109 protein-coding genes and 3 tRNA genes (2 of these 112 only partly in view) are annotated in these 114,417 nt (G+C 57.4%); 41 read left to right on the top strand and 71 right to left on the bottom strand.

Features of this window, described 5'->3' with window-relative positions; all coding sequences use genetic code 11:
- The 9 genes from JQR87_RS08590 to JQR87_RS08550 form a co-directional block, all read left to right on the top strand.
- Window positions 1–139, top strand: partial view of an NUDIX hydrolase gene (locus JQR87_RS08590; RefSeq protein WP_407290912.1) — the 3' portion only. 302 nt of this gene lie to the left of the window's left edge; only the last 139 of its 441 coding nucleotides appear in the window; its start codon lies off the left edge, out of view; its stop codon occupies window positions 137–139.
- 67 nt (window positions 140–206) lie between these two features.
- Complete coding sequence (gene mnmA / locus JQR87_RS08585) at window positions 207–1,337, top strand: tRNA 2-thiouridine(34) synthase MnmA (RefSeq protein WP_407290913.1); 1,131 nt, start codon at window positions 207–209, stop codon at window positions 1,335–1,337.
- Window positions 1,334–1,957 carry a high frequency lysogenization protein HflD gene (gene hflD / locus JQR87_RS08580; protein WP_407290915.1) on the top strand — a complete coding sequence of 208 codons (624 nt, stop codon included), beginning with the start codon at window positions 1,334–1,336 and terminating at the stop codon, window positions 1,955–1,957. Before mnmA ends, hflD begins: the two co-directional genes overlap by 4 nt.
- A 110-nt stretch (window positions 1,958–2,067) precedes the next feature.
- Window positions 2,068–3,438 (top strand): adenylosuccinate lyase, encoded by a 1,371-nt coding sequence (gene purB, locus JQR87_RS08575; RefSeq protein WP_407290917.1) that lies wholly within the window; start codon window positions 2,068–2,070, stop codon window positions 3,436–3,438.
- A gap of 77 nt (window positions 3,439–3,515) precedes the next feature.
- Complete coding sequence (locus tag JQR87_RS08570) at window positions 3,516–4,682, top strand: JmjC domain-containing protein (RefSeq protein ID WP_407290918.1); 1,167 nt, start codon at window positions 3,516–3,518, stop codon at window positions 4,680–4,682.
- Window positions 4,675–5,100, top strand: a complete 426-nt coding sequence (locus tag JQR87_RS08565; RefSeq protein ID WP_407290920.1) for a GNAT family N-acetyltransferase — start codon at window positions 4,675–4,677, stop codon at window positions 5,098–5,100. The genes JQR87_RS08570 and JQR87_RS08565 overlap by 8 nt, the downstream gene beginning before the upstream one ends.
- A gap of 4 nt (window positions 5,101–5,104) precedes the next feature.
- Window positions 5,105–5,734: a histone acetyltransferase HPA2 gene (locus JQR87_RS08560; protein WP_407290922.1), complete on the top strand. Its 630-nt coding sequence runs from the start codon at window positions 5,105–5,107 to the stop codon at window positions 5,732–5,734.
- Window positions 5,731–6,537, top strand: a complete 807-nt coding sequence (locus JQR87_RS08555) for a secretin N-terminal domain-containing protein (protein WP_407290924.1) — start codon at window positions 5,731–5,733, stop codon at window positions 6,535–6,537. The genes JQR87_RS08560 and JQR87_RS08555 overlap by 4 nt, the downstream gene beginning before the upstream one ends.
- Window positions 6,538–7,044: 507 nt before the next feature.
- A complete protein-coding gene (locus tag JQR87_RS08550) occupies window positions 7,045–8,640 on the top strand; it encodes an isocitrate lyase (protein ID WP_407290926.1) in 1,596 nt (531 codons plus the stop codon).
- Between the two features lie 699 nt (window positions 8,641–9,339).
- On the opposite strand, the gene JQR87_RS08545 is transcribed toward JQR87_RS08550, so the two are convergent.
- The 7 genes from JQR87_RS08545 to ppsA form a co-directional block, all read right to left on the bottom strand.
- On the bottom strand, window positions 9,340–10,335 hold the full coding sequence (locus tag JQR87_RS08545; RefSeq protein WP_407290928.1) for an OmpA family protein: 996 nt from the start codon (window positions 10,333–10,335) through the stop codon (window positions 9,340–9,342).
- Window positions 10,336–10,434: 99 nt separating this feature from the next.
- Window positions 10,435–11,001, bottom strand: a complete 567-nt coding sequence (gene sigX, locus JQR87_RS08540) for an RNA polymerase sigma factor SigX (RefSeq protein WP_407297773.1) — start codon at window positions 10,999–11,001, stop codon at window positions 10,435–10,437.
- Between the two features lie 105 nt (window positions 11,002–11,106).
- Entirely contained in the window at window positions 11,107–11,937 is an 831-nt protein-coding gene (locus JQR87_RS08535) for a mechanosensitive ion channel family protein (RefSeq protein ID WP_407290930.1), read from the bottom strand.
- Window positions 11,938–11,939: 2 nt separating this feature from the next.
- Window positions 11,940–12,185, bottom strand: coding sequence for a CrfX protein (locus JQR87_RS08530; RefSeq protein WP_407290931.1), 246 nt, complete (start codon window positions 12,183–12,185; stop codon window positions 11,940–11,942).
- A gap of 58 nt (window positions 12,186–12,243) precedes the next feature.
- On the bottom strand, window positions 12,244–13,239 hold the full coding sequence (locus JQR87_RS08525) for a zinc transporter ZntB (RefSeq protein WP_407290933.1): 996 nt from the start codon (window positions 13,237–13,239) through the stop codon (window positions 12,244–12,246).
- Window positions 13,240–13,299: 60 nt separating this feature from the next.
- Window positions 13,300–13,788, bottom strand: coding sequence for a ribonuclease E activity regulator RraA (rraA, locus tag JQR87_RS08520; RefSeq protein ID WP_407290936.1), 489 nt, complete (start codon window positions 13,786–13,788; stop codon window positions 13,300–13,302).
- 155 nt (window positions 13,789–13,943) lie between these two features.
- Window positions 13,944–16,316 carry a phosphoenolpyruvate synthase gene (gene ppsA, locus JQR87_RS08515; protein ID WP_407290938.1) on the bottom strand — a complete coding sequence of 791 codons (2,373 nt, stop codon included), beginning with the start codon at window positions 16,314–16,316 and terminating at the stop codon, window positions 13,944–13,946.
- A 156-nt stretch (window positions 16,317–16,472) separates the two neighbouring features.
- Here ppsA and ppsR point away from each other — a divergent pair, with 156 nt between their 5' ends.
- Window positions 16,473–17,291 (top strand): posphoenolpyruvate synthetase regulatory kinase/phosphorylase PpsR, encoded by an 819-nt coding sequence (gene ppsR, locus JQR87_RS08510; protein WP_407290940.1) that lies wholly within the window; start codon window positions 16,473–16,475, stop codon window positions 17,289–17,291.
- Between the two features lie 136 nt (window positions 17,292–17,427).
- Here the strand turns inward: ppsR and prpF are convergent, their stop codons facing one another.
- The 5 genes from prpF to JQR87_RS08485 form a co-directional block, all read right to left on the bottom strand.
- Entirely contained in the window at window positions 17,428–18,639 is a 1,212-nt protein-coding gene (gene prpF, locus JQR87_RS08505; protein WP_407290942.1) for a 2-methylaconitate cis-trans isomerase PrpF, read from the bottom strand.
- A 101-nt stretch (window positions 18,640–18,740) separates the two neighbouring features.
- Window positions 18,741–21,341 carry a Fe/S-dependent 2-methylisocitrate dehydratase AcnD gene (gene acnD / locus JQR87_RS08500; protein WP_407290944.1) on the bottom strand — a complete coding sequence of 867 codons (2,601 nt, stop codon included), beginning with the start codon at window positions 21,339–21,341 and terminating at the stop codon, window positions 18,741–18,743.
- Window positions 21,342–21,410: 69 nt separating this feature from the next.
- The gene (gene prpC / locus JQR87_RS08495; RefSeq protein WP_407290946.1) at window positions 21,411–22,538 is read right to left on the bottom strand and encodes a bifunctional 2-methylcitrate synthase/citrate synthase; all 1,128 of its coding nucleotides are present in this window, start codon (window positions 22,536–22,538) and stop codon (window positions 21,411–21,413) included.
- 84 nt (window positions 22,539–22,622) lie between these two features.
- Complete coding sequence (gene prpB, locus JQR87_RS08490) at window positions 22,623–23,510, bottom strand: methylisocitrate lyase (protein WP_407290948.1); 888 nt, start codon at window positions 23,508–23,510, stop codon at window positions 22,623–22,625.
- On the bottom strand, window positions 23,507–24,229 hold the full coding sequence (locus tag JQR87_RS08485; protein ID WP_407290950.1) for a GntR family transcriptional regulator: 723 nt from the start codon (window positions 24,227–24,229) through the stop codon (window positions 23,507–23,509). The genes prpB and JQR87_RS08485 overlap by 4 nt, the downstream gene beginning before the upstream one ends.
- 279 nt (window positions 24,230–24,508) lie before the next feature.
- On the opposite strand from JQR87_RS08485, the gene JQR87_RS08480 reads away from it, so the two are divergent.
- Genes JQR87_RS08480 through pabB form a run of 4 tightly spaced genes read left to right on the top strand, consistent with a single transcriptional unit; the run spans window position 24,509 to window position 28,956 of the window.
- Window positions 24,509–25,042 (top strand): ATP-dependent zinc protease family protein, encoded by a 534-nt coding sequence (locus JQR87_RS08480; protein ID WP_407290952.1) that lies wholly within the window; start codon window positions 24,509–24,511, stop codon window positions 25,040–25,042.
- A gap of 4 nt (window positions 25,043–25,046) precedes the next feature.
- Window positions 25,047–26,573, top strand: coding sequence for an inactive transglutaminase family protein (locus JQR87_RS08475; RefSeq protein ID WP_407290954.1), 1,527 nt, complete (start codon window positions 25,047–25,049; stop codon window positions 26,571–26,573).
- Window positions 26,574–26,576: 3 nt separating this feature from the next.
- Complete coding sequence (locus JQR87_RS08470) at window positions 26,577–27,560, top strand: alpha-L-glutamate ligase-like protein (protein WP_407290956.1); 984 nt, start codon at window positions 26,577–26,579, stop codon at window positions 27,558–27,560.
- A gap of 46 nt (window positions 27,561–27,606) precedes the next feature.
- Complete coding sequence (gene pabB, locus JQR87_RS08465; RefSeq protein ID WP_407290957.1) at window positions 27,607–28,956, top strand: aminodeoxychorismate synthase component I; 1,350 nt, start codon at window positions 27,607–27,609, stop codon at window positions 28,954–28,956.
- Between the two features lie 40 nt (window positions 28,957–28,996).
- Here the strand turns inward: pabB and thrH are convergent, their stop codons facing one another.
- Complete coding sequence (gene thrH, locus JQR87_RS08460; protein WP_407290959.1) at window positions 28,997–29,614, bottom strand: bifunctional phosphoserine phosphatase/homoserine phosphotransferase ThrH; 618 nt, start codon at window positions 29,612–29,614, stop codon at window positions 28,997–28,999.
- Window positions 29,615–29,801: 187 nt separating this feature from the next.
- Here thrH and JQR87_RS08455 point away from each other — a divergent pair, with 187 nt between their 5' ends.
- The gene (locus JQR87_RS08455) at window positions 29,802–30,536 is read left to right on the top strand and encodes a phosphoadenylyl-sulfate reductase (protein ID WP_407290961.1); all 735 of its coding nucleotides are present in this window, start codon (window positions 29,802–29,804) and stop codon (window positions 30,534–30,536) included.
- Between the two features lie 75 nt (window positions 30,537–30,611).
- Here the strand turns inward: JQR87_RS08455 and cysB are convergent, their stop codons facing one another.
- Window positions 30,612–31,586 (bottom strand): HTH-type transcriptional regulator CysB, encoded by a 975-nt coding sequence (gene cysB / locus JQR87_RS08450; protein WP_407290963.1) that lies wholly within the window; start codon window positions 31,584–31,586, stop codon window positions 30,612–30,614.
- 238 nt (window positions 31,587–31,824) lie between these two features.
- Entirely contained in the window at window positions 31,825–32,775 is a 951-nt protein-coding gene (locus JQR87_RS08445) for a putative 2-dehydropantoate 2-reductase (RefSeq protein ID WP_407290965.1), read from the bottom strand.
- A gap of 271 nt (window positions 32,776–33,046) precedes the next feature.
- On the opposite strand from JQR87_RS08445, the gene JQR87_RS08440 reads away from it, so the two are divergent.
- Window positions 33,047–34,123, top strand: a complete 1,077-nt coding sequence (locus JQR87_RS08440) for a 3-deoxy-7-phosphoheptulonate synthase (protein WP_407290968.1) — start codon at window positions 33,047–33,049, stop codon at window positions 34,121–34,123.
- Between the two features lie 39 nt (window positions 34,124–34,162).
- Here JQR87_RS08440 and JQR87_RS08435 read toward each other — a convergent pair whose 3' ends face one another.
- The gene (locus JQR87_RS08435; RefSeq protein WP_407290970.1) at window positions 34,163–34,450 is read right to left on the bottom strand and encodes a GNAT family N-acetyltransferase; all 288 of its coding nucleotides are present in this window, start codon (window positions 34,448–34,450) and stop codon (window positions 34,163–34,165) included.
- A 415-nt stretch (window positions 34,451–34,865) separates the two neighbouring features.
- On the opposite strand from JQR87_RS08435, the gene JQR87_RS08430 reads away from it, so the two are divergent.
- Complete coding sequence (locus JQR87_RS08430; protein ID WP_407290971.1) at window positions 34,866–35,120, top strand: Lpp/OprI family alanine-zipper lipoprotein; 255 nt, start codon at window positions 34,866–34,868, stop codon at window positions 35,118–35,120.
- Window positions 35,121–35,192: 72 nt separating this feature from the next.
- Here JQR87_RS08430 and JQR87_RS08425 read toward each other — a convergent pair whose 3' ends face one another.
- From JQR87_RS08425 to JQR87_RS08415, 3 genes are all read right to left on the bottom strand, one after another.
- Window positions 35,193–36,155 carry a L,D-transpeptidase family protein gene (locus JQR87_RS08425; protein ID WP_407290973.1) on the bottom strand — a complete coding sequence of 321 codons (963 nt, stop codon included), beginning with the start codon at window positions 36,153–36,155 and terminating at the stop codon, window positions 35,193–35,195.
- 69 nt (window positions 36,156–36,224) lie between these two features.
- Window positions 36,225–36,506 carry a hypothetical protein gene (locus JQR87_RS08420; protein WP_407290975.1) on the bottom strand — a complete coding sequence of 94 codons (282 nt, stop codon included), beginning with the start codon at window positions 36,504–36,506 and terminating at the stop codon, window positions 36,225–36,227.
- A 45-nt stretch (window positions 36,507–36,551) separates the two neighbouring features.
- Entirely contained in the window at window positions 36,552–37,157 is a 606-nt protein-coding gene (locus tag JQR87_RS08415) for an arylesterase (protein ID WP_407290977.1), read from the bottom strand.
- A 10-nt stretch (window positions 37,158–37,167) separates the two neighbouring features.
- On the opposite strand from JQR87_RS08415, the gene JQR87_RS08410 reads away from it, so the two are divergent.
- The 5 genes from JQR87_RS08410 to JQR87_RS08390 all read left to right on the top strand — a co-directional run bounded on the left by JQR87_RS08410 (window position 37,168) and on the right by JQR87_RS08390 (window position 43,237).
- Window positions 37,168–37,854 (top strand): ABC transporter ATP-binding protein, encoded by a 687-nt coding sequence (locus JQR87_RS08410; protein ID WP_407290979.1) that lies wholly within the window; start codon window positions 37,168–37,170, stop codon window positions 37,852–37,854.
- A complete protein-coding gene (locus JQR87_RS08405; protein WP_407290981.1) occupies window positions 37,851–40,352 on the top strand; it encodes an ABC transporter permease in 2,502 nt (833 codons plus the stop codon). The genes JQR87_RS08410 and JQR87_RS08405 overlap by 4 nt, the downstream gene beginning before the upstream one ends.
- A gap of 65 nt (window positions 40,353–40,417) precedes the next feature.
- Window positions 40,418–40,915 carry a transcription elongation factor GreB gene (gene greB, locus JQR87_RS08400; RefSeq protein ID WP_407290982.1) on the top strand — a complete coding sequence of 166 codons (498 nt, stop codon included), beginning with the start codon at window positions 40,418–40,420 and terminating at the stop codon, window positions 40,913–40,915.
- A gap of 302 nt (window positions 40,916–41,217) precedes the next feature.
- Window positions 41,218–42,168 carry a triacylglycerol lipase gene (locus tag JQR87_RS08395; protein ID WP_407290984.1) on the top strand — a complete coding sequence of 317 codons (951 nt, stop codon included), beginning with the start codon at window positions 41,218–41,220 and terminating at the stop codon, window positions 42,166–42,168.
- Between the two features lie 46 nt (window positions 42,169–42,214).
- Entirely contained in the window at window positions 42,215–43,237 is a 1,023-nt protein-coding gene (locus tag JQR87_RS08390; RefSeq protein ID WP_407290985.1) for a lipase secretion chaperone, read from the top strand.
- On the opposite strand, the gene JQR87_RS08385 is transcribed toward JQR87_RS08390, so the two are convergent.
- Window positions 43,238–44,647 carry a transglycosylase SLT domain-containing protein gene (locus tag JQR87_RS08385; protein ID WP_407290987.1) on the bottom strand — a complete coding sequence of 470 codons (1,410 nt, stop codon included), beginning with the start codon at window positions 44,645–44,647 and terminating at the stop codon, window positions 43,238–43,240.
- A gap of 160 nt (window positions 44,648–44,807) precedes the next feature.
- On the opposite strand from JQR87_RS08385, the gene JQR87_RS08380 reads away from it, so the two are divergent.
- On the top strand, window positions 44,808–45,620 hold the full coding sequence (locus tag JQR87_RS08380; protein WP_407290989.1) for a TatD family hydrolase: 813 nt from the start codon (window positions 44,808–44,810) through the stop codon (window positions 45,618–45,620).
- A gap of 104 nt (window positions 45,621–45,724) precedes the next feature.
- Window positions 45,725–47,197 (top strand): methyl-accepting chemotaxis protein, encoded by a 1,473-nt coding sequence (locus JQR87_RS08375; protein ID WP_407290991.1) that lies wholly within the window; start codon window positions 45,725–45,727, stop codon window positions 47,195–47,197.
- 65 nt (window positions 47,198–47,262) lie between these two features.
- Here JQR87_RS08375 and JQR87_RS08370 read toward each other — a convergent pair whose 3' ends face one another.
- The 8 genes from JQR87_RS08370 to selD all read right to left on the bottom strand — a co-directional run bounded on the left by JQR87_RS08370 (window position 47,263) and on the right by selD (window position 55,396).
- Window positions 47,263–48,060: an acyl-CoA thioesterase gene (locus JQR87_RS08370; RefSeq protein WP_407290993.1), complete on the bottom strand. Its 798-nt coding sequence runs from the start codon at window positions 48,058–48,060 to the stop codon at window positions 47,263–47,265.
- 97 nt (window positions 48,061–48,157) lie between these two features.
- Window positions 48,158–50,179: a transglutaminase TgpA family protein gene (locus JQR87_RS08365; RefSeq protein WP_407290995.1), complete on the bottom strand. Its 2,022-nt coding sequence runs from the start codon at window positions 50,177–50,179 to the stop codon at window positions 48,158–48,160.
- A complete protein-coding gene (locus JQR87_RS08360; RefSeq protein WP_407290996.1) occupies window positions 50,176–51,138 on the bottom strand; it encodes a DUF58 domain-containing protein in 963 nt (320 codons plus the stop codon). Before JQR87_RS08360 ends, JQR87_RS08365 begins: the two co-directional genes overlap by 4 nt.
- A gap of 32 nt (window positions 51,139–51,170) precedes the next feature.
- The gene (locus JQR87_RS08355; RefSeq protein ID WP_407290997.1) at window positions 51,171–52,088 is read right to left on the bottom strand and encodes an AAA family ATPase; all 918 of its coding nucleotides are present in this window, start codon (window positions 52,086–52,088) and stop codon (window positions 51,171–51,173) included.
- A 169-nt stretch (window positions 52,089–52,257) separates the two neighbouring features.
- Window positions 52,258–52,860: a flavin reductase family protein gene (locus tag JQR87_RS08350; RefSeq protein WP_407290999.1), complete on the bottom strand. Its 603-nt coding sequence runs from the start codon at window positions 52,858–52,860 to the stop codon at window positions 52,258–52,260.
- Between the two features lie 89 nt (window positions 52,861–52,949).
- On the bottom strand, window positions 52,950–53,228 hold the full coding sequence (locus JQR87_RS08345; RefSeq protein WP_407291001.1) for a hypothetical protein: 279 nt from the start codon (window positions 53,226–53,228) through the stop codon (window positions 52,950–52,952).
- Window positions 53,229–53,255: 27 nt separating this feature from the next.
- On the bottom strand, window positions 53,256–54,362 hold the full coding sequence (mnmH, locus tag JQR87_RS08340) for a tRNA 2-selenouridine(34) synthase MnmH (RefSeq protein ID WP_407291003.1): 1,107 nt from the start codon (window positions 54,360–54,362) through the stop codon (window positions 53,256–53,258).
- Entirely contained in the window at window positions 54,362–55,396 is a 1,035-nt protein-coding gene (gene selD / locus JQR87_RS08335; RefSeq protein WP_407291004.1) for a selenide, water dikinase SelD, read from the bottom strand. The genes mnmH and selD overlap by 1 nt, the downstream gene beginning before the upstream one ends.
- A 211-nt stretch (window positions 55,397–55,607) precedes the next feature.
- On the opposite strand from selD, the gene JQR87_RS08330 reads away from it, so the two are divergent.
- Entirely contained in the window at window positions 55,608–56,597 is a 990-nt protein-coding gene (locus JQR87_RS08330) for a patatin-like phospholipase family protein (protein WP_407291005.1), read from the top strand.
- 10 nt (window positions 56,598–56,607) lie between these two features.
- Here the strand turns inward: JQR87_RS08330 and JQR87_RS08325 are convergent, their stop codons facing one another.
- The 8 genes from JQR87_RS08325 to JQR87_RS08290 all read right to left on the bottom strand — a co-directional run bounded on the left by JQR87_RS08325 (window position 56,608) and on the right by JQR87_RS08290 (window position 62,894).
- Window positions 56,608–57,690: an AI-2E family transporter gene (locus JQR87_RS08325; protein ID WP_407291006.1), complete on the bottom strand. Its 1,083-nt coding sequence runs from the start codon at window positions 57,688–57,690 to the stop codon at window positions 56,608–56,610.
- A gap of 78 nt (window positions 57,691–57,768) precedes the next feature.
- Window positions 57,769–58,572 (bottom strand): DUF4892 domain-containing protein, encoded by an 804-nt coding sequence (locus tag JQR87_RS08320; RefSeq protein WP_407291007.1) that lies wholly within the window; start codon window positions 58,570–58,572, stop codon window positions 57,769–57,771.
- Window positions 58,573–58,783: 211 nt separating this feature from the next.
- Window positions 58,784–59,641: an alpha/beta fold hydrolase gene (locus JQR87_RS08315; protein ID WP_407291009.1), complete on the bottom strand. Its 858-nt coding sequence runs from the start codon at window positions 59,639–59,641 to the stop codon at window positions 58,784–58,786.
- A complete protein-coding gene (locus JQR87_RS08310; RefSeq protein ID WP_407291010.1) occupies window positions 59,638–60,444 on the bottom strand; it encodes an alpha/beta fold hydrolase in 807 nt (268 codons plus the stop codon). The genes JQR87_RS08315 and JQR87_RS08310 overlap by 4 nt, the downstream gene beginning before the upstream one ends.
- 118 nt (window positions 60,445–60,562) lie before the next feature.
- Window positions 60,563–61,006 carry a hotdog fold thioesterase gene (locus JQR87_RS08305; RefSeq protein WP_407291012.1) on the bottom strand — a complete coding sequence of 148 codons (444 nt, stop codon included), beginning with the start codon at window positions 61,004–61,006 and terminating at the stop codon, window positions 60,563–60,565.
- Between the two features lie 51 nt (window positions 61,007–61,057).
- Complete coding sequence (sixA, locus tag JQR87_RS08300) at window positions 61,058–61,516, bottom strand: phosphohistidine phosphatase SixA (RefSeq protein WP_407291013.1); 459 nt, start codon at window positions 61,514–61,516, stop codon at window positions 61,058–61,060.
- On the bottom strand, window positions 61,513–61,851 hold the full coding sequence (locus JQR87_RS08295) for a DUF4389 domain-containing protein (RefSeq protein WP_407291014.1): 339 nt from the start codon (window positions 61,849–61,851) through the stop codon (window positions 61,513–61,515). Before JQR87_RS08295 ends, sixA begins: the two co-directional genes overlap by 4 nt.
- Window positions 61,852–61,871: 20 nt before the next feature.
- The gene (locus tag JQR87_RS08290) at window positions 61,872–62,894 is read right to left on the bottom strand and encodes an NAD(P)H-dependent glycerol-3-phosphate dehydrogenase (protein ID WP_407291015.1); all 1,023 of its coding nucleotides are present in this window, start codon (window positions 62,892–62,894) and stop codon (window positions 61,872–61,874) included.
- Window positions 62,895–63,311: 417 nt separating this feature from the next.
- On the opposite strand from JQR87_RS08290, the gene fabA reads away from it, so the two are divergent.
- Both fabA and fabB read left to right on the top strand, forming a co-directional pair.
- Complete coding sequence (gene fabA / locus JQR87_RS08285; protein WP_045161538.1) at window positions 63,312–63,827, top strand: 3-hydroxyacyl-[acyl-carrier-protein] dehydratase FabA; 516 nt, start codon at window positions 63,312–63,314, stop codon at window positions 63,825–63,827.
- 11 nt (window positions 63,828–63,838) lie between these two features.
- Entirely contained in the window at window positions 63,839–65,056 is a 1,218-nt protein-coding gene (gene fabB, locus JQR87_RS08280; RefSeq protein ID WP_407291017.1) for a beta-ketoacyl-ACP synthase I, read from the top strand.
- A 118-nt stretch (window positions 65,057–65,174) separates the two neighbouring features.
- On the opposite strand, the gene sstT is transcribed toward fabB, so the two are convergent.
- From sstT to sdhC, 19 genes are all read right to left on the bottom strand, one after another.
- Window positions 65,175–66,413 (bottom strand): serine/threonine transporter SstT, encoded by a 1,239-nt coding sequence (gene sstT / locus JQR87_RS08275; RefSeq protein WP_407291019.1) that lies wholly within the window; start codon window positions 66,411–66,413, stop codon window positions 65,175–65,177.
- Between the two features lie 201 nt (window positions 66,414–66,614).
- A complete protein-coding gene (locus JQR87_RS08270) occupies window positions 66,615–68,237 on the bottom strand; it encodes a methyl-accepting chemotaxis protein (RefSeq protein ID WP_407291021.1) in 1,623 nt (540 codons plus the stop codon).
- A 163-nt stretch (window positions 68,238–68,400) separates the two neighbouring features.
- On the bottom strand, window positions 68,401–69,414 hold the full coding sequence (locus JQR87_RS08265; RefSeq protein ID WP_407297775.1) for an amidohydrolase family protein: 1,014 nt from the start codon (window positions 69,412–69,414) through the stop codon (window positions 68,401–68,403).
- Window positions 69,415–69,587: 173 nt separating this feature from the next.
- Window positions 69,588–71,495 (bottom strand): molecular chaperone HtpG, encoded by a 1,908-nt coding sequence (htpG, locus tag JQR87_RS08260; protein ID WP_407291022.1) that lies wholly within the window; start codon window positions 71,493–71,495, stop codon window positions 69,588–69,590.
- 125 nt (window positions 71,496–71,620) lie between these two features.
- Window positions 71,621–72,871, bottom strand: coding sequence for an MFS transporter (locus JQR87_RS08255; protein ID WP_407291024.1), 1,251 nt, complete (start codon window positions 72,869–72,871; stop codon window positions 71,621–71,623).
- Window positions 72,872–72,913: 42 nt separating this feature from the next.
- Window positions 72,914–73,360 (bottom strand): PaaI family thioesterase, encoded by a 447-nt coding sequence (locus tag JQR87_RS08250; protein ID WP_407291026.1) that lies wholly within the window; start codon window positions 73,358–73,360, stop codon window positions 72,914–72,916.
- Entirely contained in the window at window positions 73,357–73,815 is a 459-nt protein-coding gene (locus JQR87_RS08245; protein WP_407291027.1) for a PaaI family thioesterase, read from the bottom strand. Before JQR87_RS08245 ends, JQR87_RS08250 begins: the two co-directional genes overlap by 4 nt.
- 55 nt (window positions 73,816–73,870) lie before the next feature.
- Entirely contained in the window at window positions 73,871–74,605 is a 735-nt protein-coding gene (locus JQR87_RS08240; protein ID WP_407291028.1) for a DUF599 domain-containing protein, read from the bottom strand.
- A gap of 72 nt (window positions 74,606–74,677) precedes the next feature.
- Window positions 74,678–75,988: a branched-chain amino acid transport system II carrier protein gene (brnQ, locus tag JQR87_RS08235; RefSeq protein ID WP_407291030.1), complete on the bottom strand. Its 1,311-nt coding sequence runs from the start codon at window positions 75,986–75,988 to the stop codon at window positions 74,678–74,680.
- Window positions 75,989–76,235: 247 nt separating this feature from the next.
- Window positions 76,236–77,455 (bottom strand): IS3 family transposase gene (locus JQR87_RS08230; protein WP_407295720.1). Its coding sequence is split into 2 segments (ribosomal slippage): window positions 76,236–77,107 and window positions 77,107–77,455, totalling 1,221 coding nucleotides; the frame shifts between segments, so codons are not numbered across the junction.
- Between the two features lie 114 nt (window positions 77,456–77,569).
- Window positions 77,570–78,457 carry a succinate--CoA ligase subunit alpha gene (sucD, locus tag JQR87_RS08225; RefSeq protein ID WP_434157892.1) on the bottom strand — a complete coding sequence of 296 codons (888 nt, stop codon included), beginning with the start codon at window positions 78,455–78,457 and terminating at the stop codon, window positions 77,570–77,572.
- A complete protein-coding gene (sucC, locus tag JQR87_RS08220) occupies window positions 78,457–79,623 on the bottom strand; it encodes an ADP-forming succinate--CoA ligase subunit beta (RefSeq protein WP_073299510.1) in 1,167 nt (388 codons plus the stop codon). Before sucC ends, sucD begins: the two co-directional genes overlap by 1 nt.
- Before the next feature lie 176 nt (window positions 79,624–79,799).
- Complete coding sequence (gene lpdA / locus JQR87_RS08215; RefSeq protein WP_434157891.1) at window positions 79,800–81,236, bottom strand: dihydrolipoyl dehydrogenase; 1,437 nt, start codon at window positions 81,234–81,236, stop codon at window positions 79,800–79,802.
- A 92-nt stretch (window positions 81,237–81,328) separates the two neighbouring features.
- Window positions 81,329–82,549 (bottom strand): 2-oxoglutarate dehydrogenase complex dihydrolipoyllysine-residue succinyltransferase, encoded by a 1,221-nt coding sequence (gene odhB / locus JQR87_RS08210; protein ID WP_407291033.1) that lies wholly within the window; start codon window positions 82,547–82,549, stop codon window positions 81,329–81,331.
- 65 nt (window positions 82,550–82,614) lie between these two features.
- A complete protein-coding gene (locus tag JQR87_RS08205) occupies window positions 82,615–85,446 on the bottom strand; it encodes a 2-oxoglutarate dehydrogenase E1 component (protein WP_434157890.1) in 2,832 nt (943 codons plus the stop codon).
- 291 nt (window positions 85,447–85,737) lie between these two features.
- Window positions 85,738–86,442: a succinate dehydrogenase iron-sulfur subunit gene (locus tag JQR87_RS08200; protein WP_434157889.1), complete on the bottom strand. Its 705-nt coding sequence runs from the start codon at window positions 86,440–86,442 to the stop codon at window positions 85,738–85,740.
- A 10-nt stretch (window positions 86,443–86,452) separates the two neighbouring features.
- Window positions 86,453–88,225 (bottom strand): succinate dehydrogenase flavoprotein subunit, encoded by a 1,773-nt coding sequence (gene sdhA / locus JQR87_RS08195; RefSeq protein WP_434157888.1) that lies wholly within the window; start codon window positions 88,223–88,225, stop codon window positions 86,453–86,455.
- A gap of 3 nt (window positions 88,226–88,228) precedes the next feature.
- Window positions 88,229–88,597: a succinate dehydrogenase, hydrophobic membrane anchor protein gene (gene sdhD, locus JQR87_RS08190; protein ID WP_407291042.1), complete on the bottom strand. Its 369-nt coding sequence runs from the start codon at window positions 88,595–88,597 to the stop codon at window positions 88,229–88,231.
- A complete protein-coding gene (gene sdhC / locus JQR87_RS08185) occupies window positions 88,591–88,965 on the bottom strand; it encodes a succinate dehydrogenase, cytochrome b556 subunit (protein ID WP_407297777.1) in 375 nt (124 codons plus the stop codon). Before sdhC ends, sdhD begins: the two co-directional genes overlap by 7 nt.
- A 361-nt stretch (window positions 88,966–89,326) precedes the next feature.
- Between sdhC and gltA the strand changes: the two genes are divergently transcribed.
- Window positions 89,327–90,598: a citrate synthase gene (gene gltA, locus JQR87_RS08180; protein ID WP_407291044.1), complete on the top strand. Its 1,272-nt coding sequence runs from the start codon at window positions 89,327–89,329 to the stop codon at window positions 90,596–90,598.
- Window positions 90,599–91,341: 743 nt separating this feature from the next.
- On the opposite strand, the gene JQR87_RS08175 is transcribed toward gltA, so the two are convergent.
- The 10 genes from JQR87_RS08175 to JQR87_RS08130 form a co-directional block, all read right to left on the bottom strand.
- Window positions 91,342–91,418, bottom strand: a tRNA-Pro gene (locus tag JQR87_RS08175).
- An 83-nt stretch (window positions 91,419–91,501) separates the two neighbouring features.
- Entirely contained in the window at window positions 91,502–91,858 is a 357-nt protein-coding gene (locus JQR87_RS08170) for a MerR family transcriptional regulator (RefSeq protein WP_407291045.1), read from the bottom strand.
- The gene (gene ihfA, locus JQR87_RS08165; protein ID WP_003282572.1) at window positions 91,839–92,141 is read right to left on the bottom strand and encodes an integration host factor subunit alpha; all 303 of its coding nucleotides are present in this window, start codon (window positions 92,139–92,141) and stop codon (window positions 91,839–91,841) included. Before ihfA ends, JQR87_RS08170 begins: the two co-directional genes overlap by 20 nt.
- 3 nt (window positions 92,142–92,144) lie before the next feature.
- On the bottom strand, window positions 92,145–94,523 hold the full coding sequence (pheT, locus tag JQR87_RS08160) for a phenylalanine--tRNA ligase subunit beta (protein ID WP_407291048.1): 2,379 nt from the start codon (window positions 94,521–94,523) through the stop codon (window positions 92,145–92,147).
- Between the two features lie 33 nt (window positions 94,524–94,556).
- On the bottom strand, window positions 94,557–95,561 hold the full coding sequence (gene pheS, locus JQR87_RS08155; protein ID WP_407291050.1) for a phenylalanine--tRNA ligase subunit alpha: 1,005 nt from the start codon (window positions 95,559–95,561) through the stop codon (window positions 94,557–94,559).
- Between the two features lie 163 nt (window positions 95,562–95,724).
- Complete coding sequence (gene rplT, locus JQR87_RS08150) at window positions 95,725–96,081, bottom strand: 50S ribosomal protein L20 (protein WP_019339387.1); 357 nt, start codon at window positions 96,079–96,081, stop codon at window positions 95,725–95,727.
- A 27-nt stretch (window positions 96,082–96,108) separates the two neighbouring features.
- Window positions 96,109–96,303, bottom strand: coding sequence for a 50S ribosomal protein L35 (gene rpmI, locus JQR87_RS08145; RefSeq protein ID WP_019339386.1), 195 nt, complete (start codon window positions 96,301–96,303; stop codon window positions 96,109–96,111).
- Between the two features lie 62 nt (window positions 96,304–96,365).
- Window positions 96,366–96,917 (bottom strand): translation initiation factor IF-3, encoded by a 552-nt coding sequence (gene infC / locus JQR87_RS08140; RefSeq protein WP_019339385.1) that lies wholly within the window; start codon window positions 96,915–96,917, stop codon window positions 96,366–96,368.
- Entirely contained in the window at window positions 96,917–98,839 is a 1,923-nt protein-coding gene (gene thrS / locus JQR87_RS08135) for a threonine--tRNA ligase (RefSeq protein ID WP_434157887.1), read from the bottom strand. The genes infC and thrS overlap by 1 nt, the downstream gene beginning before the upstream one ends.
- Window positions 98,840–99,064: 225 nt before the next feature.
- Window positions 99,065–99,141, bottom strand: a tRNA-Val gene (locus tag JQR87_RS08130).
- Window positions 99,142–99,307: 166 nt separating this feature from the next.
- On the opposite strand from JQR87_RS08130, the gene JQR87_RS08125 reads away from it, so the two are divergent.
- Window positions 99,308–100,591 carry an NAD(P)/FAD-dependent oxidoreductase gene (locus JQR87_RS08125; RefSeq protein WP_434157886.1) on the top strand — a complete coding sequence of 428 codons (1,284 nt, stop codon included), beginning with the start codon at window positions 99,308–99,310 and terminating at the stop codon, window positions 100,589–100,591.
- A 4-nt stretch (window positions 100,592–100,595) separates the two neighbouring features.
- Here the strand turns inward: JQR87_RS08125 and JQR87_RS08120 are convergent, their stop codons facing one another.
- Together JQR87_RS08120 and JQR87_RS08115 are read right to left on the bottom strand one after the other, a co-directional pair.
- Complete coding sequence (locus tag JQR87_RS08120) at window positions 100,596–101,546, bottom strand: PA2778 family cysteine peptidase (RefSeq protein WP_407291052.1); 951 nt, start codon at window positions 101,544–101,546, stop codon at window positions 100,596–100,598.
- On the bottom strand, window positions 101,543–101,944 hold the full coding sequence (locus JQR87_RS08115) for a PA2779 family protein (RefSeq protein ID WP_434157884.1): 402 nt from the start codon (window positions 101,942–101,944) through the stop codon (window positions 101,543–101,545). Before JQR87_RS08115 ends, JQR87_RS08120 begins: the two co-directional genes overlap by 4 nt.
- Before the next feature lie 165 nt (window positions 101,945–102,109).
- Between JQR87_RS08115 and JQR87_RS08110 the strand changes: the two genes are divergently transcribed.
- Together JQR87_RS08110 and JQR87_RS08105 are read left to right on the top strand one after the other, a co-directional pair.
- Window positions 102,110–102,412: an I78 family peptidase inhibitor gene (locus JQR87_RS08110; protein WP_407291054.1), complete on the top strand. Its 303-nt coding sequence runs from the start codon at window positions 102,110–102,112 to the stop codon at window positions 102,410–102,412.
- A gap of 172 nt (window positions 102,413–102,584) precedes the next feature.
- Entirely contained in the window at window positions 102,585–103,013 is a 429-nt protein-coding gene (locus JQR87_RS08105) for a hypothetical protein (RefSeq protein ID WP_407291055.1), read from the top strand.
- 62 nt (window positions 103,014–103,075) lie between these two features.
- On the opposite strand, the gene JQR87_RS08100 is transcribed toward JQR87_RS08105, so the two are convergent.
- Window positions 103,076–104,107, bottom strand: a complete 1,032-nt coding sequence (locus JQR87_RS08100; RefSeq protein WP_407291056.1) for an acyltransferase family protein — start codon at window positions 104,105–104,107, stop codon at window positions 103,076–103,078.
- Between the two features lie 379 nt (window positions 104,108–104,486).
- On the opposite strand from JQR87_RS08100, the gene mobA reads away from it, so the two are divergent.
- From mobA to JQR87_RS08085, 3 genes are all read left to right on the top strand, one after another.
- Entirely contained in the window at window positions 104,487–105,089 is a 603-nt protein-coding gene (mobA, locus tag JQR87_RS08095) for a molybdenum cofactor guanylyltransferase MobA (RefSeq protein ID WP_407291057.1), read from the top strand.
- A gap of 45 nt (window positions 105,090–105,134) precedes the next feature.
- On the top strand, window positions 105,135–105,356 hold the full coding sequence (locus JQR87_RS08090; protein WP_407291058.1) for a YgdI/YgdR family lipoprotein: 222 nt from the start codon (window positions 105,135–105,137) through the stop codon (window positions 105,354–105,356).
- Window positions 105,357–105,461: 105 nt separating this feature from the next.
- A tRNA-Pro gene (locus JQR87_RS08085) sits at window positions 105,462–105,538 on the top strand.
- Window positions 105,539–105,688: 150 nt separating this feature from the next.
- Here JQR87_RS08085 and JQR87_RS08080 read toward each other — a convergent pair.
- A complete protein-coding gene (locus JQR87_RS08080) occupies window positions 105,689–105,931 on the bottom strand; it encodes a glutaredoxin family protein (RefSeq protein ID WP_407291060.1) in 243 nt (80 codons plus the stop codon).
- A gap of 394 nt (window positions 105,932–106,325) precedes the next feature.
- Here JQR87_RS08080 and JQR87_RS08075 point away from each other — a divergent pair, with 394 nt between their 5' ends.
- The 6 genes from JQR87_RS08075 to JQR87_RS08050 all read left to right on the top strand — a co-directional run bounded on the left by JQR87_RS08075 (window position 106,326) and on the right by JQR87_RS08050 (window position 111,529).
- The gene (locus tag JQR87_RS08075) at window positions 106,326–107,597 is read left to right on the top strand and encodes an OprD family porin (protein ID WP_407291061.1); all 1,272 of its coding nucleotides are present in this window, start codon (window positions 106,326–106,328) and stop codon (window positions 107,595–107,597) included.
- 212 nt (window positions 107,598–107,809) lie between these two features.
- On the top strand, window positions 107,810–108,214 hold the full coding sequence (locus JQR87_RS08070; protein ID WP_407291063.1) for a DUF883 family protein: 405 nt from the start codon (window positions 107,810–107,812) through the stop codon (window positions 108,212–108,214).
- Window positions 108,215–108,233: 19 nt separating this feature from the next.
- Window positions 108,234–108,614, top strand: coding sequence for a phage holin family protein (locus JQR87_RS08065; RefSeq protein WP_407291064.1), 381 nt, complete (start codon window positions 108,234–108,236; stop codon window positions 108,612–108,614).
- Window positions 108,611–108,910, top strand: a complete 300-nt coding sequence (locus JQR87_RS08060) for a hypothetical protein (RefSeq protein ID WP_407291066.1) — start codon at window positions 108,611–108,613, stop codon at window positions 108,908–108,910. The genes JQR87_RS08065 and JQR87_RS08060 overlap by 4 nt, the downstream gene beginning before the upstream one ends.
- A gap of 187 nt (window positions 108,911–109,097) precedes the next feature.
- The gene (locus tag JQR87_RS08055; protein ID WP_407291068.1) at window positions 109,098–110,429 is read left to right on the top strand and encodes a deoxyguanosinetriphosphate triphosphohydrolase; all 1,332 of its coding nucleotides are present in this window, start codon (window positions 109,098–109,100) and stop codon (window positions 110,427–110,429) included.
- A 5-nt stretch (window positions 110,430–110,434) separates the two neighbouring features.
- Window positions 110,435–111,529, top strand: coding sequence for an FUSC family protein (locus JQR87_RS08050; protein ID WP_407291069.1), 1,095 nt, complete (start codon window positions 110,435–110,437; stop codon window positions 111,527–111,529).
- Here JQR87_RS08050 and JQR87_RS08045 read toward each other — a convergent pair.
- Complete coding sequence (locus JQR87_RS08045; protein ID WP_407291071.1) at window positions 111,519–111,863, bottom strand: YggL family protein; 345 nt, start codon at window positions 111,861–111,863, stop codon at window positions 111,519–111,521. The genes JQR87_RS08050 and JQR87_RS08045 overlap by 11 nt on opposite strands.
- A gap of 237 nt (window positions 111,864–112,100) precedes the next feature.
- On the opposite strand from JQR87_RS08045, the gene dacB reads away from it, so the two are divergent.
- Entirely contained in the window at window positions 112,101–113,609 is a 1,509-nt protein-coding gene (dacB, locus tag JQR87_RS08040) for a D-alanyl-D-alanine carboxypeptidase/D-alanyl-D-alanine endopeptidase (protein ID WP_407291073.1), read from the top strand.
- A gap of 131 nt (window positions 113,610–113,740) precedes the next feature.
- On the opposite strand, the gene rlmKL is transcribed toward dacB, so the two are convergent.
- Window positions 113,741–114,417 carry the 3' end of a bifunctional 23S rRNA (guanine(2069)-N(7))-methyltransferase RlmK/23S rRNA (guanine(2445)-N(2))-methyltransferase RlmL gene (gene rlmKL / locus JQR87_RS08035; RefSeq protein WP_407291075.1) on the bottom strand. Its footprint extends 1,504 nt past the window's final position, so 677 of the gene's 2,181 nt are visible here — the last part of the coding sequence; the start codon falls outside the window, past its right edge; it ends in the stop codon at window positions 113,741–113,743.

Below are 114,417 nucleotides of genomic sequence, written 5' to 3'. Positions count from 1 at the left end.
CGGCATCGTAGCGGCGCACTGGATGACCCGAGAGGAATTGGTCGAGCAACCGGAGCGCTGGCGCAGCGAGTTGATCCTGCGCTGCATCGACGACTACCTCGCCGGACCCATATACGACCTTGGCGTGGTTCGGGATTGATCGTCTTTAGCCTTTGACTGAGCCGGCCTGTTAGAATCCCCCGCTTTGCAGTTGACCCTGAGTCCTTATGTCTGATTCACCGTTCGTTGCCCCAGAAAACCTTCGCGTCATCGTCGGCATGTCCGGCGGCGTCGATTCTTCGGTTTCCGCCCTGCTTCTGCTTGAACAGGGATATCAAGTCGAAGGCTTGTTCATGAAAAACTGGGAAGAAGATGACGGCACGGAATACTGCACCGCTCGCGAAGATCTGGCTGACGCACAGGCTGTCTGCGACCGGATCGGCATAAAGTTGCATACGGCAAACTTTGCCGCCGAATACTGGGACAACGTATTCGAACATTTCCTCGCTGAGTACAAAGCCGGAAGGACACCGAATCCGGACATCCTCTGCAACCGGGAAATCAAGTTCAAGGCCTTCCTCGAATACGCGCTGGCGCTCGGCGCCGACATGATCGCGACCGGACACTATGTGCGACGCCGTGACGTTGACGGGAGCAGCGAGTTGCTCAAGGGGCTGGACGCAAACAAGGACCAGAGTTATTTCCTGCATGCGGTAGGCGGCGACCAGTTGAGCAAGACATTATTTCCGGTCGGCGAACTGGAAAAACCGGCGGTCCGGGCAGTTGCCGAGAAGCACGGTCTGGCAACGGCGAAAAAGAAGGACTCCACTGGCATCTGTTTCATCGGCGAACGCCGTTTCAGCGACTTTCTCAAACAGTACCTGCCAGCGCAGCCAGGCAACATCGAAACGATAGACGGTGAAGTCATAGGCCGCCACCACGGCCTCATGTACCACACCATCGGCCAGCGTCAGGGTCTGGGTATTGGCGGCCTGAAAGATTCGAGTGACGAGCCCTGGTACGTTCTGAGCAAGGATCTTGAGCGCAACGTGCTCGTCGTGGGCCAGGGTAACGATCATCCCTGGCTGTTCTCCCGTGCCCTGCTCGCTTCGGAAATCTACTGGGTCAACCCTTTGGAACTGTCTGCCCCGATGCGGTTGTCAGCCAAGGTTCGCTATCGCCAAAGCGACCAGGCTTGCACGCTGGAGCAAACATCGGATGGCTATCGAGCCGTCTTCGATGAGCCTCAGCGCGCCGTCACGCCTGGCCAGTCCGTGGTGTTCTATGACGGTGATATCTGCCTGGGCGGCGGTGTAATCGAGACCGCGGAGCCATGGTTCGCCGGAGCCCGCCCATGACACCGCAGCAGGAGCAACTGGTAGCCCTCGGGGCTGTGTTCGAAGCCGCAGCGCTGGTTGATAGAATCGCCAGGACCGGCCAGGTGCCCAACGCGGCTCTGGGCACCATGCTCGGCAGTCTCTTGGTTCGTGAAAACGCTCCGGCGCTGGACATCTACGGCGGGGACGACCTTAACCTGCGCGAAGGCTATCGAGCCTTGGTCGGCGCGCTGGAGCGAGATACCAGCGCCTTGCAACGCGAGCCGTTGCGCTATGCGCTGGCGATGATCGGGCTGGAGCGTCAGCTGGATAAACGGCGCGACCTGCTTCAGGTAATCGGCAGTCGCCTGGATCAGATACAGCTGCAAGTCGATCATTTCGGACTGACTCATGAAAACGTGGTCGCTTCATTCGGCGGCTTGTACCAGGACACGTTAAGCACCTTCCGCCAACGAATTCAGGTGCAGGGCGACATGCGTCATTTGCAGCAAAGCGATAACGCCGCGAAAATCCGTGCGCTATTGCTAGCGGGGATTCGGTCAGCTCGGCTCTGGCGGCAACTGGGCGGGCACCGCTGGCAGATGATATTCAGCAGGCGAAAAATGCTCGACTCGCTATACCCCATGCTGAGATCGGAATAGCCGCGACGCTAAGCGCAAGGTCGTGCTCACCACAGCGGCAAATCAATCGCCGGCTTTCGTGTATAATCTGCGCCCTCTTTTCGTCGTTCGACTGTCCGAGAATGCCCTCTATGCAGCTTTCCTCGCTCACCGCGGTCTCCCCTGTCGATGGCCGCTATGCCAGCAAAACAAGCGCTCTGCGCCCCATTTTCAGCGAGTTCGGTCTGATTCGCTGCCGCGTTCAGGTCGAAGTCCGCTGGCTACAGCGCCTGGCAGCACATGCCGGTATCCCAGAGGTAGCGCCATTCTCCAAGGAGGCCAACGCACTCCTCGATCAGCTCGCCGAGAATTTTCAGCTTGAGCATGCCGAGCGCGTGAAGGAATTCGAACGCACGACCAACCACGACGTAAAGGCAGTGGAATATCTGCTCAAAGAGCAGGCCAAGCAGCTCCCCGAGTTGGCCAAGGTCAACGAGTTCATCCATTTCGCCTGCACCAGCGAAGACATCAATAATCTGTCCCATGCGCTGATGCTGCGACAGGGTCGCGATGAGGTTCTGCTGCCGCTGATGCGCCAACTGGCGGACGCGATTCGCACCCTGGCTGTCACGCATTCAGACGTACCGATGCTCTCACGCACGCATGGTCAGCCAGCCTCGCCCACTACGTTGGGCAAGGAACTGGCTAACGTGGTGTATCGTCTCGAGCGTCAGATAGCGCAGATTGCGGCAGTGCCGCTGCTCGGCAAGATCAACGGCGCCGTCGGAAACTACAACGCTCATCTGTCGGCTTACCCAGACGTTGATTGGGAAGCTAATGCACGGGAATTCATCGAACGCGATCTTGGCCTTTCCTGGAACCCGTACACGACCCAGATCGAGCCTCACGATTACATAGCCGAGCTGTTCGATGCCGTTGCTCGCTTCAATACCATCCTTATCGATTTCGACCGTGACATCTGGGGCTACATTTCGTTGGGCTACTTCAAGCAGCGCACCGTCGCTGGCGAGATCGGTTCCTCAACCATGCCGCACAAGGTCAACCCGATCGACTTTGAAAATTCCGAAGGCAATCTCGGCATCGCCAATGCACTGCTCAATCACTTGGCGAGCAAATTGCCGATTTCCCGCTGGCAACGCGACCTGACCGATTCCACCGTATTGCGCAATCTGGGTGTCGGTTTTGCTCACAGCGTCATCGCGTACGAGGCGAGCCTCAAGGGTATCGGCAAACTGGAGCTCAACGAAGCGCGTATCGCAGAAGACCTGGATGCGTGCTGGGAAGTACTGGCCGAGCCGATCCAGACCGTGATGCGCCGCTATGCCATTGAGAATCCTTACGAGAAGCTCAAGGAATTGACCCGTGGCAAAGGCATCAGCCCCGAGGCGCTGCAGACTTTTATTGACGGTCTGGATATGCCGGTCGAGGCCAAGCAGGCACTGCGCAAACTGACCCCTGCCGCTTATATCGGCAACGCCGCCGAGCAGGCCAAGCGGATCTGAGCGGATTCTATTATTTGCACGCCCGGCTGTGCCGGGCGTTTTTATTTGCAGCTCTTTAACAGAGCAAGGTAACTGGCATGACTTCCGACACCCCTTTGCAGATTCTAGGCGGCATCAGCGCACGCGAATTCCTCCGCGACTACTGGCAAAAAAAGCCGCTTTTGATTCGTCAGGCGATCCCGAACTTCGAAAGCCCGGTTTCTCCAGATGAGCTGGCCGGCTTGTCCTTAGAAGATGAGGTAGAGTCGCGCCTGGTCGTCGAGCATGGCGACACGCCATGGGAGCTGCGCCGCGGCCCTTTCAGCGAAGATACCTACCAGAACCTGCCAGAACGGGACTGGACACTGCTGGTACAGGCAGTCGATCAGCTGGTCCCGGAAGTGGCTGAGCTCATTGAGCATTTTCGGTTCCTGCCGAACTGGCGCATCGACGATGTAATGGTCAGCTTCGCGGCGCCGGGCGGCGGGGTCGGCCCGCATTTCGACAACTACGACGTTTTCCTGCTGCAGGCACACGGCCAGCGGCGCTGGCGCGTAGGACAAGTGTGCGACAGCGAGAGCCCAACGCTCCAGCATGCCGACCTGCGAATACTTGCAGACTTTCAAGGCACCGACGAATGGGTCCTCGAGCCAGGCGACATGCTCTATTTGCCACCTAAGCTCGCGCACTACGGCACGGCTGAAGATGCCTGTATGACTTACTCGCTTGGCTTCAGAGCGCCCAGCGCAGCAGAAGTACTGACACATTTCACTGATTTCCTCGCGCAGTTTTTACCTGACGAAGAGCGTTACAGTGATGCTGACATGGCTCCGATCGAAGATCCTCACCAGATCCAAAGCGATGCGCTGGATCGTCTGCGCAAGATGCTGGCCGAACATATGGGCGACGAGCGTCTGCTGCTCACTTGGTTCGGTCAATTCATGACAGAGCCTCGCTACCCCGAGCGAGTGCAGGGACCGGAGATCGAAGACCATGACATGCTTCAAGCCCTGCAGGATGGCGCCATACTCGTACGAAACCTGAGCGCACGCCTGGCCTGGAGCGAGGTGGACATCGGCTTGCTGTTGTTTGCCAGCGGCCAGAGCCGATTGCTTCCAGCCCATCTGAAGGACCTGTTGAAGTTGGTCTGCTCAGCCGATGCCTTGCATGCAGACAACCTCGCCAACTGGCTGAACGACGAGGATGGGCGTAATCTGGTGCTGCAGCTGGTTAAACAAGGAAGTCTGGAGTTCGCTGATGAGTGACATCGAAGTTCGCATCGCCGACTGGCAGCAGGACAATGCCGACCTCCGAAGAATCCGGGAGGCGGTGTTCATCGCTGAGCAATCGGTACCTCCGGAGCTGGAGTGGGACACGGACGACGTGGAAGCAGTTCATTTCCTTGCTTCGGAGAGCGGCTATCCAATCGGTACCGCTCGACTGCTTCATGACGGACACATCGGCCGTGTTTCAGTTTTGCGCGACTGGCGTGGGATGAATGTTGGAGGCGTATTGATGCGTGCAGTCATCGAAGAAGCCGAGCGCCGTGGCCTCGTCGAACAACGCCTGACTGCACAGGTGCACGCCACATCGTTCTATGAGCGTCTCGGCTTTGAAGTCGTCAGCGAAGAGTTCCTTGAGGCCGGCCTTCCCCACGTCGATATGCTACGAAAGAGCCGATAACAGCATGGCGCACGACGACCCGGATCACGCGCTCAACGAAGAAGAACTTTCGCTGATCGAATTCCAGTCACCGGGTCGCTTCAAGATTGATAACCCTGAGTTGCAGTCGGCCCTTCCAGAAGAAAGGAGCGCTGCACCTTTCTTGCTAGGGGTTAGCACCGAAGCCCAGGCTTTCAATGACATGGGTGAAGCTCGCCAGCACGCGCTTGCTTTGATCCAGCAGGTCAGGCGCAGCCTGACCATCTATACGCCCGACCTGGAACCTTGGCTGTACAACCACAGCAGCATCCAAAAAGCTTGCTCGCGGTTTCTCCTGTCCCATCCACGTAATCGCTTACGTATCCTGGTCAGCGATTCGACTCGCGCAGTCAAGGAAGGTCACCGCCTGGTCACCCTGAGCCGCAGGTTGACCAGCAATTTCTTCGTCCGTAAGGTCCATCCGGATTACCCAGTCAACGCCTCCACCTTTCTCGTAGCTGATGAGTGCGGCATGCTGATACGCCCGAACGCCGAACAATACTCCGGCCATGCGCTGTACCGAGATCCCGTCCGCGCCCGCCAGCAGCTACGGCTATTTGATGCCGCCTGGGACCGGAGCCTTACCGACCCTGACATGCGGAGTTTTCTGCTATGACTCGCCACTTCATCGCTGCCTGCCTGCTATTGGTCAGCTCTGTGCTTTATGCCGCAACAGAGGTGATCCCGCTGAACTTCCGAATGGCGGAGGACGTACTACCGATTGCCCAGTCAGTGATAGGTGATCAAGGCAAGGTGAATGCGTATGGCAATCAGCTGATTGTCAACGCGCCATCGGCGGTGATCAGCGAGCTCAGAGATGTCTTGTCCAAGCTTGATACCGAACCCCGTAGACTGCTCATCAGTGTAGATACGCAAAACTCGGCTGCCGGCAGTGAAAGCGGCTATCGGGTCGACAGCTCAACGCGCATCGGTGATGTCGAATTGCAGACCGGCCGCGGCGACATAGGCGGTAGGGACCAGGCGCGTGTCATTCGTCACAGCACCAACAGCCAAGGCGGAGGCGTGCAGCAAGTCCAGGCCACCGAGGGCTATCCGGCACTCATCCAGATAGGCCAGAGCGTCCCAATCACCACTACACAAGGGGATGGCTATGGGCAGCTCTACCAGCAAACTCATTACCGAGATATCACTCGCGGCTTCTACGCCACCGCAACGATTCAGGGCGACCAGGTGCAAGTTACGATCAGCAGCCATAACGACCGTATGAGCAGCTCTCAGCCCGGTGCAATCAACGTTCAGCAAACCGATACGCGAGTCAGCGGCCGGCTTGGTGAATGGATCGAGCTCGGCGGAGTCGACGAATCTGCAAGCTCTACCGAGAGCGGCATGCTGCGCAGATATTCCACCCAAGGCCGTCAGGACCTTTCACTACGACTAAAAGTAGACACGCTTAACTGAGAAGGTTCAGAGCAAAAATCACGCTCCGTTAAAAAATGTAGTGCTCTCAAAATTTCACTACAAAACATTTGACGAACCATTTTAGCCGGAGCATGATGGCCCCGCTCCCGCTAACCAGAGGCCCTAAAAAGGTCTCCGGATCGCACTCAGCCAACCAGCAGAGGCGTTCCGTGACTGTACTGCCCACAAGGCGGACTGACGAGGTTGCGACTGGAACGAGTCGTCCTGAGGGACGGGGAAGCGATTAACGCATCAGCTCGAGACGTCAGTTCTGCTGATCACATAACGGCCCAGTGCCGCTGTGTGGGGAATGCCACGATCATTCCACAGCCAACCGATTGCTCTTGCGATCGTAACTGCACACCCTCCTCTCCTTGGTTCAATCCTCGTCTCGGTCGATATCTCGACGTTCTGCCACGTGTAGCGCGCATCATCAGTGTAAGCACGCAGGTTTCGGTGGGAAAAGTCGGTGCTCAACCAAACACGAATATCTTTAAAGGATTGACCATGTCCGCTTATCAAAACGACATCAAAGCCGTTGCCGCTCTGAAAGAAGCAGCTGGAAGCAGCTGGAGTGCGATCAACCCTGAGTCCGTGGCACGTATGCGCGCTCAGAACCGCTTCAAAACCGGTCTGGAAATCGCCCAATACACCGCCGACATCATGCGTAAGGACATGGCTGAGTACGATGCCGATACGTCCGCCTACACACAGTCGCTAGGCTGCTGGCATGGGTTCATCGGCCAGCAGAAGCTGATCTCCATCAAGAAGCATCTGAAGACCACTAACAAGCGCTACCTCTACCTGTCGGGTTGGATGGTTGCTGCCCTGCGCTCCGAGTTCGGCCCGCTGCCGGACCAGTCCATGCACGAAAAAACAGCAGTCTCGGACCTGATCGAAGAGCTGTACACGTTCCTGCGGCAGGCTGACAGCCGCGAGCTGGACCTTCTGTTTACCGCGTTGGATGCCGCTCGTGCTGCTGGTGACAGCGCCAAAGCTGCAGACATCCAGAATCAGATCGACAACTACGAGACCCATATCGTCCCGATCATTGCCGACATCGACGCCGGTTTCGGTAACCCGGAAGCGACTTACCTGCTGGCCAAGCGCATGATCGAAGCGGGTGCATGCTGCATCCAGATCGAAAATCAGGTTTCCGACGAGAAGCAGTGTGGCCACCAGGACGGTAAAGTTACCGTTCCTCACGCTGACTTTCTCGCCAAAATTGCCGCCGTTCGTTACGCGTTCCTCGAACTGGGCATCGACAACGGCGTCATCGTAGCGCGTACCGACTCCCTGGGTGCTGGCCTGACCAAGCAAATCGCCGTAACCAAAGAGCCGGGCGACCTGGGTGATCTGTACAACTCGTTCCTGGACTGTGACGAAATCTCCGAGGCCGATCTTGGTAACGGCGACGTCGTCATCAAGCGCGAAGGCAAGCTACTGCGTCCGAAGCGCCTTCCAAGCAACCTCTTCCAGTTCCGCAAAGGTACCGGTGAAGACCGTTGTGTCCTCGACTGCATCACGTCGCTGCAAAATGGCGCAGACATGCTGTGGATCGAAACCGAGAAGCCGCACGTAGGCCAGATCAAGGGCATGGTTGACCGCATCCGCGAAGTCATTCCGAACGCGAAGCTGGTTTACAACAACAGCCCGTCTTTCAACTGGACGCTGAACTTCCGCCAGCAGGTATTCGATACCATGGTTGCCGAAGGCAAGGACGTATCCGCCTACGATCGCGCCAAGCTGATGAGCGTCGAATACGACGAAACCGAACTGGCCCAGATTGCCGACGAGAAGATCCGCACCTTCCAGAAGGATGGCTCCGCTCATGCCGGTATCTTCCACCACCTGATCACCCTGCCGACTTACCACACCGCAGCCCTGTCGACCGACAACCTGGCAAAAGGATACTTCGCTGACCTGGGCATGCTGGCTTACGTCAAAGGCGTTCAGCGTGAAGAACTGCGTCAGGGCATCGCCTGCGTCAAACACCAGAACATGGCCGGTTCTGACATAGGCGACAACCACAAGGAGTACTTCGCTGGCGAAGCCGCTCTGAAGGCTAGCGGTAAAGACAACACCATGAACCAGTTCCACTAAGAGCTGTGTAGCGCCCGGACCACCATTCGGGCGCCAGTGGTGAAAAGGTGCTACGGCATCGACAGAAAGCTGCTCCCTCTAAAGGAGCAGCTTTTTTTTGTGCACTGTCCGTGCAGCAATCTCATCAATCCTGGCTGCCAGGCGAATCCATCCATTAACCCCGCCCACATCTCGATAGATCCCGATACGCCATATCGCAAGCCACCCATGCGAGCGACGCATGATCGATCAATCCACCAGCCGTTGAACTAGCGCGACAGCTGCGGACACTGTTTAGTCAACAGCGCAGCGAGCCGGAACGAGGTCACGCCAGAATACGCCGCGCCAGATCCTGGCCGGTTACATAGAAGTGCATCGCCGGACCTCCGGCATGGCCTGGGGCCAATGTCACGCTACGACGTCGACGCCTCTTCCAGGTTATGCCCGGCACGCGAGTCAGGCATTTTCTAGCTAGACGATCAACTTACCTTGCCCGAGAGGAAAGCTCGGTACCCAGCGGTAACCGGATGGTGTGAGATCTGCTATGTCATCGTAGATGATGTGGTTCGCATACTAAAGCCGCCCACAGACGACAGCACGACCACCATTGACTATTTCGAAGGCAAAAAAAATCCGATGCCATTACTGGCATCGGATTGGGGCAAGCTCGATAAAAACCGACTATTTAGCGTTGCCTGGAGCTAGCGAAACAAGACCCGATTAACGAACCTGCGCTTCGACTTCCGCTTCTACACGACGGTTGATCTGACGGCCTTCTTCGGTGCTGTTGTCAGCAACCGGACGGGATTCGCCGTAACCGACCGAGTCGACACGCTCGCCACCGACACCGTACTGATTAACCAATACTTCACGTACGGCCTGAGCACGACGTTCGGACAGACGCTGATTGTATTGGTCAGTACCGATGGAGTCAGTGTGACCGGCGACGGTCGTATTGGTCTGAGGATACTGCTGCATGAAATCAGCCAGGTTCTTGATGTCGTCGTAGCTTTCCTCGCGAACACGGGCCTCGTCGAAGTCAAACTTGACGTCCAGTTCGACACGGACGATTTCCGGTTCTGGCTCCGGCTCGTTATCGACCATTGGTGCTGGGGCCGGAGCGGGAGTCGGCTCGACCTGGGCAACTTGCTGCTGCTGTCCGCCGCCACCGAAATTCAGACCTACACCAACGCCAGCCATCCATTCGCTATCACCAGCGTCGATGTTGTGCATGCCGTCGACGCTAGCTTTAGCAAAGAAATTCTCGGTGAAGTAATACTTCACGCCCGCGCCGATATTGGCAAACGTACTGTGATCACGACCGCTACGTGCAGCTTGACCAATGCTCTGATGAGCCACGCCAGCGGATACATAAGGACGCAGGCCGACACCAGGCTGACCGAAGTGGTAAGCCGCATCGAGCGAGGTCAGGCTGCCTTTGATGTTTTTATGTCCGCCGCCAGCTACCGGCTCGTCCGAAGTGACGTCATGGTATTCACCGTAGGACAGGCCCAGGGAAACATCATCGGTGAGGAAGTAGCTTACGCCAGCGCCATAGAGCTCACCTTCGTCTTCAAAGTCACGCGAGCTGTCAGAAAAATAATGCTTGCCGAAAGCCTCAACCTCTACAGCGCCCTGGCCTTGTGCGAGTGCGTTAAGAGAAGTGGCAGCAACCAATGAGCTGATTACAACGCCCAAGGTATTTTTAAGTTTCATCCGTAAATCCCCATCTGGTGGTGAGTATCAGAACAATCTAAGGAAACCGGCTGTCTGTAGGCCCAAGCTGTTCGCTAACAGTAAGACAGCTTTACGCGATTAAGTTTCAGCAAGTCCCGAGAATTTTTCTCGTAGTTTATCCAGCGCTCGCTTGTAGCGCATCTTCGTTGCGCTTAGTCCCATATGCATGATATCCGCGATCTCCTGAAACTCCAGCTCTGCTACGAAGCGCAGAACAAGGATCTCCCGGTCAATCTGGTTTACGTGAACTAGCCATTTGTCTAGTTCAGGCCGCTCCTCGACACTCGGCGATTTTTCATCCGAGGCTTCCTCGATCGGGTCAAGGCTCAGTGCATCAAGCAAGCGGCGCTTGCGTCGCTCTTTCCGATATTGGGTAATACACTCATTATAAGTAATGCTATATAGCCATGTCTTGAACTTTGATTTCCCCTCGAAGTTTTTTAACCCGTATAAAACCTTGAGCATCACTTCCTGACAGACATCATCGGCGTCCCGATCATTCCCCAAGTAACGTGCACATACGTTAAACAGCGTCCGCTGATATCGGCGCATCAACTCTTCATAAGCACGCGTTATATGGAAAAGTTCGACATGAGCACGCTGCACCAGCTCCTCATCGGAGAGCTGGCGGGGGTCATAGTTCATCGTCGGCGGATGGTGTTTAGTCAAGACGCTTCGAACCGGCAGTAGTCGTGGCAGCCCTTCGCATTACCCGCAAAAGGGGCGGCGCACTTTAACAGAATGCCGGGCCTAACGGCTGGCTACACGCTGCTCAAGCAGCACTCTATTTGCAACCGAGACCAATTCACCTTCGTCTGTCAGGATCAACGTCTTAGCCGTTCCGATTTCTTCGATTTCGCCTTCGAGATCGAGGCTCTCTATCCGGACGCGCTGACCGACCTCATAAAGCTCGCGAGCATATATGCCTGCCAGGATTTGGCTTACAAGTTCACGGCTTCCCAGACCAAACGCCAACGCAACGGCCAGGCCTACCGAGATCAGGGCGATGGCAATTACATAGTTGAGCAGCTCGGTCTTGACTTCGAGCTGACCAATCGCCACCGATATGCTGATGATAATCACCAGCCCTTGAGCGATGCGACCGAGCCCACTGGCATACTCCAGGCCGACCCCTTCGGCAGCCCCACGCACTAGTCCGTTAACCACCTGGGCAAGTAGCACCCCGGCGAGCAGGATCAGCGCAGCACCGAAAACCTTCGGCACGTACAGCGCCAACATGTCGAGCACCGCTGATACCCGAGCAAGCCCGAGGGATTCAGCTGCCGAGACGAGGAATACCAATAACACGAACCAATAGACGATCTTGCCGATCAGGGCTGAAGCGGGAACCCGTATTCCTGCTCTGGCGAGCAGCTTATTTACCCCGGTTCCTGCAACCAGACGGTCGAGCCCAACCTTCGCGAGCAACTTCGACAGCAACGTATCGAGCAGCTTGGCAACAACGAAACCAATCGCCACAACGAGCAGTGCGCCAAACAGGCGAGGAATGAATGCCGCAATCGGGGCCCACAAGGCGTTCATAGCGCCCAGCAGGCTCTGGCTCCAAGGATCGAATTCCATGATCAATTGGCCTTATGGTGAGGGGTGGCTTGATTGGATTGACGCCGCGTAGTCGCTTTAGCTTGGCTCGGGCGGCCGCTGGCGGCGATCAGAACGGTCTGCAGCCAATTCCCCATCAGACCGAACAGGTCTCCAGCCCCAACTTGTCGGTTGGCAGTCTTCAACACACGGTCGAGACATGCATTGTCGTCATGGGGGGATTGCGCATTGAGCATGTCGCGCAGCGACTCTTCAAAGGGATCGCGCATTTTGAACCTCGTTAAGCAGTGTCACCTAGACGGCCCACTGGTACGCCTAAGTCACATTTCAGATCCATTTGAGGCGACGGAAGATCAACCACTGACCGCCAGCAACTCCTGCTATAGCAGCGCATGCCAGGTAAAACCCATAGGGGTGTTCGGAACCAGGGATCCCGCCAACATTGATACCCAGCAAACCGGTGACAAAGCTCATCGGGAGGAAAAAGCCTGTGATGATTCCGAGCAGGTACATGGTCCTGTTCATTCGCTCGCGCATACGCCTCTCTTCGGCCTCAAGAACGAGGTTGACCCGTTCCCGAACGAGCTCCAACTCCTCGAGATAACGAATCAACCGGTTGCTCAGCTCGTTCCAGTAATCCGTATCGTCCTCGACGAACCATGGCAAACGGTTGCGCGTCAGCTGGCTGTAGATCTCCCGCTGCGGTAGCAAAAACCGGCGCAGGCTAGCCGCTTGACGGCGCATCGAGAGCATCCTGTCCTGCGCTGGCGAGTAACGATCATCAACCTCGACGCGATCTTCTTCTTCGTCGAGCTTCTCCGTAAGCATCTCGACAAGATCATCGACTCGATTGGTAAGCGCATCAGCAAGCGCCAGGAGCACCTCTGAAGAGGTCTTCGGCCCGACACCTGCTTCAAGCTGTTGAATGACCGTTTCAGTGGAGCGCAACGGACGCAGGCGCAGGGAAATGACTCGGCGTGAATCGGCGAAGACGCGCAAGGAGACCATGTCTTCCGGCTCGGCGTCAGGGTTTAGATTAACCCCTCGAAGGAACAACAACAGCTCGTCGTTTGCCAACGCCAACATCCGTGGCCGCGTGTTCTCCTCGAGCAGAACATCGCAGGCAAAAGCGTTGAGCCCGCTCTGTTTGCGCAGCCAGTCTTTCGAACTCGACTGCCCTCGATCCCAGTGCAGCCAGAGGCTTTCTGCATCAGTTAACTCGACCGACGCGATATCGCTGTAGGAGATCGAGCGTGCGCCTCCTTGCCCATCGAGCACTAAAGCGTGCAACAGCCCTGATTGTGAGGTCGGCTCTGGGAACATCTGTCTCGCTCAAATTAAAAAACCCGGCAAGGCCGGGCTCGGAACGGCAAAATGTGGGGCTTAATCCGGCATTTTCAATAGCTCAGGCGAAACAATGATGCCGTTATTGTCCGCATAGATGTATTCGCCCGGCCGGAACGTGACGCCGCAAAAGGTCACCGGCACGTTCAGGTCACCGATACCGCGCTTGTCGGTTTTCATAGGATGAGTCGCGAGCGCCTGCACACCCAGTTCGGTTTGCGCGATCACGTCTACGTCTCGGATGCAGCCATATATCACCAAGCCTTCCCATCCGTTTCGAGCGGCCTTCTCTGCCAACATATCACCCAACAGCGCTCGGCGCAGAGAGCCACCGCCATCGACAACGAGTACTTTGCCTGTGCCCTCTGTGTCCACCTGCTCTTTGACCAGCGAATTGTCTTCAAAACATTTGATAGTGACAATCTGGCCACCGAACGAATCACGGCCGCCAAAGTTGCTGAAAATAGGCTCGACGACTTGAACGAGATCAGGATAGGCGTCGCATAGATCGGGAGTGACGTATTGCATGGAAACCTCCTTACCAATAACTGCATTGAATCTGTCTGCAAGCTAGCTTTTGCCTCTACATCGACGCCCCGCCTTGAAAGGTCGAACGAACACCCGCTCCGGCTCGCAGACAGCAAAAGGGGCGGATATCCGCCCCTTGCTCTTCACCATCTAACTCATTCCATCTCAGCGTCAGCCAAGAAGAACCAGGTATCCAGTACGGAGTCCGGGTTCAGCGAAACGCTCTCGATGCCCTGTTCCATCAGCCATTTGGCCAGGTCCGGATGGTCTGACGGTCCCTGGCCGCAAATGCCGATGTATTTACCCGCCTTGTTGCAGGCTTCGATCGCATTGGCCAGCAGCTTCTTCACTGCAGGATTCCGCTCATCGAACAGGTGCGCAATGATGCCGGAGTCGCGGTCCAGGCCAAGCGCAAGCTGGGTCATGTCGTTGGAACCGATTGAGAAACCGTCGAAGAATTCCAGGAACTCATCAGCCAGCAGTGCGTTAGAAGGCAGCTCGCACATCATGATGATGCGCAGGCCGTTCTCGCCGCGTTTCAGGCCGAACTGGCCCAGAATGTCGATTACCTGCGATGCCTCACCCAACGTACGAACGAACGGAACCATCAGTTCCACGTTGGTCAGCCCCATTTCCTCGCGAACCTTGCGCATTGCGCGGCACTCGAGTTCGAAACAGTCGCGGAAAGATTCGCTGATATAGCGGGAAGCACCGCGGAAGCCGAGCATCGGGTTTTCTTCTTCCGGCTCGTAGAGCTTGCCGCCGATCAGGTTGGCATACTCGTTGGACTTGAAGTCGGACAGCCGCACAATAACTTTCTTCGGCCAAAACGCAGCAGCCAGGGTGCTCACGCCTTCGACCAGCTTTTCGACATAGAAATCGACCGGATCGCCGTAGCCCGCAATACGCTTCTCGACGCTGCCTTTAATATCGGCCGGTAGACCGTCGAAATTCAGCAGCGCCTTGGGGTGAACCCCGATCATGCGATTGATGATGAATTCGAGACGGGCAAGGCCGACGCCTTCGTTCGGTAATTGGGCGAAATCGAACGCACGATCGGGGTTGCCGACGTTCATCATGATTTTGAACGGTAGCTCCGGCATCGCGTCGATCGAGTTCTGACGGACATCGAAGCCCAGTTCGCCCTCGAAGATCAGCCCGGTATCGCCTTCGGCGCAGGTGACTGTGACGCGCTGGCCATCCTCGAGCAGTTCGGTTGCGTTACCGCAGCCGACAACCGCCGGAATGCCCAGCTCTCGAGCAATGATGGCTGCGTGGCAGGTACGTCCGCCGCGGTTGGTGACGATCGCGCTGGCGCGTTTCATCACAGGTTCCCAATCCGGATCGGTCATGTCTGACACAAGCACGTCGCCGGGCTGAACCTTGTCCATCTCGGATACGTCGTGGATGATTTTCACAGGGCCCGCGCCGATGCGTTGACCGATGGCGCGTCCCTCGACGAGTACCTTGCCCTTCTCTTTCAGCAGATAACGCTCCATGACGTTGGCGCTGCTGCGGCTCTTAACCGTTTCCGGACGCGCCTGGACGATGTACAGCTGGTTGTCGTCACCGTCTTTGGCCCACTCGATATCCATTGGGCGGCCGTAGTGTTTTTCGATGATCATCGCTTGCTTGGCGAGATTGGCGACTTCTTCATCGCTCAAGCAGAAACGCATACGGTCAGCCTGCTCGACGTCAACCGTCTTGACCGACTTACCGGCACTGGCTTCTTCGCCATATACCATTTTGATTGCCTTGCTGCCGAGGTTACGGCGTAGGATCGCTGGACGGCCGGCTTCAAGCGTGTGCTTGTGAACATAGAATTCGTCAGGGTTGACTGCGCCCTGTACAACGGTTTCACCGAGGCCGTATGCACCGGTGATGAACACGACGTCGCGGAAGCCCGACTCAGTGTCCAGGGTAAACATGACGCCGGCCGTTCCGGTTTCGGAGCGAACCATGCGCTGGACGCCAGCGGACAGAGCGACCAGCTTGTGATCGAACCCCTGGTGGACACGATAGGCAATGGCACGGTCGTTGAAAAGAGAGGCGAAAACCTCTTTGGCGGCGCGGATGACGTTGTCGACGCCGCGAATGTTCAGGAAGGTTTCCTGCTGGCCGGCAAACGAGGCATCCGGCAGGTCTTCAGCCGTTGCCGATGAGCGAACCGCTACGGCCATGTTGTCGTTGCCGGCTGACATCTCGGCAAAGGCGGCACGGATGTCCGCATCTAGCTTGGGAGGGAATTCGGCTTCCATGACCCAGCCACGGATTTGCGAGCCGGCTTTGGCAAGGGCGTTGACGTCGTCGACGTCCAACGAATCGAGAAGTGCATGGATCTGCTCGTTAAGACCGCTGAGCTCCATGAAATCACGATAGGCCTGCGCCGTAGTGGCGAAACCACCAGGTACCGAAACACCCGCACCTGCGAGGTTGCTGATCATCTCGCCGAGGGAGGCGTTCTTGCCCCCTACGCGCTCAACATCGTGATTGCCGAGCTTATCGAGGGAAACTACGTACTCTACCAAGGTGATCTCTCCACGTTGTGTTGGAAACTCGGTTCGTGCCCATCCGAAGCACGGTGGCCTGGCCCTGCGAAATAAGTAACAATGCCAGCCAATCGAGGCTCGGCGAAGGGGCCTACTATAGCTGAGAATAGTTCTTGACTTAAGGTCCCAGGCGCAATGAAACGAACTGCCTTTTTCATCTCCGACGGTACCGGAATCACGGCCGAAACACTTGGCCAGAGCCTGTTGGCACAGTTCGAAACGATCAGCTTCACCAAGCTCACCCGACCGTATATCGACACAGCCGAAAAAGCGCGGGCGATGGTACAGCAAATCAATAAAGCGGCGGAAAGCGACGGAGCGCGGCCGATCATATTCGATACGTTGGTGAACCAGGAAATCCGCGACATTCTGGCGGAATCCAATGGGTTCATGATCGACATCTTTTCATCCTTCCTTGCTCCGCTTGAACATGAACTGATGTCACGCTCGTCCTATTCGGTCGGCAAATCCCATTCGATCAGCCATAACACCAACTACATGGAGCGAATCGACGCTGTCAATTTCGCTCTGGACAACGATGATGGCGCCCGTACGCACTACTACGACAAGGCGGATCTCATTTTGGTCGGCGTCTCCAGGTGCGGCAAAACGCCTACCTGTCTCTACATGGCGATGCAGTACGGCATACGAGCCGCCAACTACCCGCTGACAGAAGACGACATGGAGCGCTTGCAACTCCCGCCCGCGCTCAAGACGCACCGCGACAAGCTTTTTGGGCTGACCATCGACCCGGATCGCCTGACCGCTATTCGCAACGAGCGTAAACCCAACAGTCGCTACGCCAGTTATGCACAGTGCGAGTTTGAAGTTCGCGAGGTTGAGAATCTCTTTCGCCGCGAGAACATCAACTACATCAACTCGACTCACTTTTCCGTTGAGGAAATATCCGCCAAGATCCTTGTCGAGAAAGGCGTCGAGCGCCGTCTCAAATAAGTGCCGCTTCGCTAGACAACGAAAAGTCCGCTTAGTGCGGACTTTTCTGTTTTGCCAATTACATTTTTGCTGATCCTTTCGATCCTTTCGCTTCGCCCAACTGTCATCGGCGACTCGATCCTATGTATGAACCTGCTCAGACACCCTCGCTAGGTATGCGTACCCAACCTTCCATCAGGATGCGCGCGCTCCGGCTCATGCTTGCTTTCAACACCGTCCATTCGCCGTCTACTTTGCGCGCTTCGGCACCTACGCGCAGGGTGCCGGAGGGATGTCCAAACACGACTTCAGAACGATCTCCACCTCCTGCTGCGAGGTTAACCAAAGTGCCTGGAATGGATGCCGCCGTTCCGATGGCGACAGCAGCGGTGCCCATCATCGCGTGGTGTAACTTGCCCATCGAGAGCGCACGCACCAACAGGTCGACATCCTGAGCTCGAACAACCTTGCCGCTCGAAGAGGTGTAATCGGCAGGTTTGGCTACAAACGCGACCTTAGGGGTGTGTTGCCGCTTGGCAGCCTCGCCGATTTCCTTGATAAGGCCCATATGCAGCGCGCCGTGGGCCCGGATAAGCTCGAACATCGCCAGCGTTTTTAGATCGCCATTAATAGCATCCTGCAATTCCGTTCCGGTAAAGCCAATGTCTTGTGCATTGATGAAAACCGTCGGGATACCTGCGTTGATCATTGTGGCCCTCAATGTGCCGACGCCCGGCACCTCGAGCTCGTCCACCAGATTTCCGGTGGGGAACATCGCCCCCCCACCCTCACCCTCACCCTCACCCTCACCCTCACCTTCATCTGCGGGTTCCAGAAAATCCAGCACGATCTCGGCTGAAGGAAAGGTCACTCCATCGAGCTCGAAGTCACCCGTTTCCTGTACTTCGCCATTGCTGACGGGGACGTGCGCAATGATCGTTTTGCCGATATTGGCCTGCCAGATCCGCACGCTGCATATCCCGTCGCGCGGAACACGTGCCGGATCGACCAGCCCCGCATGCAAGGCAAAAGCCCCAGCGGCGGTGGACAGGTTTCCACAGTTGCCGCTCCAATCGACAAATGCGTTGTCGATCGAAACCTGTCCGTACAGGTACTCAACGTCGTGCTCGGGCCGATCACTCTTGGACAGGATCACGCACTTGCTTGTGCTGGAGGTCGCGCCACCCATCCCGTCTGTATGCTTACCGTAAGGGTCCGGACTGCCGATAACGCGCATGAACAGCTTGTCGCGCGCCTCGCCCGGGGTCTGCGCCGCTGGCGGCAAATCCTGGAGTCGAAAGAAAACGCCTTTACTCGTACCCCCGCGCATATACGTAGCCGGAATCTTGATTTGCGGTGCATGTGCCATAGGAACGGTCGCTCTTTTCGAATGCCCGGCGGTTGGCCGCAGCAGGTATTTTGTCTGAAGGCGAGCGAGGACCGCGAACGCAGCCCCGCCCGCCAGCAGCCTTAGGCCGACTGGTTGAGAAAGTCTTTTGCGAAACGCTGCAAGACGCCGCCAGCGTCATAGATCGACACTTCCTCAGCGGTATCGAGGCGGCAGATGACGGGCACTTCAAGCCGCTCGCCGTTCTTCCGAGTCACCACCAGCGTCAGCGTAGCGCGAGGCCTTCTTTCACCGACCACGTCGTAGGTTTCGCTACCATCGATGGCCAGTGACAAGCGTGTCGTGCCCGGCTCGAACTCCAAAGGCAGCACACCCATACCCACCAGATTTGTGCGATGGATGCGCTCGAAGCCCTCTGCCACAATCACCTCCACGCCGGCCAGGCGAACGCCCTTGGCCGCCCAGTCACGGGACGAGCCCTGACCGTAGTCGGCACCCGCGATGATGATCAGCGGCTGCTTGCGCTGCATGTAGGTTTCGATTGCCTCCCACATGCGCATGACCTTGCCGTCCGGCTCGACTCGGGTCAGCGAGCCCTTCTTCACTTCGCCGTCCACAACCGCCATCTCGTTGACCAACTGCGGGTTGGCGAAGGTGGCACGCTGCGCGGTCAGGTGGTCACCCCGGTGCGTTGCGTAGGAATTGAAGTCCTCTTCCGGCAATCCCATCTTGGCCAGGTACTCACCGGCGGCGCTGTCCGGCAGGATGGCATTGGAAGGCGACAGATGATCCGTTGTGATGTTGTCGGGCAACACCGCCAACGGACGCATCCCCTTCAACGAGCGCTCGCCTGCCAGCGCACCTTCCCAGTACGGTGGCCGACGGATATAGGTGGATGTAGGCCGCCAGTCATACAGCGGGCTCTCCGCTTCCTCTACTGCGCCCAGGTCGAACATCGGAATATAGATCTGCTTGAACTGCTCGGGCTTTACCGAGGCGGCAACGATGGCGTCGATTTCTTCGTCGCTCGGCCAGAGGTCTTTCAGGGTTACCGGATTGCCAGCCGAGTCATGACCCAGGATGTCTTGTTCGATATCAAACCGTACGGTTCCGGCGATGGCATAGGCGACCACCAACGGTGGCGACGCGAGGAACGCTTGCTTGGCGTACGGATGAATACGGCCGTCGAAGTTACGGTTGCCCGAGAGCACTGCGGTCGCATACAGGTCCCTTTCGATGATTTCCTGCTGGATCGCAGGATCCAAGGCTCCGGACATCCCGTTACAGGTCGTGCAGGCATAGGCGACGATGCCGAAACCAAGTTTTTCCAGCTCCGTCAGCAGGCCGGCGTCTTCAAGGTAGAGTTTGGCAACCTTGGAGCCTGGCGCAAAGGATGTCTTGACCCATGGCTTGCGAACCAGCCCAAGTTGGTTAGCCTTCTTGGCCAACAAACCGGCTGCAACCACATTGCGAGGATTTGACGTATTGGTACAGCTGGTAATCGCAGCGATGATGACGGCCCCGTCCGGCATAAGCCCCTGCGCTTCCTCAGCCAATGCCTTGTCCAGATCAGCTGCGATACCCCGCTCATGCAGGGCCGAGGTCGGCAACCGGCGGTGCGGGTTGGACGGACCGGCCATGGTCCGCACGACGGCGGAAAGATCAAACTCGAGCACACGTTCGTACTCGGCGTTGACTAGCGCGTCGGCCCAGAGCCCGGTCGTTTTGGCGTAGTGCTCGACCAGCTGCACCTGCTCTGGTTCGCGGCCGGTCAACTTGAGGTAATCGATGGTTTGCTGGTCGATGTAAAACATCGAGGCGGTTGCGCCGTACTCGGGGCACATGTTGGAAATCGTGGCGCGGTCACCAATGGTCAGACTCGCAGCGCCCTCGCCAAAGAACTCTACATAGGCACCAACGACGCGCTCCTTGCGCAGAAACTCAGTCAATGCCAGGACGATATCGGTTGCGGTAATGCCTGGCTGACGCTTGCCCGTCAGCTTGACGCCGACGATGTCCGGGAGTCGCATCATCGAAGCCCGGCCCAGCATCACCGTTTCGGCTTCAAGACCGCCGACACCAATAGCAATGACGCCAAGGGCATCGACATGCGGCGTGTGGCTGTCGGTACCAACGCAGGTATCCGGGAACGCAATGCCGTCACGAGCCTGAATGACCGGCGACATCTTCTCCAGATTGATCTGGTGCATGATCCCGTTACCGGCCGGGATGACATCCACGTTCTTGAACGCCGTCTTGGTCCACTCGATGAAATGGAAGCGGTCCTCATTGCGGCGCTCTTCAATGGCGCGGTTTTTCTCGAACGCGTCCGGGTCGAACCCGGCGAATTCGACCGCCAGCGAGTGGTCGACGATCAGCTGCGTTGGCACAACGGGGTTTACCTTCGAGGGGTCACCGCCCTGCTCGGCGATGGCGTCGCGCAAACCGGCGAGGTCCACCAGGGCCGTCTGGCCAAGGATGTCATGACAGACCACACGTGCGGGATACCAAGGAAAATCGAGGTGACGCTTGCGCTCGATGATCTGCTTTAACGAGTCGATCAGCATTGCTGGGTCGCAGCGACGTACAAGCTGCTCAGCCAGCACGCGAGAGGTGTAGGGCAGCGTGTCGTAAGCGCCCGGCTGGATTGCCTCGACCGCTTCTCGAGTGTCGAAGTAGTCCAGCTGGGTGCCAGGCAAGGGTTTGCGGTGTTCAGTATTCATGCCGGAAGGACTCAACCAGTGGATATGTAAATGCGAGAGCAGGAGGCCGCACGGCCTCCCCTTTGTCGATCAGCGTTCGGCGATTGGGATGACCTTGCGCTGCTCCGGCCCGACGTAGTCGGCACTCGGACGAATGATGCGATTGTTGGCGCGCTGCTCGATTACGTGAGACGACCAGCCGGTCACACGCGAACATACAAAGATCGGCGTGAACAGTTTGGTTGGGATGCCCATGAAGTGATACGCGGATGCATGGTAGAAATCAGCGTTGGGAAACAGCTTCTTTTGTTCCCACATGGTTTCGTCGACCGCGACCGAGACAGGATAGAGAACGGTATCACCGACCTCGTCGGCGAGCTTTTTCGCCCATACCTTGATGACTTCGTTACGCGGGTCGGACTCTTTGTAGATCGCATGGCCAAAGCCCATGATCTTGTCCTTACGCTCCAGCATGCCGAGGATGCCCTGCACCGCTGACTCGGGCGAATCCCATTGCTGGATCATGTCCATCGCGGCTTCGTTGGCCCCGCCATGCAGCGGCCCGCGTAGCGAACCGATCGCTCCGGTCACACAGGAATACATGTCCGATAGCGTCGAGGCGCATACGCGCGCGGTGAACGTCGAAGCGTTGAACTCGTGTTCCGCATAGAGAATAAACGAAACGTTCATGACTTTGACATGCAGCTCGCTCGGCTTCTTACCATGCAGCAAGGCAAGGAAATGGCCGCCTAGCGTGTCCTCGTCGCTGCTGCACTCGATCCGCTTCTGCTCGTGCGTGAAGCGGTACCAGTAGCACATGATTGCAGGGAACGCTGCCATCAGACGCTCGGCGACATCGCGCTGCTGGTCGAACGAATGCTCAGGCTCCAATGTGCCAAGCATCGACGCCCCGGTACGCATCACATCCATGGGATGGGCATCGGCCGGGATGCGCTCCAGCACTTCTTTCAGCGCAGGAGGCAGATCACGCATCGTTTTCAGGCGCGCCTTGTACTGGGCCAGCTGTTGTGCGGTTGGAAGCTCACCATAAAACAGCAGATAAGCAACCTCTTCGAATTCGGCGTGCTCGGCCAGTTCGCGGACGTCATAGCCCCGGTAGGTCAGTCCAGCTCCGGTCTTGCCGACGGTGCACAGCGCTGTCTGCCCAGCCACTTGGCCGCGCAGGCCTGCGCCACTCAATACTTTCGCTTCAGCCATTTGCTTTCTCCTTATTGGATTTATTCTGGATACTGCAAAGTTGCTCATCAGGTCGGGCGGCCCAGCGAGGGCACCCTGTTCATCTCAGCCTTTTTTCTGTGCAAACAACGCGTCAAGACTTTGCTCGAACGCGTGGTAGTTGATGCGCTCGTACAGCTCCATTCGCGTCTGCATGGTGTCGACCACATTCTTCTGGGTGCCGTCGCGGCGAATGGCGGTGTAAACGTTCTCCGCGGCCTTGTTCATCGCTCGGAACGCCGACAGTGGATACAGCACCAGCGAAACGTCGACGCTGGCCAGTTCTTCGGTGGTGTAAAGCGGCGTGGCACCGAACTCCGTGATGTTGGCAAGGATCGGCGCACCGACCTTGTCGGCGAACTGCTTGTACATCGCAAGCTCAGTGATCGCCTCGGGGAATACCATGTCCGCGCCCGCTTCGATGCACGCTTGGGCGCGCTCAAGAGCAGCCTCCAACCCTTCCACTGCGAGGGCGTCGGTGCGGGCCATGATCACGAAGCTGTCATCGGTACGGGCATCGACCGCAGCCTTGATCCGGTCAACCATTTCCTGCTGGGATACGATTTCCTTGTTCGGGCGATGACCGCAACGTTTGGCGCCTACCTGATCCTCGATATGAATGGCCGCGGCGCCAAACTTGATCATCGACTTGACCGTCCGCGCCACGTTGAATGCAGAGGAGCCAAAGCCAGTGTCGACATCCACCAGCAATGGCAGATCGCAGACGTCGGTGATACGACGCACATCCGTCAGCACATCATCCAGACCACTGATGCCAAGATCAGGCAGACCGAGCGAACCGGCCGCCACACCGCCGCCGGACAGATAGATGGCTTTGAAGCCGGCGCGCTTGGCTAGCAGTGCATGATTGGCATTGATCGCGCCAACCACCTGCAACGGGTGTTCGTTGGCAACCGCGTCACGGAAACGCTGACCAGGGGTAGAAAGTGTCATGCCTCACCTCGTGTTTGTGGTGTCTGTTCCTGAGCGGCCAGGTAGTGACGCTCGATGTTGCGCTTGGAGGCGCATATATGCCGACGCATCAGTAGCTCGGCGAGTTCGCCGTCACGGTCAGCGATTGCGTCGAGAATGCGATGGTGTTCGGCAAAGGCCTGGCGCGGTCGGTTGGGTGTCGCCGAAAACTGGATGCGGTACATGCGCACAAGCTGATACAGCTCGCCGCACAACATCTGACTCAGGGTGCGATTGCCGCTGCCCTGAATGATCCGATAGTGGAAGTCGAAGTCGCCCTCCTGCTGGTAATAACCGACACCGGCCTGGAAGGCCTCGTCGCGCTCGTGGGTATCCAGCACTCGCCGCAATTCACCGATCTCGGTCTCGCTCATGCGTTCGGCGGCCAGGCGGCAAGCCATTCCCTCGAGCGACTCGCGAATCTCGTACAGCTCGATGAGCTCGGCATGACTAAGGGAAACCACCCTGGCCCCGACATGCGGGACGCGGACCAATAATTTCTGGCCCTCGAGCCGATGAATCGCTTCACGTAGCGGACCGCGGCTGATGCCATAAGTCCGCGCCAGCTCGGGCTCAGAGATTTTGCTGCCCGGCGCAATATCGCCCCTGATGATGGCAGCCTGAATCAACCGAAATACATGCTCAGAAAGCGTGCCGGTGTCCGTTGGGGCCGATGGCGAAGAGAGCAAAGCATCGAGCATGATTGTTGACAATCCAAAGGCAATTTCGCGAACCCTACGCCCTGATGCACTGAAAGGTCAACTTGTACGAAAGTAGATTGTCGACAGTCAGTGAGCCGCTGGCACCCTCGGTTCGTTAGCAGGCCTGGCAAGCGCTTATGTAGTAAGCGTAGTCGCGCGAATCGGGGCCCGTGTTAGAATGCCGCGCTATATTTCACGGCTGAAGCTCGCTTCGCCGATCATTCAGCCCATGGGTCGCCGTTCGCCCATGCTCCCTCCGACTCGAATTCGCATGGATCTATGAGCTTCAAACCCTATCTGCTTCTTATGTGGTTGCTTCCAGCAGCACTTGCCCACGCCGGAGACAAAACGATCTACGGCCTCAATGAGCATATAGCACTGCCTGAATTCGAATTGGAGGTTCCAGCCAAGCTGGACACTGGCGCGCAGACCGCATCGCTCAGTGCCAGGGATATCGAGCGGTTCAAGCGAAACGGCAAGAGCTGGGTGCGCTTCTACCTCGCCATTGACGAAGCGCACAGTAAACCGATAGAACTGCCGCTCAAGCGCATCAGCAAGATCAAACGCCGCTCCGGCGACTTCGATCCGGAAGAAGAGAAAACCTATACGCCGCGGCCCGTCGTTGTAATGGAACTTTGCATGGGCAAGGCCAAACGTAGCATCGAAGTGAACCTCACAGACCGAAGCGCATTCCAATACCCACTTCTGATTGGTTCCGATGCGCTTACTCGCTTCGGCGCCCTGGTCGATCCAAGCCAAACTTACGCTGCTGGCAAGCCCGGCTGCCTCACCGAATCCGACGCTGACGAGTGACCCTATGCGCGCGCTTACCCTTCATTTGAAAGTTCTGATTTTTGTGCTCGTCTCGCTGGGCATCGCAATTACCGCCTACCAGATCTTTATCCTCGGCATCCCGGTTACGGAAGATGAAACAGACGACCTGTGGAACATCGACGCCAAGGTCGAATTCCAGGCCAACGCACGTGAGCCGGTCAAATTGCAGATGTACGTGCCGCCGCTGAATCAGGAATTTGTCAGTCTCAATGAGAGCTTCATTTCAAATAACTATGGCGTAAGCATCAACCGCACCGACGGTAACCGTCGCGTCACGTGGTCGGCTCGCCGGGTAAACGGCAACCAGACGCTCTACTATCGACTGGTGCTGACACGCCGTTACAGCGGCGAACAGACCAAAGCGACCGGACCGATCTTCCGCGACAGCATCCCGGTAGAAGGGGCTGAGAAAATCGCCGCCGAAGCGCTGCTGTCTCCAATTCGGCAGCACTCGGCGGACGTCGAAACCTTTATCAGCGAAGCGATCAAGCGCGTTAACAACGCCAATGACGACAACGTCAAACTGCTGCTTGGCGGCGATCCATCGACAGCCAACAAGGCGCGCGTCATAGAGCTACTGCTGTCAATTGCTCACGTACCGATGGAGCGCGTTCATACCGTCCGCCTCGCAGCGGACGTCGCGCAGTCCCCCGAACTGTGGCTACGCAGCTTCAACGGGGACAAATGGCTGTACTTCAACCCCGAGACAGGGGAGCAAGGCCTGCCCGCAGATCGCCTGGTCTGGTGGACTGGCAACGAGCCGTTGATCAGCCTGGAAGGCGGCCGTAACCCTCAAGTGACGTTCACGCTGAACAGCAGCGAGATGAACGCTATCCGCCTAGCGAAACTTACAGACGAAACCACCGACGCCGATTTTCTTGAATATTCCCTGTACGGCTTGCCGCTGCAGACCCAGCAGACTTACCAGATCATGATCATGATCCCGATCGGCGTACTGGTAATCCTGATCCTGCGTAACCTGGGCGGCCTGCAGACCCTCGGTACTTTTACCCCGGTTCTGATTGCTCTGGCGTTCCGTGAAACCCAGCTCGGCTTTGGGATCATCCTGTTCACAGTGATCACTGCGCTAGGCCTCTCGCTGCGCTCCTATCTCGAACACCTGAAACTGCAGATGCTGCCGCGCCTGTCGGTGGTGCTGACCTTCGTGGTGGTACTGATCGCGGTGATTAGCCTGTTTAGCCATAAGCTCGGCCTTGAGCGAGGCCTGTCAGTCGCACTGTTCCCAATGGTGATCCTGACCATGACCATCGAACGCCTCTCCATCACTTGGGAAGAGCGCGGAGCCGGTCATGCCTTCAAGGTTGCTGTCGGAACATTGATCGCAGCAACATTGGCGCATATGTTGATGAGCATTCCGGAGCTGGTGTACTTCATGTTCACCTTCCCGGCAGTATTGCTGATCATGGTTGGCTTCATGCTCGCGATGGGTCGCTACCGCGGCTACCGCTTGACCGAGCTGTTCCGATTCAAAGCCTTTCTGAAGGATTGAGCCATGTTCGGTCTGATCAAGACGTGGAAGGCCCTTGAAGCCAAGGGCATCATGGGTATCAACCGCCGCAACGCGGACTATGTGCTCAAGTACAACAAGCGGCACCTCTACCCCATCGTGGATGACAAGATCATCACCAAGGAGCGAGCGATCGAGGCAGGGATTCACGTACCGGAAATGTACGGGATCATCGAAACCGAGAAAGACATCGACAAGCTGAAGGATATCGTCAAGGACCACCCGGACTTCGTGGTCAAGCCGGCTCAGGGCGCGGGCGGTGACGGTATCCTGGTCATTGCCGATCGCTTCGAAGGCCGCTATCGCACGGTGTCAGGCAAGATCATGGCGCACGAAGAGATCGAACATCAGATCTCGAACATTCTTACGGGCCTTTATTCGCTCGGTGGCCACCGCGACCGGGCTTTGATCGAGTACCGGGTTACGCCCGACCCCATCTTCAAAAGCATCAGCTACGAAGGCGTACCGGACATCCGCATCATCGTGCTGATGGGTTACCCCGTCATGGCCATGCTGCGACTGCCAACCCGTCAGTCCGGGGGCAAGGCGAACCTGCACCAGGGCGCCATCGGCGTTGGTGTCGATCTCGCGACCGGCATCACGCTGCGCGGCACCTGGCTGAACAACAAGATTACCAAACACCCCGACACCACTAATGCGGTGGATGGCGTGCAGCTGCCAAACTGGGACGGCTTCATGAAGCTGGCAGCCGGTTGCTATGAGCTGTGCGGCTTGGGTTACATCGGCGTCGACATGGTACTCGACCAGGACAAGGGGCCGCTGATTCTCGAGCTGAACGCTCGTCCCGGCCTGAACATCCAGATCGCCAACGATTGCGGACTGACCCATCGCGCCCATGCAGTGGAGAACCGCATCGCCGAGCTGAAGGAAAAGGACATTCAGGAAACACCCGAAGAACGCGTTCGGTTTGCACAAGAGCTGTTTGGCCACATTCCGGCTCGCAACTGAGCCTCAGCCCGGCCAATAGCCGGGCGCTCTCCATACCGAAGCACTCATGCCGTTTTGCACCCTTCACGCCCTACCTTATCGACCCGACCCTGCCGCGTGGTTTGAACGCATTCGACACGCGCCCGGCGCGATTCTGCTCGACTCAGGGCGCCCCATAGCCGAGCGTGGACGCTACGATCTGCTCAGCGCTTGGCCGACGCAAATGCTTGAACCTGCTGCATCGGAGACAGGCACAGGTTTCTTCACAAGACTTCGAGCGGCACTCCGTTCACTGGGGCACGCCGAAGCACCAGACAGCGTCGAACTTCCTTTCGTAGGCGGTCTACTGGGTTATCTGAGCTATGACTTCGGCTCGCGCCTGGAACGTTTACCAGACGCTGCTGCTGATGATCTGGGGCTCCCCCTAGCTCGACTCGGTCTCTACAACTGGGCGCTGATAAATGATCATGAGCGCCAAACTGCACACCTTGTTTTCCACCCAACACTAGGCGAGAACGAGCGCGACCGCCTAACCACCCTGTTCGAAACGGATCCGGGACATGAGCAATCAGCTTTCAGCCTGTCTTCAGCATTCAAGGCCGACCTCAGAGCCAGCGACTACCGGAGCGCAATTGAGCGTATCCAGCGCTACATCCAGGCGGGTGACTGCTATCAGGTGAACTTCGCCCAGCGTTTCCGGGCAACGTACGATGGCGACCCGTGGCAGGCGTTCCGCCTCCTGCGCAGTGCATGCTCCACACCCTTCTCCGGCTTCATGGCAGTAGACGACGGCGCCATCGTCAGCCTCTCCCCCGAGCGCTTCCTGAGGGTGGTCGACAGAACGGTCGAGACCCGCCCCATAAAGGGAACCCGCCCCCGAAAGCTTGATCCTCAGGCCGACCAGGCACAAGCCGAGGCGCTACTGGTCAGCACGAAGGATCGCGCAGAGAACCTGATGATCGTTGACCTGCTGCGGAACGATCTTGGTCGCAGCTGCGAAATCGGCAGTGTCCGGGTGCCAGAGTTGTTCTCGCTGGAAACCTACCCCAATGTCCATCATCTGGTCAGCAGCGTCTCTGGGCGGCTTGCAGCAGATAAGGATGCGCTTGACCTGATAGCGGGCGGTTTCCCAGGCGGCTCGATCACCGGCGCACCCAAGATCCGCTCGATGCAGATCATCGATGAATTGGAACCTACCCGGCGCTCCATCTACTGTGGCTCGCTGCTCTATCTCGATGTGCGCGGCGAAATGGACAGTTCGATTGCGATCCGCACCTTGTTGTTCACAAAGGAAGAGGTGTACTGCTGGGGTGGCGGCGGTATCGTCGCCGACTCCGCGTGGGAGGCCGAGTATCAGGAGACGCTGGACAAGGTGAGCCTATTGCTGACAACGCTGGAGGCGACTCTCCAGCGTTGAGGCTCCACGGCCAGAAGCGCAAACCGTGAAGCCACGTTTTTTACAGAGACAGCTTACGGTTGGATGCTTTGATAAATTCTTGCTTGAGCGCTTCGAAGGTATGCACCGCGGGAAACTGCGGGAATTCGCGTATCACGTTGTCAGGCGCGTGGAACAGAATCCCGGCATGCGCTTCGGCGAGCATCGTGGTGTCATTATAGGAGTCGCCCGCCGCGATGATGCGGTAATAGAGGCTCTTGAGTGCGATAACAGACTGGCGCTTGGGATCTTTCTGGCGCAGCTGGTAATCCACAACCCGGTCCGAATCGTCAGTGATCAGACGGTGGCACAGCAGCGTCGGGAATCCCAGCTGACGCATCAGCGGCTGGGAGAATTCATAGAATGTGTCGGACAGAATGACCACCTGAAAACGCTCACGCAGCCAGTCGACGAATTCAGTGGCGCCATCGAGCGGCTTCAGCGTGGCGATAACGTTCTGAATGTCAGAAAGCTTCAGCTTGTGCTCATCAAGAATACGCAGCCGCTGCTTCATCAGAACGTCGTAGTCAGGAATGTCGCGCGTGGTCGCCCGGAGCGATTCGATTCCGGTGGCCTCGGCGAAGGCGATCCAGATTTCCGGAACCAATACACCCTCCAGGTCGAGACAGGCTATTTCCACGGGCCACTCCTCAAAGCAGTAAAATTCGAAAGCGGCACTCTAACGGCAAGGGCCCAGTGAAGCAACGCGACGCTTATTCCGGAAAGCATGGGCCTCTCACCCGAAACGTTATTTAGCGTAATAAAGAGTGTTTGATAACATCCGCGGCCAGCAGAGCGCGCCAAGCGCCAACCAAGGAAGCCGCCTGATGAGCCAAACTATCGATGTAGCCGAACTGGCTGCCGCTTACGCCAGCAAATCTCCGCAAGACATCCTCAAGCTCGCATTTGACCTATTTGGTGACGACCTGTGGGTATCTTTCAGTGGTGCAGAAGACGTTGTCCTCGTCGACATGGCCTGGAAGCTGAACAAGAACGTCAAGGTGTTCAGCCTGGATACTGGACGCCTGCATAGCGAAACCTATCGCTTCATTGAGCAGGTCCGTGAGCACTATGGCATTCCAATCGAGATCATGACGCCGGATCCTGCGTTGCTGCAGCCGATGGTCAACGAAAAGGGACTGTTCAGCTTCTACCGCGACGGTCATGGCGAATGCTGCGGCATCCGCAAAATCGAGCCACTGCGACGAAAGTTGTCGAACGTCCGGGCATGGGCGACAGGCCAGCGACGTGATCAAAGCCCAGGCACCCGTGGACAGGTTTCGGTATTGGAACTCGACGGCGCGTTCTCGACGCCTGATCACACGCTGTACAAGTTTAACCCATTAGCGCAAATGACCAGCGAAGAGGTCTGGGCCTACATCCGCATGCTCGAAGTGCCCTACAACAGCCTGCACGAGCGCGGCTTTATCAGCATCGGCTGCGAACCCTGCACCCGCCCCGTGCTGCCTAACCAACACGAACGTGAAGGTCGCTGGTGGTGGGAAGAGGCAACGCAGAAAGAGTGTGGCTTACACGCTGGCAATCTGATTGCAAAAGCCTGACCAAGCGCAGCATGCGAAAGGCTACGAGCGAATCTGATCATGCTCGTAGCCGAAGTTTCGATCGAAACTGCTGACCTAGAATGTCGGCAGATCTACATCTGCAAAGAGATCATCCAGCTCAACCTTGTTGCGGCAATGAACGGCCTTTTCGATCATCTCCCGATCAAGGTGGGGTGCGAAGGTCTCGATGAAGTCGCACATGAAACCACGCAGGAAGGTGCCGCGCCGGAAGCCGATCTTGGTAACGCTGGACTCGAATAGCTCGCTAGCATCGAGTACCACGAGATCAGGGTCGAGCTTGGCATCCACCGCCATCCGCGCAACGATCCCAACCCCCAGCCCCAACCTCACGTAAGTCTTGATGACGTCGGCGTCCGCCGCGGTGAAGACGACCTTCGGCGAGAGTCCGCGATGGCTGAACGCTTCATCAAGCTTGGAACGCCCCGTAAAGCCGAAAACGTAAGTAACGATCGGGTATTCTGCCAGGGCATCCAGGGTCAGTTTGTCGAGCTTCGCCAAGGGATGCCCCTGCGGGACGACAACGCAGCGATTCCACCGGTAGCACGGCATCATCACAAGGTCGCCGAACAGTTCCAGCCCCTCTGTTGCAATGGCGAAATCCACGGTTCCGTCAGCCGCCATTTCCGCGATCTGCATCGGTGTGCCCTGATGCATATGCAGCGAGACGTCGGGGTACTGCTTGATGAAAGCACTGATGACGGGCGGCAACGCGTAGCGTGCCTGGGTATGGGTGGTCGCGATACTCAAGGTGCCGCGCTTTTCGTTGGAGAACTCCTGGGCAATCTGTTTGATGCTTTCACATTTGCGCAGAATTTCTCCGGCGGTGACGATGATGCGTTCACCAGCGGGGGTGACCCTGGTCAGATGCTTACCGCTTCGCGCGAAGACCTCTACGCCCAACTCGTCTTCCAACAACCGAATCTGCTTGCTGATACCGGGCTGCGAGGTGAACAGGCTTTGCGCTGTTGCCGAGACATTGAGGTCGTGGTGCGCTACTTCCCAGATGTAACGCAGTTGCTGAAGCTTCATAGAGATCCCTCAAAGGCCAATGGCGCCCGTACGCCACCATTGTTTATAACTTTGTGCACCACAGCGATGGAAGTCTAGGTCATTTCCGTATGGTCTGCCCGGACCCCGGACACACCCGCCGCCTCGCTTATCTCCGCACAGCTCAACGCTCGAGCGGACATCTCCTCGCTCTGAACAAGCTTAGCAGCCGCAACGGACCGATTATCGGACGGAGTCACCACCCGTGACGATGACTTTGTTAGCGGTTGTGAGCCGAGAGAAAACGCAGCATTTGATTAAGAGCTTCGGTCTTTGGCATGGCAAACCCAACACCTGCCGCCGCGGCAAGTGTCGCAGCGTAGATTGCATCGAGTTCCATCGGACGCCCGTTCGCATGATCGTGATACATGCTAGGCAGGTAGTTAGGCATGTGGTCAGTGACAGCCAACATGCGATCCACTAGCCCATCAGGCAGCGGATGGCCACAGGCGGCAGCGGCACCGCAGGCTTCCAGCATGATCGATCTGATCAGCCCCCGGCTGTCCGGGTCAGCCATCAAGGCTTCAGTTCCCGCATTGAGCAACACTGAAAGCCCGTTATAAGGCAGATTCCACACTAATTTCTGCCAGCGAGCCTGGTCAAGATTGGCGGCTGGATTGGAATCGACTCCCACCGCACGGAACATCGCTACGCCCTGCTCAACCAGTGCATGCTGCTGTTCCGAGTGTTCAGTCGGCCCCGAATGGTAGCCGATGTTTACGCCACCAAGCGCCTGGTGCTCTATGACACCCAATGCCGAGCGGTGCACACAGATGAAGCAGAGCCCACCAAGCAAGTGAAGGTAGTCTGGAAGCATCTGACGCAGGTCGGTCTCTACTCCCAGACCGTTCTGTAACACAACGACCTTTGCATCTTCCGTTGCCGCCTCGACGATCAAAGGGGCCAGCTCTGCATTACTGGTGCTTTTCGCACCGATCAGCAGCCAATCGCATTTGGGCATGTCCGCTGCGCTGCGGTAGGCCTGCACCGAATCCAAGTGCAACGAACCATGCACAGTGCTGTTCACCTGCAAGCCATTCTGTTTGACCGCCTCGTACTCGCTACGCAACAGAAAATGCACGTCGTAGCCAGCTCGGGCCAACATCAACCCGTAGAAGCCGCCAATGGCGCCAGAGCCGATGATTCCGATTCGGGGTTTGGGTAAGGTCATACAAGCTACTCCAGCTGCAGATCGACGGGGGTCCCGCAAGGGCACGCTAAAATCAGCCACCTTATCAGCGTCCCCGTCCAGCGCACAGAGGCCGCGCAGTCAGATCAAACTCGATAACTGCCGTCGATATTGGGGTCGTGTTACGACCTCAAGGTCATTGTCGAGGTGACGCAATACGCGATAAGGTTCCGCTCCCGCTGCGCCTCTATAGCTCTGCTCCGCCGCACCGGGATTGGTTGGCGGACGGTACTGTGACCTTGACGAGAACACGATGGCTGATTTACCGATTGATGACCTAAACGTTTCCTCTAACGAGACACTCATCACGCCGGAGCAGTTGAAGCGTGAGATACCGCTGACCGGTACCGCGTTGAAAACCGTCTCCGAAGGGCGCCAGGTAGTACGTAACATTCTGGACGGCAAGGATCATCGCCTGTTTGTCGTGGTAGGTCCCTGCTCCATCCACGACCTCAAAGCCGCGCATGAATATGCCGAACGCCTCAAGCAACTGGCCGAGAGCGTCTCCGACAGCTTGTTCCTGGTCATGCGGGTTTACTTCGAGAAGCCCCGCACAACGGTCGGCTGGAAAGGCTTGATCAACGATCCTTACATGGACGACTCGTTTAAGATCCAGGACGGCCTGCGGATCGGCCGGCAATTGCTGCTGGATCTTGCAGAGATGGGCCTGCCAACCGCTACCGAAGCGCTGGACCCCATCTCACCGCAATATCTGCAAGACCTGATCAGCTGGTCGGCAATTGGTGCGCGCACCACGGAATCTCAAACGCACCGTGAAATGGCTTCGGGCCTGTCGTCCTCGGTGGGCTTCAAGAATGGCACCGATGGCAGCCTGACAGTTGCAATTAACGCGCTGCAATCGGTTTCCAGCCCGCATCGATTCCTCGGTATCAACCAGTCCGGCGGTGTTTCCATCGTCACAACGAAAGGTAACGCCTACGGTCACGTAGTGCTGCGAGGCGGTAACGGCAAGCCGAACTATGATTCGGTGAGTGTGGCGGTATGTGAGCAGGAATTGAACAAGGCTGGGATCAAACCCAACATTATGGTGGACTGCAGCCATGCAAATTCAAACAAGGATCCTGCCCTGCAACCTCTGGTGATGGATAACGTGGCCAATCAGATCATCGAGGGCAACAACTCGATTGTCGGCCTGATGGTTGAAAGCCATCTAGGCTGGGGTAACCAGCCCATTCCAAAAGACCTCAACGATCTGAAGTATGGCGTCTCGGTCACAGACGCCTGTATCGACTGGGACGCTACCGAAAAAGCCATTCTGGGTATGCATAAAAAGCTGAAGGACGTATTGCCGAAGCGCGTACGCAACTGACGCCCCCTAGTCTAGAAAAACGCCGCTTGCGGCGTTTTTTTATTCCTTGTCGACGTCACCGGTGGAACTCTGCCGCTCGATATACCACTCCACATACGAACAGGACGGAATAACCGTATAGCCTTCCCGAGCGGCGTAATCCAGCGCGTGCTGCGTCAGAACGGCCGCGACGCCCCGGCCGCGAAGCGCGTCGGGGACGAAGGTCCGGTAGATATCCAAGGTTTGTTTCCCAAGATCAACATAAGCCAGGTAAGCGCGATTGCCGTCCACCGTGGTCTCGAACTGGTGGCTCGTTCGATCATGATGAATAGTTAGCTTGTCGGTCATCTCGCCTCCTGTGCAGGCTGGACCTGCCTTAGTAGGAAGTTACGTGCGCTACCCGCACGCCTTCCAAGTTCTTATTGTTAGCTGGACGGAGCATGCTACCGCCAGAGAAGACTTGGCTTCAATTCTAATATCGCTGCTGCGCGCGGTAGGCAAACAGAATGCGATCCATTGGCAGACGTCATGCCAGCTGCAACTTTTCGCATCTTCTGACGGTCCATGTTTCGAGTGCGGCGGCTGGCTTTGATGATTTTTCGATCAGCCTGGCTAGCGAAAACCGTACAACGATATGAGCATGCAGAAAAATTGCATTAGCAGCTGCCTGGCTCAGTTTACTTAGCGCAACTAATCGGTAGTATGTGCGCGCCAACTTTCCATAACGGAAGTTGCCATGGATTTCATCCTTAAGGGGAACACGATGAACAACGTTCTGAAATTTTCTGCTCTGGCTTTCGCCGCAGTTCTGGCTACTGGTTGCAGCAACAGCATGACCAAAGAAAGCGAAGCTCGCCTGACCGCGACCGAAGACTCCGCTGCCCGCGCTCAGGCTCGTGCTGATGAAGCGTACAGCCGCGCCGACGAGGCTCTGCAGGCTGCTCAGAAGGCCCAGCAAACTGCTGACGAAGCCAACGAGCGTGCGCTGCGTATGCTGGAACGCGCCAGCCGCAAGTAAAGCTTCAGGCGACGAAAAAAGCCGACCTGCAATCAGGTCGGCTTTTTTGTGGACGTCACAATATCGGCCGAACTAGAAAACAGGCTCCTCATGGTTAGCCAGCGCCTGCCCTTGCTCGGCGATCTGGATCGGTAAGCCATCCTCTCCAGCAATGATGTCTCGAACCATCTCCCAATCCAGCTGCAGTACGCCTGCCGTTTCGTCTCGCTTCAACAGCGTGTTGATGACCACGGCATGCTTATCCATCAACGTCATGTGCTTGTCTTCGTCCTGCAGAGGGGTGTGAGCTTCCAGGTACACCTTGCCTTGGCTTACACCAAATTTATAAGGCTCATCGATGATGCGTACCGGCGTTCCGACCTTTACCAGTCCAGCCAGCTCGAGCACGTTGTGATTGAGCATTCTGAAACAGCCATGGCTCACCCGCATGCCAATGCCAAATTTTTTGTTCGACCCATGAATTAGATAACCGGGCAGAGCCAAGCTCATCTTATAGGGACCAAGCGGATTGTCCGGCCCTGGAGGTACGACCTTTGGCAAAGGGTCGCCTTCGGCCGCGTGCTCGTCGCGGATAGACTGCGGTGGGTACCACGCCGGATTGCTGATCATTGCCGTAATGTGTGTATTGCCTACCGGGGAGCCCCAACCCTCGCGCCCGATGCCGAGCGGAAAGGTATGAACGACGTTCTGGCCCTGCGGATAATAGTAAAGTCGGTACTCGGCCAGATTGATCACGATCCCTTCACGCGGGCCGGGCGGGAGGATGTAACGCGTCGGCAAGATGATGTCGGTTCCCTCCCCCGGCAACCAGGGGTCCACACCGGGATTGGCCGCAACCAGCTCCAGGTAACCCAGGTCATGCGTTTCACCAAGCGCCGCAAATGTATCTTCGTACTTGGCTTTGATCACCTGAATCTGGCCAACCACGTCCTCTCCCTCTGGAGGCAGAGGTAACTCAAGCGCAACAGACTGACCGGCCGAAAATAAAGCTGCGAATGACACACTGGTTGCGACTGCAAACGCACGCGAGAGCATTCAGGGAATTCCTTTGGAAAAGTGTTCGTGTTACCCGCGATTGTACTCGAAGCGTTGACGGGCGCGGAGTTACCAGGCGCTGACGGCAGACGGAAGGCCTTTACGCTGCGCGCTTAGGGCATCGCGGCAGGCAGGACAGAGACGCCGATCTTTCAAAACCGTCCGTTCGATGTCTCTCCAGCGCGGGCGCGCCGGAAGGAAACCACCACAGAGCGTGCGATCAACCTGCCCGCTCAACTCGAGTTGCCGTAATGCCAGGTGCAGCCGATTTTCGCGACAGGCAAACAGGTCGAACTGCTCGTCGGGAACAATGAGGCGATAGGCAAAAAGGGTCCAGGCTGGGCGCGGCATCTGAGGCTCCGATTCGTGGGGCGCGACAGTAGCCGCGCGCGCCGCTCAAAGCAAGGGCTCAAGCACCGGCCAGACGTTGTCCAGGAGCCTTTGCTGGGCGCCTGCTGTGGGATGGATGCCATCCGCCTGCATCATCCCCTCAACCCCGCCGACACCTTCGAGCAAAAACGGCACGTATGGTAGGTCCCGCTCATCAGCAAGGGAGTCGAACGCCTGGGCAAAAGCGCTCGTATAACGTTGTCCCAGGTTTGGTGGCAACCGCATACCGAGCAGTACCACCTCCGCATCCGCCTCGCGCGATAACTCGACCATGGCCGCGAGATTCCGGTTCAGCTGCGCTGGCGGCTGACCCCGCAGTCCATCATTGCCCCCAAGCTCGATAACCACAACTTCCGGATCGTATTCCTCAAGCAGTGCGGGCAGCCTTGCCAGGCCACCGCTACTGGTGTCGCCACTGATGGAGGCGTTCACAACGCGATAATCGTATTTCTCTGTATCAAGGCGTTGCTGCAGCATATGCACCCAGCCCTCACTGGTTTCCAGCCCGAAAGCGGCGCTGATACTATCGCCGACCACCAATACCGTTCCTGCCATCGCGCCTTGAGCCCAGCACAGCAACACCAGGACCCCACTTCTCAGCCAATCTCGCATCGGAATCTCCATGAGCGCCAGCATTCTTTACGCCCGGAACCTTAGCAAAGCGGTACCCAGCGCGGAAGGCGAGCTGGTCATACTGGATGATGTCTCGTTAAGCCTCGACAAAGGCGACAGCCTGGCAATTGTCGGCACATCGGGCTCAGGCAAATCGACGCTACTCGGCTTATTAGCCGGCCTGGACCTGCCCAGCTCTGGCGAAGTGCATCTCGCCGGTCATCTGCTCGGCGCACTAGACGAAGACCAGCGGGCACGTGTGCGGGCCGAACACGTCGGCTTCGTTTTCCAGTCTTTCCAATTGCTGGACAGCCTCAATGCGCTGGAAAACGTCATGCTGCCGCTGGAACTGCACGGTCGCCGTGACGCACAGGCGAAAGCCAACGCGTTGCTTGACCGAGTCGGGCTGGGGGCTCGCCTGCACCACTATCCGAGGCAATTGTCGGGCGGTGAACAGCAGCGCGTCGCTGTCGCTCGGGCATTTGCCGCAGAACCTGCGGTGCTCTTTGCCGACGAGCCAACCGGCAACCTCGACAGCCACACAGGCGCAACCATCACTGAGCTGCTGTTCGAACTCAACAGGGAGCGCGGCACGACACTGGTGCTGGTCACCCATGACGAGCGACTCGCAACACGCTGCCAGCGCTTGCTGCGCCTCGAGGGCGGCCGTCAGCTGCTGGACGAGCAGAGCCGATGAGACAGGCACCCTTTGGCCGACTGGCTTCGCTGGCGCTGCGCCAGCTGTTGCGCGACGCGCGCGCCGGTGAGCTGCGCGTCCTGTTCTTCGCGCTGTTGATTGCCGTTGCGGCCAGCACTGCCATCGGATATTTCGGCGCACGCCTGAACGACGCCATGATGCTGCGCGCGACCGAGTTTCTGGGTGCAGATCTGGTGCTACGCGGCAGCGCGCCCGCTGAACCTCAGCAGATCGAAGCGGGAAAGGACCTAAAACTAGAACACGCTCAGGTGGTGGAATTCTCGAGCGTTGTCGCAACGGAAGACAACCTGCAGCTAACCAGTGTCAAGGCCGCCGACGATAACTACCCCTTGCGCGGCGAGCTTCGCAGCGCAGCCGCACCATACCAGCCAGAACAGCCCGGACCAGGCCCCCTGCCGGGCGAAGCCTGGGCCGAAGCCCGACTGTTTGCCGCTTTGAACCTGCAAATCGGCGATCAGATCGAGGTAGGCAACAAGCCGTTACGCCTGACCCGCGTGTTGACCTACGAACCTGATCGTGTCGGCGATTTTTACAGTTTGACCCCACGTGTCCTGATGCATCTGGACGATCTCGACGCGACCGGCGTAGTACAGCCTGGCAGCCGCGTGCGCTATCGAGAGCTCTGGCGCGGCTCGCCCGGGCAGTTGTCTGCTTATCAAGAGGCCATCAAAGCTGAGCTTCAGCCCCATCAACGCATCGAGACGGCAAAAGATGGCAACCGCCAGATCGGCGGGGCGCTGGGGCGCGCCGAGCGCTACCTGAACCTCGCCAGCTTGGCCGCCGTGCTGCTTGCAGGCGTGGCAGTGGCTCTGTCAGCAGTACGCTTTGCAGCACGTCGCTTCGATGCCAGTGCGCTCTTGCGCTGTCTGGGGCTGTCGCGCCGCGAAGCGCTGGCGCTGTATACGTTGCAACTGGCCTACCTGGGCCTGGCTGCCAGTTTGGCTGGCGCCTTGCTCGGCTGGGCGGCGCAGCACGGGTTGTTCTTCCTGCTGCGAAACCTCGTGGTCAGCGAAGTGCCTCCGGCCACGCTGTGGCCGGCCCTCGCGGGGATCGCAACGGGTCTGGTTGCGCTGGCCGGTTTCGCCTTACCGCCCCTCGCCGCGCTGGGACGCGTGCCACCGCTGCGGGTTCTGCGCCGCGACATGCTACCGATCCCGCCAAGCTCCTGGCTGGTTTACGGGGCTGCCGTTATCGCCCTTGGTTTGATCATGTGGAGGCTCAGCCTTGATCTAAAGATCACCGTCGCGCTGCTAGGCGGCGGGCTGCTCGCCACTGTCATTCTCGGCGGACTGCTCTTGTTAGCCTTGAAGGGGCTGCGTCGCCTGCTATCGGGCGCATCGTTGACATGGCGGCTGGGGCTTAGGCAACTCCTCCGGCATCCGCTCGCTGCTGCCGGGCAATCGCTGGCGTTCGGCCTGATATTGCTCGCGATGGCGCTGATTGCCTTGTTGCGCGGCGAACTGCTCGATACCTGGCAGGACCAGCTGCCTGAGGATGCACCCAACCACTTCGTATTGAATGTCCTACCTGCTGACCGGGACGCTTTCGCCGCGCGCATTGAGGCTCTTTCTGATTATGCCGCCCCGTTGTATCCGGTAGTGCCGGGCCGCCTTGTCGCGATCAACGGCGAACCGGTTCGCCAGTTGGTAAGCAAGGAAAGCCGAGGTGAACGTGCAATTCAGCGCGACCTGAGCCTGACCTGGGCACAGCAGCTGCCGTCCGATAATCGGTTAACAGCAGGCCAGTGGTGGGGTGGAAAGAAAGGCGAACTACCTGGCGTTTCGGTGGAAGCTGAGCTGGCCGAGAGTCTTCAGGTCGGATTGGGTGACCGGCTCAGCTTTACGGTCGGCGGGCTTACTCGTGACGCCGTAGTGACGAGCTTGCGTGAAGTGAATTGGGATAGTTTTCAGCCCAACTTCTACATGATTTTCGAGCCGCAGACCTTGCAGGACGTGCCTGCAACCTACATGACCAGCTTCCATCTCCCTCAAGGCAAAGATCGGGAATTGGTGCAATTGGCCCGGGATTTCCCATCCGCGACGATATTGCAGGTCGAAGCGTTGCTCAGCCAGTTGCGCAGCATCCTGGCTCAGGTGTCACTGGCAGTTGAATACGTATTGATGTTCGTGCTTGCGGCAGGCCTGGCCGTACTGTTCGCGGGGCTGCAATCAACCCTGGACGAACGCATCCGCCAAGGCGCGTTGCTGAGAGCGCTAGGAGCAGAGCGGAAACTGTTGCTCAGAGCCAGACGCGCCGAGTTCGGCATCCTCGGCGCCGCCAGCGGTGTACTCGCAGCACTTGGCTGCGAACTGGTCAGCGCCCTGCTCTATCATTTTGTCTTCAATCTTCGCTGGCAGCCTCACCCATGGCTGTTACTGTTACCCCTGATAGGCGCACTGCTGGTTGGAGCGGCCGGGGTGCTGGGCACGCGGCGAGCATTGAATGCCAGTCCTCTGAATGTGCTACGTGAAAACTGACCGGGCGAGGCAGCACCTTTGGCACCCTTTGAAATGCGCAACCCACGCCGGGAGTGGAAGAACCCATGAGCCGCTACCGTCCGCCTCGCCCTGCCGGCACTCCCCTTATCACGCCCGAAGGCGAGGCGCGGCTGCGAGCCGAGCTGCACGAGCTTTGGCATGTCAGACGTCCCCAAGTGACCCAGGCGGTCAGCGAGGCGGCGGCGCAGGGAGACCGTTCGGAGAACGCCGAGTACACCTATGGGAAAAAAATGCTGCGCGAAATAGACAGTCGCGTACGTTTTTTGACCAAAAGGCTGGAAAAACTCAAGGTAGTTGCAGAAAGACCCAGCGATCCGGGTAAGGTCTACTTTGGCGCTTGGGTAACAATCGAAGACGAAGATGGCGAACAGGCGCGTTACCGCATCGTTGGGCCTGATGAGCTGGACTTGCGCCAAGGGTTGATCAGCATCGACTCGCCCCTGGCTCGGGCGCTGGTCGGTAAGCCACTCGATGCCGAGGTACAGGTTCAGACTCCGACCGGACCGAAGCTATGGTACATCGTCTCAATCGAATATCCGTGACCCAGGAGTTTAATTCCGACTGAACAGTCTCGATCTCCACTGAAACACTTGTCATCGTCCGACAACTTGCTCAAACCTCTACTTAACTACTCAAGCTCTGTTTCATCCGGTAACACGCCAAGCGATCGAACCAAGCGGCCCATCTTTATCTCGCGTCCGATATGCCCTGCCCAGAGCGGACGCTTTGACTAACGCAGCCGTTGGCATGATTGCTGCGCTAGTTGCACCTGCAGTACGCGCAGCGCGCGGTGGATGGCGAGGGATTGCCCAACTTCCGGCCCACCTTACTGATCGAGTGCACCATGAATAAAAACAAAACTCTGCTCTCCCTCTCCCTTAGCTTCTCTCTCGCTTCCTTGACGTTAGCCAGCCAGGTACACGCAAGCCTTTTCAACTCCAGCGGTTATACACAGACGCGTTATCCCATTGTCCTCGCACATGGAATGCTTGGCTTCGACAGCCTTCTTGGCGTCGACTATTGGTACGGCATCCCGAGAGCGCTACGGCGTGACGGTGCGGAGGTTTACGTGACCGAAGTCAGTCAGCTCAACACCTCGGAGCTACGGGGAGAAGAATTGCTCGCCCAGGTTGAGGAAATCGTTGCAATCAGTGGAAAGTCGAAGGTCAACCTCATCGGCCACAGCCACGGCGGTCCGACCGTGCGTTATGTCGCTGCGGTGCGACCGGATCTGATCGCCTCCGTCACGAGTGTCGGCGCACCACACAAGGGATCGGATGTGGCCGACTTGATCCGCAAAATCCCGGAGGGCTCAGGAGGCGAAGCGATTATCGCCGGGATAGTCAACGGGATGGGTGCGCTGATCAATTTCCTGTCGGACAGCTCCAGCAGCGCACCGCAAAACTCTTTAGGTTCACTCGAGTCGCTCAATAGCGAGGGTGCAGCCCGCTTCAACGCGAAATATTCCCAGGGAATCCCGACCAGTGCTTGTGGTGAAGGCGCATATAGCGTCAATGGTGTCCGCTATTACTCCTGGAGCGGAACCAGTCCGCTAACCAATCCGCTGGACGTCAGTGACACGCTCATGGGCGCTGGCTCCCTTGCGTTCGATGAGCCAAACGATGGCTTGGTCGGGCGATGCAGTTCGCACCTTGGCAGGGTCATCCGAGACAATTACCGCATGAATCATCTGGACGAGGTCAATCAAGTACTGGGCCTCACCAGCCTGTTCGAGACCGACCCGATAACGGTCTATCGCCAACATGCCAACCGCTTGAAGAACGCCGGTCTTTGATCTTCACCGGGGCGAACCGCCCCGGTTATCCCGCAGGACACCGTAGATGAAATCATTTGCTGCACTGTTTCTGATGGCGCTAACCATCGGCATCGCGAACTTCTGGCGTACCCCGGACGCACCGGGACCAGCCCAAGCAACCACTGACAAGTCGCCTGAGATGCCCCATTCGGCCCTACCTGCCGACAACGCAGCCCAGCGCTCAGATGAGCTGAACCGTCAAGTCGCAGATCTTCAAAGAATGCCGCCCTCGTTTGCCGGCACCCAGGTCGATGGCCAGCTGCGAACCGACGCCGACGGCAACTTCATTATCGATGCACAGGTTCGGCGCGTCTTCGACTATTTCCTGGCTGCCATCGGCGAAAACACCGTCGAAATAAGCGTTACCCGACTGCGTCAGTATATTGAGCAGCAACTGGCTCAGCCTGCAGAAGCTCAGGCGCTAACGCTACTGAGTCGGTATCTGGACTATAAGCGGCAGTTGCTGGTTCTCGAACAGGAGCACAACCACCCGGCCAGCCTGGACGCCATGCGCGCACGGCTGCAGGCCGCTCAAGACTTGCGCGCCGGGGTCTTCGGCGATCAGGTGCACCATGCGTTGTTCGCACTGGAAGAAGCAGCGGACCGCTTCACGTTGGACCGGCTCGCGATTCGCCAGGACCGCAGTCTGGATGCTGCAGCGAAAGGGGCCGCAATCGACCAGCTACAAAGCGGGTTACCCTCCGAATTGCTGGACAGCTTGGCGCCGCAACTGCAAGCCGAGCTGCATGAGCAGACCCTGGAACTCAAATCCAGGGGCGCGACTCCAGGGCAGATCCGAGAACTTCGCCAGCAATTGGTCGGCACTGCCGCGACCGCTCGCCTTGAACAGATGGATCGCAGCCGCCAAGACTGGAAGCAGCGCGTCCAAGCCTATAGAGCGGCTAAAATCCGCATCGAAGCTAGTCGCGGTCTAAGTGACGCCGACAAACTCGCTTCGATTGGACGCCTCTCGACTGAACGATTCGATGAAAACGAGCGTTTGCGACTGGAAGCCGCAGAACAGCTGCTCACAGCCAAGGCTGACTGATCAATTGGACGCGCTTTGTGGCCCGCCCTCGAGCAGATAACGTTCTCGATTGTATGCCAGGTAATATTTGTTAACCGCATTGACGTAGCTGACCACTCCCATGCCCATGGTCGACATCGCAACCCGCTCGACCTGGAAGAACCACTGATCGGGGTTCAGCCCTCGACGGCGGGCCTCTGCTCGGAGACTCTGAACCCGCTGCGGCCCGAGGTTGTATGCCGCCAGCACGAACGCCATGCGTTCACGTTCATTCAATCTGGGGCTGGAAAAGAACGATGTGCGAATGTTCGCCAGGTATTTCGCGCTAGCGAGAACATTGTCGTCCAGCTCGCCGATGTTTTTTACGCCCATGCTGCGAGCGGTTGCAGGCGTCACCTGCATCAGGCCGGTGGCTCCCGACGCACCGCGTGCGGATGGGTTAAGCGTCGACTCCTTGAACGCCAGCGCTGCCAAGTTGAGCCAATCGATATTCTGTTTCTCAGCATGCCGCTGCAGGGTCGGCCGCACCTTTTCCAGGCGCTGCCGACCTGTACGGTCTAGCGGATACTGCACTCGGTACAGCCTTCGGTAGACCCGAACAAATGCTGCATCCTGGTTATCCGGTGCACTATAAGCCTTCAGGAAACGATCGACGCTCGCACGCAACATACCCGCGTCTTTTCGCACAAACCAATGCATGTCGGCAGGATCACCCAGCTTGAGCTGGGACTCGATACGCAGTTTGGGCAATACCTTCTGCCAGCGTTCCGCAATCGTCTGCTCGACTACGGTGGCCGTATAGACACCTGCCTGTACCATCTCCAGCACGTCCTCAACCGCCAGGGTCGGATCGACCCACTCGATGACGATCGGCGACCGCCCGGCTTGCATCAAGGTCCGGTTTATCTGATCCAAGGCGGCGCCAGCGGCGCTGCCAGCCGATAAGGCCAAACTGCGTCCGGACAGCTGCTCAAAACTGTTATAGCGAGCGCTTCCTTGACGGGTCACCAACACCATCGAAACCTGACCCACTACAGGCCGACTGCGGCTGACCCGGCGCGCCGAACCTTGTTGCAAAAGTTCTCCTGGCGCAACCAGATCCCCCTCTCCCCGCTGCAGCGCACCCAGCAGTTGGTCTTTGGCTCTGGGCACCACCTTCAAAGTAATTGGGGGTCCCTTTGAACCCCGGTTGAGAAACTGCTCGAACGCACGCAAGCGGACGTACTCAACTCCGATGGCTTCGCCCCTGACCTCTCCAGAACTGTTGCGGCTCTGGTTGACCAGAACCCTAAGCACGCCGCTGCGGCGTATTTCCGCCAGATCGCGTACGGTGTCCGTAGACTGCCAGGCGGGCGGCCCCATCACCCGCGCGACCGCTGGCCAGGGTGCAAGCACCAGCACGCTAAACAGCAACAGAAGAAGTCGGATCATGTCGGGTTATCGACTCGGGTGAGGCAAAGTACAGGGCAAGCGGCGAAGATTCTCACAGCTACCTAATGAGCGGCCAGCATCACAACTCAAGGAACGCTGAAGATTCCTTTCAAACCGATGATTTTTCACATTAGCTTTTCACTTCGTAAGCGAGACGACCATGCAGCTTGTCGACATCGGCGTTAATCTGACTCACCCGACCTTTGCAGGCGATCCCCGTGCGGTCGTGGAACGCGCCTATGCAACAGGCGTCACCCAGCTCGTCTTGACGGGCACCAGCGTTAGCGAAAGCGAAGCGGCATTGAAATTATGCCGAGCGCTGGACGAAAGCGGAAAACGGCTGTTCTGCACCGCAGGCATTCACCCCCACGACGCCGGACAATGGACCTCCGAGACCGGAGCGCAGCTCAGGGCACTGCTCACCGAAACCGAGGCGCGGGCGGTGGGTGAATGCGGACTGGATTTCAACCGGGACCTGTCACCCCGCACTCAGCAGGAGCGCGTTCTGGAAGAGCACCTGCAGCTGGCCGTCGAGACAGGCCTACCCGTGTTTTTGCACGAGCGCGACGCAGATCAGCGCATGGTGGAAATCCTTCGTCCGTTCCGTGACCAGCTCAGCGCAGCCGTTGTGCACTGCTTCACCGGTGAGAAACGGGCGCTCTATGCGTATCTTGATCTCGATCTGCACATTGGCATTACCGGTTGGATCTGCGATGAGCGCCGTGGCACTCACCTTCATCCGCTGGTTCGGGATATCCCGGCGACCCGGTTGATGCTTGAAAGCGATGCACCTTACCTGCTCCCACGCACACTACGGCCCAAACCCAAGGGTGGCCAGAACGAGCCAGCGTTTCTCCCTGAAGTCCTTCGTGAAGTCGCCCGGCACCGTGGCGTAAGCGAAGATGCGCTGGCACTCAGCACGACCCGCTGCGCGCAGGACTTCTTTCGAATCGAGCCGTTGAAACAACTGTAACGGGTTCAAGCCAGACACTTTTCGGCCGTTAACAGAACGGGTTCATATAATGGCGCCGCCGAATAACGAACCGTTCCGGTCATCGACACTAAGAAGAGCATGCAATGGCTTTATGGATTCGCGATCTCTCACTGAAGTACAAGTTCTGGGCTCTGAACCTGGTAGCGTTTGCCACTACGCTACTGCTGGTACTCTTTGCGCTGCAGCTTGAACAGCAATCGCGAAGCGACGCCGCGCAGACCAATGCGCAGCAACTCGGCGCACTGCTGCAGAGCTGGCCTGAAGGCGCAACGTTGCCGCAGCACCCGGACATCCGCGCCTTCCAAGCCGGACAGTCCATTGCCATCGAAGGCCATCCTGTCAGCGCTCGCCAAGGCTGGGTTCAAGTCGAGCACGATCGACTGCTCGCCACCACACCGGTGATTGGAGTCCAGTTGGTACCCAGACCGGGCGGTGAAACCATTGCCGTAATGGCGCATGCGTCCAGTGTTATCCAACTTCTTGCACAGCATCTTTTCAGCTACGCCGCCGCTGTCGCCGTGCTGATGTTGATGCTTCTAGCGGCTTCGCAGTTGTTGATCCATTTCCTGCTCAGCCATCTCAATACACTCAAGAACGTCATGGTGCACGTTGAGCGCAGCGGCGACCTGTCGGTGCGTGTACCACTGGATAGCCGCGATGAAGTGGGCGAAATGGCGGCTGCGTTCAACGCAATGCAAGCGGGTTATCACCGCATCGTCAGCACCGTTGCACAGGCCGCGACACGCCTGGACGAAGGCGCCGCCCGGCTGGCGTCGAGCATGGGTGAGGTCCGCCATGGCATGCTCGGCCAGCAGAGCGAAACCGACCAGGCTGCAACTGCCATCAATGAGATGACCGCGACTGTCCACCATATTGCCGAACATGCCAAAGAAACCCGCGACCAGTCGCAGAATGCAGATCGCCTGGCCGGAAGCGGTCAGGATGTCGTCGGACGAGTCGAGCGATCGATAGCCAACCTGTCGCAGGGCGTCCAGCAGACTGCAGAAACCATCGAGCAGCTCGCTGCAGACAGCCAGAAAATCAACGGGGTGGTCAGCGTCATTCACAGCATCGCTGAACAAACCAACCTGCTGGCCCTTAACGCCGCAATCGAGGCCGCGCGTGCCGGTGAAATGGGTCGCGGCTTCGCAGTGGTCGCGGACGAAGTTCGGAGTCTGGCCAAACGCGTCCAAGTGTCGACCGACGAAATCACGCAAATGGTTTCCGGGCTACAGGGCATGACCCGCGACGCAGTGGAATTCATGCAGGAGAGCTCGATCAAGGCGGACGACTGCGTACGGGAAGCGCGCGAGGCAGGTGTTGCACTTGAAGCCATCACTGCTGCCGTCGCACAAATGCGTGACAGCAATACCCAGATCGCCGTGGCAGCAGAGCAGCAGAGCGAAGTGGCCGAGGAACTGAACCGGTCGGTCACCGGCATCCGCGACGTCACCGAGCAAACCGTACAGCAGACGGTTGCGTCGGCGAATACCAGCGCCGAGCTGGCATCGCTATCAGGCGAGCTCAGTAAGGCGATTCTTCAACTGAAGCTCTAGCCGTCTATGCTGCACGAGCGAGTGCATACCCTCGCTCGTGTTTCCTCGTCGAAGCTGTCTCTAACCTAGCCAAAGACGGTGACTGTCTGCCGACTCATTGCGATGAGCTCGCCATTGCCAGTCCACAATGCCGCAGAGCAATGACCATAACCGTCCTGCGCATGCTCGATCACGGCCCTGTACCTGCACCATTCTCGGGTGTCGAGTGTGGGCAGTGGCTGGACGAACTCGATCGTCCAGGTCAGCGAGCTACCCGGAGCGAAGCTCTTCAGGTGCGGCAATACGGCTGGAGGCCATGCGTCAACGAGGGCCAGCAGATGCGAAACGGTAACGGATTCCCTAACCTCATCGTCGCGCAGGCGAACCCAGCCGCCCATCTGACGCGACGTGTTGCCTGAAAATGGCAACCCACCGATCCCCCAGCGCATGGCCAGATGGCGGGTAAATTCCGGTGTAGCACCGCTGATATAAGGCAACTCCTGGCAGCTCTCCACCGGTGGTAGTTCAGGGGCCGGTTCAGCCCCGACCCGAACGGCAGACACACGCGAGGCGCCGAAGCTGCCCTGCACCAACGTCACTACCTGTCCGTTCTGGATGGCCCGGCCAAGTACTTGGCTCACAGCCTTGCCCTCACGCAGCACTTCGGCCTCGAAACTGACTGGCATATCGACCGCGAGCGGGCCCACAAAGGTAATGGCCAGCGACCGCACCGGGCGGTCATCGACTACCTGTGCCTGCATCGCCTCATAAACGAGCGCTGCAGCCAAACCACCGAAGCCCGCCCGCCCTTGCCCCCAGCTGGCAGGCACGACGACATGCTGGGGTGTCTCACGCACGGCTTGAATCAGTTCGGACAGGTTCATTCCCCACCTCTACTCGTTCTAATTGGATAGATCATATCGCCCTGGCAAGGGCTCGAGCGATGCTCAATGAACGGTGATATCGAGTCATTGCGGGTAGCTATAGCCCTTCCCTGCCGGCCTCATCCTTGCGCGCGACGATACTGGTGCGCCATGGCAGCTGACGCCGAATCCTGCTGAGCGCGGCGTTCATCTCAGCCCGGCTGGCCGATTGCCCTGCATAACGTGCATGCTCATACAGGCGAGCAAACTCCAAAATAGGACCCGCTGCGGCTGGCAGCCGTTCTGCTGCGCGCTGCGCGAAGTCACGTGCGCCCTCGCCTGGCGCTAGTGCAATGCCCTGACGTGCTAGCAGCCGTTCGAAGCGATGAAACTGGCGTAACTGTGCATCCCGCTCACGGCGCCAGGGCTTGAGCAGCAGCAGTCCCAGTACCGCCATTAGCAGCGCTCCAATCGCGATCGTCAGCAATCCGAGCTTGCGCGGGTCGGCTTTGCCAAACAGTCCCTGCAACACCTCCAGCTGGCGTTCGCCCTGGTAGTTAAGGACCCAACGCTGCCAGCCGTAATTCAGGCTATCCCAGCCAAACCGCAAGTCGTTCAGCCAGCCAACGTCGCGATAACGCCGAAGATCCAGCAAGGCGTCCTGGATCAAGTCCTGCTCCGTTGCAAGCGCCGCCTCCAGCCCTTGCTCGATTCGCTCGGGCGCGACCTGAAAAGTCGGATCGACGCTGATCCAACCGCTAGCTGCATCCCAGTATTCTACCCAGGCATGGGCGTCCAACTGACGCACCGTCAGATAATTGCCCGACGGGTTGATCTCACCGCCCTGATAACCTGCCACCACACGGGCGGGGATGCCGGCGGCACGCAGCACGAAAGTCATCGCGCCCGCATAATGAATGCAGAATCCGCTCTGGGTATCGAACAGGAAGCCGTCGACGATGTCCTCGCCAACGGGTGGCGGACGTAGCGTGTAGCGATAAGGCTGCTGGTTGAAATGGCGGAGCAACGCCTGCACCGTAGCTTCAGCCGTCTGGTGCTGACGGCGCAGGTCTGCCGCCCACGCCCTGCTGCGTAAGTTGCCTTCAGGCGGGAGTTCCAAAGCCCTGCCCAGCACTTGCGGCCCGGCGTTTGGCTCGCGGAGCGCCTGCGGCCAGGAGGTCGCCCGGTACAGCAGCGGTTTTTCTACTGTGCGGGGCCGCTCCAGGTGAAAGTCGGCCATCAGTCGCGCGTCGCCGGACTCAAGCTGTGCCACATCCAGAGCATAGAGCCAGGGCCGCCCGCTGGGCTGCATGACAACGCTGTACTCAACAGGAGCACCACGTGGCGACCATTCCGGCGCCTGTGGCAGCTGGGACAAGAAGGACTGCGACCAGCGCCGCCCATCGAAACGTTCAAAGGTAACCGCCCGCCAGTAAAGTTTGTCGCGTTCCGGAATGGGGCCTTCGAAGCTGGCACGAAACGCAAGCGCGCTCGAGCGGCTCAGTTCCGCAATATCGCCCGGCGACATGCTATCGGCCAAGCCGGTTACACCGCGGTCTTTGGGTTGTGGCAAAGACCAGAGGGGCCCCAGGCGCGGAAACAGGACGAAAAGCACCAGCATCAGCGGGATGGCCTGGAGCAGCAATGAGCCGGCTGTCCTAAGCGTCGGCCATGGATGTGTACCCGCAGCACTCTGCTGCAAGCCGATCATGGCCGCTAGCAAGGCGGTGATCGGCGCTAGGCTATAAACGCCGGCTAGCAAGCTGTCGTTGAACAGGTAGCTGGTGACGACAGCAAAAAAGCCCAGGAAGACCAGCACCAGCGCATCGCGTCTGCTGCGCATTTCAACCAGTTTTAGTATGAACGCAGCAATCAGCAGCACCACGCCAGCGTCCAGCCCGATCAAGCTACCGCGCGACAGATAAACGCCAAACGCGGCGCCAAGCATGAGCATGGCCTTGGCCCATGCACGCGGGTAACGAGCACGCATGCGGAAAATCTGAACGCGCCAGGCGGCGCAACCGACCCAGAGGCCAATGATCCACAACGGCAGATGGCCCAAATGCGGCAGGATCACCAGCACCTGAGCGATCAGCAGCCAGAGGAGACCGTTGCGCGGGATGGGCTGAATGGTGCTCATCGCTTGTCCTCGGCCTGCTGACCAAACAGGGCCAATTCACGCAGACAGCGGCTGCAATGTTCATTGCCAACTGCCGCCTCAAGGGTGGCTCCCGAAACGTGCAGCGCAAAGGGTTGCTGACGCGCCGATAGCTCTACCACCCAATAGCAGAGCAGCGACAAGCGGGACTCGATATCGCCGTCGAGCATGTCGAAGTCGAGCAACGGGTCCTCTCCGGCCAGCGCACTGAAGTCTTTCACCAGCAGCCCTTGGCCGCGCGAGAAAGCTTTCCAATTCAGGCGTTTTCGTGAGTCGCCCGGCTGCCAGGGCCGCAAACCCTGATAGTCATCAATGCCGGCACCAGACACGCGGGCCCCTTCGTCCTCCCCCTCGTCAATCCCTCCAGACTGCGGCAGATCCCCTTCAAGCGGGCGTGGGTAAACCAGTGTGCATAGCTGCAGATCGACCCAACTCCACGCCACCAGAATGCCCAGCGGGAAACGACTCTCAACCCGCAACCGCCCAGGCCGCAACCAGCCACGTCGTTCGGTTGGCAGGCTCAGCTCCAGTTCGCAGGTCCCGCCGGCTGGCACGTCGACCTGTTGCAGACCACTTTGGGGCCATCCGACCGAGACGGATTGGTAGAGACGCCCTCGGCTTTCCAGACGCACCCGCAGACGCGCCTGCTCATCCAGAAATACCGGTTCAGAACCGCCTGCCTGCAGCACCAGGCCCGCCAGATTTCGCCATGTATGAAGAATCGCAACAACGAATACCGACCCAAGCAAGAAGGTCAGCGCATAGGCCAGACTGTTCTGGTAGTTGATCGCTGCGATGAGCATCAACAGCAACGCCAGGATATAGGTCATACCGACAGCGGTCGGCATGATGAAAATGCGTCGCTGGTCGAGGCGCACGCTCGGGCCTGGGGGGATCCGCTTCAGCAGCCAGCGATCGCGTATTCGCGGTAGCACTCGCATGGACGCCTCCCCTCAGGCCTGACCAGGCAGCGTCACAGCGCCGGAATTTCGCGTAGCAGCCATTGCACCAGAGCACCACCGCCGTGGCCTGTGGCATCGGCACGCTCGCGCAACCGGTGTCCCACCACGGAAGGCAGCACCGCCTGGACGTCCTCGGGGATGACGTAATCCCGCCCGTCGAGAAAGGCCCATGCCCGTGCTGCAGCCAACAGCGCAAGGCTGGCTCGAGGCGACAAGCCCCACGCGAACTGTGGCTGCGTGCGAGTCGCCTCAACCAGCCGCAGCACGTAATCGACTAATGCATCGCTGACGCGTACATCACTCACAGCGTCTTGAATCGCCGACAGCCCGGCACGGTCCAGCTGGGGTTGAAGTCGGGTTAGTAGGTCACGGCGCGAGTCGCCGAGAAGCAGCGCTTTTTCCGCCGCCTTGGCTGGATACCCCAGCGACAGACGCATGAGAAAACGGTCGAGCTGCGATTCAGGTAACGCAAAGGTGCCACCGGAACTCACCGGATTCTGCGTTGCGATGACAAAAAACGGCTCAGGCAACGGCCGCGTCGCGCCCTCGATGGTGACCTGCCCTTCTTCCATGGCTTCGAGCAGGGCGCTCTGGCTTTTCGGCGTGGCACGGTTGATCTCGTCGGCCAGTACCAGCTCAGCGAAGATTGGGCCTGGGTGAAACACGAACTGGCCGCTGTCCTTGTCGAAGACAGAGGTACCGAGGATGTCGCCAGGCAATAAATCGGAGGTGAACTGGATGCGTTGAAATTCGAGCCCCATCACTTTGGCAAGTGCATGGCTCAATGTGGTCTTGCCCATCCCCGGCAGGTCTTCGACCAACAGGTGACCTCTAGCCAGCAGGCACGCCATTGCCAACTTCACCTGTGATTGCTTGCCGAGCAGTACCTCGTTCACCGCTCCCAGGCAGACATCCAATCTTGCACGCATGCGACTCTCCTTATTGGTTGCGCTGATCCTACTGACCGGGCGCGCTCAGGCAAAGCGCTGGAAATCCGCTGTGACGAAGTTGTGACTTCGCGCTTGGTCCTGGCCTGCCTGACTGGTAAGCGCCTCTTGTTTGGCCACAACATCTGACAGCCGCACGATCCTGTGGCGACTAGGGCCGCTGCATATCGAAACGCTCACGGGTGTAGCTATAGGTTGCGCCACCAAGACGGCCGACAAGATCGAGCCGCGCCGAATCGACTCGACCGCGTTCATCGAGCACGCTGTCATCGATATGCGCCAACAGGACTTCAGCGAAGATGAGCTGGCAATTGGGTGATTCGGCCGGGTACGGCAGGATCTGGGCAACGCGGCATTCGAAGGCAACCGGTGCGCCAGCCACTCGCTGCGCCTTGACTCGGATAGCCGGTTCGCTGGCGATTGCACAGTGTTCGAATTCGCTTATACCGTGAGGCAAAGCTGCAGCAGAAGCATTCATCGCTTCGGCCTGCTCAGCGTTGACGAGCTGCACCACCAGTTCGCCAGTGTCCCGCGCGTTGCGGGCTGTGTCCTTGGGCTGCCCGTCTTTGAGGCCGACGTTGATGAGCAGCGTCGGCGGATTGCTGCTGATGACTTGAAAGAAGCTGAAGGGCGCGAGGTTGCTAACGCCGTCCATCGAACAAGTCGAGACCCAGGCAATCGGTCTCGGCGTGACGGTCGATGCCAGCCAGCGGTAGGCGTCGATTGGCGCCAGCGTGGAAAAGTCGAGTTGCATGAGATGTCCTGACAAGACGGTCCGAAAGGCGAACAGAACCGGGAGTTGAATGTGGCAGCCAGAGCGGCTGCCACAGGAGTGCAGCGGAATCAGCGCCCAGCGCGTGACTCCCGTAGGTAGAAGCGCGCCTTTTTGGCTTTTTCGACGCAGCCTTCATAAGCCTCGAACTGCTGTTGAGTCTTGGCTCCGGTCAGAAGCGCCATCGCCTTGGAGTAACTCACGGTACCGGCAAAGCCTTCTGCTTCTGCCAGGCTCTGCTCTTCCCAGGCCGCGTTCAACTGCGACGCGCAGCTATCCCGATAGGCCGTTTTGCCGGCGCAGCCTGTCAGCGCCAACGCCAACAGCGACAAACAGATCATGTTTTTCATCGATACATCCTCGTTTTCGATTTCTGCTCACATTTGCTTGCTCGCAGCTCGAGCGCGCAAAAATTCGACCACGGCATCTTGCTCACCGGCAAACTCGATTCGAGACGCCTTGCTTTGCCGCTGGTATGCGTACATCGGGTCGTAATACTGCTTTAGTAACGCCTCGATCCAGCCACGATGCAAGTCGACTGCACCGGTGTTAGCCTGCTCCGCAAGTGCTTGGTCCATGATCGCCGCCAGGCGTTTGTAGCCTTCGCCGCCGAGCCGCTTGCTGATATTGACCAGGCTTTGCCGCAAACGCTCGGCGAAGGCAGCAAATCCGTTGCCGCCTTGCTCAGCGATGAATTCCGCGCAGAGGTCAACGACGTAATCCTTGAGGATTCGATCGACCCGCCCTTCCAAGCTGTCCTCCAGCCAGACCAGCGGATACTGCTGCATGCCCTGAAACAGGGGCAGCGGAATTGAGCAGCGCCCGACCAGGCGCGCCTCATCTTCAAGAACGAACTGTTTGGCGCCGGCAGCCTGCATTTTCAACAGGCGCACGGCGAGCATATTCTCAAAATCAATCTGCACCGGTTGGGGCGTGGCACGCTTGCCAAAGCTCGACCCACGGTGATTGGCGATGCCTTCCAAATCCACTGCGTGGTCGAGCCGTGCCAGCACTTCGGTTTTGCCGGTTCCGGTCATGCCGCCGACCAGAACGAAGTCATCCTGCACCGCCGCTTTTTCGATCACCTCCAACAGGAAGTGACGCATCGCCTTGTAGCCGCCGGTTACCCTCGGGTATTCGATACCGGCTTCGGCCTTGAGCCATTGCTGGACCAGTTGGGAGCGCAACCCGCCCCGGAAGCAATAGATGTAGCCGTGGGGATTGCTTTTGGCAAAATCTGCCCACGCCTGAATACGCTCAGCCTTGACCGCGCCACTGACAAGACGATGGCCCAGTTCGATCGCCGCCTGCTGCCCATGTTGCTTGTAACAGGTCCCCACCTTCTGCCGCTCGATGTCATTCATCAATGGCAGATTGACCACGCCGGGGAAAGCGCCTTTGGAAAACTCCACAGGCGCGCGCGCATCCATCATCGGCGTATCGTTGAGGAACAACTCTCGGTAGTTATCAGTATCGCCGCGCATCAACGGACCTCGACCGCAAACGAGCCGGCCTTGATAAGATCGCCGATCGGCTCGAGCGAAAGCCCAAGTTCCGCCGCGACCGAAAGAAATTCCCCCTCGCCTTCCGGAGCCACCGCTACCAGCAACCCGCCACTGGTTTGCGGATCGCACAGCAGCTGCTTATGACGTTCATCGAGCGCCGCAATGCGTTCACCGTAACTCTCGTAGTTGCGGCCGGTGCCACCCGGCACACAGCCTTGGTCAAGGTAATACTCGACGCTCTTCAGCCGAGGCACGCGGGCGTAGTCGATACGTGCGGTCAGTCCGCTGCCGTCGGCCATTTCCACCAGGTGGCCAAGCAGCCCGAAGCCCGTGACGTCGGTCATGGCGCGCACGCCTGAAAGCTTGCCGAAACGACTACCCGGCGAGTTCAAGGTACACATCCAGTCGCGCGCCAGCCCCACGTCCTCCGAACGCAATTTGGCCTGCTTTTCCGCAGTGGTGAGTATGCCTATGCCCAATGGCTTGGTCAGGTAGAGCTTGCAGCCAACCGATGCCGTGTCGTTACGCTTCATCTGGCTCTTGTTGACCAGCCCCGTCACAGCCAGGCCGAAGATAGGCTCGGGCGCGTCGATGGAATGCCCACCGGCCAGCGGAATGCCTGCCGTATCGCATACCGCTCGCCCACCCGCGATGACTTCACGAGCCACCTCCGGCGGCAGTACATTGACGGGCCAACCCAAAATGGCGATAGCCATCAGCGGGTCACCGCCCATGGCGTAGATGTCACTGATGGCGTTGGTGGCGGCGATGCGGCCGAAATCGAAGGGATCATCAACAATCGGCATGAAGAAATCGGTGGTTGATACCACACCGCGTTGTTCGTCGATGCCGTACACGGCGGCATCGTCGCGGGAGGCATTGCCGACCCAAAGACGCGGATCGAGATGCTGGGCGCCGCTGCCCGCAAGAATCACGTCCAGCACCTTGGGCGAGATCTTGCAGCCGCAACCGGCACCATGGCTGTATTGAGTAAGGCGGATCGGTTCGCTCATCTGGACGGTCTCGTGATGCTGGCAAAACGGGCGCAGATTGTAGCAAGAAGGCCAGGCACTCGCGGCATCCTGGCAATGCAGGACGAGGCTTGGAAGTAAGCCGAGGGCAACACGACGACCATCTGCACCTGCGCACACTTTCCGATTGTCAGAAGACTTGAAGCTTAATGCGGTTAGCATGAAGCTAGCGCCCCTGCACAGGGAGAATTGCATGGGCAACAAGGTCGCGCTGGTTTTAGGTTCAGGGGGCGCACGGGGCTATGCGCATATCGGTGTCATCGAAGAGCTAAGCTCGCGTGGCTATGAGATCAGCTGCATCGCTGGGTGCTCCATGGGCGCAGTGGTGGGCGGTATCTATGCGGCAGGCAAGCTGGAGGAATATCGGGAGTGGATCGAGAGTCTGGATTATCTCGACATGCTTCGCCTCGTCGACCCGACCTTCAGCCTTGGCGCGATACGTGGCGAGAAGATATTCGGACGGATACGCGAGATGCTCGGGTCGCTAAACATCGAGGACTTGCCCATTCCCTATACGGCCGTCGCCGCCGACCTGACCAATCAGCAGGAAATCTGGTTTCAGGAAGGCAACCTGGAACTAGCGATGCGCGCTTCAGCGGCCATCCCGAGTTTGTTCACCCCGGTCATGCAGGGCAATCGGATGCTTGTCGACGGCGGCATTCTGAATCCGCTGCCCATCGTGCCGGTCGTGTCGAGCCACAGCGACATCATCATCGCAGTCAACCTCAACGCCAACAACCATCGTCAATATCCCTTGCCGGAAATCCTACGTCCGGGCCGTTTCGACGCGATGTTCAACTCCATAAGCTCGCACCTCCCTTTCTGGCGTCGGGACAACACGCTAGATGAGCAGGTTGCCGAACTCCAGGCAGGCGAGCTTGCTCGCGATGGCCAGCCGCCCGGCGCGCCTACCGGTCAGAGCGCGCCCAAGTCCGCAGAGGGCTCGATGGTAATCGACGTAGGGGGCCCGGCATCGCTACTGGAGTTGATCAACCAGAGTTTCGAAGTCATGCAGTCATCACTGTCGCAGTACAAGATCGCAGGCTATCCACCCAACGTCTTGATCAACATTCCCAAACGCGCATGCCGCTTCTACGAGTTCTACAAGGCCCCCGAACTGATCCAGCTCGGGCGGATCGTCGCCAGCGACGCCTTGGACAAGTACGAGCAGGAACAGCTATAGAGCGGCGGCATCAGTTTTGATCAACGCGCCCAGCCGGCAGCGTTTCGTGACCCGCGGCTTCCGGCACCTCTTTGATCAGCCAATCGCTTAGCAGGCTATAAGCGACTGCCAGTAGCGTCGGTCCCAAAAACAGGCCCATGAAGCCGAACGCCAATACGCCGCCGAATACTCCGAGCAGTACGACCACAAGCGGTAGGTTGCCACCACGACTGATCAGGTAGGGCTTCAACACGTTGTCCACCCCGCTGATGATGAACATGCCCCAGATACCGAGGAAAATCGCCATACCGTACTGGCCCTGCCAGGCGAGCCAGGCCACCGCAGGCCCCCAGACCAGCGGCGGTACCATCAGGAAGCTGAACGCAAAGGTCAGCAGTCCCAGAATCAACGCGCCCGGGACACCCGCGATGCTGAATCCGACATAGGCCAGAATTGCCTGAGCGGCAGCAGTGCCGATCACTCCGTTGACAACGCGCTGTACCGTTCCAGCAACCAATTCCAGGTAATGGTCGGCCCGGTTGCCGATCAGGCGATGCAACAGGCTGTGAACGAACGCGGCGAGTTTCGGCCCGTCACGGTAGAAGAAAAACACCAGTACCAGACTCAACGCCAGTTCCAGCATTCCGCCGCCAATCCGTGCGCTACGCACCAGCAACCAATTGCCCACCTGACCTACGTACGGCCGGATCGTAGCGAAGAAGGCCGAGCCCTGCTCGTCCAGGGTATTCCACATATTAAGGAGGCTGCCGCCAATCAGCGGCAACTCCCCCAGCCATGTAGGCGGCGCCGGCAAGCCCTGTACTTGAAGATTGTGCACGAGCACGTTCACGTCGCGAATCTGGTCGGCGATGTTGAGCCCCAACCACACCAGCGGAATGGCTACGAGCACCATCCAGCCAAACGTGAGCAATGTTGCCGCTAACGTCGAATTACCGTTCAACCAGCGCGTCAGCACCCGCATGACTGGCCAACTGGCAAACGCCAGTACGGCTGCCCAGAAAAGCGCCGAAACGAACGGAGCTAGCACCCACACGCAGGCACCGAGTAGCACCAGGAGCAGAATCTGCACCAGCAAACGATCATTGTTGAGCATCAGGCTACCTATCGAAGAAACGCGGTGCGCCTTGAACAAGGCGCACGAGACAGTTGTATTGCAGTCTGAAAGGTGCGCTCAGCGCAATAGGCGCAGACGCAAACCCGCTTCGTCAGAGGCAGACGCCTCCAATCTGCGCGCCTTGATTCGCTCGGTCGTCAATGCTTCATACCAGGCCGCTGCCCCTCTTCCTAGCAGCTCCACACGTACCGTGCTGTCTAGGCGCAGCACGTTCGCAAGCAAAGCGCCCCAGTCCGCAGTAGGCTCATCTGGCAGTCGAGGCAGCCACAACTCGCCGGTGCTTTTCAGCTGACGGAGCAATGTTGCGGGGCTCGGCAATATCACGCCGAGCGGTGTCTCGGGGGTGAATTGCTCGACGTGCAGGTACGGACGGCCATTGCCCCGGGTTATGCCATAGAGCGCGATGAGCCGATCCGAGTCACCCGGGAGGCGTGCCAGCAGATACGCCTGCCGTGCCTCAGGACCGTAAAGCGTCGACAGCTCGAAGATATTATTCGCCCACAGACTGCTCGACCCACAATCGCGCCCTTCACACCAGAACAACAACTCTGCACCTTGTTCCAGTAAATGACTGCGTGTCCGCTCGAAGGCCTCGATGCCGGTGTGCACGCTGGGCAACTGATAAGTGACTGCAGTGAGATGACCGGGGGCGCTGATCTGATCGCTCATCCGCAGCCGTCCGCTAATGCGGCGGATCGAATCCAGTGGATAGGTTCGCTCCACCACCGGCCGATCCTTGAACACGGCGATTTCTGCCTGCGGGTACCGTGGCACGGCGTCGATGTCGCTGCTGCCGGGTACGTCGGCAGCATTGGACAGGCTCGCCGTCAATGCCAGCGCAGCAATCCAGGCCCCTCGCATACAACCCATCAACGGGCGCCCTTGGACTGTTGGGCCTGGTGGAACGTGCCACTATTGAAAATAGCCAAAGCCAGACCACCAGAAGATGCGGCGGTAAGCGATTCGATCATTTTGGGATTCCTTGCTTAAGCAAGGCGTCAGCCTCGCCAGTTGGCAAATGCAAGTCAAGCAAGGGTTTGCGACAGATTCTTGCGAAACGTGAAGCAGCCGGTCAGCGCGATAAGAAAGGATTGAACACCGCGGCAACAGCCCGCGCACCAACGACATCATCCAAATGTAGGTGATGGCCACCAGCAAGACGATTCAGCTCAAACGGAAGGCCCTTGGCAAGCTTCAACATGGCCGGGTCGGTCATCAACCCTTGCTCGGCCAATATCAGGCTAGCCGGACACGCCACTCGATTGACGAACGCCATGGCATGCGCACGGCTCAAGCGCATCGGAGATGGCAACATCAGACGAGCATCCGTGCGCCAGGTGTAGCCTCCCGGAACGGGCATCAGCCCACGCTGAGCAAGCAGCTCGGCAGCCTCGTGACTGACCGCGCCGACGCCCTTCATTCTTGCCGCCACTGCCTGCTCGAATGTTTCGTAGACCGGCTTGCGCTTGGCATCCACCTGAAGGAGTGCCTGCAACGATTCGCCAAGCTTTTGCGGGGCCGTTTCGGCTTCGCCGGTATAAGGAATAACACCGTCGATCAAAGCCAGCCGCTCTACCCGCTCAGGCATCGAACCAGCAAGCAGGACCGAAGCAATCGCACCCATAGAATGTCCGAGTAGCGCGAATCGCTTCCAGCCGAATTGCTCCGCAGTCTGTAGCACATCGTGTGCGTAGTCCCAGATGTTATAGGACGCGCCGACAGGCCGATGATCCGAATGACCGTGACCCGGCAGATCCAGCGCAACGATCCGCAACCCTTCAAGTAATGGCGCCAAACGGCTAAAGGTCGCTGCATTATCCAGCCAACCATGCAGCGCGATGACGGGTCGCCCGTTCTCCGGGCCGTATAGATGCGCCGCCACCTCGATATGCGGCAGTCTTAGGCGAACCTCTTCGAACGCGACGGTCATGCGGCACCTCGTTGGCTCATTCCACCCCATCGACCGAAGAGTTGCCGAAGCAACATTGCAGTGTCATTTGGATGTTCAAGCGGAAACATATGCCCACCTGGCAATGTATGCGCTTCGCCATGTGCAACCAGGCGCAGCAGGTATGCATGATGAGGCAACACGACCCGACTCTGCCGGCCACGCACCACCGCCAGAGGAATCTTCAATGCGTGCGGCCAGCCAGGCGTGACATGCGGCACGCTGCGGTAGATGCGGATTTCGGTTTCGGGATCGAAACGCAGGCGTACTCCGTTGTCGCTCGGCTCAAGCCCGTGCTCGACGTACGCATTCAGGCAATCGGGATCGAATCGCTTGAACAACGGCTTGCTTGAGAAGTAACGCCTGGCGTCTTCAGCGCACTCGAACTCTTCGCGACGTCCCAAGGTACGGCCAGCCGGTGTCAGCCGATCGATGAAGCCAAAGCGTTTTGCAGCCCAGATGACGGTCTGATCGAACCAGGTCGGCATAGGCGAATCGAGCATCACGACACCACGATAGAGTTCGGGCCTCTTTAAAGCGGCGTGATAATGCAGCATGCCGCCGAGGGAGTGGCCCACGCCCCACACCGGCTCGTAAAGCGCCTCCAACTGCTCAAGCAATTCCTGGACGAGGTTATGCCAGTTATCGTCTACCGGGAACCGGGGATCATGACCATGCTGGTCGAGGTGCGTCACACTGTAGTCCGGCGCCAGCGCAGCGAACAGCTTGCGATAGGTCCCGGATGGAAAGCCGTTGGCGTGGGCAAAAAAAATGCGCTGCGTCATAGGTTCGATGCGACCGAAGAAAGGCAACCATTGTCTGGTTCCGCCCCCTGTCGGGCAATCGGTCGCAGCGGCTTATCGAAAGGCAGTCATGCCAAATATGGCGTCTGCCGCGCCGAGGTCAGGCGCCAGGGCTGCTTTGACTGATGGGGACGACTGCAACGGTGAGTCGAGAAATGCAGCTCGGCTTGCCATCGTCTCCAGCCAGACGGATATCCCATACATGACTGGAGCGCCCCAGATGCACGGGACGACAGACCGCAGTCACCCGCCCGGTGCGCAGCGCGCGAAGATGGTTGGCGTTTACCTCAAGCCCAACACAATAAAAGCGGCTCGAATCAATGCAGTGGTAGCTGGCCATGGATCCGACTGTTTCGGCGAGTACGACCGAGGCGCCGCCGTGAAGCAAGCCGTAGGGCTGATGGGTCCGGGAATCGATCACCATACTGGCGGTCATCGAATCGTCGTCGACGGCTTCGAAACGGATATCGAGCAGCTCGACGATGGTGCCTGCTCGGCTGGCGTTCAATTGCTCAAGGTCAGGTTGTTGCTGCCAGATGCCCAAATGTTCGCTCCAGTTTATTGTTGTGTTGGAACCGAGACGCCTTGAACAGGGCTAACGGGGATGCCGGAGATCTTCCAGACGAAAAAGCCCTGCTGCAACGTGCTCACCTTCCAGCCTGGCGAGGCTCGCGGTCGCCATCGGCAAAGGCGAATCGCGATTACCACTGAACAGCAAGCCGCCCAACGCGCCGACGAATGGCTGGTGGGTAACCAGCAGAAGATTCTGCTCGCTGCGACGATCCAGGTAGAGCATGGCGTCCTTTGGATCGGCTTCTGGTGTCAGCCACGGTACCGTTTCGACGGGCCCGGAGAATCCCAGCACTTGTCGAGCAACATCGGCGGTTTGCTGTGCTCGCTGATAAGGGCTGACAAGAATCACATCCAGCTGTTCGCCCTGCAGATGCCGTGCGCTAACTTCTACCTCCTTCCGGCCGGTTTCAGTCAGGTTGCGTTCAGCATCGGTGCGGGCCCGCGGCTCAGCTTCGCCATGACGTAACAACCATAACTTCATGCCTGAGGCTCCTGTTTGGGCGGGGCGGGCGCCACCGGATCGGCTTTTTCCAGATCCGCCGGGCGTGGCGATGGCCACTCGGACAACGGCCAGGGCTTGCGATCAGTATTGAAGGTACCGAAACGGCCGATCTGCGCAACGTACTGACTCAGACTATCGCCAAAGCCCTGCAAACTTTCATTGGGCCTTCCGTTGACAGCTCGCATGATCAGCTGAGCGACCACTACTACCAGCAGCGCTATCTCGGCCAGTTGCCAGACAAAAAAGAAAACCAGCATCCAGATCGCTCGCAGTATCAGCGACTCACGATCTGCATCGCGTTGTGATGTGCTCATGATGACTCCGGTATCGTTTTTCAGAAACCTTCCGTGGAGATGAAATCCACATCGGTTTTGGGTTCGCCGCGCATCAATAGCGCGATGACCTGCTCGAGCGTACGCCCCTCGAAAAGAATGGCATGCAGCCCAGCGACAAGTGGCATATAAACCTGCAGCTCCTCGGCTTTGCACTTCAACACTTTGATAGTGTTGACGCCTTCCGCCACCTCGCCCAGCCGGGATACAGCCTCGTCGAGCCTCAGTCCTTCGCCAAGCGCATAACCGACCTGGAAGTTGCGGCTTTTGGGCGAAGTACAGGTGACTATCAGATCACCAACACCGGCCAGCCCCAGGAACGTCATCGGGTTGGCACCCAACCTGACGGCGAAGCGCGTCATTTCCGCAAGAGCCCGAGTAATCAACATACTTCTGGTATTTTCGCCCATGCCGAGCGCTGCGGCCATCCCAGCCATGATGGCATAAACATTCTTCAATGCTCCGCCAAGCTCCACACCGAAACGATCTGAGCTCGCATACACACGAAAGGTCCGCCCATGCAGCGCCTGCTGCACGCTACGGCAAAGCGCCTCGTCGTGACTGGCAACCACCGTTGCGGTCAACGCATGCTCGGCCACTTCCCGCGCCAGATTTGGCCCGGATATCACCCCGATCCGGGCCTGCGGTGCGATCTCTTCCAGAATTTGGCTCATCAGCGTGAAGCCCTGCGCTTCGATACCCTTGGTCGTGCTGACCAGCATCTTGCCCGACAACTGGTCGGCGAAGGGAGATAGCGCATCGCGCAACGCGCTGGATGGCAACGCGACGAAGATCAGCTCGCACTCAGCCAGGGTTGGTCCGATATCGCTGACCGGAGTGACGGGCGGGAGCACCGTCACTCCCTTCAAATAACGAGGGTTTTGGCGGTGTATACGAATGCTTTCGGCCTGCTCGGCATCGCGCATCCATAAACGAACGCTGTGTCCGTTCTCGGCCAGGAGATTCGCGATAGCAGTGCCGAAGCTGCCGCCGCCTAGCACCGCGATGGGTTGCTGTTCAGTCATGTGGAATCCGTTATCAACTGCCGAGTGACAATGGTCGGCATTATACGTAGCGCTCCGAGAGCAGCCAGTCCAATCCAAGATCCTTGTGGAATCATCAGGTTACAGTTTCAAACGGTGGCCACCGACTGCGATAGCCTTCAGCCGAAGCCCGTTTTGCCGCAACGTAAAGAGCGCCCCTCCCTACGGTTCATGCGAGGCAGAACGTCACATGGTCGTTGTCAAAGGACAGGAGTGTTAAAGTATTGGCCCGTTTCTGCCTCGGTCGGCTAGTAGGTGGCGGAACAATCGGTATCAAAGCCATGCGCTGTGACTTTCAGCGCAAGGCTGCAGTCTATGACTAGTCTTATGACCAGACTCGCGATTTTGAGTCGGATGACAGCAGCAAGCCCTCCATAAAGGGACCATTGAGGAATACGCATGACCAAACAACAGGCCTTTACTCGGGAAGATCTGCTTCGTTGCAGCCGCGGCGAGCTGTTCGGCCCCGGTAATGCGCAACTGCCCGCGCCGAACATGCTAATGGTCGACCGCATCGTTCATATCAGCGAAGTCGGCGGCAAGTACGGCAAAGGCGAACTGGTTGCTGAGCTGGATATCAACCCTGATCTCTGGTTCTTTGCCTGCCATTTCGAGGGTGACCCGGTCATGCCTGGCTGCCTGGGCCTCGATGCCATGTGGCAGCTGGTCGGCTTCTATCTAGGCTGGCAGGGCAACCCGGGCCGCGGTCGTGCACTGGGTTCTGGCGAGGTCAAATTCTTCGGTCAGGTTCTGCCGACCGCCAAGAAGGTCACCTATAACATTCATATCAAACGCACCATCAGCCGCTCATTGATCCTCGGGATTGCCGATGGAACGGTCAGCGTCGATGGTCGCGAGATCTACAGTGCCGAAGGCTTGCGTGTCGGCCTGTTTACCTCTACTGATAGCTTCTGAAGGATTTCCGCATGCGTCGCGTCGTAATCACCGGCCTGGGTATCGTTTCCTGCCTTGGCAATGACAAAGACACCGTTTCCGCCAACCTTCGGGCCAGTCGCCCCGGCATTCGCTTCAACCAGGCCTATGCTGACATGGGCTTGCGCAGTCAGGTATCGGGTTCGGTCGACCTGAACCTTGAAGAATTGATCGACCGCAAGGTCCTGCGCTTCATGGGCGACGCGGCGGCATATGCCTACCTGGCGATGCAACAGGCTCTGGAAGATTCCGGCCTCAGCGCTGATGAGATTTCCAATCCGCGCATCGGTCTGATCGCAGGCTCCGGCGGCGCTTCCACCATCAATCAGATGGAAGCCATCGATATCCTGCGCGACAAAGGCGTGAAGCGCATTGGCCCGTATCGCGTGCCTCGCACGATGAGCAGCACGGTTTCCGCTTGCCTGGCAACGCCGTTCCGTATCAAGGGCATCAACTACTCCATCGCCTCAGCCTGCGCTACCAGTGCACATTGCATCGGGCACGCGATGGAGCAGATTCAGATGGGCAAGCAGGATGTTGTCTTCGCCGGCGGCGGTGAAGAAGAACATTGGAGCCAGAGCTGCCTGTTCGATGCGATGGGCGCCCTCTCCAGCCAGTACAACGAAACGCCTGAGAAAGCCTCTCGCGCCTATGACGCCAATCGCGACGGATTCGTCATTGCGGGCGGCGGCGGCATGGTGGTGGTAGAGGAACTGGAGCATGCGCTCAAGCGCGGCGCCAAGATCTATGCAGAAATCGTTGGCTACGGCGCTACGTCCGACGGCTACGACATGGTCGCCCCGAGCGGTGAAGGCGCACTGCGCTGCATGCAGCAGGCAATGGCCACGGTTGAAGGTGACGTCGATTACCTGAACACCCATGGCACCTCCACTCCGGTGGGTGACGTCGCTGAAAGCAAGGCCGTACGCAACATGTTCGGCGACAAGATTCCAGCCATCAGCTCGACCAAGAGCCTGTCAGGTCACTCGTTGGGCGCCGCAGGCGTGCATGAAGCGATCTACTGCATGTTGATGATGCAAGGAAACTTCATCGCCGGTTCGGCCAACATCGACGAGCTGGACCCGGAAGTTGCCGATCTGCCGATCGTCCGTGAAACCCGCGAAGATGCCAAGATCGATACCATCATGAGCAACAGCTTCGGCTTCGGCGGTACCAATGCAACGCTGGTTCTGAAACGCTGGAAAGGCTGATCGATACACCGCTACAAACAACAACGGCGCCTCAGGGGCGCCGTTGTTGTTTCTGATGCGCTGTGTTCTGGCAGGTCGTGGAGCCACACGGGAACGCGACCAGACCAGAGCGCTTGAATCAGGCAGTCTGCGATTGTTCGGTCACGTCTCCATGCGCCATGCATGATGCCGCAGTGAACAGCGCATCCGTCGAAGAATTCAGCGCGGTCTCGGCCGAATCCTGGATGACTCCGATAATAAATCCGACGGCTACGACCTGCATCGCCAGATCGTTGGATATCCCGAACAAGCTGCAAGCCAGCGGAATCAGCAGCAGCGAACCGCCAGCGACGCCCGAAGCACCGCATGCACATACAGCCGCAAGCAAGCTGAGCAGGATAGCGGTGGGGACATCCACGACGATACCCAGCGTGTTGACCGCCGCCAGTGTTAGTACGGTGATGGTGATAGCCGCACCGCCCATATTGATGGTCGCACCCAGCGGGATCGAAACCGAGTAAGTGTCCTTGTGTAGCCCCAGCCGCTCGCACAACTGCATGTTTACTGGAATGTTGGCTGCTGAACTGCGGGTGAAGAACGCAGTGATACCGCTCTCCCTCAGACAGGTGAACACCAATGGGTAAGGATTGGCGCGGAGCTGCCAGAACACGATCAGCGGGTTTACCACCAACGCCATGAACAGCATGCTGCCCACCAACACGAGCAGAAGCTGCAGGTAACTGGCTAGCGCAGCAAAGCCGGACTCAGCCAAGGTGCCAGCGACCAGGCCAAAGATACCCAGCGGGGCAAAACCGATGACGACTTTTACAATCAAGGTTACGCCATCCGCCATATCGGCAATGAGATCACGAGTGCTCTGACGGGCATACCGAAACGCAAACCCTAGCCCAATCGCCCACGCCAGGATGCCGATGAAGTTGCCGTTGATCAGCGCATGGATCGGGTTATCCACGATGTTGAACAGCAACGTTTGCAGGACCGCGCTTACACCTGCAGGCGGTACAACGTCGTTCGCCTGACTGACCAGTGTCAGGCTCGTCGGGAACATAAAGCTAGCGATGACCGCAACGGCCGCGGCGCTGATCGTGCCCAACGCATAGAGAAACAGAATCGGACGGATGTGCGTCGGCTGTCCGCGCTTGTGATTGGCCAGCGAGGCAGTTACCAGAACGAACACCAGCACCGGCGCGACAGCCTTCAACCCACCGACGAACAGACTGCCCAGCAAACTGACCGAGGCTGCAGCCTCGGGCCAAAGCCAAGCCAGCAGACAGCCTGCAACGAGGCCGACCACAATCTGCGTGACAAGCCCGACACGCTTGTAAGCTCGGAATAAAGTAGAGGGGGAATTGGACATTTCGGAGTCTCGGCGTAGACGGCGGGATCAGGCGAGGCCGGTCGCTACAGGAGCGACAGTCGGTGCCTGCGAAAAACGCCGAATGGTACGCATCTCCACCCGTTCTGCCCAGCTTTAAGGACGAAACGGATAGGCGAGTTCTGCAGCGGCAGCATTGAAAAGCGAAGCCCCTTGTCGGGGCCACGCGAAAACAAGCGCCGGTCAAACGCGAAACCGTGCCACTAGTTCGTTGAGGTTGATTGCCAGTGAGGCCAGCTCCTGACTCGCTGCGCTCGTCTGATTGGCACCAGCGGATGTTTGAAGCGACAGGTCGCGAATGTTCACCAAGTTGCGATCCACTTCACGCGCAACCTGAGCCTGCTCCTCCGATGCGCTGGCAATCACCAGGTTACGTTCGCTGATCTGAGTGATGGCACGCGTAATACCTTCTAGCGCCTCGCCAGCGGTACGGGCAATCTCCAATGTAGTCCGAGCGCGCTCGTTGCTGGTCTGCATGGCCTTCACAGCCTTATCGGTACCTTGATGAACGTCGCCTATCATCTGCTCGATTTCCTGAGTGGATTGCTGGGTACGATGCGCCAGCGCTCTTACTTCATCAGCGACCACAGCAAAGCCCCGCCCCGCATCTCCAGCTCGTGCTGCTTCGATTGCAGCGTTCAGCGCGAGCAGATTGGTCTGCTCGGCGATCGAGCGGATCACATCCAGCACTTTGCTTATGTCACGCACCTGTCCCGCAAGTTGTTCAACCTGTGTTGCAGTGCTAGTCACGTCGCCTGCCAGCAGATCAATAGACTCAACAGTCTTGATAACCTGCTGACGGCCATGCTGCGCCGTTGCGTCGGACTCGCGCGAAGCCTCAGAGGTCGCTACCGCGTTGCGGGCCACCTCATCCACCGCAGCGGTCATCTCGTTTACAGCGGTCGCGGCTGATTCGATTTCATGATTCTGTTGATGCAAGCCGCGGGTTGAATCCTCGGTAACCGCATTGAGCTCTTCAGCCGCAGACGCCAGTTGGTTGGACGAGTCAGCAATCCCTTTGATGGTGGTGCGCAGGCTCTGCTGCATGGTTTTCAGCGCCGCCAATAGCCGTGCAGGTTCATCCTTTCCTTCGACTGAAAAATCGCGAGTCAGATCACCAGACGCCACGCCCTCGGCAACCGCTACGGCCTGGCTCAGAGGCCTGACGATACTGCCGGTGAACCAGACAGCCAGTGCAACGGTAGCGATAGCTGCCAATACGATCGTCACGATTACCCAGGTAAATGCCGTTTCATACGCTTCTAATGCGCGAGCAGCCGCGTTACCAGCCTCTTTACCAGTCAAGCGCTGGAGATCGAGCAGAGCCCGGGTCATCTCATCGGCATAGGTATTGATCGGGCCGCTCATAACCTGAATCGCCTGCTCCCGTTCGCCCTGACTGACCAAGTCGACGACTTTATGCTGCTCGGTGAAATATTGAGCTTGGGCTTTCGTGAACCGCTCATAGGCCGCCTTATCCTCGGCGGTGACGAGGCGCTTCGCGTAGGCGGCGTTGAGTGTGCGCACATCCTCGACAAGTTTGGTCAACGACTGTATGGACGTGGTAAGGGCTTCGCCGTCAACAAGCATCGTCCGCATCGTCAAGGCACGGATGCGTAACATCGCCGCGTTCAGGTCGCCCAGACTGACGATGCTAGGTAACCAGTTCTGATCTACTTCGTTGGACTCCTTACGCATATCCGCCATCTGTTTAAGGGCAAAGAGGCCAAGCAAAAGGACCATCACCCCGATCAGACCAAAACTTACTGCGGAACGAGCGGAGACGTTCAAGTTGCGAATCGACACGGCAATTCCTGCTCCATGATTTCGCTGCAGGATCGCAGCGATTCTTCCAGCAACTATCGGAGCAGGTCTAAAAACCTTGAATATTTGACGCCAAAAATATTGCGGTTGCGGCAAGAGCGCGACGGATGGTCGCCCCGCTCAACCGGTTTCAAATCGTCCCAGGCTAGCGCGCCTCCGGCTGGGCGCTGCGCGGCAATATATTTAGGAAGTTGTCGCGTGCCACCTTGCGTGCCACCTGATCGGGCAGCGCATCAAGAAACGGATCAAATGCGCGCATCGCCTCACCCAGCCCGTCGAAACGGCCAACCACGTCCGATCCAATCATGAAGCGCGTTGGGTGCCGTTCGACCAAAGCGACCCAATCTGGATCGGGCTTACCCGAGCTGTTCAGCAGGTAGGGCTTGAGCATCGTCCACGACAGATCGATATAAAGGTTGGGATAGTCGCCCAGCAACCGCTTGACGGTCGGTAGTAGAAAGTCGAGCTTCTTCTGATGCCGATACAGTTCCATGCTCGTCCCGGCATGGGCCCAGATGAAACGCGTGTGCGGATGATTCCGCAAAGGTGCTTCCAGCTCTTCTAAATAGAGCGGGTTGCGCTCACGTTTGGAGGTGATGTTCGAATGAAGCATCACCGGCAAATCGAACTCCGCAGCAAGGTGATAAACACGCGTGAGCGCCTCGTTGTTAGCGCGCGGCGTATCACCCTGAGTCAACGCCGTTATATCGTCATGTCGAGTGAAAACCTCCCCAAGCCCCTGCCAGAGCCCTGGGTCGAGATCAAGCATGCGCCGGATATGCGCATCGGCATTCTTGTCATTCGGGTTGAAGCCTGACAGGAAGGGATGAAAGCGTTTGCGCTGGTCGGCATCCAGCTCTTTAAGCGCAGCGGCTACTAATACATCGGTCGCGCTGTACCAGTACACCGCAGCATCGTCACCGGCGTAGTAGCGAGGACGTTTGGGCTCGTTCTCGTGCCATTTTTTAGCAACCGGGATGCCGCTGATCATGACGTGATCAATGTTGGCCTTGTCCATGGCTGTGAGCAGTTGCTCCATGCCATCGCTTTCTTGAAAGAAATCGACGAAATGCAGATGTGAATCACTGTAGTGGTAGTCACGTGCCTGCGCAGGCGCTACTGAGACAACCAGGCAAAGAGCGGCAAGATAGCTTCGTATATTGAACAACCGATGTCCTCCTGATGAACATGCGCATAGACCGTTCCGCTGGCAGACGGTTCATAAACCTTGCCTCCTGCCAGATTGCCGAAACATTTCCCCCGCTGATTCCATACGCACGCCAGCAATAAAAAAGGCCCGTCAATGACGGGCCTTTCAAGGGGCGGCTACGGTTAGGCGGACAGCTCAACCAGCAACTTGTTGAGACGCTGCACGTACGCTGCCGGATCTTTCAAGCTATCCCCCGCTGCCAGCGCGGCCTGATCGAACAAGATGTGCGACAGGTCTTCGAACCGGTCTTCATCCGGCTCGGCGTCGAGCTTCTCGATCAGCGGATGTGCAGGGTTGATCTCGAAGATGGGCTTCGATTCCGGCACTTTCTGCCCGCTGGCTTCAAGGATCTGACGCATCTGCAAACCAAGGTCTTGCTCGCCGATAGCCAGAATAGCCGGGGAGTCGGTTAGTCGATGGGATACACGTACCTCAGCAACCTCATCGCCGAGCGCAGCTTTCAGGCGCTCGACCAAGCCTTCCTTCGCCTTGGCAATTTCTTCCTGGGCCTTTTTGTCCTCTTCGGAGTCGAGCTTGCCAAGGTCGAGATCGCCACGAGCAACATCGACGAACTGCTTGCCATCGAACTCGGTCAGGTAGCTCATCAGCCACTCGTCGATGCGATCGGTTAGCAACAATACTTCAATGCCTTTTTTGCGGAAGACCTCCAGGTGCGGGCTATTCTTGACCTGTGCATAGGATTCGCCGGTGAGGTAGTAAACCTTGTCCTGGCCTTCCTTCACACGGCCCAAATAATCGGCGAGCGACACGCTCTGCTCACCAGAACCATCATGGGTAGAGGCGAAACGCAGCAGGCCGGCAATCTTCTCCTTGTTGGCGAAGTCTTCAGCCGGGCCCTCTTTCAATACCTGACCGAACTGCTTCCAGAAGTTCTTGTAGTCTTCGGGTTTGTCCTTGGCCAGCTTGTCCAGCATGTCCAGCACGCGCTTGGTCAATGCCGACTTCATCGAATCGATCACCGGGTCCTTCTGCAGGATCTCGCGAGATACGTTCAGGGAAAGATCGTTGGAATCGACCACCCCCTTGATGAAGCGCAGGTACAACGGCAAAAACTCATCCGCCTGGTCCATGATGAAGACGCGCTGTACATAGAGCTTTAGGCCCTTGGGCGCTTCACGCTGGTATAGGTCAAACGGTGCACGGCCAGGCACGAACAGCAGCGAGGTGTACTCAAGCTTGCCCTCGACCTTGTTGTGGCTCCAAGCCAACGGATTTTCAAAGTCGTGACCGACGTGCTTGTAGAATTCCTGATATTCCTCGTCCTTCACTTCGGTGCGTGGACGGGTCCACAGTGCGCTGGCTCGGTTGACCGTTTCCCATTCAGTCTCGGCGGGTTTGTCCTTCTCCTCCCCGCGAAACTCTTTAGGCAACTCGATTGGCAGCGCGATGTGATCGGAATATTTCTTGATGATGTTACGAAGACGCCAACCGTCAGCAAACTCTTCCTCTCCGGACTTGAGGTGCAGAACGATGCGGGTGCCACGCTCTGGCTTTTCAATGTTCGCAACCTCGAAATCGCCCTCTCCCTTCGAGGACCAGTACACACCCTCTTCGGGAGCAGTGCCTGCGCGGCGGCTGAACACCTCGACCTGCTCCGCGACGATGAAGGCGGAATAGAAGCCAACGCCAAACTGGCCAATCAGGTGCGAGTCCTTCTTCTGGTCACCGGTCAGATGCTTCATGAAATCAGCCGTACCCGACTTGGCAATCGTGCCCAGATGGGTAATGACATCTTCCCGGTTCATGCCGATACCGTTGTCATCAAGCGTGACGGTCTTGGCATCCTTATCGAAGCTCACACGAATCTTCAGATCGGCCCCGCCCTCAAGCAATTCAGGCTTGGCCAACGCTTCGAAACGAAGCTTGTCGGCGGCGTCCGAGGCGTTGGAAATCAGTTCGCGAAGAAAGATTTCCTTGTTTGAATACAAGGAATGAATCATGAGGTGAAGCAGTTGCTTCACCTCGGTCTGGAAGCCCAGGGTTTCTTTGTTTTGAGTCTCCACACTCATCGTCTTGCAAACTCCACTTCGTCAATGGCACGGACCGCGACTGCGGCGATGACAAGCAGATGGGGGCTTGGAGGTGGAATTCAAGTGCAGAGCACGAGTGGCTGGGCCAGTCAGACGACCCTCCGTTAAGGATCGAGTAATTCGAGCAAAACGATATCGTCGGGGTTGAGATTAAATGCAACTTCCCCAGGCCCCTTTACCCGCTGGCGAATGGCCAGATAGCCATCTCGATCCAGCCCTACGAAACGCCCTTCGGCGACCGCGCCACGCTCGGTATGAGCGCGTACCTGCAGCTGCTCGTAGCGCGCAGGATCGCGTAGCAACCGTGCCAGAGAAAACCGATGGCGACGATCTATTCCAGTCAAAGGCTGGTTGCTCAAGGATGCTATCGGTTGAACCGCCTTCACATCCTCCTTTATCGGCATCGGATCAGGCAGTGCCGGATAAACGTCATTAACGATCGCCCAGCCCTGTTTGCCTTTGGTGATATCCAGCTCGAAAGGCTTGGACTCGCCGTCTACCACAGCCTGCACCGAAAGATCGGCCTGCAAAGTCGGAAAATGAACTGGCGAAAGAGTTTTGACGTTTACTGATCGGGTTTTGAAGCGGCGCTGCAAATGGTCCTTCACCAGATATTCGATTGTGTCCATCGCGTCATGGGTGAGATCGACTTGTCCGTCACGGTAACGCAGGTCATTGGTCAACAATTCGACGCGCCCACTGAGGCTCGTTTGATAATGAGCAGGCAGGACCAGGTGGAATGCACCGACCAGCTTGTTTGGCGGCTCCGGCTGAAGATCCAGATGCAACGTGTAACCGCTTTGAACCCTGCGTGCTTCGGGAAGCTCCTGCTCGATGCCCATCCAGCTGATTTCGACCTCGGGTAAGGGGCCCGCATCGCCGGGCAGGACATCGACCTCCACAGCTTCAGACGGCACTGCACCGAGACGGATCGTTACTTCCTGACGTGCGAACAGCTCATCCCCCTCACGCAGAACAAGCACGCCATCCCTGTACCGTCCAACGTGTGGTTTGAATGATTTGCCATGAAGTTGCCCATGCAAGCTCATAGCCAATTCGTGGCCTTGCGCTTGCAGGTCCGGCTGGAGCCATTCAAGGCTGGCGATAGCCTCTATTCGTTCCGGATCATGGCTGGCGAGCAAGGTAAAACCGACCACCAACGGAATAAATCCCAACCCAGCCAGACCTACAGCCTTTCGGGCGACAGCCCAGTGACGCACAACATAAACCAAGGTGAGGGGCGGTAGCAGACTGGAGATACCCCATAACAAACCTGTACCGAACGCCAGAATAATCAACCAGATTAGACCTGCTGCAACCAGCAGTACTCCAACCAGTATCAGCAACGCATCCATTCAACACCTTCGATCCAGCTACAGTGGTGCCGGCCAGATCCATCAGGGCTCGTTGATTTTGAAATGGCAACGCGCGGTAGCGATCGGCTCGGCCTGATTCGTTTGCCAGGCTGTAATCGAGACGTTGGCGACACGTCGTCCCTGGCGCCAGACCTGGCAAGCGGCAAAGGTGTCACGATAGTGACCTGCCCGGAGATAATCTATCGAGAAGTCGATGATTTTGGGTAAATGCGGCGAACCCATGAACATCAACAGATGGAGCATTGCCGCGTGCTCCATAAAGCCAGCAATTACACCCCCATGAATGGCCGGAAGTGTTGGGTTGCCGATATTGTCCTGATTTTTCGGCAACCGGAACACCATCTCATCACCCAGTCGCAGGCACTCGATACCGATGAGCCTTGCATAAGGTACGGCCTTCAAAAGTGCATCGTAGTCGTTACTGGCGTGAGCCTCGCTGACCAGTGCATCAAGGTCCAGAGCGCTCATCGTGGGAACTCCCGCCCGGTTAAGACGGCGTTGTTGCCCATCCGCATGAAAGCACCAACAACATGCGCGATCGGCTCGTTGATATCGCGCTGATACGCAACACCACGTGTAAAGATGACCGTTGGCGTAACCCGATAGCATTCGGCAAAGCCGAACACGTCAAGGTTCGGCTCCGCAGGGTGCATGTAATCGATGCGTAGATCGAGCGTCGGGCATATCTCGAGCTCGGGCAAGGCACATGCCGTCGAGATGCCACAGGTTGTATCCATAAGAGTCGTAATGGCGCCACCATGCACCCGGCCGCTTTCAGGATCGCTGACAATCTTTTCACTATAAGGAAGACGCAGGGTGAGCCCCTGGGGACCGGCGTGCTCGACGCTCATACCTAGGACCTGACAGTGACGTAAAAGGCCAAGAAAGCGCTGGGTACGCTCAAGTATCTGACTATCGCTCATGCCGACTCTCGGGAAAGATCAAGCCGCATAGTTTACCGCGCGGCTTGCCCCTGCCCTACTCCTTAGGCTGGTCGACTGGCGAGGTGGGCAAGGTGGGTGTGAACACCATGACCTTCAGCACGTCGGAATGAAACTCACGGCGATACAAGACCAGCACCACGCCGGTGGTTACAGCCATAAAAAACCAGGGATGAATAAACCAGGACAAGGTCGCCATCCCGAAGTAATAAGCTCGCAACCCGAAATTGAACTGGTTCGCTGCCATCGAAATGACCCTGGCGGCCCGCTCGGCGAATGACTTTCGCTCCAGGTCACTGACATTGCGTTCTCCAGCCATGGGTGCCGAGGCTACCAACACGGCTGCGAAGTTGTATTGCCGCATGCACCAGCTGAACGTGAAAAACGCGTAAACGAACACCACCGCCAGGGCCAGTAATTTGATCTCCGAAAGTCCGCGACTGACCGGTTGGGCGAATGGCAGATCTGCCAACAGCGAGACAGCCCGTTCCGATGCGCCCAAGGCAGTCAGGATACCGGCCAGGATAATCAGTGTACTGGATGCGAAAAATGCAGCATTACGCTCCAGATTACCGATCACGTTAGCATCAGCAATACGGTTGTCACGCAGCAACATCCGCCGCATCCAGTCCTGCCGATACAGATGCAGGACGCTGGCCAGGCAAGCCGTATCACGGCCTCGCCAACTGGCATAACGGGTATAACCGGCCCAGCACAGAATGAACCAAGCAACGGCGATAATATGCGGCAGCAGGTGACTCGGAACGAACATGAGAAACCTCTCGAACAACTGCGCCTGATTATAGCCAGCGAAACGCCGAATTTCCTGTGGACCACCTAGACGTCATGCAGAGACGCGGCGTAAGCCGAGCACTCGATCAACCAGAGCTGAGGCCACCAACGTCACGAGGACCGGAACAAGCCAGCCCATGCTCTCAGCTGCCAGCGGAAGTTCGGTAAACAGGCCCGGCACCAGGCTCTTGAACCCGGCTGCGGCGAGCCCGTCTACGATACCGAACAGCAGCGTGACAACCATGACCGGCACGAACACACGGCTTGGTGATATCCATAAGCGATCAAGCAAACTCAGCACAATCAACGCGATCGCCAGTGGATACAAGCCGACCAATACCGGCACCGACACATTGATCAGTTGGGTTAGCCCCTGATTCGCTACGGCCAGACTGAACAAGGTGAACACCACGACAACTGTACGGTAGCTGACCGGAAGCAGCTGGCTGAAAAACTCACCACAAGCCGTCGTCAGCCCAACGGCCGTCGTCAAGCAGGCCAACGCGATTACAACCGCTAGCAATAGGCTACCGGGCGTGCCAAAGGTATGTTGCACGTAGCTTGTCAGAATCTGCACGCCATTCTGGGCGTCCCCCGCTATCTCCTGACTAGTCGCACCGAGATAGAACAGAGCCAGATAAACCAGTGAAAGCCCGGCGGCAGCAATCGCACCTGCGATGATCGAATAGCGTGTGACCAGGGCAGGCTCGGATACGCCACGGTCACGAATTGCCGTAGCGATGACGATGCCGAAGACCAGAGCCCCGAGCGTATCCATCGTCAGATAGCCATCAAGAAACCCCTTGAGCAGTGGGCCGTTGCGATAGCTTTCCGCGGTAACGCCGACCTCTCCGGCTGGCGCAATAATCGCGGCACCACCCAGCACCAATAGCGCGGCAAGGAGAACCGGGGTGATGAATTTGCCGACGCGATTGATGAGCTGGCCAGGGTTGAGCACAAGCAATAGCGTCGCCAAAAAGAACGCAACGGTATAGATGAACAGCGGAATCGCGGAATTGCCACTAAACGGAGCGACGCCCATTTCGAACGAGACCACAGCCGTTCTTGGAGTAGCGAAAAGCGGACCAATCGCAAGATAAACAGCAACGGCTAGCGATACTCCGGCAATGCGACCCAGCGGAGCGGTCAAAAGATCCATTCCGCCACCGACACGAGCCAGCGCGACCACTGTCAACAAAGGCAAGCCGACACCAGTCAACAGAAAACCCATAGCAGCCGGCCAGAAGTTATGCCCAGCTGCAAGCCCAGCGCTGGGTGGGAAGATAATATTGCCGGCACCGAGAAACAGTGCGAACGTCATGAATCCAAGGGCCAACAAATCCAGGCCTTTCAATCGAGTCATTTTACGATACCAACTGCGATGGGTTTCGGTACGCCCAGCGTACCCAGACAGTTCCGACACGCTGGCGCTAACGCGCCATGTTCGAAAAAAAGCCTGCACCTTAAAGGAATTGCCGAGTACAGGCGAGCAAATGCCGTCTCCTGCGGCGAAGAACGCAGACACGACAAATCGGCTCGCGAACCGACCAACAATCTCGGTGTCTAGTCCTGAAATAGGTTTACACCTGTTTCGCCTAGATTTGCGTTATCTAGAACGCTCGATGCACTGCATCGGGCGTTTTGTATTTCAGGGCCATATGCGGTCGCTCTGTGTTGTAGATCCTGATGGCCTCGCTGACCATCGATCTGGCCTGTATCAGGTCATCGGGACTCGCTAACAGTAATTCGTTCTTCAGAACTCCATTCACCCGCTCCGCAAGCGCGTTCTGATAGCAGTCGTATCCATCTGTCATCGAACACTGGACGCCATGGCGCTTGTGCAGCGCCTGGTAGAGAGCCGAGCAATACTGTATTCCTCGGTCGGAGTGATGGACGAGTGCATGATTACCCTGCCGCTCTTTCAATGCCTGCCGGAACGCGACCGCCACTGATTCTGCTTGCAAGCCCTCATGGACGTGATAGCCGACGATTTTTCGTGAGTAGGCATCAGTGACCAAGCTCAGATACAGAGGGCCGTTTCGACCTGGCAGGTATGTGATATCCGCTACCCACACGTGGTTGGGCGCTTTCGCCTTGACCTGATCAGGCCCTGATTTGAGCAGGTTTGGGTGCCGATAAAAGCGATGAAAACTCTGGGTGGTCTTGTGATAGGCACGCTTGGGCTGGATCAATAACCGGCGCTCTGCCAGGATCCTGAACAGCCGATCACGCCCCACTTTCAAGCGGTCATTGGCCTGGCTGCGCAGAAGATAATGCAGCTTGCGCGTACCGATCCGCGCTTGGCGCAGCCTTATGCGCTGAACATATTGCGCGACCTGTTCATCCTGTCTATGACGCTCATCAGCAACACGGTTGCGCTTGTAGTAAGCCTGACGACTGATGGATAGAAACTGGCAAGCCCTGACGATGGTCAGCCCTTGGATTTGTTCTTGCGAGAGGACTTGCCGGGTCGCTTTTTTACGATCGAGACGCCGTAATCCTTCTCCAGCACATCGACCACGGCTTCGAAAAACTGGGCCTTCTGACTCGTGAACTGAAGTTGTTGCTCCAGCTCCTTGATACGTTGCTCAGGCGTAAGGTCTTTGGGATCGGTCACGGCTTGGCTCCTGTCGGCTCGAATGGATGCCCCCTGGCTCCAATCCTGCCGACCATGCTTACGCAACCATACCAAAACGGTGGATCGGCCCTGAATGCCGTAGCGCTGCTGAGCCTGTTTGTAGGTCAGCTCGCCTTTTTCGACCTGATCAACCACCGCCAATTTAAAGGTCAGCGAATAATCACGCTGTGTACGCTTAACACCTTGCTCCATCGAACTCTCCAAATTCGCAGGCAGAAGGTGTAAACCTTATTTAGGACGGGACACGGAAATGAAAAAAGGCCAGTCAGGTACTCCTGACTGGCCTTTTCAAGAAGCGAAACCTAATCAGGCTTGCTTGACGTCCCAGCCGGTCACCTCGGCAAGCGCTTTGCCGATGTCAGCGAGCGAACGTACGGTTTTAACGCCAGCGTCCTGCAGCGCTGCGAACTTCTCGTCGGCAGTACCCTTGCCTCCAGAGATAATCGCGCCTGCATGGCCCATACGCTTACCAGCCGGAGCGGTCACCCCAGCAATATAGGAAACGACCGGCTTAGTAACATTTGCCTTGATGTATGCAGCAGCTTCTTCCTCAGCTGAACCACCGATTTCGCCAATCATGACGATGGCTTCGGTCTGCGGGTCCTCCTGGAAAAGCTTGAGGATATCGAGGAACGTGGACCCCGGAATCGGGTCGCCACCAATACCCACGCAGGTGGACTGACCGAAACCGGCATCCGTTGTCTGCTTGACCGCTTCGTAGGTCAGCGTGCCCGAACGGGACACGATACCAACCTTGCCTGGCATATGGATGTGACCCGGCTGGATACCGATCTTGCATTCGCCCGGAGTAATCACGCCCGGGCAGTTCGGGCCGATCAGGCGGACGCCCATCTCGTCGCACTTGATCTTCACTTCAAGCATGTCGAGCGTTGGGATGCCTTCGGTAATGCAGACGATGAGCTTGATGCCGCCAAACACCGCTTCAAGGATGGAATCCTTGCAGAAGGGAGCCGGAACGTAGATCACCGACGCGTCCGCGCCAGTCGCTTCGACAGCTTCCTTGACCGTGTTGAAGACCGGCAGACCCAGGTGAGTCGTGCCGCCCTTACCGGGAGTTACACCGCCGACCATTTTGGTGCCGTATTCGATGGCCTGCTCAGAGTGGAAAGTACCTTGCGAACCGGTGAAACCCTGGCAGATAACCTTGGTGTCTTTATTGATCAGGACGCTCATTATTTGCCCTCCGCGGCTTTGACGACTTGAATGGCCGCATCGGTCAGGCTCGTCGCACCAATGATGTTAAGACCACTTTCACCCAGCATCTTGGCGCCGAGCTCAGCATTGTTGCCTTCGAGACGGACGACCACCGGAACCTTGACGCCGACTTCCTTAACCGCCCCGATAATGCCTTCGGCAATCATGTCGCAACGGACGATACCGCCGAAGATATTGACCAGCACTGCTGCGACGTTGTCGTCGGAGAGGATGATCTTGAACGCTTCGGTCACGCGTTCTTCGGTCGCGCCACCACCGACGTCCAGGAAATTCGCAGGCTTGCCGCCGTGCAGATTGACAATGTCCATCGTACCCATTGCCAGCCCGGCGCCGTTGACCATGCAGCCGATGTTGCCGTCAAGGGCGACGTAGTTGAGTTCCCACTTGGCAGCGTGCGCCTCACGTGGGTCATCCTGGGAAGGATCCTGCATGCCCCGCAGCTTCGGCTGACGATAGATGGCGTTGCTGTCGATGTTCAGCTTTGCATCCAGGCAGTGCAGGTTGCCGTCTTTCTTGATGACTAGCGGGTTGACTTCCAGCAAGGCGAGGTCGTAATCAACGAACAGCTTGGCCAGCCCCACAAAAATATGGACAAACTGCTTGACCTGATCGCCTTTGAGACCGAGCTTGAATGCAAGCTCACGCCCTTGGAACGGCTGAGCACCAACCAGCGGGTCGATGGTCGCCTTGAGGATTTTTTCCGGCGTGTCGTGAGCAACCTTTTCGATGTCCACGCCGCCTTCGGTGGATGCCATGAAAACGACGCGACGGGTAGCGCGATCAACCACGGCGCCCAGGTACAGCTCTTTCTCGATATCAGTGCACGCCTCAACGAGAATGCGGCTGACGGGCTGACCATTAGCGTCTGTCTGGTACGTTACCAAGCGCTTATCCAGCCACTGCTCGGCAAATGCACGAGCTTCATCCTTGCTGCGAACCAGCTTTACACCGCCAGCCTTGCCGCGACCACCCGCATGTACCTGGGCTTTAACAACCCACTCAGTACCGCCGATCTGGTCACAAGCTTCTGCCGCTTCCTTGGGGCTATCTACCGCGTAGCCTTTGGAAACTGGCAATCCGTATTCAGCAAACAGTTGCTTACCCTGATATTCATGAAGATTCATCTTAGCTACCGTTCGGTTTGATGTGCATCAGACGCCGCTTTTAGCGGTGTCACCTCAAGTCGCTGAAAACTATCGAAGATACCTTTCAAGGACCTGTCATAACTTGCGCAAGGTGTTCGGCGGTTGCGCCTGACCTTTTTTGAAAGGCCAGACGCAACACCAAGGCTACTGCGCTATCAGCGCTTTTTGCGGTTGGCGATGTGGATGGCATGGCCATTCACTGCCAGCGCCGCTTCGTGCAGTGCTTCAGACATGGTCGGGTGCGAGAAGACCATCATGCCGAGATCTTCGGCACTGGTACCGAACTCCATCCCGATCGCACCCTGCTGAACCAGCTCAGCCGCAGCAGGCCCCATGACATGAACACCCAGAACGCGGTCAGTCTTGGCGTCAGCGATAACCTTCACAAGCCCTGCCGTGTCGTTAGCCGCCATGGCACGACCGCTGGCAGCGAAGGGGAATGTACCGACATTGATCTCAACGCCTTCGCTCTTCAAGACCTGTTCGGTCTTACCGACCCACGCGATTTCCGGATGGGTATAGATGACCGACGGAACCAGGTCGTAGTTCATTTGCGACTTATGTCCAGCAATGCGCTCTGCAACCATTACGCCTTCTTCCGAGGCCTTGTGAGCGAGCATCGCGCCGCGCACCACGTCCCCAATCGCGTAAACGCCCGGGACGCTGGTTGCGCAGTAATCATCAACGAAGATGAAACCGCGCTCATCCATATCAACACCCGCATCAGCAGCCAGCAGGTCGGTAGTAACCGGACGACGGCCAACCGCTACGATCAGCTTGTCAAAGGTCTGCTGCTGCTCGCCTTCTGCGTTGGTGAAGTTGACGGTGACCTGGTCCCCATTGACCTGGGAACCCGTAACGCGCGCGCCCAGCAGGATATTCAGCCCCTGCTTGCTCAATACCTTGAAGGCTTCCTTGGAAATCTGATCGTCTGCAGCCGGCAGGAACTTGTCCATGGCTTCCAGAACCGTGACTTCCGCGCCCAGGCGAGCCCAGACCGAACCCAGCTCCAGACCAATGACCCCGGCACCAATGACGCCCAGCTTCTTGGGCACGCTCTGGAAGTCCAACGCGCCGGTGGAATCGACGATGGTCTTCTGGTCGACCGGTGCGGGCGGAATGTCCACCGGCTTGGAGCCGGATGCAAGAATCACGTTCTCCGCGCCGAGCACCTGGCTGCTGCCGTCCAGTGCGGTCACTTCAACCTGCTTACCGCTCAGCAACTTGCCATGACCTTCGAAAACGGTCACGCCGTTTGCCTTCATCAGACCCGCCACACCGCCGGTGAGGTTTTTGACGATCTGGTCCTTGCGCGCCACCATGGTCGGAACGTCCATGGCCACTTCGCCAGTACTGATACCGTGAACCTTGAAGCTTTCATGCGCTTCATGAAACTTGTAGGAGCTGTCCAGCAGTGCCTTGGACGGAATGCAGCCGACGTTCAGGCAGGTGCCGCCAAGTGCAGTCTTGCCTTCCTTGCCCTGATATTTTTCGATACAGGCGGTCTTGAGACCCAATTGTGCTGCACGAATGGCTGCAACATAACCGCCGGGGCCGGCACCGATCACGACGACGTCGAATTTCTGGCTCATTACGAATCCTCTTGAGTGCAGCTAAAAAACCAAAGGCCACAGCAGCAGGCCCAGCATTTGCCTAGCCTACCAGCTGCAGCCCGTGACGCTTGTTAGATGTCCAGCAGCAGGCGAGCCGGATCTTCCAACAGATTTTTGATCGTCACCAGGAAGCTTACAGCTTCCTTGCCATCGATCAGGCGATGGTCATAGGACAGCGCCAAGTACATCATTGGTCGAATGACTACCTGACCATTGACGGCCATCGGACGCTGCAGAATGTTATGCATGCCGAGGATAGCGGCTTGCGGCGGGTTGACGATCGGGGTCGACATCATCGAACCGAACGTGCCGCCATTTGTGATGGTGAAGGTGCCGCCGGTCATCTCATCGATCGACAACTTGCCGTCGCGAGCCTTTTTGCCAAAGGTAGCGATGCCGTTTTCGACTTCGGCCAGACTCATGAGCTCCGCATTTCGCAGAACCGGAACGACCAGGCCACGATCGCTGGAAACAGCGACACCGATGTCCTGATAGCCGTGGTAAACGATATCGTTACCGTCGATCGAAGCGTTGACCGCTGGGAAACGCTTCAACGCTTCGACAGAGGCTTTAACGAAGAAAGACATGAAGCCTAGACGCACGCCGTTGTGAGTCTTTTCGAAAAGATCCTTGTACTTCGAGCGAAGGGCCATGACTTCGGTCATGTCGACTTCGTTGAAGGTCGTCAGCATCGCCATGTTCGACTGAGCTTCGACCAGACGCTCCGCAACCTTGGCACGCAGGCGGGTCATCGGCACGCGCTTCTCGGTGCGATCGCCAGCGGCTGCAACAGGGGCAGCCGCTGAGGTGGCAGCAGGCTTGCTTGCAGCCGGAGCCGACTTCTTCGCCTCGATGGCGGCGACTAGATCTTCCTTGGTGACACGGCCATCTTTGCCGGTGCCCTTCACGCTGTTAGGGTCAATGCCGTTTTCTTCGGCCAGTTTGCGAGCGGCAGGCGCCAGGATGGCATCTTCGCTGCCAGCGGTGGTCGGAGCTGAAGTAGCTGCGGTTGCGGCTGGTGCTGATGCGGCAGGAGCAGAAGCAGAAGCTGTAGCGCCTGCATCGAGCTTACCAAGCAGCTCACCGCTGAGCACGGTATCGCCTTCGTTCTTGACGATTTCGGTCAGCACACCGTCCGCTTCGGCAAGCACTTCCATGACGACCTTATCAGTCTCGATGTCTACAATCAGCTCGTCACGCTTTACCGCTTCGCCCGGCTGCTTGTGCCAAGTGGCAACAGTGCCGTCAGCAACCGATTCCGGAAATTGGGGGGCTTTGATCTCGATAGCCATTAGCTCGGGTCCTTTGATTCGGGTTACATCGAGGCCGCGTCATTCGCGGCCTCTAGCAAAAATAATTAAACGGTGAAGGCGTCCTGCAGCAGCTTTTCCTGCTGTTCGGCGTGCATGGAGGCGTAACCGACTGCAGGCGCTGCTGAGGCTTCACGACCCGCGTATTGCAGGAACAACTCCTTCTTATGCGCAACGGCGACGCGACGCATATGGTGCTGACTGCAATACCAGGCGCCCTGGTTCATCGGTTCTTCCTGACACCAGACGATGCTCTTGAGGTTTTGGTAAGGCGCAAGCACCTCGGCCAGATCCTCTTCCGGAAATGGATAGAGCTGCTCCAGACGAACAATCGCAATGTCTTCACGCCCTTCGTTGCGGCGCTTGTCGAGCAAGTCGTAGTACACCTTGCCGCTGCACATGACCAGGCGTTCGACCTTGTTCGGATCAATCTGATCGATCTCTGGGATCACGGTCAGGAAGGAACCCTGGGTCAGATCTTCCAGCGTCGAAGTGGCAAGCTTGTGACGCAACAACGATTTGGGCGTTAGTGCTACCAACGGCTTGCGCAGCGGGCGGATCGCCTGCCGACGCAGCATATGGTAGACCTGCGCAGGCGTGGTCGGGACGCAAACTTGAATGTTGTGCTCAGCGCATAGCTGCAGGTAACGCTCCAAGCGAGCCGAGGAATGCTCTGGCCCCTGCCCTTCGTAGCCATGGGGCAACAGCATGGTCAGCCCACACAGGCGTCCCCACTTGTGTTCGCCGCTGGTAATGAACTGGTCGATCACGACCTGTGCACCGTTGGCGAAGTCACCGAACTGAGCCTCCCAGATCACCAGCGCGTTCGGCATGGTGGTCGCGTAGCCGTATTCAAATGCCAGTACCGCTTCTTCCGAGAGGAACGAATCGTACAGGTCGAAACGGGGTTGCCCTTCGTACAAGTGCTGTAGCGGGATGTAGGTGCTGCCATCTTTCTGGTTGTGCAACGCCGCATGACGATGCGAGAAGGTACCGCGACCTACGTCTTGACCGCTGATGCGAACCGGATGACCTTCAAACAGAAGCGTAGCGTAGGCCAGCGTTTCGGCATAACCCCAGTTGATGGCCAGCGCGCCGGCGCCCATCTTCTGACGGTCTTCGAGTATCTTTGAAACCTGACGCTGCACGACGAAGCCTTCAGGCACCGCCAGCATCTTGTTAGAGAGCTCCTGAAGCGCTTTCAGCTCGAATCGCGTGTCGTAACGAGCGGTCCAGGCGTGGCCCAGATATGGACGCCAATCGACGAACAGTTCCTTGTTCGGCTCCTTAACCAGGCTTTTAACGACGTGCAGACCGTTATCCAGAGCGGTCCGATATTCATCGACCTTAGCCTGGACCTGATCATTGTCGAGCACGTTCGACTGAGTCAGCGCATCAGCATAAAGCTCACGCGTAGTGCGCTGCTTGGCGATCTTCTGATACATAAGCGGTTGAGTACCGCTAGGCTCGTCTGCTTCGTTGTGACCACGACGACGGTAACAGATCAGGTCAATGACGATGTCGCGCTTGAACTGCATGCGATAGTCGACAGCGAGCTGGGTGACGAACAGCACCGCTTCAGGATCATCCGCATTCACATGGAAGATGGGAGCCTGGATCATCTTTGCAACGTCAGTTGCATATTCGGTAGAGCGAGCGTCTTCCTGCTTGTTGGTGGTGAAACCAACCTGGTTGTTGATCACGATCCGAATGGTACCGCCCGTGCGATAAGCACGGGTTTGGGACATCTGGAACGTTTCCATGACCACGCCCTGCCCCGCCACAGCGGCATCGCCGTGAATGGTTACTGGCAGAACCTTGTCACCAACCGCATCGCAACGGCGATCCTGACGTGCGCGGACAGACCCTTCAACTACCGGCGAAACGATTTCGAGGTGCGATGGATTGAATGCCATTGCCAGGTGGATTTCGCCACCAGGTGTCATCACGTTCGAGGAAAAGCCCTGGTGGTACTTTACGTCACCGGAACTCAGGCCTTCGACCTTCTTACCCTCAAACTCGTCGAAGAGGTCGCGTGGGTTCTTGCCAAACGTGTTGACAAGCACATTGAGACGGCCTCGGTGAGCCATACCAATGACAATTTCTTTCGTGCCGTAAGAACCGGACCGCTGAATGATCTCATCCAGCAACGGAATGAGACTCTCGCCGCCTTCGAGGCCAAAGCGCTTCGTACCCGGATATTTGGTACCCAGATACTTCTCGAGTCCCTCTGCAGCGGTTAAGCGTTCAAGCAAATGGCTCTTGATTTCAGCTGAGAAGGATGGACGGCCGCGAACGCTTTCCAGCCGCTGAATGAACCAGTTGCGCTGATCAGAATCAACGATATGCGTAAATTCCGCCCCGATGGTGCGGCAATAGGTCTCTTGCAGCGCCTGATGAATTTCACGCAATGTTGCCTGATCTTTGCCCATTGCGAGGTCGCCGGTACGGAATACCGTATCGAGATCAGCATCGGTGAGTGCGTAGTTGCTGATTGCGAGGTCAGCCGGAGCCACACGCTGCTGCAAGCCAAGCGGATCGAGCTGTGCGGCCTGGTGGCCACGCATCCGATAGGCCTGAATCAAACGCAGGACTTCGACCTGCTTCTTTTCATGCTCACTGCTGACGCTACCCGCAGAAACAGGCTGCGCGCGGCGCTGGTTCTTAGCCAGCAGCACGAAATGATCGCGTATTGTCGAGTGCGAAACGTCGGCCGCAGCGCCGCCGCTGACAGGCAGCTTCTGGAAGTAGGTGCGCCACTCTTCGGGCACAGCGTTGGGATCGTGCAGGTAGAGCTCATAAAGCTCTTCCACATAGGCAGCGTTACCACCGGATAGGTGGGCGCTGTCCCACATGCGCTGCATTACGCTTTCTTGCATGTCTGGTCACCTTCGATAAGGAGACACCACCAGCGTGGAGACCGCAGCATGACTTCCCAAGTTCTGAAGCAGCGACCCAGGTAAAGCCACCACGGACCGCGCAGATAGTTTCCGAGAACCACCCCGGATGCTCCTGCTGGTCTTCAAATTTCAGAGCAAATCCCCGGCCTTGTAAGCTGGGATTCCTACTATGACTACGGCGCCGAGTTTGGACTCCGGCGCCGTAGGTGTCGCGGTGAAACAGTTCAGGGCTTGCGACTACTTCTAGTAATCACAAACCCCTAGGGCACATCAGGTTGCACTCTGCAGCAGCATGTTCCGGACATGGCCAATGGCCTTGGTCGGATTCAGCCCCTTCGGACATACGCTCACGCAGTTCATGATGCCCCGGCAACGAAACACGCTGAACGGATCGTCCAATGCAGACAGACGGTTCACGGTCTCAGTGTCGCGACTGTCAGCCAGGAAACGATAGGCCTGAAGTAGCGCAGCAGGACCAAGGAACTTATCCGGGTTCCACCAGAAGGACGGACAGCTGGTCGAGCAGCAAGCACACAGAATGCACTCATACAGGCCATCAAGCTTTTCCCGATCCTCTGGGCTCTGCAGACGTTCGATAGCCGGAGCAGGCGTATCGTTCATCAGATAAGGACGAACCTTCTCGTATTGCTTATAGAAGATGCCCATATCTACAGCCAAGTCACGAATCACCGGCAAACCTGGTAGCGGACGCACCACTAACTTGTTGCCTTTGACAACAGACGACAGCGGGGTGATACAGGCAAGTCCGTTTTTACCGTTCAGGTTCATGCCGTCCGAGCCACATACACCTTCACGGCAGGAGCGACGGTAAGAGAACCCTTCATCCTGCTCCTTGATGAGAGCCAGCACGTCCAGCACCATCAGGTCTTTACCATCGGTATTGACCTGAAAGTCCTGCATGTACGGCTTTTCGTCTTTATCCGGGTTGTAGCGGTAAACGCTCACTTGCAACATATCGGCGACCTCAGTAAGTCCGGACCTTGGGTTCGAAAGTCGGAACTGTCTTCGGAGAGAAGTTCACGGCACGCTTGGCTACGCGCTTTTCACCTGGGAAATACAAGGTGTGGCACAGCCAGTTCTCATCATCACGCTCTTCAAAATCTTCACGGGCATGAGCGCCACGTGACTCCTTGCGGCTTTCTGCTGCAACGGCAGTTGCCTCAGCAACCTCAAGAAGGTTCTGCAGCTCCAGCGCTTCGATACGTGCGGTATTGAACGCTTGGCTCTTGTCGTTAATTTTTACGTTAGCGATGCGCTGGCGAAGGTCAGCAAGCTGGGCGATGCCCTTTTGCATATATTCGCCTGTACGGAACACACCGAAGTAGTTCTGCATACAGCTCTGCAGCTCTTTACGCAAAGAAGCGACATCCTCGCCTTCAGTCCGCTCGTTCAAGCTCGCCAGTCGATTCAGTGCAACGTCCAGATCGGTTTCGGTCGCACCGCGGTGCTCTACACCTTCCTTCAGCGCCTTCTCGAGGTGCAGACCGGCTGCACGGCCGAACACAACCAGATCGAGCAGAGAATTTCCGCCCAGACGGTTTGCCCCGTGTACCGACACGCATGCCACTTCGCCCACTGCGAACAGGCCATCGATAATCTTGTCGTTACCACTGGCATCCTGGGTGATCGCCTGACCATGGATATTGGTGGCGACACCACCCATCATGTAATGGCAGGTCGGAACCACTGGTACCGGAGCGGTGACCGGATCAACGTGTGCAAACGTCTTGGACAGCTCGCAGATACCGGGCAAACGGCTGTGCAGCACTTCCTCACCCAGGTGGTCGAGTTTCAGCATTACGTGATCGCCGTCTGGACCGCAGCCATTGCCGGCCAGGATCTCCTTGACCATGGAACGGGCGACCACATCGCGACCAGCCAGGTCTTTAGCGTTCGGAGCGTAACGCTCCATGAAGCGCTCACCGTGCTTGTTGATCAGGTAACCACCTTCACCACGGCAGCCTTCCGTTACCAGCACACCGGCACCAGCAATACCGGTCGGATGGAACTGCCACATTTCGATGTCCTGCACCGGCACACCCGCGCGCAAAGCCATGCCAATGCCGTCACCCGTATTGATCAGCGCATTGGTAGTCGACGCATAAATACGGCCTGCGCCACCGGTTGCCAGCACAACGGCCTTGGAGCGGATGTAAACGGTTTCGCCGTTTTCGATGCAGATAGCGATGATGCCAACAACGGCACCATCCTGGTTTTTCACAAGATCGACGCCATACCATTCGTTAAGGAATGATGTCCCGGCCTTCAGGTTGGCCTGATAGAGCGTATGCAGCAGCGCATGACCGGTACGGTCTGCAGCCGCGCACGTACGAGCGGCCTGACCACCCTTGCCGTAATCCTTCGATTGACCGCCAAACGGACGTTGGTAGATGCGTCCCTGCTCGGTACGAGAGAACGGCAGTCCCATGTGCTCCAGCTCGAACACAGCCTCGGGGCCGACGGAACACATGTACTCGATGGCGTCTTGGTCACCGATATAATCGGAGCCCTTGACGGTGTCGTACATGTGCCAGCGCCAGTCGTCATTCGGATCAGCCGACGCGATGGCACAAGTAATGCCACCCTGAGCGGAAACAGTGTGAGAACGAGTAGGGAAAACCTTGGTTACCACTGCAGTTTTATGCCCACCCTGGGCCAACTGCAACGCAGCGCGCATGCCCGCGCCGCCGCCACCGATAATGATGGCGTCATAAGAAAGAGTACGAATGCTAGCCATGAATCAGATACCCCAAAGAATCTGCACGCCCCAGACAAAGAAAGTGAACATGGCTATGCCACACACTGCCTGAAACAGAAAACGCACGCCGGTAGCCCACTTGCCTACTGCCATGTTGGTCAGGTAATCGGTGGAGATGGTCCACATACCAACCCAGGCATGAACGCTGAGCGCAACGAGCGCGAGAAGACTGAAGATCCGCATCCACTGAGCAGAGAACAGCCCATGCCACTGAGCGTAATCCAGCCCCGGATTCGCAACGAGGTATCCAATCAGGAACAGGAAATAAGCCGCGAGGACCACAGCGGAAACACGCTGGGCCATCCAATCGTACAGACCAGACCGGGAAAAGTTGGTGACGTTGGTTACCATATCCAGACTCCCGCCAGGACGATCAATACCGCCGAAACGGCCAGAACGATTTTCGAGCCAAGCTTTCCGCCTTCCAGCGTCTCGCCGTGCCCGGAATCCATGATCAGATGCCGCACGCCTGCTACCAAGTGATAGAGCAGCGCAGCGAGAAGCGCCCATACCACCAGCTTCGCCAGTGGGCTACCGAGGTACGCTTTCACCTCATCGAAGCCTTCAGCTGAAGACAAGGAGGTATCAAGCGCAAGCAACAGGATGGCCACACCAACAAACAGGACTACGCCAGATATGCGATGCAGGATTGAGGTGTAGGCAGTTATTGGAAGTTTTATTGTCCTAAGATCTAGGTTTACAGGTCGTTGGCTTTTCACGGCTTTTTTTTCACACTTGAGAGCCCCGAACAGCAGGGCAAAGTTGTTGGGAAGAGCACGCAGCGGTACCCGCCACCCACGAGTGACAACCTACAGGAAACTGCCTGTAAGGCCCCTGCCGGTCGGTCGCCGATTATAAACAGTTAGGTGGCTAATGACAATGTGGTGAAGTGCCACTAAAGGCGGATGGCGACCCCTGTATAAATGCCGTAAACAGACAATCTGTGTTAGCGAATTTACCCTAGAATGCCCGCTGCAGCGGGGGTCCGCGCAAATTGACTTTGTGATTTATCTCACTATAGTGATGCGGGCCCTGCGTGGGGGGCCATGATGATTCCAAGCATAAAACAGGAGGCCATACATGGCTGACAAAAAAGCGCAGTTGATCATCGAAGGCGCAGACGCCATCGAACTGCCCGTTCTAACCGGCACCGTAGGGCCCGACGTAATCGATGTACGAGGCTTGACCTCCACGGGTCGCTTCACCTTCGACCCAGGCTTCATGTCCACTGCCTCTTGCGAATCCAAGATCACCTACATTGACGGTGATAAGGGCGTTCTGCTGCATCGCGGCTACCCGATCGAACAGCTGGCCGAAAAGGCTGACTATCTCGAGACCTGCTACCTACTGCTGAACGGCGAACTGCCTACCGCCGAGGAAAAAGCGAAGTTCATCAGCACCGTCAAGAACCACACCATGGTTCACGAACAACTCAAGTCGTTCCTTAACGGCTTTCGTCGTGACGCTCATCCCATGGCGATCATGTGTGGCGTTGTAGGAGCTCTCTCTGCTTTCTATCACGACTCTTTGGACATCAACGACCCTCACCACCGCGAGATCTCCGCCGTGCGCCTGGTCGCCAAGATGCCAACACTGGCGGCCATGGTGTACAAGTACTCCATGGGGCAGCCGATGATGTATCCACGCAACGACCTGAACTACGCTGAAAACTTCCTTCACATGATGTTCAACACTCCATGCGAAGTGAAGCCGATCAGCCCTGTTCTGGCCAAGGCCATGGACCGCATCTTCATTCTTCATGCGGACCACGAGCAGAACGCTTCGACCTCTACCGTTCGGCTGGCAGGCTCCACCGGCGCCAACCCATTTGCTTGCATTGCAGCCGGTATCGCTGCGCTCTGGGGGCCTGCGCACGGCGGCGCCAACGAAGCTGTACTTACCATGCTGGACGAAATCGGCGACGTTTCGAACATCGAGAAATTCCTGGCCAAGGCTAAGGACAAGAACGATCCGTTCAAGCTGATGGGCTTTGGCCACCGCGTCTACAAGAACTTCGACCCACGCGCCAAGGTCATGAAGCAAACCTGCGATGAGGTTCTAGGCGAGCTCGGTATCAACGACCCACAACTCGAGCTTGCAATGAAGCTTGAAGAAATTGCGCTGAACGACCCCTACTTCGCGGAGCGTAACCTGTACCCGAACGTCGATTTCTACTCGGGCATTATTCTCAAGGCTATCGGCATTCCCACCAGCATGTTCACCGTTATCTTCGCGCTTGCTCGCACGGTCGGCTGGATCTCGCATTGGAAGGAAATGATTGCGTCCGGCCAGAAGATCGGCCGCCCACGTCAGCTGTACACCGGCCACCCCCAGCGCGATCTTGACCGGTAAGGTACTCAGCCCCGGATAGGCTAAAACCTTTTTAGGGCTAGCTGCCATTCAAAACGCCCGATGCGATGCATCGGGCGTTTTGACTTTCCCAGGTGTTTTTTTCAACGGAAGCCAGCACCCCTCCTCGCTAGTCACCGAGCTGGCGTTAGCCAACACGCACACCAAGCCCAGGCCCCGTGCGAGGCAGCCTAGAACAACTTTCGATACGTTAACGCTCCGTTATATACAGAGAGCTACAGGCGGATGTTGCCATCAAAAGGCTGAACCTGGAGGCCTGCGCGATCCACTGCCCTGCAACACACCCGGGCTGGCGAAGCTTTGTTCACTGAGCCGCCGGACGAGCATATAGGCTGAAACCGCATACAAATGACAACTCCGGACCAACACCGCCACAAGCGCTCACAGAGAGGTAAACCGGCCGAAAGTAGATGCGCAGGCGCCAGGCCGAAGTGCGCAAGAGAATCACCTGACCGCTGCTGGGCGAGCCCTACCGAGGCATCATCGACCTCCAGCCAGCAGGATAATCGTTACCAAGCATAGCGTAGGGGGTATAAGCAGGTGTCGCGATACTGCTCTATTTCGGTCAGGCCAAACTAGGCACGAATACCGCTATCGAAGGGCGCTCGCTAACGCTAACCGGCTCGCACTGAGAGCCAGCAAGACCTAGCCTCTTGCTTGTGCTTCTTATAACTTGCACAAAAAAAATCCAGCCACCGCTAGGTGACTGGATTTTCTAGGGATTTTGGTCGGGACGGAGTGATTCGAACACTCGACCCCTTGCACCCCATGCAAGTGCGCTACCAGGCTGCGCTACGCCCCGACTAGAGCCTTCAGCACTGCTGAAAGCGGATCGCACTATACCTTAAATGACTGAATCCGTGAAAGTTTTTTCTGACATTGCTGCTAATTCTTAAGTACGTGAAGGACTTCTTCCAGCTCAGTGATCATCTGCCTAATCAGCTGCTTATACTGCGTAGTGTCGTCACGAGCTTCGTCGCCAGACATCCGCTGACGCGCACCGCCAATGGTAAAGCCATGCTCATAAAGCAGTGACCGAATCTGACGAATCATCAGCACGTCCTGTCGCTGATAGTAGCGCCGATTACCGCGCCGCTTGACAGGGTTAAGCTGTGGAAATTCCTGCTCCCAATAGCGCAGTACGTGCGGCTTAACTGCACACAGCTCGCTCACTTCGCCAATCGTGAAGTAGCGTTTGCCGGGAATGGTGGGCAACTCGTCGTTATGACTTGGTTCCAGCATAGGCTTCGACTCTGGCTTTTAATTTTTGCCCTGGCCGGAACGTCACAACGCGACGCGCCGTGATCGGGATTTCCTCTCCGGTTTTCGGGTTTCGCCCAGGCCGCTGTCGCTTGTCGCGCAGATCAAAGTTGCCAAAACCTGACAATTTGACCTGCTCGTTGTGCTCAAGCGCCTGGCGAATCTCTTCGAAAAACAGCTCAACCAGCTCCTTGGCCTCGCGCTTGTTCAAGCCTAGCTCTTCATAAAGACGTTCCGCCATTTCAGCTTTCGTCAGAGCCCCCATACGCTATTTCCTTAACGTGGCGTGGAACCTTTTTTCCAGGGAAGCGAGAATATGTTGCATTGCACCGCTTACCTCATCGTCGTTTAGAGTGCGCGATGGGTGTTGCCAGGTCAAGCCGACTGCCACACTTTTGCTAAGCGGATCAATACCTTTACCTTGGTAGACATCAAAAAGCTTGAGGTCCGTAAGGTATTCCCCCGCGGCATCTCTGATGCTCCCGAGCACCGCTTCGGCCGAAATCTCTTTCGAGACAAGGATTGCCAAGTCGCGACGCACCTCAGGGAAGCGCGACAATTCGGCAAAACGAGGGAGATGCCCTTCTGTGATCTCTGAAAGCAGGAGCTCAAACAGATAAACCGGCTGATCGATACCAAGGCCGGCTGCGAGCTGAGGATGCAGGCTGCCGAGGTAACCAACCAGCAGCCCCTTTCGCTCGATACGTGCGCACTGCCCAGGATGAAGTGCAGGATGTTCGCCTACAACGAAATTGAACGCTTGGTCACCGCCCGCCCCGTTCAGCAAGGCCTCGATATCAGCCTTCACATCGTAGAAATCCACGGCGTCCCGACCGTTACTCCAGGCCTCGCTGAACCGAGCGCCGGTTACGAGACCAGCAAGCATGGCTTCTTGCTTGAGCTCACCAAGTTGCCCGACGAACCGCAGGCCACTCTCGAACAGACGAACTCGTGTTTGCTGACGGTTGAGATTGTACTGAAGCGCAGTTACCAGCCCGGGCCACAAAGAGGCGCGCATCGCACTCATCTCTACCGAAATCGGATTGGCGAGCATCAGCGGTTCTATGCCAGGCGAAAAGAGCTCAAAGAGCTTCGGATCAATAAAGCTGTAAGTAATCGCCTCCTGGTAACCTCGAGCCACCAGCAGCCGACGGAGAGAAGGGACAGTTACCCGACCTTCAGGGGTAGACGTGGGTGCGAGGCGTGCCTGCGGGAAGCGCACGGGCAAACGATCGTAACCGTAAAGACGGCCTATCTCTTCGATAAGATCGACCTCAAGTGAAATATCGAAGCGGTGACTCGGCACATCGACACGCCATGTACCCTCACCTTCGCTCGTGAGCCTCAAACCCAACGGGCTCAGCATCTTCTCGACATCTGCACCAGCGAGCTCGAGACCAAGCATCTGGTTGACACGCTCGCTGCGCAACACGATAGGCGCGGTCTGCGGCAGAGCCTGCTCATTGGCCACTTCGATGACGGGACCCGGCTCGCCACCTACGATTTCTAGCAACAGTGCGGTAGTGCGCTCCATGGCCTTGCGGGCCAACAGTGGATCTACACCACGCTCATACCGATGCGAGGCATCAGTGTGCAGGCCGTATGAACGCGCCTTGCCGGCCAAGGCAATGCTGTCGAAATATGCACTCTCGAGGAAGATGCTTTGGGTTTGTACGTTAACACCGCTGTGTTCACCCCCCATGACACCAGCAATAGCCAATGCGCGCTCATGGTCAGCAATAACCAGCGTGTCAGGACGCAGCTTGATGGTTTGGCCATCTAGCAAAACTAGCAACTCGCCTTCTGCGGCCATGCGCACCCGAATACCGGTGTTGACCTCAGCGAGGTCAAATGCGTGCAGGGGCTGGCCAAGCTCGAGCATCACATAGTTAGTGACGTCTACGATGGCATCGATAGAGCGTATCCCTGAGCGGCGAAGACGCTCGACCATCCATGTTGGCGTTGCCCGCGATGGGTCGACGTTATGGATGACACGACCCAGATAACGAGGGCATGCATCCCCAGCGAGCACCTCGACAGGCCTGGTATCGTGGTGGACAGCACTTACTGTCTCAACGTCGACCGGCGCTACCGGGACGCCGTAGATAGCTCCCACCTCACGGGCGAGCCCCGCAATTGACAAGCAATCACCCCGATTAGGGGTAAGACCGATTTCGATACTGGCATCATCGAGATTCAGCGCAGCTCGAATATCAGCCCCCGCCGGCAGCTCCGCAGCGAGCTCCAACAGCCCGCTATTATCGTCGGAGATTTGCAGCTCCGAAGCCGAACACAGCATTCCGTTTGACTCGACGCCACGCAACTTGGCCTTCTTGATCTTGAAATCGCCAGGAAGCACAGCGCCAATCATGGCAAAAGGAACCTTCAGACCCGGCCTGACATTTGGGGCGCCACAGACCACCTGATACGTTTCGCTGCCGTTACTGACCTGACAGACCCGTAGTTTGTCGGCATCCGGATGCTGCTCGGTACTGAGCACTTCACCCACTACAACGCCGCTGAATTGACCTGCAACTGGCTCTACACCATCGACTTCAAGCCCGACCATCGACAACCGAGCAACCAGCTCGGCATGGGAAACCTGCGGATTGACCCAGCTCCGCAACCACTGTTCACTGAACTTCATCCTGCTCTCCTAAACGTGTTTGACGGTCTGCGGCTAGCGAAACTGCTCGAGAAAGCGCAGGTCGTTATCGAAGAAGATGCGCAGGTCATTGACGCCATAACGCAGCATTGTCAGCCGTTCGGCGCCCATACCGAATGCAAAGCCCTGATAGCGCTCCGGGTCGATACCTGACATCCGCAGCACATCCGGATGAACCATTCCGCAGCCCAAAACCTCAAGCCAGGATTGCGACTCCTGATCGCCCTTGCGAACCACACGGCGGATGTCGACCTCGGCCGACGGCTCGGTAAATGGGAAGAACGATGGACGGAAGCGCACTTCGAGGTCAGCCTCAAAGAACGCTCGCAGGAACTGTTCGATGGTGCCCTTGAGGTCGGCGAAACTGATGTTCTCGTCGATCAGCAACCCTTCTACCTGATGGAACATTGGCGAATGGGTCTGATCCGAATCGCAACGATAGACGCGGCCAGGGCAAATGATACGAATCGGCGGCTGGCTTGATTCCATCGTGCGTACCTGGACCGGAGAGGTATGGGTACGAAGCAGCATGTTGGCGTTGAAGTAGAAGGTGTCATGCATAGCCCTGGCCGGGTGATGGCCGGGAATATTGAGTGCTTCAAAGTTGTGATAGTCGTCTTCGACTTCCGGACCTTCTGCAACGCTGTAACCGATATGCGAGAAAATCTGCTCGATGCGTTCCAGCGTGCGGGTGATTGGATGCAAGCCACCCGAGGCCTCGCCACGTCCGGGTAAGGTGACATCGATCCGCTCTGCTGCGAGCTTGGCGCCCAGTGCCGCCTCTTCTAGCTCGGCCTTTTTGGCGCTCAGTGCATTCTGAACTTGAGCTTTGGCTGCGTTGATCAAGGCACCAGCCTGGGGGCGCTCTTCGGCGGAGAGCTTGCCCAAACTCTGCATGAGCAGCGTCAACTCACCCTTTTTACCCAGATACTGGACACGGATCTGCTCCAGGGTGTTGATGTCTTGACTATGCTGCACCGCCTCGATCGCTTGCGAGACCCGTGCATCCAGGTTTTCCATGTACAACCTCCAGAGGTTCTTGCAGAACCGCACCCGGCATACGCGATCACGTTGCCAGGGTGCACTTTTGCAAATGCCCCTTCAGATACGAAATAGGGGAAGAGCACAAAGCTCTTCCCCTATCGGTGTCACTACGAATCCGAAGATCCGATTGTCGATGGGCTTAGGCCAGAGAAGCTTTGGCTTTTTCGACAATCGCAGCGAAAGCTGCTTTTTCGTTAACTGCCAACTCGGCCAGAACCTTACGGTCGATTTCGATGGCTGCTTTTTTCAGGCCAGCAATGAAACGGCTGTAGGACAGGCCATTTACACGTGCACCAGCGTTGATACGAGCGATCCAAAGAGCGCGGAACTGACGCTTCCGCTGACGGCGGTCACGGTAGGCATACTGGCCAGCCTTGATCACCGCCTGCTTGGCAACACGGAACACGCGCGAACGAGCGCCGTAGTAGCCTTTGGCGAGTTTCAGAATTTTCTTGTGACGGCGACGAGCGACGACGCCACGCTTAACACGAGCCATGAGTTATTCCTCTGAGTCTTGACCGAATTAACGAACGCGCAGCATGCGCTCTACTTTTGCGTTATCAGACGGGTGCATCAGAGATGTACCACGCAGCTGACGCTTACGCTTGGTAGACATTTTGGTCAGGATGTGGCTCTTGAAAGCGTGCTTGTGCTTGTAGCCATTCGCCGTCTTTTTGAAGCGCTTCGCAGCGCCACTTTTAGTCTTCATCTTTGGCATGTTCGGTACTCCACATTGTGGGTGATATCAAATAACCGCAAGGCCTGCCAGTGCCCTGGTGGTTACTTTTTCTTCTTGGGAGCGATGACCATGATCAGTTGGCGTCCTTCCATCTTTGGATGCTGTTCGACCGAACCGTATTCCGCCAGGTCACCTTCGACCCGCTTCAACAGTTCCATCCCCAGCTCCTGATGCGCCATCTCACGGCCGCGGAATCTCAACGAAACCTTGGCCCTGTCCCCATCACTAAGGAAACGTACCAGGTTGCGTAGCTTGACCTGATAGTCACCCTCTTCCGTCCCTGGACGAAACTTTACTTCTTTAACCTGGATCTGCTTCTGGTTCTTCTTCGCCGCAGCAACCTGCTTCTTCTTTTCAAAAAGATGCTTGCCGTAGTCCATGATTCGGCATACGGGAGGAACCGCGTCGGCAGAAATTTCCACCAGATCCAATTTCGCTTCTTCAGCTATACGAAGCGCTTCATCAATCGAGACGATGCCAACCTGCTCGCCATCAGCACCAATCAAACGGACCTCACGAGCCGAGATATTCTCGTTGATCGGGGCCTTGGGTGCAGCTCGTTTATCCTGTCTCATTTCACGCTTAATAGTCATTACTCCAATTCTTGGCGACCACGCCGGGAAACCGCTTGTGTCAGCAGCTGCGCGAAGTCATCCAGGGGCATGGAGCCCAGATCGACGCCTTCACGGGTGCGCACAGCAACGGCTCGTGTCTCAACTTCCCTGTCTCCAATAACCAAGAGATAGGGAACCTTGAGCAAGGTATGCTCGCGGATTTTAAAGCCGATCTTTTCGTTTCTCAAGTCGGACTTGGCACGGAAGCCGCTTTGATTGAGTGTTTCCACCACTTCCAACGCGAAATCCGCCTGCTTATCGGTGATATTCATCACTACCGCTTGCGTCGGCGCCAGCCAGGCCGGAAACGCGCCTTCATAGTGCTCGATCAGAATCCCGATGAAACGCTCGAACGATCCAAGGATGGCCCGATGCAGCATCACCGGATGCTGGCGATCGTTGTTCTCGCTGACGTACTCCGCGCCCAGGCGAATCGGCAGATTGAAATCAAGCTGAAGGGTGCCGCACTGCCATACACGGCCAAGACAGTCCTTCAGGGAGAATTCGATCTTCGGTCCGTAGAATGCACCTTCACCAGGCTGCAGATCGTAGGGCAGACCTGCGCTATCCAACGCAGCCGCCAAGGCTGTCTCAGCCCGATCCCACAAATCATCGGAACCGACTCGCTTCTCCGGCCGGGTCGACAGCTTGAGCTCAATGTTCTCGAAGCCGAAATCGGCGTAGACCGCCTGGGTCAGTTTGATGAATGCGGCCGACTCGGACTGCATTTGCTCTTCGGTACAGAAGATATGCGCATCATCCTGGGTAAAACCACGCACCCGCATGATACCGTGCAAGGCGCCCGACGGCTCGTTGCGATGGCAGGCACCGAACTCGGCGAGGCGCAACGGCAGCTCGCGATAGCTTTTGAGGCCCTGGTTGTACACCTGCACGTGACAAGGGCAGTTCATCGGCTTGATCGCGTAGTCACGGCTCTCCGACTCGGTCGTGAACATGTTTTCCGCGTAGTTCGCCCAGTGACCGGACTTCTCCCACAGACTGCGATCAACAACCTGGGGCGTGCGGATCTCCTGATAACCGTTTTCACGCTGCACGACTCGCATGTACTGCTCAAGCACTTGATACAGCGTCCAGCCATTGGGGTGCCAGAACACCATTCCCGGCGCTTCTTCCTGGGTATGGAACAGGTCCAGCCGCTTGCCGATCTTGCGATGGTCGCGCTTTTCGGCCTCTTCAATGCGCTGGATGTAGGCCGCGAGCTGCTTCTTGTCCGCCCATGCGGTGCCATAAACCCGCTGCAGTTGTTCGTTCTTTGCATCTCCACGCCAGTAGGCGCCGGACAGCTTGGTCAACTTGAAGGATTTGAGAAAGCGGGTATTGGGCACATGCGGACCACGGCACATGTCGACGTATTCTTCGTGGTAGTACAGCCCCATCGCCTGCTCGTCCGGCATATCCTCGACCAGACGCAGCTTGTAATCCTCGCCGCGCGCCCGGAACACCTCGATGACTTCAGCGCGCGGCGTGACCTTCTTGATCACGTCGTACTCGGTATCGATCAGCTGCTTCATGCGCTGTTCGATTGCAGCCATGTCATCCGGCGTAAAAGGCCGCTCGAACGCGATGTCGTAGTAGAAGCCTTCTGCGATGACCGGGCCAATAACCATTTTCGCGGTTGGGTAGAGCTGCTTGACGGCGTGCCCGACCAGATGCGCGCAAGAGTGGCGAATGATTTCCAGCCCTTCTTCATCCTTGGGCGTAATGATCTGCAGGCTCGCGTCGCCTTCGATCAGATCGCAGGCATCGACCAGACGACCATTCACCTTGCCGGCAAGGGTGGCCTTGGCCAGGCCCGCACCAATGGACTGAGCCACTTCGGCCACGGATACCGCATGATCGAACGAACGCTGACTGCCGTCAGGAAGAGTAATGGTGGGCATGGCGCCTCCTCTCCTAGTGGTGACCCCTACCAAAGGCCACGTGGGTTGGGATGAGCCAGGAAAGCGACTCGCCGAATTACCTGCCGCACAGTGGCAGGAGCCCTGAGGCTGATCGACGCGAGCCGAAGTCACTGGAAACATGGGGAGCACGGATGCTTTCAGAAAGCCACCGCGCTGACAAGCAAGGCATAAAAAAAGGGTCGCTAGCGCGACCCTTTTCGGAATTGGTAGGCACAATTGGATTCGAACCAACGACCCCCACCATGTCAAGGTGGTGCTCTAACCAACTGAGCTATGTGCCTCCGATGGACGCGCATTCTAGAGGTACGCCCAATAGAGTCAAGCATTTTTTTGCTAACCCACTGATATTGGTGATTTTTGAACTAAGCGCTGCACTTATGAAGCTATGGCTTCATAGGGACCAGTCGAGATAGCATCGCGTCAAATATTCGGAACAGGGTAATCAGAATGTCGCACACCCCTTATCCCTCGTCCTACTACGCCGCCTCAGCGAACCCGACACTAGATCGCGCCGCCCTGCGCGGCGGTATCGAGACGGATGTCTGCGTAATCGGTGCCGGCTACACGGGATTATCCACAGCGCTGTTCCTCCTCGAACATGGGTTTCGGGTCGCCATACTGGAGGCTGCCAAGGTTGGCTTCGGCGCTTCAGGCCGCAACGGTGGACAGATCGTCAATAGCTACAGCCGAGATATCGACACTGTCGAGCGCAGCGTAGGCAGTGACGAAGCACGACTGATCGGCGCAATGGCATTCGAAGGCGGGCGGATCATTCGCGACCGTGTCGCTCGCTATGGTATTGAATGCGATTTGAAGGATGGCGGCGTGTTCGCCGCTTTCAATGCCAAGCAAATGCATCACCTCGAGGCGCAGAAAAAGCTGTGGGAGCGATACGGCTACGATCAGTTGGAAATGCTAGACCACGACGGCATTCGGAATGTTGTAGCGTGCGAGCGATACAGCGGAGGCATGCTGGATCACGGAGGCGGGCATATTCATCCGCTCAATCTCGCGCTAGGCGAAGCGGCAGCTGTTGAATCACTTGGCGGCGTCATCTACGAACAGAGCCCGGCAGTCCGCATCGACCGAGGCGCCAACCCGCGTGTTCATACGCCGCATGGTCATGTAAGCGCCAAATTTGTGGTTGTCGCTGGAAATGCTTACCTCGGTGGGCTGGTTCCTGAGCTGGCAGCGAAGTCCATGCCCTGCGGGACCCAAGTGATCACTACGGAGCCTCTCGACCCGGCGCTTGCGGCGACATTACTCCCGCAAGATTATTGCGTAGAGGATTGTAATTATTTGCTGGACTATTACCGCCTGTCGGCCGACAGGCGCTTGATCTACGGCGGTGGGGTGGTCTACGGGGCACGCGATCCAGCCGATATCGAATCGATCATCCGACCTAAAATGCTCAAGACGTTCCCGCAGTTGGAGGGTACGAGAATCGATTTTGCCTGGACTGGCAATTTTCTGATGACCCTGTCTCGCTTACCGCAAGTCGGGCGGCTTGATGGCAATCTCTATTACTCACAAGGCTGCAGTGGCCACGGTGTTACCTATACTCATGTCGCCGGAAAAGTCATCGCTGAAGCGCTTCGAGGGCAGGCCGAACGCTTTGACGCCTTCGCCAGCCTGCCGCATTACCCTTTCCCAGGGGGGCAGACTTTTAGCGCGCCACTAAGTGCTCTCGGTGCTCTTTATTACAACTTGCGCGACAGGATAGGGTTTTAACAATTCATCGAACAGGGCAAGCAGGCGGCGCTTCACACTTAGCTGTACCTTCACCCGCCGAGGGCAATGCCGCCTGGAATCGCTCATCGTTCGGGGCCAACCGGAGCGCACAGTTGCGCGCGGCGGATGCCTGGGCGTGACACCCCTGCTCTGCCAGTACTTGAGATAAGTTGAACCAACCTGCTGCGAAGGAGCCGTCTTGCTGAACGCTGGTGCTCAGCGCTCGCTGTGCGGCCTGTTTGTCGCCTTGCGCGTACTGCGCATTGGCGAGCGCAAACCAGGACAAGCCGCTGGACCAATGCTCCGCGGCCGCCTCGTAGGCCCGGAGGGCCGCGCCTTGCCGGCCGGTTTGCTCCAGATCACTCGCAGCGTTAATCCATACTGTTTCCCTGGCAGTACTGGGCAGCGAATCAGGCGCAACGGTCACCACCGCCCAGCGATCTCCCTTGGCCCAGCTCCGCTCGAACTGACGGAAAGTCGCTATCCAGCGGCGAGTGGTGCCTGACCGCAGCACAAGGGTCTGATCTGTCAGGTCGTACCCCACCACAACCGCGAAGTGCCATTGGGGCCAGCGATCAAACGCAAGATTCTGAAGAACCAGAACGGGGTTACCCGCGGCCACTTCCGACAGCACCGCCTCCAACCGCCGATCGAGCGGATACACCAGCAAATCGTGTGAACGAGCGGCAGCAACCATTTCGACCTGCAGGCTACCCCTGCGCTGAGGAAGGTAGACCCGTTCGACAAGCTGTTCAGGGCTGGTATCAATGCCGCGATGGGTAAGCATCGTGGCCAATGCAGCCGGGCCACACTGATAGTCCTGCTGAGGGAAGAAATTAACTTCCTGCAGCTCAACCCGCTCAGGAAGCCCCTCGACCCCGACCGGAACGATCGGGGCCTGCGCACATGCGCCAAGCAGTACTATGGCGACCAGTAACGCCAGTCGCCGAATCAACGATTGATGCAATTGACGAAGTTGAAAATGTTAGTGGCGCAAAGCAGGTCGGTAACGATGAATATCACCAGGAACAGAACGATAATCCCGACGACCCCAGCCCCGGCCGGCGCCTGATCCAGCTGCTGATTGAACTGCGCCAGCTCTGCCGGTGTGAGACTGTTGATTCGCTGCTCGACCTGATCGCGATCTACACCCATCGAGACCAGTTTCTCCTGGACATCTTTGTCTTCGAGCATGGTCATCAGCTGCTGGCGATCGACCTGATGTTGGTGTTCAGCAACCACCTCCGGAGTTCCGATCATCGCCGCCTGGGCCAACGGGATCTGCGCAAACAACATGAAGTGCAACGCTGCCAACAGGGTTGCTACACGCTTCATCAGGGAGGAATTGAACATGGCGGAACTCCTTATTTTGTTTTTACCCAGTGCGATTCGTACCGAGCGTCAAACCTAAGACGGGGATGTCGTTCCGCCAGTTCCCTTGCAGCCTAGGGTTCGGTGGTTAATGTTTGAACCAACCCGCAATCTCATCATCGCGTACATTCGCCGCTTGGAGACGTTATGCCAGCCTACCGCTCAACCATCATGATGATGCTCAGCCTTATCCTCATCGGCTGTAAATCGACCCCTAGGGAAGAATCGGCTTCAGGACAGACCAAAGGACAATGCGACGCCTCCGCTGTAGAGAGGTTCGTCGGGCAACAGGCGAGTCCGGCGATTCGGGATCAGGTTCGGCGTGAAAGCGGCGCTGCGACCGTTCGCATTGTTCGTCCTGACGATATCGTAACGCTTGAATACAACCCCAAGCGCCTGACGCTCTCTACTGACAAAGCCCTAGTAATTCAAAAAGTCAATTGCGGGTAACGGAGCACCACCGGTCGTATAAATACCTGGAAACCCGTTCGGAGGTTGAAGGGCGAGCGGAACGGCAAGTAGGCTAGTAAAAGCTAATTGCCATCATCTTACCGATGAGCGCCCTTCGAACGTGGCCGCCCCAAGCTGTACGCGACCAAATGACCTACGAGCCGAAGTCAGGATGCACTACCGACAGACAAGCAGAATTGCCATATTTGCACTCGCCCTACTCTCTCTTGCCGTGTTGGCATTGAAGGACTCACCCACTTCTGAGCTCTATGTCGGCGCCGATAAGCTTTACCACTGGATTGGATTCAGCGTTCTCACCTATACGGCTCATCTAGCGTTTCCACGGGTGCGACTTGGCTCGTTGTTCGTCTGGATTCTAATTGGCGGCGCTTCGATAGAGTTGCTGCAGGCCCTTTCGCCTTTCCGCACTCCGTCCCTGGCGGACTTAACCATCAATATTGTCGGCATCCTGACCGGCCTCGGCGCCACCCAGCTAAAGCAGGCGGATCAAAAAACGTCGAGCCGGCGCCAGCGCCGATCTTCCGGCAGAAGACGTCGTCGCCGCATCGACGACGAGCGACTTCCAAAGGACGTTTCTTGAATTATTGGTGGTTGTCGCATTAGAAACGAGACAGCTCCGGGCAGCGGCTCCGATACGTCGCGTCAGGAAACCGCTGCCTTACGCGCCCGTAGGGTGGAAGCGGAAAATGATTTAGGCGGAGCTAACAAGAAATATAAATCGTAGCGCTTGATGATCACCTGTGCCACAAGCGGCGCGCCCAGCCCTATCAGAGTACCCACTATCAAATGCACGGGAATCGAATCGATACCCATGAAACTGCCAAGCAGCACTCGGACGCCACTTCCGGCAAGAATGTGCATCAGATAGATAGTCATCGAAGAGGCACCGATGAACAATAGCCATTCCATCCGAGCCTGACCCAACCACATTGACAGGGAGACCATGAAGAAGATCGAAACGGTAGCCAGGCTAAGCACCGGCAAACCACCAACCTCCCAATTCAAGCCGAACGTCATGTGGAACAGATACTGACCGATCACGAACAACGCCCCCCAAAACAAGGTGAGCGATACATAACGGGAAAGGAAGAAACTCCGTATTTCGTTGAACCAGACACCAAGCGCAAAAAACACTGCATTACCAAAGATAAATCTACCGATACTGCCTACCTCGAACTCTCTGCTCAGCACGTATAACCCACCAAACACCAGCCATAACGGAAGAAAATAGCGACGATCAGCCTTCCAATAGGCAAAGGAGCACACCACAAACACGAGGAACAGGGCGTACAGAAACCAGAACTGCGCGCGCGGCGACCATAGCAGGGAGAAAACCTGCCCTAACGTGACCTCACCGTTGGTGTAATTCGACAGTACAACCTCAATCACACCTTGCAGTAATGACCAAACGATGAATGGATAGACAATGGTGTCCACCTTGTTCACGATCAGCCCGGCTTTGCCTCGCTTCATCAGTGAGTCGTAAAAGAACAAGCCAGAAAGAAAGAAGAAAAGCGGCATGTGAAAGCTATAGATGATGCTATCTACGAGTAGATATAGGCTCTCATCCATCGGTAAGCCCGCGTTGTAGACGCCACGCGCCACGTGTCCATAGACCACCAGAATGATCCCGATGGCTTTGGCGTAATCGACCCAGGCATTTCTCTCCTGCATCACATTTCTCCTTATGATGGGGCAGCTCCAGCGACATCACAGCCGGCGCTCGCAACGGCGAAGCAGGTAGACAGTAAAAAATGCGTTCAGTTTGTTATTCAGCCCTGACTGCCCGACGTAACGCCTCTGACTGCTTGGGCGAGGCGCGCCAAAAAACCTAGCAAGTGCAAAGTTTGGACTGTTGGGAAAGCTGTAGGCCGCAGCCATGCGCAGACCAAGCGTTTCCGATCTGCAAGTGCGGCAAACCCTAGCCCCGAACTGGTGTACGGAACGAAACAAAGTCAAATCGACAGCCCGATGGCCATGCCGCGGGGCCCGACCTCATGGTTGCCGGAGTTTCGCTTCGAGTGTTATATGGCATGTTTCGGCGGAGCCAGCGATGCCTCAACCCAAGCTCGACAAATGTTCCATTTTGCTGCTGGCGGGTGGGCGCGGGCGTCGAATGGGTGGTCAAGACAAGGGGCTTGTATCCTGGCACGGCAGACCCCTGGTGGCCTGGCTGCACCGCATCACCCGCCCGTTGACTGACGATCTTCTCATCTCCTGCAATCGTAACCTGCCGCAGTACAGGGCGTTCGCCGACCGCTTGGTCCGAGACGCCGAAACGGATTTTCCCGGCCCACTGGCAGGCATACGCGCGGGCTTGGCAGTTGCTCGCCACCCAACGGTAATGGTATTGCCATGTGATGCCCCGCTCATTGACGAAGCACTTCTGGCAGCGCTGTACACCAAATCACAAGAACAGCCGGACGTCCCGCTGATGGCGCGGCGGGGCACGCAGTGGGAGCCGTTGTTCTGCATCATCCCAGTCAGTGTTGCTCCAGCTATCGAAGAGGCCTGGCGAAAGGGAGAGCGAAGCAACAGAAGAATTCTGGCTTCTCTCGAAGCCAGAGCGCTCGAACTTGATATCGACGACCCCCGAATAGCAAACATGAATTCACCGGAGCTGCTCTTGGAACAGCCGCCGCCAAAGGGAACTTAGCGCTTCGGGACATCGTCACAGACGGCACTACAGAGGAGAATTAACATGCGAACCATAACCGGACCTACGCTGATTCTACTTGCCGGAATGAGCCTCGTTGCTGGCTGCTCGAGTCCCAGCGTAATTACACTCAACGACGGCCGCGAGATCCAAACGCTGGACCAGCCTGAGTACGATGACGAGGCTGGGTTCTACGAGTTTGAAGGTCTCGATGGCAAGCCGGGACGAGTAAACAAGGACCAGGTGCGCACCGTCCAAGAGCTGTAGCACTGATGGCGTTTCCTGGCGCCTAGCGCCTTGGTTCGGACCGTTGAAAATCAGCCGCTGGGTGCTTGTGAAGCAAAACTTTTTCTGTAAAATGCGCGCCATCTTCGGAGCGTAGCGCAGCTTGGTAGCGCGTCTCGTTCGGGACGAGAAGGTCGCTGGTTCGAATCCAGTCGCTCCGACCAACATCCCGATAATGATCAAAAAAAAACCGGCCACGCGCCGGTTTTTTTTGTGCCTCAAATCTAACGGAGGGTCACAACAAACTAAGCTGAAGCACTCCCAAACGTCGTGAACAATTGCCACGACCACAGCTCGTCCCTTTGCCCTTCAACTCATCGCTGCAGGAACCATACGACCTGTTCCAGCTCGAACGGCCAATCAAGCTCCATCCCCGTGTCTATCCGTCGCAGTACTGGTATACGAAGCCCGTAATCTTCAAACCACTCCGGACGCTCCGCTATATCAAGCACTTCCACAAGCAAGCCACTCTCAACCAGAGGCAAAACGACCGCCTCGGCTTGCTCACACAGGTGGCAACCCAGCGTTCCAAACAGTTGACATTCCGGCAGATGCATAACTCGGGCTCTTCCAAATTGGCAATGCGAGTCTAGCAGGCAGGTCACGCTGCAGCTGCCGCCCAGCTTAGTTATTTCGAACCAAACCCTAGGGAAAAGTGTGATTTTGAACTCAGTCGAAAGACGGTTTGATTTTGGCAATCGACTCGACGCTAACAAACGGCTAGGATGCTGCAGCCCAAGCGGTCAGAGAGCTGCGGGGCCGGAGGTGTATGCGCGTATCGGTAGCAACTTAGGCTTGCAACAAGTCGGCCTACTACCGGGTGAGTTAGCCGACACATCCACGCTTAAGTCCGAATGACTAAAGTCTAAGGGCTCAAATGCTGAGGTAGTGTTTTATTACACGGCGCCAAATAGCGACTTCAGAGCATCATCCAACGAGGAGAAATAAGAAATGCTCAAGACCCCAATCGCCCGGGGCGTGGCCCTAGCCACTCTGGGAGCAACACTGGCTGTTCCAACACTGGCTCAAGCTGCTTTTGTTGAAGACACCAAAGCTGGCCTGGAACTGCGTAACTTTTACTTCAACAGTGATTACCGCCAAGAAGGCGCAGGCCAGTCCAAGCAGGACGAGTGGGCGCAGGGATTCATTCTTCGCGTTCAGTCCGGTTACACGGAAGGTACTGTTGGTTTCGGCGTCGATGCGCTCGGCCTGCTGGGTCTGAAACTGGATTCGGGCGGCAGCGGCAAGGACCGTCGCACCGGCACAGGCCTGCTGCCTGTCGGCGCATCTGGCGCACCGGACGATTACTCTCAGCTAGGCTTGACTGCAAAGGCGAAAGTTTCGAACAGCGTTCTGAAAGTTGGCACGTTGCAGCTGAAAAACCCGGCGATTGCCACCAGTGACAGCCGCCTGCTGCCTGCGGTCATGCGCGGCGCACAAGTCGTTTCCAACGAAATTGACGGCCTGACGCTCGACTTGGGGTACGTTGACCAGATCAACAACCGCAACTCGACTAACTATGAAGACATGGGCATCAATACTTCCGGGAAAAGCATCACCGGAACTAGCGGTGTAGAGTCGGACGAGTTTGTCTATCTTGGTGGCACCTACAAGGTCACCAAAGATCTGAGCACTTCGTACTACTACAGCAACCTGGAAGACTTCTACAAGCAACACGCGCTGAACCTGGTGCATGTGTTGCCTATCGGCAAAGATCAATCATTGAAGACCGACCTGCGCTACCAGCGCTCGACGGACGACGGCAACACTAACGTCGACAACAAGGCCTTCGGTGCAATGGTTACCTACTCCCTGAGCGGGCATGGTTTCGGCCTGGGTTACCAGAAAATGTCTGGCGATACCGGCTTTGCTTATGTAGGCGGCAACATCGACCCATACCTGGTTAACTTCGTCCAGATTGGTGACTTTGCCAAAGCGGACGAGCGTTCTTGGCAGGCGCGTTATGACTACAACTTCGCCGCTATTGGTATTCCGGGTCTGACCTTCATGACTCGCTACATCACCGGTGATAACTTCGAGCGTGCCGGCGTATCGGAAGGCAAAGAGTGGGAACGTGACACTGACATCGCCTACACCTTCCAGGAAGGTGCGTTGAAAAACCTCAACATCAAGTGGCGTAACGCTACCTTCCGTAGCAACGGCACAGCTGACGATATTGATCAGAACCGCCTGATCGTCAGCTACACCATTCCGCTGATGTAATAGCGGCGTAGCCTGAAAACGCAGTAGAAAGAAAACCCGCTTCGGCGGGTTTTCTTGTTTCAGCTTTCGTAATTTCACAGAGCCAACCAGAGCAGGAGAAGACGACGCGGCACATTGCTCCAAACGAAGCGGGAACCTTGCACCGCCTACATGCTCGAAACTCTTAGGCGCCGGGACCTTCGTTCCCGCAATACTGAAAAAAGGAGCTGCAGATGTCTACCGAATCGACTTTTGGGACCAATGACAATACGCCGATCCCTGATGGAACAGCCGGAACTCATGCATCCCCGCTGATTGACAAGTCAGCGCATCGCCGCAACCTGCAGGCGGCTCAGAACGCGCTCATCGAAGAGTTTCATACACTTATCGGTGATACAGAGCGTCTGCTCAAACACACGCAGGACACCGCCGGGACTCAAACCGAAGAGCTTCGCGGCAAGATCAATGCGAACCTGACCCGTGCTCGGCAGATGCTTAAAGAGCAGGAAGGCAGTCTTCGGGAACAGGGCCAGGCAGCTATCCAGTGCACTGAAGAGTATGTTCATACTCACCCGTGGCAATCGATTGGCATAGCGGCAGGAGTTGGCTTTCTCTTCGGCCTGATCACCCGCCGCTGATATGTGGGGAACCGATCCAATGGAAACCAGACACGCTGACGAAGCCCCTGCCCCTTCTATCAAGAAGATGGGCAGTGCGCTGGCTGGACTCGTGCAAGGGCATTTGGAGCTCATCGGCATTGAAATCCAGGAAGAACGAGCCCGGGCATTCAAGCTGTTTTTGCTGGCTAGCATGAGCCTGATACTCGGATTGCTGATTCTCGTCGGGCTTTCGTCCGCGATTGTGATTGCCTTCTGGGACAGCAACCCTATCGCAGCGATTCTGGTTCTCTGTGCGCTCTACGCGGTCGTGATGGGCGTTTGCATCAGCCGCGCAATCCGTCTAGCCAAAGAGAGCGCCTCGCCCTTCCACGCTACTGTCGAGGAACTGGCCCGTAACCGGGAGCGTTTACTGCCATGAGCCTACCGTTAAGCAGTTCAGCCGATTTAGCCATGCGCAAGGACCTAGTTCGCTTGCGCATGGAGATGAATCGCCAACAAATCCTTTATCACTCGCAGCCACTGGCTCACCCTTTCCAGCGGATTAAGGGAATGGTCTCGAGCACCGGAGACTCGGACCATCACGTTGGGAAAGGCCCATTGCTCATTGCTGCGACTGTAGGGCTCAGCCTGTTCGGTCGCCGACTGGGCAAGCTCGGCAAGTTGGCCAAAGTAGGCATGATGCTCTACCCGCTCGTGCGTAGGCTCCGCCACTAGTGAGATAACGGTATCGTCCGTTCCTCAACGTAGTCCATGCCATGCCACACCGTATGGCATGGCGCTCGCTATTTGCTGTAGGCTGATTCACAGCAAACGACTGGCCGATAAATCTGTGCGGTTGCCCCTCATCGAGTGTATCGGTGGGCGACGCCACCCTTACTGGCGACATCAAGGAGGTTGCTCTTTGGACTGGCATACGCTGCTGAATCGCGAGCGGCTTGGGAAATCCGTACAAAGCAATGAAGAGCTGGGCCGAAGTCCGTTTCACAAGGACCACGACAGAATCATTTTCTCCGGCGCGTTCCGCCGACTTGGGCGTAAAACCCAAGTGCACCCCGTATCAAGCAACGACCACATCCATACGCGCCTGACCCACTCCCTGGAGGTCAGCTGTGTCGGGCGATCGCTTGGCATGCGTGTGGGTGAAGTGCTGCGTGAGGGCCTGCCTGAATGGTGTACCCCCGCAGATCTCGGCATGGTCATCCAGTCCGCTTGCCTGGCTCACGACATTGGTAATCCCCCATTCGGCCACTCCGGTGAAGATGCCATTCGTCATTGGTTCCAACAGGCCGCTGCGCGGGGCTGGCTCGATGACATGAGCGATGAGGAGCGGGCTGATTTCCTGAATTTCGAGGGCAATGCGCAAGGATTCCGAGTACTCACGCAGCTCGAGTACCACCAGTTTGATGGAGGTACGCGACTAACCTACGCCACGCTCGGAACCTACCTCAAGTACCCCTGGACGTCACGTCATGCAGAGGCCCTCGGTTACAAGAAAAACAAGTTCGGTTGCTACCAGAGCGAGCTCCCGCTACTTGAGCAGATAGCCACCAAGCTCGACCTTCCGAAACTGGACGACCAGCGCTGGGCTCGGCACCCGCTGGTTTATCTGATGGAGGCCGCCGATGACATCTGCTACGGGCTGATCGATCTCGAGGATGGGCTTGAGATGGATCTGCTGGAGTATGCCGAAGTAGAAGCTCTGCTTCTGGACCTGGTCGGTGACGACTTGCCTGAAACCTATCGACAGCTCGGCCCGACGGATTCGCGCAGGCGAAAACTGGCAATTCTCAGAGGCAAGGCAATAGAGCATCTAACCAACGCAGCGGCGGAGGCGTTCGTCGAGCAACAGCAGGCGTTGCTGGCTGGCCATCTCTCCGGCGATCTGGTTGAACATATGCATGGCGCAGCCAAACGATGCGTGTTGCAAGCCAAGGCGATGGCTCGCGAGAAGATATTTCAGGACAAGCGCAAAACATTGCATGAAATCGGGGCATACACCACGCTCGAGATCTTACTGAACGCCTTCTGTTGCGCAGCGCTCGAACAACACGGCGGCCGTACACCGTCGTTCAAGAATCGCCGCATACTCGACCTGCTTGGAAACAACGCACCAGACCCCGGCTGGCCACTGTACCAATCATTCATTCGTATGATCGACTTCATCGCAGGCATGACCGACAGCTACGCAACGGAAATGGCGAGCGAAATGACTGGGCGCTCGAGCCCAACGTGATCGTTATGAGGAAGCCTCTGCGAAAGTTGATTGGCTGGCAGCCAGGCCGCCCCGCCTGGGGTGCTGCGATGGTGGCAGGCCTCGGGTGCGCTTTGCCACTTCTGCTCGGCCTCTTCAGCGGACATACAGGTTTCCTCTGGGCAACGGTTGGTGCGTTCCAGGCGGCAAAGGCAAACCCGCTCCACCGTCTCGGCATGCTGAGGATGCTGCTGCTGATTGGCCTTGGCGCCGTCAGCGCTGGACTTGGCTTCTGGTCAGCCACTCACCCGATAATAAGCCTCGGATTGTTCGCCTTCTATGGCCTACTGTTGGCGTGGTTACAACGGTATGGCAGCGAGGCCGGAAAACTGGGGATAGGACTCGCGATCTGCCTTTGCCTTGGTCAGGGGCAGTATGGCATTGGTGACTTCAACAACCCTCAGGCAATTGCTGTGCTATTTGCCCTGGGAGGGCTCTGGGTCACGCTTCTAGCCTTCGGTCTTCGAGGCATGCATGGCCTTCGCATGTGGCCTTACATGCCTCGGCTGTTAAGCTTGTTCAAAGTGTTGCGGCGCCGAGCTCGAAGAACGCCGATTCGCCGATGGCGACTCCATGCACTGACTTATGTCCTCGCCGCCTCCGTTGGCGGCCTGATCGTGACTTTGGCTGACCTACCGCGTGGCTACTGGCTGACACTGGCGGTGTTCACAACGCTGCAGATGGACGTCCAGCGCAGCGTTACGCGCGCTCTGCAAGCCAGTATCGGAATTTTCTGTGCAGCGGCAGTGCTGATCTATATGGGTCACAGCCTGGCCGACCCGCCGGTAATGGTCATGATCATGCTACCGCTGGTGATGCTCAGTCGAGCATTCCAGGCCCACCATTACGGACTTTTCGTTCTGCAGACAACATTGAGCTTCGTACTGCTAGCCGAAACCCTTGCGCAAGATTGGGGGCTGCCGCAGGTACGCCTGGTCAACGCGGCCATTGGTGTGGGGGTAGCGCTGACCGTGACCTTGCTGATGCATTGGCTCCGCCAGCTGATCGCCCGAATTGCATTGCGCAAATCCGGGCAAACAGCCAAAACCGATCAGGGCAGCAACGACTCGATCATGCCTTAGCGTTGATCTCGTTCTCTGGATACCAGACGTCCATCAAGGGGCTCACGTTGAATTCGGAAAGTTCGTCGCGCCCCTTGAGCCACGAATCGACTTGACCGCGCTGCTCTTCGTTAACAGAGCCGCGGCTCGACAGGCAGACGAAACCGTAATCTTCGCCACCGATATAGCCTAGTCCGTTGGCCTCGATGGCTTCGTTCAGGAAGGCCTCGAGGAAGGTATCAACTGCTTTGCTATCGAGGCCGTCACGGTAGGTCAGATTGACTTCGAAACCCAGTTCCTGGAATTCGTCGACACAGAGTTTTTTGCGCAAGCGACGCGAGCGGTTAGTAGCCATTGATTCGGTCCTTTATATAACGGTGATAACGGCGCGCACTCTAACAGCAACGGCGGGCTTTCGCGATTGCAGAGGCAATCCACCGGGCCCGCTCTTTGCTGAAAGCTTAATCTGACTACATTTTTTTGCAGGGAAACGACCCTGACGTCTACGCTTGTCGGATGAGAAGCACGTCACTTCTCGGACGTGGGCATAATGGCCCGCCCTTTTCCCTGAACGCTGTAGGGAACCTTCATCATGCTATTGATTTCAAGCCTGCCTGCCCAAGCCAATCAGGGCAGAGCCGTTGGCAAATTGCTGTCCCGTATTGCCGCTGCCGCGTTAGTTCTGCCACTGGCCTTCCCCGCCATCGCTGAAACGGTCAACCAGACCTTGCCGCCCCGTGTCGCCCAGGCGCTCAAGGCGAACAAGATAGAAAGCAGTGCCCTTTCCGTTGTGATGCTACCGCTCAACGGAAAGGGGGCGCCCACCTTCGTCAATGCGGATGTCTCGGTTAACCCCGCCTCGACCATGAAGTTGGTGACGACGTACGCCGCTCTGGAGCTGCTCGGCCCCAACCATCAATGGAAAACAGAGTTTTATGCAGACGGTCCGATCGAAAATGGCACGCTGAACGGCAACCTCTACCTAAAGGGCGGAGGTGATCCGAAACTCAATATGGAGAAGCTCTGGCTGTTGCTTCGCGACCTTCGCGCCAACGGCGTCCAGACTGTGACCGGTGATCTCGTGCTGGACCGCAGCCATTTCGTACAGCCGTCACTGCCGGTCTTCGACGATGATGGCAATGACAAGAACAAGCCTTTCCTGGTCGGCCCGGATTCACTGCTGGTCAATCTAAAGGCACTCCGCTTCATTGCCCGAAACGACAATGGCGATGTCAACGTGATCGTCGAGCCGCCGATCGCTGCGGTCCAGATCGACAATCGCATCCAGGCGCTGCCGAAAGCCAAATGCCCGGGATGGCCAGACATTCGCTATAACCCGGTCGAGAACGGTGAAGGCGTGACCGTTGTGGTAACCGGCAAGCTTCCGGCTGGCTGCAGTGGGCAGACTTACCTGTCGCTGCTCGACCATCAGCGCTACGCTGCTGGCGCGGTACGGGCGATCTGGCAGGAGCTGGGGGGCAAAATTATTGGCGTAGACCGAGTGGCGCCAGTAGCCAAGAACGCCAAGATGGTCGCACGCGCCTATTCGCCTGATCTGGTCGAGATCATTCGAGACATCAACAAATACAGCAACAACACCATGGCGCGGCAATTGTTTCTGAGCCTGGGTGCGGAATTCCGAAACGAAGCGGATGCAGACGACTCAATGGCCGCACAGCGCGTGATCCGCCAGTGGCTGGCGAAGAAAGGTTTGATTTCACCGCATCTCGTCATCGAGAACGGTTCGGGCCTGTCGCGAGCAGAACGCGTCAGCGCAAGAGAGCTGGCGAGCTTGCTACAAGCCGCCTGGCAAAGCCCCTATGCAGCGGAGTTCATCTCATCGATGCCCCTTGCTGCGGTGGACGGCACCATGCGCAAGCGTCTGCGCAATACTGGAGTGGCCGGCAAGGCACACGTCAAGACCGGGACCTTGAACACGGTGCGCGCGATTGCCGGATACAGCCGCGACAACGACGGCAACACCTGGGCAGTTGTCGCGATACTCAACCACCCTCGTCCCTGGGGGGCATCATCGGTGCTGGACCAGGTGCTGGTCAGCCTTTATAACCGCCCGACTAACGACAGCACTGCGCAACGCTGACCCAGGTTGACCGCGAAATGCTTCATGAGGTGATCAGGGAGGATTACCTCATTCCCCCGAGTAGCAAGAGCGCGATCAGCGATGGCATAAAACGCGCCGCAACCTCCCCACCCGCCTCCTCAGCCGGAGGATCACCGGGCCTGAAGTTTCCAGGCCCGATGTATTTTGCTGTTCCGACGGAAATCCTCGTCGAGGGTTGCCGCGGTGATTTCCTCAACGTCGTAGCATTCGGCCACGCCAGGGTCGAGGACAAACTTGCGGAAGTTGTTGGAAAAATAGAGCGTGCCACCCGCAGCCAACCGTGCCATCGCAAGGTCGAGCAAGGCGACATGATCGCGCTGGACGTCGAACACCCCTTCCATGCGCTTCGAGTTGGAGAATGTCGGCGGGTCGATGAAAATCAGATCGTACTCATCGCGGCTGGCTTCCAACCAGGTCATGACGTCAGCTTGCTCCAGGCGCTGCCTGTCCGAAAGGCCGTTAAGCGCCAGATTGCGCCGCGCCCAGTCAAGATAGGTTTTCGACAGGTCGACACTGGTCGTGCTGCGCGCGCCGCCCTTGGCCGCATGGACAGTTGCGGTTGCGGTGTAGCAATACAGATTCAGGAAGCGCTTACCCGCTGCTTCGCGCGCGATGCGCTGGCGTATCGGTCGATGATCGAGAAACAGCCCGGTATCGAGATAATCGGTGAGATTCACCAGGAGTTTGACGTCGCCCTCCTTTACTTCGAGAAATGCGCCCTGACTGGCCTGGCGCTCGTACTGCCGCGTCCCGCTCTGACGCTCTCGACGTTTGACGACTACACGAT

Origin of the sequence: Stutzerimonas stutzeri, assembly GCF_051028275.1 — a bacterium.
Lineage (GTDB): Bacteria > Pseudomonadota > Gammaproteobacteria > Pseudomonadales > Pseudomonadaceae > Stutzerimonas > Stutzerimonas stutzeri_AS.
This window is presented reverse-complemented; position numbering and strand designations above follow the sequence as displayed.

Coding starts and splice junctions, on each gene's coding strand:
- mnmA (WP_407290913.1), top strand. CDS start 207: ATGTCTGATTCACCGTTCGTTGCCCCAGAAAACCTTCGCGTCATCGTC.
- hflD (WP_407290915.1), top strand. CDS start 1,334: ATGACACCGCAGCAGGAGCAACTGGTAGCCCTCGGGGCTGTGTTCGAA.
- purB (WP_407290917.1), top strand. CDS start 2,068: ATGCAGCTTTCCTCGCTCACCGCGGTCTCCCCTGTCGATGGCCGCTAT.
- JQR87_RS08570 (WP_407290918.1), top strand. CDS start 3,516: ATGACTTCCGACACCCCTTTGCAGATTCTAGGCGGCATCAGCGCACGC.
- JQR87_RS08565 (WP_407290920.1), top strand. CDS start 4,675: ATGAGTGACATCGAAGTTCGCATCGCCGACTGGCAGCAGGACAATGCC.
- JQR87_RS08560 (WP_407290922.1), top strand. CDS start 5,105: ATGGCGCACGACGACCCGGATCACGCGCTCAACGAAGAAGAACTTTCG.
- JQR87_RS08555 (WP_407290924.1), top strand. CDS start 5,731: ATGACTCGCCACTTCATCGCTGCCTGCCTGCTATTGGTCAGCTCTGTG.
- JQR87_RS08550 (WP_407290926.1), top strand. CDS start 7,045: ATGTCCGCTTATCAAAACGACATCAAAGCCGTTGCCGCTCTGAAAGAA.
- JQR87_RS08545 (WP_407290928.1), bottom strand. CDS start 10,335: ATGAAACTTAAAAATACCTTGGGCGTTGTAATCAGCTCATTGGTTGCT.
- sigX (WP_407297773.1), bottom strand. CDS start 11,001: ATGAACTATGACCCCCGCCAGCTCTCCGATGAGGAGCTGGTGCAGCGT.
- JQR87_RS08535 (WP_407290930.1), bottom strand. CDS start 11,937: ATGGAATTCGATCCTTGGAGCCAGAGCCTGCTGGGCGCTATGAACGCC.
- JQR87_RS08530 (WP_407290931.1), bottom strand. CDS start 12,185: ATGCGCGATCCCTTTGAAGAGTCGCTGCGCGACATGCTCAATGCGCAA.
- JQR87_RS08525 (WP_407290933.1), bottom strand. CDS start 13,239: ATGTTCCCAGAGCCGACCTCACAATCAGGGCTGTTGCACGCTTTAGTG.
- rraA (WP_407290936.1), bottom strand. CDS start 13,788: ATGCAATACGTCACTCCCGATCTATGCGACGCCTATCCTGATCTCGTT.
- ppsR (WP_407290940.1), top strand. CDS start 16,473: ATGAAACGAACTGCCTTTTTCATCTCCGACGGTACCGGAATCACGGCC.
- prpF (WP_407290942.1), bottom strand. CDS start 18,639: ATGGCACATGCACCGCAAATCAAGATTCCGGCTACGTATATGCGCGGG.
- acnD (WP_407290944.1), bottom strand. CDS start 21,341: ATGAATACTGAACACCGCAAACCCTTGCCTGGCACCCAGCTGGACTAC.
- prpC (WP_407290946.1), bottom strand. CDS start 22,538: ATGGCTGAAGCGAAAGTATTGAGTGGCGCAGGCCTGCGCGGCCAAGTG.
- prpB (WP_407290948.1), bottom strand. CDS start 23,510: ATGACACTTTCTACCCCTGGTCAGCGTTTCCGTGACGCGGTTGCCAAC.
- JQR87_RS08485 (WP_407290950.1), bottom strand. CDS start 24,229: ATGCTCGATGCTTTGCTCTCTTCGCCATCGGCCCCAACGGACACCGGC.
- JQR87_RS08480 (WP_407290952.1), top strand. CDS start 24,509: ATGAGCTTCAAACCCTATCTGCTTCTTATGTGGTTGCTTCCAGCAGCA.
- JQR87_RS08475 (WP_407290954.1), top strand. CDS start 25,047: ATGCGCGCGCTTACCCTTCATTTGAAAGTTCTGATTTTTGTGCTCGTC.
- JQR87_RS08470 (WP_407290956.1), top strand. CDS start 26,577: ATGTTCGGTCTGATCAAGACGTGGAAGGCCCTTGAAGCCAAGGGCATC.
- pabB (WP_407290957.1), top strand. CDS start 27,607: ATGCCGTTTTGCACCCTTCACGCCCTACCTTATCGACCCGACCCTGCC.
- JQR87_RS08455 (WP_407290961.1), top strand. CDS start 29,802: ATGAGCCAAACTATCGATGTAGCCGAACTGGCTGCCGCTTACGCCAGC.
- cysB (WP_407290963.1), bottom strand. CDS start 31,586: ATGAAGCTTCAGCAACTGCGTTACATCTGGGAAGTAGCGCACCACGAC.
- JQR87_RS08445 (WP_407290965.1), bottom strand. CDS start 32,775: ATGACCTTACCCAAACCCCGAATCGGAATCATCGGCTCTGGCGCCATT.
- JQR87_RS08440 (WP_407290968.1), top strand. CDS start 33,047: ATGGCTGATTTACCGATTGATGACCTAAACGTTTCCTCTAACGAGACA.
- JQR87_RS08435 (WP_407290970.1), bottom strand. CDS start 34,450: ATGACCGACAAGCTAACTATTCATCATGATCGAACGAGCCACCAGTTC.
- JQR87_RS08430 (WP_407290971.1), top strand. CDS start 34,866: ATGAACAACGTTCTGAAATTTTCTGCTCTGGCTTTCGCCGCAGTTCTG.
- JQR87_RS08425 (WP_407290973.1), bottom strand. CDS start 36,155: ATGCTCTCGCGTGCGTTTGCAGTCGCAACCAGTGTGTCATTCGCAGCT.
- JQR87_RS08420 (WP_407290975.1), bottom strand. CDS start 36,506: ATGCCGCGCCCAGCCTGGACCCTTTTTGCCTATCGCCTCATTGTTCCC.
- JQR87_RS08415 (WP_407290977.1), bottom strand. CDS start 37,157: ATGCGAGATTGGCTGAGAAGTGGGGTCCTGGTGTTGCTGTGCTGGGCT.
- JQR87_RS08410 (WP_407290979.1), top strand. CDS start 37,168: ATGAGCGCCAGCATTCTTTACGCCCGGAACCTTAGCAAAGCGGTACCC.
- JQR87_RS08405 (WP_407290981.1), top strand. CDS start 37,851: ATGAGACAGGCACCCTTTGGCCGACTGGCTTCGCTGGCGCTGCGCCAG.
- greB (WP_407290982.1), top strand. CDS start 40,418: ATGAGCCGCTACCGTCCGCCTCGCCCTGCCGGCACTCCCCTTATCACG.
- JQR87_RS08395 (WP_407290984.1), top strand. CDS start 41,218: ATGAATAAAAACAAAACTCTGCTCTCCCTCTCCCTTAGCTTCTCTCTC.
- JQR87_RS08390 (WP_407290985.1), top strand. CDS start 42,215: ATGAAATCATTTGCTGCACTGTTTCTGATGGCGCTAACCATCGGCATC.
- JQR87_RS08385 (WP_407290987.1), bottom strand. CDS start 44,647: ATGATCCGACTTCTTCTGTTGCTGTTTAGCGTGCTGGTGCTTGCACCC.
- JQR87_RS08380 (WP_407290989.1), top strand. CDS start 44,808: ATGCAGCTTGTCGACATCGGCGTTAATCTGACTCACCCGACCTTTGCA.
- JQR87_RS08375 (WP_407290991.1), top strand. CDS start 45,725: ATGGCTTTATGGATTCGCGATCTCTCACTGAAGTACAAGTTCTGGGCT.
- JQR87_RS08370 (WP_407290993.1), bottom strand. CDS start 48,060: ATGAACCTGTCCGAACTGATTCAAGCCGTGCGTGAGACACCCCAGCAT.
- JQR87_RS08365 (WP_407290995.1), bottom strand. CDS start 50,179: ATGAGCACCATTCAGCCCATCCCGCGCAACGGTCTCCTCTGGCTGCTG.
- JQR87_RS08360 (WP_407290996.1), bottom strand. CDS start 51,138: ATGCGAGTGCTACCGCGAATACGCGATCGCTGGCTGCTGAAGCGGATC.
- JQR87_RS08355 (WP_407290997.1), bottom strand. CDS start 52,088: ATGCGTGCAAGATTGGATGTCTGCCTGGGAGCGGTGAACGAGGTACTG.
- JQR87_RS08350 (WP_407290999.1), bottom strand. CDS start 52,860: ATGCAACTCGACTTTTCCACGCTGGCGCCAATCGACGCCTACCGCTGG.
- JQR87_RS08345 (WP_407291001.1), bottom strand. CDS start 53,228: ATGAAAAACATGATCTGTTTGTCGCTGTTGGCGTTGGCGCTGACAGGC.
- mnmH (WP_407291003.1), bottom strand. CDS start 54,362: ATGCGCGGCGATACTGATAACTACCGAGAGTTGTTCCTCAACGATACG.
- selD (WP_407291004.1), bottom strand. CDS start 55,396: ATGAGCGAACCGATCCGCCTTACTCAATACAGCCATGGTGCCGGTTGC.
- JQR87_RS08330 (WP_407291005.1), top strand. CDS start 55,608: ATGGGCAACAAGGTCGCGCTGGTTTTAGGTTCAGGGGGCGCACGGGGC.
- JQR87_RS08325 (WP_407291006.1), bottom strand. CDS start 57,690: ATGCTCAACAATGATCGTTTGCTGGTGCAGATTCTGCTCCTGGTGCTA.
- JQR87_RS08320 (WP_407291007.1), bottom strand. CDS start 58,572: ATGCGAGGGGCCTGGATTGCTGCGCTGGCATTGACGGCGAGCCTGTCC.
- JQR87_RS08315 (WP_407291009.1), bottom strand. CDS start 59,641: ATGACCGTCGCGTTCGAAGAGGTTCGCCTAAGACTGCCGCATATCGAG.
- JQR87_RS08310 (WP_407291010.1), bottom strand. CDS start 60,444: ATGACGCAGCGCATTTTTTTTGCCCACGCCAACGGCTTTCCATCCGGG.
- sixA (WP_407291013.1), bottom strand. CDS start 61,516: ATGAAGTTATGGTTGTTACGTCATGGCGAAGCTGAGCCGCGGGCCCGC.
- JQR87_RS08295 (WP_407291014.1), bottom strand. CDS start 61,851: ATGAGCACATCACAACGCGATGCAGATCGTGAGTCGCTGATACTGCGA.
- JQR87_RS08290 (WP_407291015.1), bottom strand. CDS start 62,894: ATGACTGAACAGCAACCCATCGCGGTGCTAGGCGGCGGCAGCTTCGGC.
- fabA (WP_045161538.1), top strand. CDS start 63,312: ATGACCAAACAACAGGCCTTTACTCGGGAAGATCTGCTTCGTTGCAGC.
- fabB (WP_407291017.1), top strand. CDS start 63,839: ATGCGTCGCGTCGTAATCACCGGCCTGGGTATCGTTTCCTGCCTTGGC.
- sstT (WP_407291019.1), bottom strand. CDS start 66,413: ATGTCCAATTCCCCCTCTACTTTATTCCGAGCTTACAAGCGTGTCGGG.
- htpG (WP_407291022.1), bottom strand. CDS start 71,495: ATGAGTGTGGAGACTCAAAACAAAGAAACCCTGGGCTTCCAGACCGAG.
- JQR87_RS08255 (WP_407291024.1), bottom strand. CDS start 72,871: ATGGATGCGTTGCTGATACTGGTTGGAGTACTGCTGGTTGCAGCAGGT.
- JQR87_RS08250 (WP_407291026.1), bottom strand. CDS start 73,360: ATGAGCGCTCTGGACCTTGATGCACTGGTCAGCGAGGCTCACGCCAGT.
- JQR87_RS08245 (WP_407291027.1), bottom strand. CDS start 73,815: ATGAGCGATAGTCAGATACTTGAGCGTACCCAGCGCTTTCTTGGCCTT.
- JQR87_RS08240 (WP_407291028.1), bottom strand. CDS start 74,605: ATGTTCGTTCCGAGTCACCTGCTGCCGCATATTATCGCCGTTGCTTGG.
- brnQ (WP_407291030.1), bottom strand. CDS start 75,988: ATGACTCGATTGAAAGGCCTGGATTTGTTGGCCCTTGGATTCATGACG.
- sucD (WP_434157892.1), bottom strand. CDS start 78,457: ATGAGCGTCCTGATCAATAAAGACACCAAGGTTATCTGCCAGGGTTTC.
- sucC (WP_073299510.1), bottom strand. CDS start 79,623: ATGAATCTTCATGAATATCAGGGTAAGCAACTGTTTGCTGAATACGGA.
- lpdA (WP_434157891.1), bottom strand. CDS start 81,236: ATGAGCCAGAAATTCGACGTCGTCGTGATCGGTGCCGGCCCCGGCGGT.
- odhB (WP_407291033.1), bottom strand. CDS start 82,549: ATGGCTATCGAGATCAAAGCCCCCCAATTTCCGGAATCGGTTGCTGAC.
- JQR87_RS08205 (WP_434157890.1), bottom strand. CDS start 85,446: ATGCAAGAAAGCGTAATGCAGCGCATGTGGGACAGCGCCCACCTATCC.
- JQR87_RS08200 (WP_434157889.1), bottom strand. CDS start 86,442: ATGTTGCAAGTGAGCGTTTACCGCTACAACCCGGATAAAGACGAAAAG.
- sdhA (WP_434157888.1), bottom strand. CDS start 88,225: ATGGCTAGCATTCGTACTCTTTCTTATGACGCCATCATTATCGGTGGC.
- sdhD (WP_407291042.1), bottom strand. CDS start 88,597: ATGGTAACCAACGTCACCAACTTTTCCCGGTCTGGTCTGTACGATTGG.
- gltA (WP_407291044.1), top strand. CDS start 89,327: ATGGCTGACAAAAAAGCGCAGTTGATCATCGAAGGCGCAGACGCCATC.
- JQR87_RS08170 (WP_407291045.1), bottom strand. CDS start 91,858: ATGCTGGAACCAAGTCATAACGACGAGTTGCCCACCATTCCCGGCAAA.
- ihfA (WP_003282572.1), bottom strand. CDS start 92,141: ATGGGGGCTCTGACGAAAGCTGAAATGGCGGAACGTCTTTATGAAGAG.
- pheT (WP_407291048.1), bottom strand. CDS start 94,523: ATGAAGTTCAGTGAACAGTGGTTGCGGAGCTGGGTCAATCCGCAGGTT.
- pheS (WP_407291050.1), bottom strand. CDS start 95,561: ATGGAAAACCTGGATGCACGGGTCTCGCAAGCGATCGAGGCGGTGCAG.
- rplT (WP_019339387.1), bottom strand. CDS start 96,081: ATGGCTCGTGTTAAGCGTGGCGTCGTCGCTCGTCGCCGTCACAAGAAA.
- rpmI (WP_019339386.1), bottom strand. CDS start 96,303: ATGCCAAAGATGAAGACTAAAAGTGGCGCTGCGAAGCGCTTCAAAAAG.
- infC (WP_019339385.1), bottom strand. CDS start 96,917: ATGACTATTAAGCGTGAAATGAGACAGGATAAACGAGCTGCACCCAAG.
- thrS (WP_434157887.1), bottom strand. CDS start 98,839: ATGCCCACCATTACTCTTCCTGACGGCAGTCAGCGTTCGTTCGATCAT.
- JQR87_RS08125 (WP_434157886.1), top strand. CDS start 99,308: ATGTCGCACACCCCTTATCCCTCGTCCTACTACGCCGCCTCAGCGAAC.
- JQR87_RS08115 (WP_434157884.1), bottom strand. CDS start 101,944: ATGTTCAATTCCTCCCTGATGAAGCGTGTAGCAACCCTGTTGGCAGCG.
- JQR87_RS08110 (WP_407291054.1), top strand. CDS start 102,110: ATGCCAGCCTACCGCTCAACCATCATGATGATGCTCAGCCTTATCCTC.
- JQR87_RS08105 (WP_407291055.1), top strand. CDS start 102,585: ATGCACTACCGACAGACAAGCAGAATTGCCATATTTGCACTCGCCCTA.
- JQR87_RS08100 (WP_407291056.1), bottom strand. CDS start 104,107: ATGCAGGAGAGAAATGCCTGGGTCGATTACGCCAAAGCCATCGGGATC.
- mobA (WP_407291057.1), top strand. CDS start 104,487: ATGCCTCAACCCAAGCTCGACAAATGTTCCATTTTGCTGCTGGCGGGT.
- JQR87_RS08090 (WP_407291058.1), top strand. CDS start 105,135: ATGCGAACCATAACCGGACCTACGCTGATTCTACTTGCCGGAATGAGC.
- JQR87_RS08080 (WP_407291060.1), bottom strand. CDS start 105,931: ATGCATCTGCCGGAATGTCAACTGTTTGGAACGCTGGGTTGCCACCTG.
- JQR87_RS08075 (WP_407291061.1), top strand. CDS start 106,326: ATGCTCAAGACCCCAATCGCCCGGGGCGTGGCCCTAGCCACTCTGGGA.
- JQR87_RS08070 (WP_407291063.1), top strand. CDS start 107,810: ATGTCTACCGAATCGACTTTTGGGACCAATGACAATACGCCGATCCCT.
- JQR87_RS08065 (WP_407291064.1), top strand. CDS start 108,234: ATGGAAACCAGACACGCTGACGAAGCCCCTGCCCCTTCTATCAAGAAG.
- JQR87_RS08060 (WP_407291066.1), top strand. CDS start 108,611: ATGAGCCTACCGTTAAGCAGTTCAGCCGATTTAGCCATGCGCAAGGAC.
- JQR87_RS08050 (WP_407291069.1), top strand. CDS start 110,435: ATGAGGAAGCCTCTGCGAAAGTTGATTGGCTGGCAGCCAGGCCGCCCC.
- JQR87_RS08045 (WP_407291071.1), bottom strand. CDS start 111,863: ATGGCTACTAACCGCTCGCGTCGCTTGCGCAAAAAACTCTGTGTCGAC.
- dacB (WP_407291073.1), top strand. CDS start 112,101: ATGCTATTGATTTCAAGCCTGCCTGCCCAAGCCAATCAGGGCAGAGCC.